The sequence below is a fragment of the Pseudoalteromonas gelatinilytica genome (assembly GCF_001641615.1).
GTDB classification, from domain to species: Bacteria; Pseudomonadota; Gammaproteobacteria; order Enterobacterales; family Alteromonadaceae; genus Pseudoalteromonas; species Pseudoalteromonas gelatinilytica.
In genome coordinates, this window is sequence record NZ_LRRU01000023.1 from 1 (window position 1) to 115,343 (window position 115,343).

116 protein-coding genes (1 of these 116 running past the window's edge) are annotated in these 115,343 nt (G+C 40.5%); 31 read left to right on the forward strand and 85 right to left on the reverse strand.

Going from position 1 to position 115,343, the window contains the following annotated elements:
* Positions 1-571 precede the first annotated feature (571 nt).
* Both ltrA and NH153_RS20035 read left to right on the forward strand, forming a co-directional pair.
* The gene (ltrA, locus tag NH153_RS20030; RefSeq protein ID WP_063700015.1) at positions 572-2,044 is read left to right on the forward strand and encodes a group II intron reverse transcriptase/maturase; all 1,473 of its coding nucleotides are present in this window, start codon (positions 572-574) and stop codon (positions 2,042-2,044) included.
* Positions 2,045-2,397: 353 nt separating this feature from the next.
* Positions 2,398-6,267, forward strand: a complete 3,870-nt coding sequence (locus NH153_RS20035; protein WP_063707237.1) for a DUF4365 domain-containing protein — start codon at positions 2,398-2,400, stop codon at positions 6,265-6,267.
* Positions 6,268-6,530: 263 nt separating this feature from the next.
* On the opposite strand, the gene NH153_RS20040 is transcribed toward NH153_RS20035, so the two are convergent.
* The 6 genes from NH153_RS20040 to NH153_RS20065 form a co-directional block, all read right to left on the reverse strand.
* On the reverse strand, positions 6,531-7,637 hold the full coding sequence (locus tag NH153_RS20040) for a DUF4238 domain-containing protein (protein ID WP_063707239.1): 1,107 nt from the start codon (positions 7,635-7,637) through the stop codon (positions 6,531-6,533).
* A 130-nt stretch (positions 7,638-7,767) separates the two neighbouring features.
* Positions 7,768-8,226, reverse strand: coding sequence for a hypothetical protein (locus NH153_RS20045; protein ID WP_063707242.1), 459 nt, complete (start codon positions 8,224-8,226; stop codon positions 7,768-7,770).
* 113 nt (positions 8,227-8,339) lie between these two features.
* On the reverse strand, positions 8,340-8,672 hold the full coding sequence (locus tag NH153_RS20050) for a hypothetical protein (protein ID WP_063707244.1): 333 nt from the start codon (positions 8,670-8,672) through the stop codon (positions 8,340-8,342).
* A gap of 508 nt (positions 8,673-9,180) precedes the next feature.
* A complete protein-coding gene (locus NH153_RS20055) occupies positions 9,181-9,936 on the reverse strand; it encodes a hypothetical protein (protein ID WP_063707246.1) in 756 nt (251 codons plus the stop codon).
* Positions 9,937-10,491: 555 nt separating this feature from the next.
* Positions 10,492-11,451, reverse strand: coding sequence for a bacteriophage abortive infection AbiH family protein (locus NH153_RS20060; protein WP_063707249.1), 960 nt, complete (start codon positions 11,449-11,451; stop codon positions 10,492-10,494).
* Position 11,452: 1 nt separating this feature from the next.
* Positions 11,453-12,553, reverse strand: coding sequence for a PIN domain-containing protein (locus NH153_RS20065; RefSeq protein ID WP_063707251.1), 1,101 nt, complete (start codon positions 12,551-12,553; stop codon positions 11,453-11,455).
* Positions 12,554-13,478: 925 nt separating this feature from the next.
* On the opposite strand from NH153_RS20065, the gene NH153_RS20075 reads away from it, so the two are divergent.
* The 3 genes from NH153_RS20075 (at position 13,479) to NH153_RS20085 (ending at position 17,118) form a co-directional block, all read left to right on the forward strand.
* Positions 13,479-14,102, forward strand: a complete 624-nt coding sequence (locus NH153_RS20075) for a TnsA endonuclease N-terminal domain-containing protein (protein WP_063707256.1) — start codon at positions 13,479-13,481, stop codon at positions 14,100-14,102.
* A 116-nt stretch (positions 14,103-14,218) separates the two neighbouring features.
* Entirely contained in the window at positions 14,219-16,162 is a 1,944-nt protein-coding gene (locus NH153_RS20080; protein ID WP_167350250.1) for a TnsB C-terminal domain-containing protein, read from the forward strand.
* On the forward strand, positions 16,156-17,118 hold the full coding sequence (locus NH153_RS20085; RefSeq protein WP_063707260.1) for an AAA family ATPase: 963 nt from the start codon (positions 16,156-16,158) through the stop codon (positions 17,116-17,118). Before NH153_RS20080 ends, NH153_RS20085 begins: the two co-directional genes overlap by 7 nt.
* A 217-nt stretch (positions 17,119-17,335) precedes the next feature.
* Here the strand turns inward: NH153_RS20085 and NH153_RS21795 are convergent, their stop codons facing one another.
* Positions 17,336-17,479, reverse strand: a complete 144-nt coding sequence (locus NH153_RS21795) for a hypothetical protein (protein WP_156503657.1) — start codon at positions 17,477-17,479, stop codon at positions 17,336-17,338.
* A 264-nt stretch (positions 17,480-17,743) separates the two neighbouring features.
* Between NH153_RS21795 and NH153_RS21800 the strand changes: the two genes are divergently transcribed.
* The 5 genes from NH153_RS21800 to NH153_RS20115 all read left to right on the forward strand — a co-directional run bounded on the left by NH153_RS21800 (position 17,744) and on the right by NH153_RS20115 (position 25,683).
* Positions 17,744-18,496, forward strand: coding sequence for a hypothetical protein (locus NH153_RS21800; RefSeq protein WP_156503658.1), 753 nt, complete (start codon positions 17,744-17,746; stop codon positions 18,494-18,496).
* A gap of 344 nt (positions 18,497-18,840) precedes the next feature.
* Positions 18,841-20,169 (forward strand): hypothetical protein, encoded by a 1,329-nt coding sequence (locus NH153_RS20095; protein ID WP_156503659.1) that lies wholly within the window; start codon positions 18,841-18,843, stop codon positions 20,167-20,169.
* Positions 20,170-20,182: 13 nt separating this feature from the next.
* Positions 20,183-24,208, forward strand: coding sequence for an RHS repeat-associated core domain-containing protein (locus tag NH153_RS20100; RefSeq protein WP_063707266.1), 4,026 nt, complete (start codon positions 20,183-20,185; stop codon positions 24,206-24,208).
* 2 nt (positions 24,209-24,210) lie between these two features.
* Entirely contained in the window at positions 24,211-24,513 is a 303-nt protein-coding gene (locus NH153_RS20105) for a hypothetical protein (protein WP_063707268.1), read from the forward strand.
* 759 nt (positions 24,514-25,272) lie between these two features.
* On the forward strand, positions 25,273-25,683 hold the full coding sequence (locus NH153_RS20115; RefSeq protein WP_063707270.1) for a type II toxin-antitoxin system RelB family anti-toxin: 411 nt from the start codon (positions 25,273-25,275) through the stop codon (positions 25,681-25,683).
* A gap of 941 nt (positions 25,684-26,624) precedes the next feature.
* On the opposite strand, the gene NH153_RS20120 is transcribed toward NH153_RS20115, so the two are convergent.
* The 5 genes from NH153_RS20120 to NH153_RS20140 form a co-directional block, all read right to left on the reverse strand.
* Positions 26,625-26,840 carry a hypothetical protein gene (locus NH153_RS20120; protein ID WP_063707272.1) on the reverse strand — a complete coding sequence of 72 codons (216 nt, stop codon included), beginning with the start codon at positions 26,838-26,840 and terminating at the stop codon, positions 26,625-26,627.
* Between the two features lie 199 nt (positions 26,841-27,039).
* On the reverse strand, positions 27,040-27,438 hold the full coding sequence (locus NH153_RS20125) for a hypothetical protein (protein ID WP_062565547.1): 399 nt from the start codon (positions 27,436-27,438) through the stop codon (positions 27,040-27,042).
* Between the two features lie 41 nt (positions 27,439-27,479).
* The gene (locus NH153_RS20130; protein ID WP_063707274.1) at positions 27,480-27,851 is read right to left on the reverse strand and encodes a hypothetical protein; all 372 of its coding nucleotides are present in this window, start codon (positions 27,849-27,851) and stop codon (positions 27,480-27,482) included.
* Between the two features lie 119 nt (positions 27,852-27,970).
* Positions 27,971-28,447, reverse strand: a complete 477-nt coding sequence (locus NH153_RS20135) for a hypothetical protein (protein ID WP_063707276.1) — start codon at positions 28,445-28,447, stop codon at positions 27,971-27,973.
* A 119-nt stretch (positions 28,448-28,566) separates the two neighbouring features.
* Positions 28,567-28,968 carry a hypothetical protein gene (locus tag NH153_RS20140; RefSeq protein WP_063707278.1) on the reverse strand — a complete coding sequence of 134 codons (402 nt, stop codon included), beginning with the start codon at positions 28,966-28,968 and terminating at the stop codon, positions 28,567-28,569.
* A 133-nt stretch (positions 28,969-29,101) separates the two neighbouring features.
* Between NH153_RS20140 and NH153_RS20145 the strand changes: the two genes are divergently transcribed.
* Positions 29,102-30,256, forward strand: coding sequence for an IS110 family RNA-guided transposase (locus NH153_RS20145; protein WP_063707280.1), 1,155 nt, complete (start codon positions 29,102-29,104; stop codon positions 30,254-30,256).
* Positions 30,257-30,672: 416 nt separating this feature from the next.
* Here NH153_RS20145 and NH153_RS20150 read toward each other — a convergent pair whose 3' ends face one another.
* From NH153_RS20150 to NH153_RS20235, 18 genes are all read right to left on the reverse strand, one after another.
* Positions 30,673-31,095 (reverse strand): hypothetical protein, encoded by a 423-nt coding sequence (locus tag NH153_RS20150; protein ID WP_063707282.1) that lies wholly within the window; start codon positions 31,093-31,095, stop codon positions 30,673-30,675.
* Between the two features lie 126 nt (positions 31,096-31,221).
* Positions 31,222-31,500 carry a hypothetical protein gene (locus NH153_RS20155; RefSeq protein WP_055022527.1) on the reverse strand — a complete coding sequence of 93 codons (279 nt, stop codon included), beginning with the start codon at positions 31,498-31,500 and terminating at the stop codon, positions 31,222-31,224.
* Positions 31,501-32,041: 541 nt separating this feature from the next.
* Complete coding sequence (locus NH153_RS20160; RefSeq protein WP_063707284.1) at positions 32,042-32,446, reverse strand: hypothetical protein; 405 nt, start codon at positions 32,444-32,446, stop codon at positions 32,042-32,044.
* Positions 32,447-32,567: 121 nt separating this feature from the next.
* A complete protein-coding gene (locus tag NH153_RS20165) occupies positions 32,568-33,041 on the reverse strand; it encodes a L,D-transpeptidase family protein (protein WP_063707286.1) in 474 nt (157 codons plus the stop codon).
* A gap of 109 nt (positions 33,042-33,150) precedes the next feature.
* Positions 33,151-33,738, reverse strand: a complete 588-nt coding sequence (locus tag NH153_RS20170) for a hypothetical protein (RefSeq protein WP_063707288.1) — start codon at positions 33,736-33,738, stop codon at positions 33,151-33,153.
* Between the two features lie 121 nt (positions 33,739-33,859).
* Positions 33,860-34,402, reverse strand: a complete 543-nt coding sequence (locus NH153_RS20175) for a hypothetical protein (protein ID WP_063707290.1) — start codon at positions 34,400-34,402, stop codon at positions 33,860-33,862.
* A gap of 118 nt (positions 34,403-34,520) precedes the next feature.
* The gene (locus NH153_RS20180) at positions 34,521-34,922 is read right to left on the reverse strand and encodes a hypothetical protein (protein ID WP_063707292.1); all 402 of its coding nucleotides are present in this window, start codon (positions 34,920-34,922) and stop codon (positions 34,521-34,523) included.
* 422 nt (positions 34,923-35,344) lie between these two features.
* Positions 35,345-35,626, reverse strand: a complete 282-nt coding sequence (locus tag NH153_RS20185; protein WP_063707294.1) for a hypothetical protein — start codon at positions 35,624-35,626, stop codon at positions 35,345-35,347.
* Positions 35,627-35,728: 102 nt separating this feature from the next.
* Positions 35,729-36,205 carry a DUF4265 domain-containing protein gene (locus NH153_RS20190; RefSeq protein WP_063707296.1) on the reverse strand — a complete coding sequence of 159 codons (477 nt, stop codon included), beginning with the start codon at positions 36,203-36,205 and terminating at the stop codon, positions 35,729-35,731.
* Positions 36,206-36,761: 556 nt separating this feature from the next.
* Positions 36,762-37,316: a DUF7638 domain-containing protein gene (locus NH153_RS20200; protein WP_063707298.1), complete on the reverse strand. Its 555-nt coding sequence runs from the start codon at positions 37,314-37,316 to the stop codon at positions 36,762-36,764.
* A 106-nt stretch (positions 37,317-37,422) separates the two neighbouring features.
* Positions 37,423-37,893, reverse strand: coding sequence for a hypothetical protein (locus NH153_RS20205; RefSeq protein ID WP_063707300.1), 471 nt, complete (start codon positions 37,891-37,893; stop codon positions 37,423-37,425).
* A gap of 128 nt (positions 37,894-38,021) precedes the next feature.
* Positions 38,022-38,378, reverse strand: coding sequence for a hypothetical protein (locus NH153_RS20210; RefSeq protein WP_063707302.1), 357 nt, complete (start codon positions 38,376-38,378; stop codon positions 38,022-38,024).
* 116 nt (positions 38,379-38,494) lie between these two features.
* Positions 38,495-39,145, reverse strand: coding sequence for a hypothetical protein (locus NH153_RS20215; protein ID WP_240494392.1), 651 nt, complete (start codon positions 39,143-39,145; stop codon positions 38,495-38,497).
* Positions 39,118-39,438 (reverse strand): hypothetical protein, encoded by a 321-nt coding sequence (locus tag NH153_RS20220; protein ID WP_063707304.1) that lies wholly within the window; start codon positions 39,436-39,438, stop codon positions 39,118-39,120. Before NH153_RS20220 ends, NH153_RS20215 begins: the two co-directional genes overlap by 28 nt.
* A 118-nt stretch (positions 39,439-39,556) precedes the next feature.
* Positions 39,557-39,931 (reverse strand): hypothetical protein, encoded by a 375-nt coding sequence (locus NH153_RS20225; RefSeq protein ID WP_063707306.1) that lies wholly within the window; start codon positions 39,929-39,931, stop codon positions 39,557-39,559.
* Positions 39,932-39,959: 28 nt separating this feature from the next.
* A complete protein-coding gene (locus NH153_RS21880) occupies positions 39,960-40,127 on the reverse strand; it encodes a hypothetical protein (RefSeq protein ID WP_167350251.1) in 168 nt (55 codons plus the stop codon).
* Between the two features lie 215 nt (positions 40,128-40,342).
* Entirely contained in the window at positions 40,343-40,780 is a 438-nt protein-coding gene (locus tag NH153_RS20230) for a hypothetical protein (RefSeq protein ID WP_058584251.1), read from the reverse strand.
* Between the two features lie 176 nt (positions 40,781-40,956).
* Positions 40,957-41,415 carry a hypothetical protein gene (locus NH153_RS20235; protein ID WP_063707308.1) on the reverse strand — a complete coding sequence of 153 codons (459 nt, stop codon included), beginning with the start codon at positions 41,413-41,415 and terminating at the stop codon, positions 40,957-40,959.
* 326 nt (positions 41,416-41,741) lie between these two features.
* Here NH153_RS20235 and rlmF point away from each other — a divergent pair, with 326 nt between their 5' ends.
* Positions 41,742-42,647, forward strand: a complete 906-nt coding sequence (gene rlmF, locus NH153_RS20240; RefSeq protein ID WP_063707310.1) for a 23S rRNA (adenine(1618)-N(6))-methyltransferase RlmF — start codon at positions 41,742-41,744, stop codon at positions 42,645-42,647.
* A 10-nt stretch (positions 42,648-42,657) separates the two neighbouring features.
* Positions 42,658-43,665: a low-specificity L-threonine aldolase gene (gene ltaE / locus NH153_RS20245; RefSeq protein WP_063707312.1), complete on the forward strand. Its 1,008-nt coding sequence runs from the start codon at positions 42,658-42,660 to the stop codon at positions 43,663-43,665.
* On the opposite strand, the gene NH153_RS20250 is transcribed toward ltaE, so the two are convergent.
* From NH153_RS20250 to NH153_RS20290, 9 genes are all read right to left on the reverse strand, one after another.
* Positions 43,648-44,232 (reverse strand): thymidine kinase, encoded by a 585-nt coding sequence (locus NH153_RS20250; RefSeq protein WP_062565567.1) that lies wholly within the window; start codon positions 44,230-44,232, stop codon positions 43,648-43,650. The two genes, ltaE and NH153_RS20250, sit on opposite strands and share 18 nt — an antisense overlap.
* Before the next feature lie 108 nt (positions 44,233-44,340).
* Positions 44,341-44,808, reverse strand: coding sequence for a methylated-DNA--[protein]-cysteine S-methyltransferase (locus tag NH153_RS20255; RefSeq protein WP_063707760.1), 468 nt, complete (start codon positions 44,806-44,808; stop codon positions 44,341-44,343).
* 2 nt (positions 44,809-44,810) lie between these two features.
* Positions 44,811-46,160, reverse strand: a complete 1,350-nt coding sequence (locus NH153_RS20260) for a DNA-3-methyladenine glycosylase 2 family protein (protein ID WP_063707314.1) — start codon at positions 46,158-46,160, stop codon at positions 44,811-44,813.
* Between the two features lie 87 nt (positions 46,161-46,247).
* Complete coding sequence (locus NH153_RS20265) at positions 46,248-46,859, reverse strand: superoxide dismutase (RefSeq protein WP_063707316.1); 612 nt, start codon at positions 46,857-46,859, stop codon at positions 46,248-46,250.
* Positions 46,860-46,874: 15 nt separating this feature from the next.
* Positions 46,875-47,381 (reverse strand): DUF2753 family protein, encoded by a 507-nt coding sequence (locus NH153_RS20270; RefSeq protein WP_063707318.1) that lies wholly within the window; start codon positions 47,379-47,381, stop codon positions 46,875-46,877.
* A gap of 122 nt (positions 47,382-47,503) precedes the next feature.
* On the reverse strand, positions 47,504-47,989 hold the full coding sequence (locus NH153_RS20275) for a GNAT family N-acetyltransferase (RefSeq protein ID WP_054552102.1): 486 nt from the start codon (positions 47,987-47,989) through the stop codon (positions 47,504-47,506).
* Between the two features lie 127 nt (positions 47,990-48,116).
* Complete coding sequence (locus NH153_RS20280) at positions 48,117-51,227, reverse strand: efflux RND transporter permease subunit (protein ID WP_063707320.1); 3,111 nt, start codon at positions 51,225-51,227, stop codon at positions 48,117-48,119.
* Between the two features lie 9 nt (positions 51,228-51,236).
* Positions 51,237-52,316: an efflux RND transporter periplasmic adaptor subunit gene (locus NH153_RS20285; RefSeq protein ID WP_240494393.1), complete on the reverse strand. Its 1,080-nt coding sequence runs from the start codon at positions 52,314-52,316 to the stop codon at positions 51,237-51,239.
* A gap of 104 nt (positions 52,317-52,420) precedes the next feature.
* Positions 52,421-52,798 carry a hypothetical protein gene (locus NH153_RS20290; protein ID WP_063707322.1) on the reverse strand — a complete coding sequence of 126 codons (378 nt, stop codon included), beginning with the start codon at positions 52,796-52,798 and terminating at the stop codon, positions 52,421-52,423.
* Between the two features lie 169 nt (positions 52,799-52,967).
* Here NH153_RS20290 and NH153_RS20295 point away from each other — a divergent pair, with 169 nt between their 5' ends.
* From NH153_RS20295 to bfr (NH153_RS20320), 6 genes are all read left to right on the forward strand, one after another.
* Positions 52,968-53,828, forward strand: a complete 861-nt coding sequence (locus NH153_RS20295) for a cation diffusion facilitator family transporter (RefSeq protein ID WP_063707324.1) — start codon at positions 52,968-52,970, stop codon at positions 53,826-53,828.
* A gap of 64 nt (positions 53,829-53,892) precedes the next feature.
* Positions 53,893-54,963 (forward strand): PepSY-associated TM helix domain-containing protein, encoded by a 1,071-nt coding sequence (locus NH153_RS20300; RefSeq protein WP_063707765.1) that lies wholly within the window; start codon positions 53,893-53,895, stop codon positions 54,961-54,963.
* A 28-nt stretch (positions 54,964-54,991) separates the two neighbouring features.
* Positions 54,992-55,327, forward strand: coding sequence for a DUF3703 domain-containing protein (locus NH153_RS20305; RefSeq protein ID WP_063707767.1), 336 nt, complete (start codon positions 54,992-54,994; stop codon positions 55,325-55,327).
* Between the two features lie 221 nt (positions 55,328-55,548).
* A complete protein-coding gene (locus NH153_RS20310) occupies positions 55,549-57,684 on the forward strand; it encodes a TonB-dependent receptor (protein WP_063707326.1) in 2,136 nt (711 codons plus the stop codon).
* Positions 57,685-57,894: 210 nt separating this feature from the next.
* Positions 57,895-58,368, forward strand: a complete 474-nt coding sequence (bfr, locus tag NH153_RS20315) for a bacterioferritin (RefSeq protein ID WP_063530309.1) — start codon at positions 57,895-57,897, stop codon at positions 58,366-58,368.
* Positions 58,369-58,379: 11 nt separating this feature from the next.
* Entirely contained in the window at positions 58,380-58,844 is a 465-nt protein-coding gene (gene bfr, locus NH153_RS20320) for a bacterioferritin (protein ID WP_054552095.1), read from the forward strand.
* 58 nt (positions 58,845-58,902) lie between these two features.
* Here bfr (NH153_RS20320) and NH153_RS20325 read toward each other — a convergent pair whose 3' ends face one another.
* Together NH153_RS20325 and NH153_RS20330 are read right to left on the reverse strand one after the other, a co-directional pair.
* Positions 58,903-59,376, reverse strand: coding sequence for a mechanosensitive ion channel family protein (locus NH153_RS20325; RefSeq protein WP_063707328.1), 474 nt, complete (start codon positions 59,374-59,376; stop codon positions 58,903-58,905).
* A gap of 58 nt (positions 59,377-59,434) precedes the next feature.
* On the reverse strand, positions 59,435-59,890 hold the full coding sequence (locus NH153_RS20330; RefSeq protein WP_062565578.1) for a hypothetical protein: 456 nt from the start codon (positions 59,888-59,890) through the stop codon (positions 59,435-59,437).
* Positions 59,891-60,074: 184 nt separating this feature from the next.
* On the opposite strand from NH153_RS20330, the gene NH153_RS20335 reads away from it, so the two are divergent.
* The gene (locus tag NH153_RS20335; RefSeq protein WP_063707330.1) at positions 60,075-60,506 is read left to right on the forward strand and encodes a DUF2541 family protein; all 432 of its coding nucleotides are present in this window, start codon (positions 60,075-60,077) and stop codon (positions 60,504-60,506) included.
* Positions 60,507-60,795: 289 nt separating this feature from the next.
* Here NH153_RS20335 and NH153_RS20340 read toward each other — a convergent pair whose 3' ends face one another.
* The 7 genes from NH153_RS20340 to hutH form a co-directional block, all read right to left on the reverse strand.
* A complete protein-coding gene (locus NH153_RS20340; protein WP_063707332.1) occupies positions 60,796-61,353 on the reverse strand; it encodes a YbhB/YbcL family Raf kinase inhibitor-like protein in 558 nt (185 codons plus the stop codon).
* 75 nt (positions 61,354-61,428) lie between these two features.
* Positions 61,429-62,241: a helix-turn-helix transcriptional regulator gene (locus NH153_RS20345; protein WP_063707334.1), complete on the reverse strand. Its 813-nt coding sequence runs from the start codon at positions 62,239-62,241 to the stop codon at positions 61,429-61,431.
* Positions 62,242-62,553: 312 nt separating this feature from the next.
* Positions 62,554-62,916, reverse strand: a complete 363-nt coding sequence (locus NH153_RS20350; RefSeq protein ID WP_062568001.1) for a hypothetical protein — start codon at positions 62,914-62,916, stop codon at positions 62,554-62,556.
* A 26-nt stretch (positions 62,917-62,942) separates the two neighbouring features.
* Positions 62,943-63,335 carry a hypothetical protein gene (locus NH153_RS20355; protein ID WP_063707336.1) on the reverse strand — a complete coding sequence of 131 codons (393 nt, stop codon included), beginning with the start codon at positions 63,333-63,335 and terminating at the stop codon, positions 62,943-62,945.
* Positions 63,336-63,627: 292 nt separating this feature from the next.
* Positions 63,628-64,038, reverse strand: coding sequence for a GFA family protein (locus tag NH153_RS20360; RefSeq protein ID WP_062568003.1), 411 nt, complete (start codon positions 64,036-64,038; stop codon positions 63,628-63,630).
* 121 nt (positions 64,039-64,159) lie between these two features.
* Entirely contained in the window at positions 64,160-66,160 is a 2,001-nt protein-coding gene (locus NH153_RS20365) for a urocanate hydratase (protein ID WP_063707338.1), read from the reverse strand.
* 11 nt (positions 66,161-66,171) lie between these two features.
* Positions 66,172-67,665: a histidine ammonia-lyase gene (gene hutH, locus NH153_RS20370; protein ID WP_063707340.1), complete on the reverse strand. Its 1,494-nt coding sequence runs from the start codon at positions 67,663-67,665 to the stop codon at positions 66,172-66,174.
* 120 nt (positions 67,666-67,785) lie between these two features.
* Here hutH and NH153_RS20375 point away from each other — a divergent pair, with 120 nt between their 5' ends.
* Positions 67,786-68,682, forward strand: a complete 897-nt coding sequence (locus NH153_RS20375) for a LysR family transcriptional regulator (protein ID WP_063707342.1) — start codon at positions 67,786-67,788, stop codon at positions 68,680-68,682.
* On the opposite strand, the gene NH153_RS20380 is transcribed toward NH153_RS20375, so the two are convergent.
* The 8 genes from NH153_RS20380 to NH153_RS20415 form a co-directional block, all read right to left on the reverse strand.
* Complete coding sequence (locus NH153_RS20380; protein ID WP_063707345.1) at positions 68,660-69,160, reverse strand: hypothetical protein; 501 nt, start codon at positions 69,158-69,160, stop codon at positions 68,660-68,662. The genes NH153_RS20375 and NH153_RS20380 overlap by 23 nt on opposite strands.
* Positions 69,153-69,542: a DoxX-like family protein gene (locus tag NH153_RS20385; protein ID WP_063707347.1), complete on the reverse strand. Its 390-nt coding sequence runs from the start codon at positions 69,540-69,542 to the stop codon at positions 69,153-69,155. Before NH153_RS20385 ends, NH153_RS20380 begins: the two co-directional genes overlap by 8 nt.
* A gap of 49 nt (positions 69,543-69,591) precedes the next feature.
* A complete protein-coding gene (locus tag NH153_RS20390; RefSeq protein WP_199775193.1) occupies positions 69,592-70,008 on the reverse strand; it encodes a DUF805 domain-containing protein in 417 nt (138 codons plus the stop codon).
* A gap of 189 nt (positions 70,009-70,197) precedes the next feature.
* Complete coding sequence (locus tag NH153_RS20395) at positions 70,198-70,725, reverse strand: DUF4240 domain-containing protein (RefSeq protein WP_063707349.1); 528 nt, start codon at positions 70,723-70,725, stop codon at positions 70,198-70,200.
* Complete coding sequence (locus tag NH153_RS20400) at positions 70,722-70,916, reverse strand: YwbE family protein (RefSeq protein ID WP_036971837.1); 195 nt, start codon at positions 70,914-70,916, stop codon at positions 70,722-70,724. Before NH153_RS20400 ends, NH153_RS20395 begins: the two co-directional genes overlap by 4 nt.
* Positions 70,917-70,975: 59 nt before the next feature.
* Positions 70,976-71,425 carry a hypothetical protein gene (locus tag NH153_RS20405; RefSeq protein WP_063707351.1) on the reverse strand — a complete coding sequence of 150 codons (450 nt, stop codon included), beginning with the start codon at positions 71,423-71,425 and terminating at the stop codon, positions 70,976-70,978.
* Positions 71,426-71,427: 2 nt separating this feature from the next.
* On the reverse strand, positions 71,428-71,700 hold the full coding sequence (locus tag NH153_RS20410) for a hypothetical protein (RefSeq protein ID WP_063707353.1): 273 nt from the start codon (positions 71,698-71,700) through the stop codon (positions 71,428-71,430).
* Complete coding sequence (locus tag NH153_RS20415; protein ID WP_063707355.1) at positions 71,693-71,899, reverse strand: hypothetical protein; 207 nt, start codon at positions 71,897-71,899, stop codon at positions 71,693-71,695. The genes NH153_RS20410 and NH153_RS20415 overlap by 8 nt, the downstream gene beginning before the upstream one ends.
* A gap of 88 nt (positions 71,900-71,987) precedes the next feature.
* Between NH153_RS20415 and NH153_RS20420 the strand changes: the two genes are divergently transcribed.
* Entirely contained in the window at positions 71,988-72,794 is an 807-nt protein-coding gene (locus NH153_RS20420) for an ion transporter (RefSeq protein WP_171038308.1), read from the forward strand.
* Positions 72,795-72,910: 116 nt separating this feature from the next.
* On the opposite strand, the gene NH153_RS20425 is transcribed toward NH153_RS20420, so the two are convergent.
* The 19 genes from NH153_RS20425 to NH153_RS20515 all read right to left on the reverse strand — a co-directional run bounded on the left by NH153_RS20425 (position 72,911) and on the right by NH153_RS20515 (position 94,576).
* Complete coding sequence (locus tag NH153_RS20425) at positions 72,911-73,357, reverse strand: hypothetical protein (protein ID WP_063707360.1); 447 nt, start codon at positions 73,355-73,357, stop codon at positions 72,911-72,913.
* A gap of 44 nt (positions 73,358-73,401) precedes the next feature.
* Positions 73,402-73,695 carry a hypothetical protein gene (locus NH153_RS20430; RefSeq protein ID WP_063707363.1) on the reverse strand — a complete coding sequence of 98 codons (294 nt, stop codon included), beginning with the start codon at positions 73,693-73,695 and terminating at the stop codon, positions 73,402-73,404.
* Complete coding sequence (locus NH153_RS20435; protein ID WP_063707365.1) at positions 73,695-74,081, reverse strand: VOC family protein; 387 nt, start codon at positions 74,079-74,081, stop codon at positions 73,695-73,697. Before NH153_RS20435 ends, NH153_RS20430 begins: the two co-directional genes overlap by 1 nt.
* A gap of 377 nt (positions 74,082-74,458) precedes the next feature.
* Complete coding sequence (locus NH153_RS20440) at positions 74,459-74,893, reverse strand: GNAT family N-acetyltransferase (RefSeq protein WP_063707367.1); 435 nt, start codon at positions 74,891-74,893, stop codon at positions 74,459-74,461.
* Positions 74,894-75,142: 249 nt separating this feature from the next.
* Positions 75,143-75,754, reverse strand: a complete 612-nt coding sequence (locus tag NH153_RS20445) for an FMN-binding negative transcriptional regulator (RefSeq protein WP_063707369.1) — start codon at positions 75,752-75,754, stop codon at positions 75,143-75,145.
* Between the two features lie 61 nt (positions 75,755-75,815).
* Complete coding sequence (asd, locus tag NH153_RS20450) at positions 75,816-76,958, reverse strand: aspartate-semialdehyde dehydrogenase (protein WP_063707371.1); 1,143 nt, start codon at positions 76,956-76,958, stop codon at positions 75,816-75,818.
* A gap of 119 nt (positions 76,959-77,077) precedes the next feature.
* Positions 77,078-77,974, reverse strand: a complete 897-nt coding sequence (gene yegS, locus NH153_RS20455; protein ID WP_063707373.1) for a lipid kinase YegS — start codon at positions 77,972-77,974, stop codon at positions 77,078-77,080.
* A gap of 392 nt (positions 77,975-78,366) precedes the next feature.
* A complete protein-coding gene (locus NH153_RS20460; protein ID WP_063707375.1) occupies positions 78,367-81,000 on the reverse strand; it encodes a TonB-dependent receptor domain-containing protein in 2,634 nt (877 codons plus the stop codon).
* 78 nt (positions 81,001-81,078) lie between these two features.
* A complete protein-coding gene (locus NH153_RS20465) occupies positions 81,079-83,832 on the reverse strand; it encodes a beta-helix domain-containing protein (RefSeq protein ID WP_063529237.1) in 2,754 nt (917 codons plus the stop codon).
* A gap of 291 nt (positions 83,833-84,123) precedes the next feature.
* Positions 84,124-85,431: a tetratricopeptide repeat protein gene (locus NH153_RS20470; RefSeq protein WP_063707378.1), complete on the reverse strand. Its 1,308-nt coding sequence runs from the start codon at positions 85,429-85,431 to the stop codon at positions 84,124-84,126.
* 17 nt (positions 85,432-85,448) lie between these two features.
* The gene (locus NH153_RS20475) at positions 85,449-86,054 is read right to left on the reverse strand and encodes an energy transducer TonB (protein ID WP_062568031.1); all 606 of its coding nucleotides are present in this window, start codon (positions 86,052-86,054) and stop codon (positions 85,449-85,451) included.
* A gap of 12 nt (positions 86,055-86,066) precedes the next feature.
* On the reverse strand, positions 86,067-86,480 hold the full coding sequence (locus NH153_RS20480; protein ID WP_063707380.1) for an ExbD/TolR family protein: 414 nt from the start codon (positions 86,478-86,480) through the stop codon (positions 86,067-86,069).
* Positions 86,481-86,525: 45 nt separating this feature from the next.
* On the reverse strand, positions 86,526-87,053 hold the full coding sequence (locus NH153_RS20485) for a MotA/TolQ/ExbB proton channel family protein (RefSeq protein WP_054552070.1): 528 nt from the start codon (positions 87,051-87,053) through the stop codon (positions 86,526-86,528).
* A gap of 3 nt (positions 87,054-87,056) precedes the next feature.
* Positions 87,057-88,424, reverse strand: a complete 1,368-nt coding sequence (locus tag NH153_RS20490; RefSeq protein ID WP_063707382.1) for a MotA/TolQ/ExbB proton channel family protein — start codon at positions 88,422-88,424, stop codon at positions 87,057-87,059.
* A 10-nt stretch (positions 88,425-88,434) separates the two neighbouring features.
* Entirely contained in the window at positions 88,435-89,187 is a 753-nt protein-coding gene (locus tag NH153_RS20495) for a DUF3450 domain-containing protein (RefSeq protein ID WP_063707385.1), read from the reverse strand.
* Positions 89,188-89,363: 176 nt separating this feature from the next.
* Positions 89,364-89,969, reverse strand: a complete 606-nt coding sequence (locus NH153_RS21900) for a DsbA family protein (protein WP_063707387.1) — start codon at positions 89,967-89,969, stop codon at positions 89,364-89,366.
* On the reverse strand, positions 89,970-91,049 hold the full coding sequence (locus NH153_RS21905) for a diguanylate cyclase (protein ID WP_240494394.1): 1,080 nt from the start codon (positions 91,047-91,049) through the stop codon (positions 89,970-89,972).
* Between the two features lie 19 nt (positions 91,050-91,068).
* Entirely contained in the window at positions 91,069-92,958 is a 1,890-nt protein-coding gene (locus NH153_RS20510) for a methyl-accepting chemotaxis protein (protein ID WP_063707392.1), read from the reverse strand.
* Positions 92,959-93,304: 346 nt separating this feature from the next.
* Positions 93,305-94,576 carry a sugar MFS transporter gene (locus tag NH153_RS20515; protein WP_063707394.1) on the reverse strand — a complete coding sequence of 424 codons (1,272 nt, stop codon included), beginning with the start codon at positions 94,574-94,576 and terminating at the stop codon, positions 93,305-93,307.
* A gap of 137 nt (positions 94,577-94,713) precedes the next feature.
* On the opposite strand from NH153_RS20515, the gene NH153_RS20520 reads away from it, so the two are divergent.
* On the forward strand, positions 94,714-95,931 hold the full coding sequence (locus tag NH153_RS20520) for an AGE family epimerase/isomerase (RefSeq protein WP_063707397.1): 1,218 nt from the start codon (positions 94,714-94,716) through the stop codon (positions 95,929-95,931).
* A complete protein-coding gene (locus NH153_RS20525; protein WP_063707399.1) occupies positions 95,931-96,884 on the forward strand; it encodes a carbohydrate kinase family protein in 954 nt (317 codons plus the stop codon). Before NH153_RS20520 ends, NH153_RS20525 begins: the two co-directional genes overlap by 1 nt.
* Before the next feature lie 58 nt (positions 96,885-96,942).
* Here the strand turns inward: NH153_RS20525 and NH153_RS20530 are convergent, their stop codons facing one another.
* A complete protein-coding gene (locus tag NH153_RS20530; protein ID WP_063707774.1) occupies positions 96,943-98,586 on the reverse strand; it encodes a M1 family metallopeptidase in 1,644 nt (547 codons plus the stop codon).
* Positions 98,587-98,797: 211 nt separating this feature from the next.
* On the opposite strand from NH153_RS20530, the gene NH153_RS20535 reads away from it, so the two are divergent.
* Positions 98,798-99,565 (forward strand): hypothetical protein, encoded by a 768-nt coding sequence (locus NH153_RS20535; protein WP_063707401.1) that lies wholly within the window; start codon positions 98,798-98,800, stop codon positions 99,563-99,565.
* Between the two features lie 75 nt (positions 99,566-99,640).
* On the forward strand, positions 99,641-101,377 hold the full coding sequence (locus tag NH153_RS20540; RefSeq protein ID WP_063707403.1) for a hypothetical protein: 1,737 nt from the start codon (positions 99,641-99,643) through the stop codon (positions 101,375-101,377).
* A gap of 26 nt (positions 101,378-101,403) precedes the next feature.
* Here the strand turns inward: NH153_RS20540 and NH153_RS20545 are convergent, their stop codons facing one another.
* The 3 genes from NH153_RS20545 to NH153_RS20555 all read right to left on the reverse strand — a co-directional run bounded on the left by NH153_RS20545 (position 101,404) and on the right by NH153_RS20555 (position 104,592).
* Positions 101,404-101,928: an RNA methyltransferase gene (locus NH153_RS20545; protein WP_063707405.1), complete on the reverse strand. Its 525-nt coding sequence runs from the start codon at positions 101,926-101,928 to the stop codon at positions 101,404-101,406.
* Entirely contained in the window at positions 101,928-102,425 is a 498-nt protein-coding gene (locus tag NH153_RS20550) for a YcgN family cysteine cluster protein (protein WP_054552059.1), read from the reverse strand. Before NH153_RS20550 ends, NH153_RS20545 begins: the two co-directional genes overlap by 1 nt.
* 343 nt (positions 102,426-102,768) lie before the next feature.
* Complete coding sequence (locus tag NH153_RS20555) at positions 102,769-104,592, reverse strand: DUF885 domain-containing protein (RefSeq protein WP_063707407.1); 1,824 nt, start codon at positions 104,590-104,592, stop codon at positions 102,769-102,771.
* A 147-nt stretch (positions 104,593-104,739) separates the two neighbouring features.
* On the opposite strand from NH153_RS20555, the gene NH153_RS20560 reads away from it, so the two are divergent.
* From NH153_RS20560 to NH153_RS20575, 4 genes are all read left to right on the forward strand, one after another.
* On the forward strand, positions 104,740-106,008 hold the full coding sequence (locus NH153_RS20560) for a Xaa-Pro dipeptidase (protein ID WP_063707409.1): 1,269 nt from the start codon (positions 104,740-104,742) through the stop codon (positions 106,006-106,008).
* A 195-nt stretch (positions 106,009-106,203) separates the two neighbouring features.
* Positions 106,204-108,615, forward strand: coding sequence for a TonB-dependent receptor (locus NH153_RS20565; RefSeq protein WP_063707411.1), 2,412 nt, complete (start codon positions 106,204-106,206; stop codon positions 108,613-108,615).
* 172 nt (positions 108,616-108,787) lie between these two features.
* Positions 108,788-109,648 (forward strand): tetratricopeptide repeat protein, encoded by an 861-nt coding sequence (locus tag NH153_RS20570; protein WP_082874126.1) that lies wholly within the window; start codon positions 108,788-108,790, stop codon positions 109,646-109,648.
* Positions 109,649-109,746: 98 nt separating this feature from the next.
* Positions 109,747-110,043: a hypothetical protein gene (locus NH153_RS20575; RefSeq protein ID WP_063529932.1), complete on the forward strand. Its 297-nt coding sequence runs from the start codon at positions 109,747-109,749 to the stop codon at positions 110,041-110,043.
* Positions 110,044-110,258: 215 nt separating this feature from the next.
* Here NH153_RS20575 and NH153_RS20580 read toward each other — a convergent pair whose 3' ends face one another.
* The 5 genes from NH153_RS20580 to adhP all read right to left on the reverse strand — a co-directional run bounded on the left by NH153_RS20580 (position 110,259) and on the right by adhP (position 113,587).
* The gene (locus NH153_RS20580; RefSeq protein ID WP_233999067.1) at positions 110,259-110,555 is read right to left on the reverse strand and encodes an energy transducer TonB; all 297 of its coding nucleotides are present in this window, start codon (positions 110,553-110,555) and stop codon (positions 110,259-110,261) included.
* Positions 110,556-110,653: 98 nt separating this feature from the next.
* Positions 110,654-111,073 carry a YfbO family protein gene (locus NH153_RS20585; RefSeq protein WP_063707416.1) on the reverse strand — a complete coding sequence of 140 codons (420 nt, stop codon included), beginning with the start codon at positions 111,071-111,073 and terminating at the stop codon, positions 110,654-110,656.
* A gap of 106 nt (positions 111,074-111,179) precedes the next feature.
* Entirely contained in the window at positions 111,180-111,578 is a 399-nt protein-coding gene (locus tag NH153_RS20590) for a hypothetical protein (RefSeq protein ID WP_063707418.1), read from the reverse strand.
* A 115-nt stretch (positions 111,579-111,693) separates the two neighbouring features.
* Positions 111,694-112,119: a hypothetical protein gene (locus NH153_RS20595; protein WP_063707420.1), complete on the reverse strand. Its 426-nt coding sequence runs from the start codon at positions 112,117-112,119 to the stop codon at positions 111,694-111,696.
* 457 nt (positions 112,120-112,576) lie between these two features.
* The gene (gene adhP / locus NH153_RS20600; protein WP_063707422.1) at positions 112,577-113,587 is read right to left on the reverse strand and encodes an alcohol dehydrogenase AdhP; all 1,011 of its coding nucleotides are present in this window, start codon (positions 113,585-113,587) and stop codon (positions 112,577-112,579) included.
* Between the two features lie 250 nt (positions 113,588-113,837).
* Here adhP and NH153_RS20605 point away from each other — a divergent pair, with 250 nt between their 5' ends.
* Entirely contained in the window at positions 113,838-114,395 is a 558-nt protein-coding gene (locus NH153_RS20605; protein ID WP_055021667.1) for a GbsR/MarR family transcriptional regulator, read from the forward strand.
* 633 nt (positions 114,396-115,028) lie between these two features.
* On the opposite strand, the gene NH153_RS20610 is transcribed toward NH153_RS20605, so the two are convergent.
* Positions 115,029-115,343: the end of a lytic murein transglycosylase gene (locus tag NH153_RS20610; protein WP_063707424.1), read on the reverse strand. 711 nt of this gene lie beyond the right edge of the window; 315 of the gene's 1,026 nt are visible here — the last part of the coding sequence; the start codon falls outside the window, past its right edge — the gene reads right to left on this strand; its stop codon occupies positions 115,029-115,031.

Here is a 115,343-nt window from a genome sequence, read left to right on the forward strand (position 1 = left end):
GTGCGACGTGAAGTCGTATGAAGCGCTGTTCACCGCTTAATGAGTGAACCATCTGTATCACCAGATGATCCTAGGAGCCTGAATAAAGTAGCGGCTCTGACAATGTAACGAAGGTTGGTATGCGCCAATCGGGATCTTAATCGTGAGAGGACGATCCTCCTGATAACCACAAATCGGGTGAGTGCTAGGCAGTCAGTATGATGAACATAAGTGAATCCGCGTAAGGTGCGTTATATGATGAAACAGCGGAAGTGGTTAATACGCTGTAGCCAAAAGGCGCGAGAGTCGGAAAGAGATTGCCCCATGCTCTTTCGTGGTCACTGTACTCTCCGCACTATAGCGGGCATCTAACCTGACATTGCGCAACATACGGAACACGGTAAGCCTGTATCACTCCCTTTGGGAAAGCTTATATAGCCGATAGTGGTGCAGGTAGAGGATGTTGGAGAAAGCAAAGGCTGGATTGTAATGATGCAGATACAGACGTCTGTCTGGCACGAAAGTGAGCTGACTTCCGACTGGTCTTCCTTTGCAAGAGAATTTGAAGAACTTTATTCAAGGAGAAACGCAAATGATGATTTCAAAAGAGATTAGTGCCTCTCCTGACAGTGCTCAATGGCAATCCATAAATTGGAAAACTGTTGAGTCACACGTTTTAAAGCTTCAGATGCGTATTGCAAAAGCAACAAGAGAAAGTAAACACGGCAAAGCGAAAGCGTTGCAGTGGATACTGACTCACTCGCATTCGGCAAAACTTCTTGCTGTTAAGCGAGTATCACAAAACAAAGGCAGTAAAACGCCCGGAATAGACGGCGTCATCTGGAATACGGATACGCGCCGCATGAAAGCAGTCAATCAATTGAGCAGAAAAGCTTATCAAGCCAAACCGCTCAAGCGTATCTACATCCCTAAGAAAAACGGCAAGCTCAGACCTTTAGGTATCCCGTGCATGGTCGATAGAGCGCTACAAGCGCTTCACCTTCTCGCACTAGAGCCTGTGTCAGAAACACTTGCTGACCCAAATAGTTACGGCTTTCGGCGCAACAGAAGTACTGCTGATGCTATTGCTCAGTGTTTTCTCTGTTTGAGTAAAAAGCAATCCGCACAATGGGTTCTTGAGGGAGATATTAAAGCCTGTTTCGACAAGATTGGGCATCAATGGCTTATGAATAATATAGCTGTAGATAAACGAATATTGGAACAATGGTTAAAGTCTGGTTTTATGGACAAAGGGCTGTTCTATCGCACTGACGAGGGAACACCACAAGGCGGGATCATATCTCCAACCTTGATGCTGATGACTCTTGCAGGTCTTGAGCAACGCATAAAGTCCACCGCACTTAAAAATGGGGCGAGAGCCAACTTTATAGGATACGCTGATGATTTCGTCGTCACTTGCACTTCAAAGGACGTGCTGGAGAACGATATCAAACCGTTGATTGCTGACTTCTTAGCACACAGAGGCTTAACGCTCTCCGAAGAGAAAACGCACATTACTCACATTAGCCGTGGTTTTGACTTCCTAGGCTTTAACCATAGGAAGTACAAAGGAAAACTGCTCATTAAACCGAGCAAATCTAACACGTTAATATTTCTGAGTAACTTGCGCGAACTCATCAAAAAGCACGCAACCACCCCCGTTAATGATCTAATCAAGTTGATAAATCCGAAACTCAGGGGATGGTCGAACTACTATCGTCACTGCGTTGCTAAACAAATATTCGGATATGTGAGTCACAAACTATTTCTAGCGTTATGGCATTGGGCTAAAAGGCGTCATCCAACAAAATCAAAAACTTGGATCGCCATGAAGTACTTTATCAACCGTCGAGGCCAATGGCAATTTCACGGTTGGCTGAAGAGCATGAACATGGATTGTCAGTTTAATCTATTTCAAATAGCTAAGGTGCCAATAGAGAGACATGTGAAAATCAGGAGTGAAGCTACGCCTTTTGATCCTTTATACCAAGAATACTTGGCAAAGAGAAAAGCAAAGAGGCAATGCCGCAACTCTTGGAATGAACCTAATCTCGCTGCTTTATAAGTTGCTGGGTACCAATTAGGTGCCTTCGTGAAGGCTTGAGCCGTATGCAGTGAAAGTTGCACGTACGGTTCTTAGGAGGGCGACACTTGGTAACAGGTGTCGTCTATCCGACAGTTATTTTTATAACCCATCTATGGACAGAAGTGAGTTATCGTAAAAGAAATAAAATTCTTAGCATCTTGCCTGCCAATAAGAGTTATGTTCCAAATTTACGTCAGATCCATATCTCAAAATGGGTGATGATATCTGGTTTGGTAAGTTTATCTTTCACTAGAAAATTAAGTTTCACTTTTAAGGCTTTGTGTTAAATTAGAGACATAGTATTTAACGCTGTATGATATCAAAAATTTGTTATGAGTGATTTACCCAGAGAAAGTACCAGCCAGGAAATTGGTAGGCTTGCAGCGGACGTTTTTGGAGTCAAAAAACCAAGGGCGTGGATTCCTACAGATCAATCTGGTGACACTGATTTTGGCGTTGATTATGTCATTCAATTGAAGTCTCATGCTGGCTTTGTAGGGGCTAGCTTTTATGTTCAGTTGAAGGGAACAACTGTTCCTAGCTACAGTAAAGATAACAAATATATTTCATATGACTTTAAAGTTAAGACTCTTAATTATTATAACAGGCAAGAACCTGCTGTAATGGTCGCGGTGGTTGACCTTAAAGATAGTAATGATGAGATATGGAACTGCCCTGTATATTATTTTTGGCTTGATGATGATTGGTTCTTTGATAATAAAGCAAAGCTTGAAGAGCAAGAAACTATATCTGTTAAAATTCCAACAAGTAACTTATTGATTCCTAATCTTGATATATATGATTATTACGATGAAAGATTAAACGAAAAGCTCAAGGTTGCTGAGTTAAAAAGAGAAATAAAACCACTCAGTCAAAATGTGGCTAAGTCTATAGAAAGTATTACTAATGCAATATCTGAAAAGCCTCTTATTTTAAAGGCAGCAGAAAACCAAGGTGACGAACCTTGGCTAGTTAACCCTAACGGTGAGACACCAACAAAACTAAAGTTATGCAGCGACTATTTAAATTGCAATCAGTTGGATAGCGCCAACAATTTATTGGCTGATTTGGAAGGAGAGTTTTCTGAACTTACCTCGCATGAGAAAGCTGAATTTCTTTATCAAAAAGCTGCATTTCTTTCATTACAAACTAAGTTTCAAGAAGCGAATAGGTATTTTGAAGACGCATTGCAATACTCAGATAAAGATCGATATAAATTAGGTTTTTTGGAGTCAAAATTTAAGTTATCTGAAGTTCCAGATCCAATAGAACTCCAAGAGATAGCTGACTCATTGGATGATGACGAATTTGGCAACGCTATGACTAAGTGCAAGTGTTTAGCTTTGATTGGTAAAGCTGATGAAGCACTAGGTATTTTAAAAGCTAAGTACCCAAACAGGATAGTTGGACAGTTAGTGATTCTTACTTTAACGAAAAATGATGAAGAACTTGATCAACTACTAGATAGCAATAGCGAAGACTTGTTAGACAACGATCGTAATAGATATTCTTATCATGCATTCGCCGCAAGGAGGGCATACGTCAAAGCTACGTCAGAAAGCTCTGTGTATGGTGAGGTGTTACCTATTCAAGGGAAAGTTACTTTTGATGTTCAGTTATTAAAAAAGGCACTCTTTCATGCAGAAAAGGCTTGGGATTTTGCTAAAAAAACAGGGTATCCAAGTGATATATCTATTCTGTTAGATATTAGTTCATTGATCTTTGGTTATTTTAATAAGGCAGATGAACTATTTTATTACTTCGAAGAAATTTTAAAACAAAGACCACATAACGTAGATTTAGCAAAACACTATGCAACATTAGCTTTCAATAAAGGGCTACATGAGAAAACTATTTCTTTACTTAATTCCCAAAACATTGAATATAATGGCAATGATTATGGCTTATTAATTTTATCGTATTATCACTTGGGTAAATCAAGAGTTGCACTTGACTACTTACGCAAAGGAGAGTCTCGAATATTAGAAGATCGGCCACAAAATACAGCGTTACTATTTTGCGTGGGCGCTGAATTAGCTGAAAAACAAATGGAAGAGGAGCTAGCTTGCAAATATATAGATTTGGTAAAAGAGTTTGAGAATGGAGAAGCTGTTTTAGCTATCAATTCTTTTATTCAAAATTCCAATCAAAACCCTGACAGTAGAGGGCAATATTGTGATCAACTCTATAAGGAGTACCAACGTTTAAATAAGCCTGTTGAAATTGCAGAGCAGCTATTTCGCTATTTGAACCCTACCGTGATTGGTCATGCGCACCGTATTTGCGAGCTTTCTGAATGCATATTGAATACTCATGAACTCTTCGAAAAAGACTATCTTAGATTGGCTCAAGCCTATATTACTTCTGGTCAGCATGAATTGGCACTATCTGTTGCTGAAAAACACATCGACAGAGAAGTGTACGATCCATACTGGACTATTATTCAAACGGTCTGTTATCACAACCTTGGTAGATTAGGTCTAGCTCATGGTGTTATAAAAAGGGCTATAGAGGAAAATCCATTTTCTCTAGAACATCGTCATTACTACGCCAATATATGCCTACAAATGGGGTTAATGGATGAAGTAGAAAGTGCCCTATTTGACATATTGGAGGCATCTGCAGAGCGCGAACATAAGATTTCAGTTTTAGTTAACCTCATATCAATATTATCTTCTAAGTCAAATAGCTCAGTAAAAACGGCTACAGCAATTAGGCAGTTTGGTAAGTTAGTTAACCAAAATGATATGGAAGAAGAGGGGCGATTTTTAATATTTTTTCTTACTTCAGCAAATACAAAAGATAAAGATGAAATTGCTGATTTTCAAGCCAGATTGGCAAACTACTCTAAAAATTTTCCTAATTCATCTATTTTGAAACAAGGATATGTAGACGTAGGAGGTGATGCAGATTCATTAGTTGCTTCTCTTCATAAAATGGCAGGTATAACGGATGAGCAGTTAGCTAAATGGGAACAAAATAAGCTAAAGATAAGAAATGGTAGTTTGCCTGTGCCATTTGTTTTGCTTGATAGGTTTCTTAGTGATACTCATGATATTTTTACTAGCTGGATGAACTCCTTGAATAGTGCCGAAGAGCACTTAGAATTCAAGATTAAACATGCCCCACAATTAGATGGGCAAACTTTTAATCTAGAGTTCACAACGGAACGTACTGTAATTATTGAAGACACAACGTTGTTGATATTGCATGAGTTGCAATTGTTAGAGCCATTTTTAGAAATTGTTTCCGAGTTTTGTGTGCTAAACTCGACATTTGAACGGTTTGCCAAAAATAGCCACCCAGTAGCAGGTACAATATATGCTGGATTGGCAAAAGATATCTTAGACACCATGAACAAGTTTAAATCGAAAATGGTTCTATTTTATGATGAGGAAAGTAGTCCAGTAAATTCTTATCTTGAGGCTATTAAGAGGCATGATGCACTTTTCATAGTTGATGATTTAAATTTACTCCAATTAGTAAATGTCAGTAATAAAGAACAAATTACAAGCGCTAATATCTTCAACGTCATTGAGATGTTGCACAATAAAACTCATCTATCGCAAGAAGATAAATTTACGCTGATTTCAAAATCGTCTTCACTAGGCTTTCAAATCCCAAATATGACATTAAGTCTGCTTGCTGAAACCCTAGCGTTTCACTCTAAGACTCTGAATGAAATTGATTACTTAGATACTGAGTTTAATGTAATCTTTGATAAAGTATTTACAACTAATAGAGATACCGTAGAAGCTGTGGAACTTTTTCTTAAAATGCTTGGTTTTTCTATTAACCAATTTGATATGGCTTTACAGCCAGCACCAACTCTAGAGCTTTTGAGAAGTTTTCTATTTAGGCATTGCTATAAAGACCTAGAGTCATTCGTGGCATTTGTCTTTGTTTACTTGGCACTAGCTACTCCCGTCAAAATAGAATCACAACTAATTTCAACTAGTCAGAAGCATGTGGAGTTGTGGCAGTTATATCAAGGTATGCAGGTCAATAATAGTGACGACAATATTTCCATAGAGGAGCTTGTTGTTAGAGTAGTGGTGCAATTATTTATGCTTCAAGATAAGCCAAGACAACTCGCATATAACAACATTAAGCACTGTTTTGTGCCATTAACTTCCGAATATGAAGCCTTTGAAAAAGCATATCTAGAGGCTTCACTTCAGCATCGGCTGTTTAATTCGTGATAATATGCCTGTAAGAAACACCGCTGACATATCACTCATTTTTTCTTTGAGACGCTTAGATGACATTGTCTATGTTATAAACTTAGCTATTGTCTCACTCATTTTGGGGCAAAGACGAGTTATATACATAACCCGCCTCTGGACAAAAGCGCGTTATAGTATTCGGTGACGCCGCCTAACGCGCAATGTGTTGGCATGGCTTTTTGCGTTGTTTGCCAAAACCATGACAACAGAACATTGTCGGAGTTTAGGCGCTTGTTATCTTACATTTCGACCAACTCTGGTTCATCCGGCGAATAGTGGTGTTCGTAATTATCATTTTGATGCTGTAGGTAACGCTCAATATCTTTCAATTCATATGGCGTATACATTGTTTTTGTTTGTCCCACACCAATCCAATTTATCCATCCAGTAATACCATCCATGTAATCATGAGATACACGATAAATCTTGATCTTTTTGCTACTTCTGCATTTTAATTTGTTTGGATAAACACTAAAGATGTTCAAGTGCGAGTTATAGTATTCAGCGACTCCAAGAGAAAAACCTATTGCTAAATTGTGCGATATTGGCAATAAATTGAAGTTATTCTGATTGAACATCACCACGTTAGGGCTCGTCGTGAAGACAGGCCTTATTTCTGTGCTATCGAATTCATAGCCAGTATGATAAATACCGGTGATATGAATTTTTGAGAATATTCCATTTCTAAGCCTAGCTAAATAGCCTATTGGCGCAGGTAGGTTTTTAGCTTCGGCTACCATTGAAAGAAAGAGTAGAGCTTTACACTTTTCGTACACTTCCGAATTAGACTTAATCACTCTTAGCATTTTTTTAAAAATATTTTGAGAAAAGAATGGTTGAATCTCGGTCGGTGGATTAGTTATAAGTTCTTTAATTCTTTCATAGTTTTCTACCATATCTGTTAAAATATTCTCTAGAACCTCCTCTTTATCATCCATCTTATTTTGAGGATTTAAAAAGCCAAGCAACATTTGGATAACCATAAAGTTAACCATTTTCTCCAGAGCATTGCCCTTTCTACTAACATCAAGCAGTTTGTGAAATTTGTGCTTATGCACTAATTCATTAAATAAAACAGATGTATCTCTCTCATATTCAGATAATTCATCCTCTATATCAAACTTCTTTAGAGAGTCACAATCAACTAACATAAAACAATCTTTGTTAATTGCTATCGATGATATTGGCAACGGAATTTCTTTAATATCATTCTCACCTTCATCTGATATGTTGACACTATGACACCATACCCTTTGCTTGTCTTTTGGTGCATTTGCAGTGTCATCACTGCGAAAATTTCTTAAAAACCACTGAGACAACATATGCTGATTTTTCGTATATTTCATAGTCCTAACTTCTTGTAAACATAACGCCGTGCGCGGCAGCGGCTTACTTTGTGTGGTTTTTGAGCAAATATAGGAGCGTAGGTGCTGCGCAAAAAGTGCGCAAAGCAAGGCGTCGATCTACAGCACCTTGTTATACAATTTCTTGGCACTTGAGTTCCGCGAGACTAACCAAGCCAGCTCTAGACTTAACTTGAAGTGCATCAAGTTGAGACCCTAAGTTCGCCACATTGAAACCGTTTGAGTATTGGTTACCTGGTAACCTCCTGTGTAGTACATTGAACTTGTTCAGTAGCGGTGTCATTTCAGGTTCTCCCGGTATTTTTGCTACGACTTTACCGGTAATAACATACAAGACACCACCCTTTTCTCCTTTTATCTCTCCATATTCTATTGGAGAGCTGACCTTGTAGATCGTGCTCATTTTCCTGCTTGCACTAATAACACAAGCCAAGTCACCTTCAGAAATTTCAAGCCAATCTGAATTCACCTTATTACTGATTTGTTTTTCGGAAAGGTCAAAAACTACCCCCTCTACACCAGTGAAAATTCCTTTGTAATCTCTATTATCTTTGTTATTTAGTATGAACATTGCTTACCTTGTATAATGCCCGATAAACGGATAAAAAATTGAGGGCTAAAATTGAGCGAAACGAATAGCCCGCAAGTTTTTTTATCCCTGTTTAATTGCTTGTTATAAGCAAATTAGCACCCTGTAGGATTGCCTCGTGAACAACCACTATAACCTGAGCCACCTGCAAAAATAGCTTCAAATACTAAACCTATGATAAATGCGCCAATGGTTATGTAAAATGAAAACTTAAGTGACTCTATAACCAAAACTGTGCTTAGATTTTTGCGTTCAAACCAAATCATAACAAGAAATGAAGAAACAAAAGCTATTGGGATGCCAACTTTAGGCTCCAACACTGTAAGCATTATTACGAAAAATATTAATACAACTTTCCAATACGCTGCAAAAAATAGAAATGCCACTATGGCCGACAATGTGAAAAGAGCACCAAAGACTATATCCATATGTAAAGTTTCCATTTTACTTATAACATTTCAGTATTTATGCGACACGCAGTTTGTGCTGCATAATCGCTTGTTGGACTGAGGCGCTACCTGCTCGATATATCAGAGTTGGTGCTGTTTATGGTATGGGAATTTGTTTTTATGGCCTAAGTGATACCAAACCAACTTTACTGGCGTGTCTATCGTATCTAAGCTATCCCTGCGTTACTCAGCGTTTAACATGTATACATTACACCTAGATTCGGCTGGATTATCAATTATATTTTATACGTATAGATGCCGCTTGCCTGAGCTATTAATAATTGATTTTAATCACCTACCTAGCTGCTAACTCGTTTGCAGTTCGCTCAAAGCTTTTCTTAGAGCATTTACGTTAGCTAGGTTTGGGGCAAAGGCGGGTTATATTTATAACACGCCTTTGGACATAAATTAGTCTGAGATAAAGGAAAGCTGTGTGCCATAAGCAGACCAATGCCGCCATCACGCGCTTGTCGCGTGCATGGCTTTGTTAAGGCTTATCGTCCTCAGCGCCGTCGCGAAGCCCTACTACACCAAGATACAAGCATATTGGCACGGTTTTTCTGTAGGCGGCCCCCTGCAAATCAAGGGTTAACCAGACTCCCGATATAATCCAAAGAATAGGCCCTAGCGCATTCAGCCATGGGTTTCGTTTAATTAGCTCTTTGATTAACTGCTTCGCAGCTTCCCGGCCTATTATTTGCGCAATTAGACTTACAATAATTGTCTCAATAATACCCAGCGTTATTTTGGGGCCAAGAATCTGGGCCACGATTGGCAATACTGCAACTTTTCCGTTCTTCTTTATGTGCTCTATTATCTGTTCCGAATCGGCGTCCCCAACACCAATGTCCTTGAATGCTTCTGCAAGCTCAGAGGGGCTTTTACTTGTAAGCTCCTTCTCCACAACAGAATTTACAAGTCTTTCAAGGCGTGACTCCAAAGAGCCGCCTTTCTTTATTTTCACTTTCAATTTCTCACAAACATCTTCAACAATTTCGTTTGATGACACACCACCATCTTCACCTAAAAGTGCCCGCTTGATGTACGCGATATCGGACGAGCCATAATAGCGAATTTGTTTATCCATCAACTCTATTAGCTCAGATTTCGATTCAGCGCAGGCCTCACTGAGAGCTAAGAGCTCTTTTCGCCGCTTATCATTGGTAAAGGACAGATAGCTATCTAAAACCGTCGATATGTAAACGAAATCGTCCTTCTCACATTTCTCTAATATTAACCTCATGCTCTAACCTCTTTTGCCTTAACATTTTAGTATTTATGCGACACGCTATCTGTGTAGCATAATCGCTTGTTGGACTGATCCGCTACCTGCTCGGGGTGCCAGGGTTGGTGTTGTTTATGCTATTGCTTTATTTATTAAAATAGGCTTTTTGGAGGTTCTCACTTTCCTAGCAAATTTAATCAGCTTAGCTAGTGTTATGTAAGCTTTCCCTGCATTACTCAGCGCTTAATATTTATTCATTACACCTAAATTTACCTCAATAAGCAATTATATTTTTACGAACACAGAAACCACTAGCCGAAGAAATTAATTTTATTAAATATTTGATTTAAAATGCTATCTTACCGACTAGCTTTGCACTTCGTTCAAAGTCAGTCACCCCAAAAGCATTTGTGTAAACTCGTTTTGACGCAAAGGCGAGAAATATTTATAACACGCCTTTAGACAAATATGCGTTAGAGCTGATGTTTAAAATTGAAATCTTCACATAAGCAATACTTGGGAAGAACAATGTTAGAGTCCATCGCAATCGCTAATGATATTTCAGTTTTTCGTTTAGATCTGTTCCATTTTGACAACTGCAACGTTGGTTATTCCGAGTCCTGCTAGAGTGTCATAGTGTACCTTCTCATCATCAGGGTCATAAAAAGTCGCAACCCATTGAGCATCTGGTTGGACGGATCGAGCCAACTTCTGAAAATAGGGTAAATCAACGTCAGCTAATGAGTGGCCGAGAACATATACTTCATCAATATTGCCGAGCTTTGCAAAGAAGTCTTCATTGTTTTTTATGATCTGGTCTGTTCCCTTGAAAGTTGCTGAGAAATACTGATTAATAACATCCTTACCAAGCTCGAATGAGTAGTCATATTGATCAGATTGATATTCCATCCAACGTTCTAAATCTTCATCACTCAATCCTGATGGTGGTTCGACAGGTTTCTCTTTGAAATTTTCAGGATCAATCCCATGACCGAGAATTAACTCATCAACATGTTCATCAGATTTCCCGTGTATGAATAGCACATTTTCATCGGGAATTGAGTAGTATTGAGAAAGCGTATCGGTGTAGTTGAATGTGAGGTAAACAGCATCTCTATCAATGTTTACTGAGCGACTATCTTCAAACTGAGGAAACTGTACAGACAATATGAACTCTTTGAATGCTTTATACAGATCAGTGGTTAAAAGGCTAAGTATTCGCTCCATCTCAAATTGAAGCGTGTATCGGTCTCTGTCTCGAAAGTCATCGGAAGAATAGTTTGGCATTAAATCCATGTTCGCTTCCAAAACGGAATCTTTATCAAGCAGTGACATACTCGTTTCAAATTCAGACCATAAAGGGTCTGATAATGTTGCTGGAAAATCAGGGTCTAAGTCAGTAAACCCGTAATAGTCGAGCAATAGCTCATAAGTTTCCCTGTAGTTATTTTTTAGATAAAGCCCAAAAGATGTATACCAAGTGTCAAGGCCATGATGAACATCAAAGCCATTACCTATTACATATAGCTTCATGTCATTCACCGTTGATATCAAGTTCTTTGAAGCTAATGACTTCGGAATCATTATCAGTCAGCTCAAAATATGTATCTTGGAAGTAAAACTCTTCAATGCATGCGTTAGCTTTTAACCCATCGGTATAGGCAAGTGTTAAATGGGCAGTGTATGTTTCTTTGTGTTTAACTGTTGACTGATTACTGAAGACGAATACATATTGCTTGTCTTCAGGATCCCAAGGTGAACGGTCATAATCTGAGAATCGGTAATCTGCCGTAACAACCACCTCAAATTCTACTTCATATTCAGCCCACTCGGCATCGACACTCTGTAAGTTTTTTTTCTCAACATTCACCGAGTTGATTTCTATAGAATTGATAATTTCATCGAAAGGATCTGCGTTTTCATAGTTGAACTCGCCATCTTCGAGAGTTTGAAGTGCATCCGCTTTGATTTGCTCTAGGAGTTGTTCGAATATTTCATCAGCAAATTTGGCTGGTTCTTCGTACGCTTTGTCGCTTCGAACAATTAGGTCTATTAGGTCATCTACGTTTTCAAGATGAATGAAGTTATCTTCTTTGTCACAGAATGATTTCATATCGCCATCGTCACTAACGATATAGGCTGAATATCCTCTAGCTAAGCTCACCTGTTTAATTGCTTCTAGCGCAAATGCATCAGGAAATTCGTGCTTTTTTGATTCTTTGCCAAATGGAGGAAGGTTGTTGAAATAAGCATCAAATACAACTTGAGGTTTAACAGTATTTACATCAATTGTTTCGACGTAACCGTTTTCGACGAAATCATTAAATTTTTCACTGATAACAGCATAAATATCATCACCTTTAACCCTGGTGAAGATGCCATGACAATCAAGCTCGGGGGTGTTTCTTAGGAACATCGCATCTTTTTGCATCTTCTTTATCATAGATGCTGCTTCTTCAGATTTACGTCTGAGATGGGAGTCGATCTCTTTCCTTGTCACATCAGTAATGAGCAAGTGAATTTTATCATCCTCAATTAGTTCTTGAAGACGACCAAGTGCGTGTTGCCCAAATTGATAATTTTTCTTTTCAAAAGCGTTTGTATCGATAAATACTAGTCTGGTCTGCAGTTCCATAATCAATCCCTTAAACACATGCTGCAAATTAATATCAAATAAATTGACAAAATAATTAAGTAGCTAAAAAACTAATTGTATATTGATTCATTACAAAAATTCGTGCAAGTAGCGAGGTGTGATGAGGTATAGCTTTAAATGATTTTGGGGCATAACAAGTCAGCTTTTGCATCTGTCTGCTTTTTAGATTCTTACAAATAGTACCTTATGCTCTAGACCGTATCGTCCTCACTCACTTTGGATTTTTGCAAAATAGAATTCAGTCTCGAACTTCCCACAAACACCGATAGCTGATTTTCGAAGTACCCCGAATGATTTTCTCTCATAATTGATGTACCACGATAATTATGCTTTGCGCTGGTTCATCTCATCGAGTTCTGAATAAGAGGCATCTCTGTTCTTTGATGAAGAAATATGAAACGTATTTGGCCATCCCCTCCTTTTGGCACACAAAAACGGCACTTATAATTGCTGTAAAACGCATTTTTGGTGTAGGCGCCCCAAAATCAGCGTATTTACGAGCATAAAATTCCGGTAAAACGTCAGTTAAAAACTCAAAAAAAACAACAATTACCATTCAAAATCATTGATTTGTTATTTTTTAATCAATTGTTCGTGACATTTGGAAACGACAAGAGTAAGGTAAGATCCAGATTGTTTCGTCTGTAATCGAAAGGTGGTCAGACCATGCAATCGTCCCAATTTTATGAGCTATTTCGCTCATCATTTCTTCCTCTTCGCGCTCATTTTGCGTCAATTTACCCTGCTGCCAGACAAAAAAAGAGCTTCCGACAGCCCAAATCTCAATCAAATTGCCGGACGAATAATTTAGGGAAAAGGCAAAAATTGTTAACTTCCCGCTGTTCTATTTTGAAAAAAGAGACAGCAAGAATGAAATGGATTGATGTGCTTTTAGGGGGTTGCTATGACTCATTATAAAGCGAACAAACATCGTGGGCGTCACATAATTCGTATGTACTCTCCCAAAAATCAATGTGCGGTTAAGCTAGAGAGCGCTTTAGAAGCAGCCTTTGCGCGAGGTTTGGAATTAGACCCGAATGTTAAAAGCTATGCGAGCCAGCCTGAAACCATGTCATGTGATGGGCAATCGTACACGCCCGACTTTTTGGTTGTGTATCACAGTGGCCGGGGTAAATACATTGAAGTACACCAGTCTTCTCGCGTCGACGCCGAGTATGCACAGAAGCTTAAAAAGTTCTCTGCTTACTCTGTCAAAACCACAGGCCGTCCAATTGAGTTGGTCACAGAGCGTTACATAAACCTTGGTTGCACACAGGCTTATGAGCAAATGCTCTTTATTGCTGCGGATGTTATTCCGAATGATTTGCTACTGTGTGATTTGCCGCACAGTCTAACGCTCGGTGAGCTCGTTTCCTGGCTTGCAGAGAGAGATGACGCGCCCCTATCGCTCGCTTACAAGCTGATTATTGACGCCTGGTATGACACAGACCTACGCAACTGCTTGTCGAGCGAAACTATCTTAACAGCTAATCAAAAAGTTCGCGGAGGTGGCTCATGTTCGGCATAGGGATTGGGGGTAAACTGAACTTTGACGACGGGCGCTCTGTCTCTTTACTATATGAAGACCCCTATAAAGTCATTCTCCAAGAAGATGATAACCCCTCCTCGGCTCTACCTCTATCGGTGGAGGAGTTCAAAAATAAACTGCAATCCAGTGAGTTGCAGCCAGCGCTTGATTTCACGCCCAGACCAACGCTGACAGAGCCTCAAATTCGTGTGCGTGACTTACGTGTTAAATACATTCACACACTGCATCAGCTCGTAACCGAGCGTGGGCTGAATCACACGACGCTATCGACCTATAATATCTTGATAAAGGAAGTTGAAAAACGCCATCCAGATACTCAAAGTGCCAATCCACAGCTCGGTGGCAAGGGCCACCCAGCACGCTCAACCATCTCGCGCTGGTACAAAACATGGGTCCAATCACTCAAAGATGATGATGCACTGGCCTCGAAAGCGCGCGATTGCAAAGTGCGTCTCGACAGTTATTCAGAATCTGTTCTTTTGAGCTTTTTATCAAATACATTCAATGGGTCTAAATCAGAGCAAAAGCGCGGGCACTATACAGCCTATTGCGAACATATCGAACGCATGCCGCTTGAGCGACGACCTTCGCACATTGCAAGCGAGCGGACATTTCGTCGAAGAATCGATGAACTCAAAGCATTTGACCATGAGTACGAGTCGGCAAATGAAGCACAACGAAATCAGCTTTTACTGACTCTCACACGAAAATATCGACAAAATTATGCGTTGCAACGTGTTGAAATGGACCGCATCACATTGAATCTATGCCTCATCGATGATGATACGGGGAAAGCCACTGAAAAAGTGAGTTTACTGGTCGCTATTGACTGTTATTCACGACTGCCAGTCTCTGTTGTCGTTGAGATTGGCGAAGCTGAAAACAAAGAAAATGTGGTAAATCTCTTTCAAAATATGCTGTTAAAAGACAGTCAATTGATAGGCCAAGGTAATGCAGTGAATTACGTGGTGGATAACGGCCCTGGCTTTAACAATAATATTGTCCGAGAAATTGTAAAACGACTCAAAAGCTCGCTCATCTACACACCCGCATTGAAACCGCAAGCCAAACCTTTTATCGAGTCTTTCTTCAGCGTGATGCGTAAACAGTTTTTCAAGGGATGGACAATTTTTGACAGCGATGGGCAAGCACATATTGGTATCCCTGGTTACTATGCAAAACGCACCGCCGCCGATGTGGGTGTTAATCTTCAAAAAGAAGCACGACTCACTGTCAGTCAGTTTAAAGACCAGTTACACCGGTACCTGGTCGAGTACAGCAATAGGAGTCATGGTCAAACTAATCGCTCGCCAACTGAGATGTGGAACGACTCAATGCACGCGCATCACCATGTGTCTCTTCAAGCATTGCCTGATTATGAAGCCATGGCACCGGCTTTCAACGTATTTGTAAAGCAAGGCTCAAACAGACTCGATAAGCGCGGCTCAGTAAGATTACATGGTCACGATTTCGCCAGCCCTGATTTGAAGTCGCTGTTCCAGCAAATAAGTTTATATAAAGACAAAAGTAACGGCAAAGCCCCGAAGGTCGCAGTGCATTACAACCCATTTGACGCAAGAACCGTGTCTGTTACCGCGCTTATACCTGGTGAAAATTCACACAAAGAAGTACTGGCTTACAACCGCGACTTAGACCCCGATGCTGAACGTATATCATACGAAGAGCTCGCTGGATTAAAACCAAAGTCAATTGGGATTTACAGCGATTATGCTGAGCCACCGCGTGGCAAGTTGGTTGGAGATGTAGATAAGCTGCGAAAACCGAAGTACAGCAACAAGTCTAAGCGTTCAGGTACAAAAGCAGCCAGTTTTGAAGAAAACAATACGCGGTCACTCAGCGCCGAAGCGCGTGTTGAGCAGTCACATTTAAGTGAAAGTCATTCTGCATCACTCCCTGATGCCCACACTGCGCTTACTCAACGCGAGGCTCAGCAAGCAAACGAAGGGCCACCAAGCGATTGGACTCAAAGCAAAAAAACCAAGAAAAACAGAAAGAGACGAGATAATTCGCAATGGTAGTAAAAACAACACAAGATATGCCGACCTCACTTATTCCTCACGACAGTTTGCGCAAGGCGTGGGAGTTTCTTCACGCTGTGCATAAACTACATCAGCGCGTTTCAGGTAAGCGAGCGTTGCTGCTATATGGCGGCAGCGGTGAAGGAAAGACATTCACTGTAAAACAGTATCTATCACTGTTTCCAACAATCAAAACCGCGGAGGTGGTTAAAGCGCCAGTCTTCTATTGTCGACTCGATGAGTCAAAGAAAACCCCCGATGACCTGCTTTGCATACTCATTCTTGCTCTTGGCCAAACGCCGCCCAAAGGCAAGCCGCGTGCGGGTGTGTTGCTGCATCAATTCAAAACACTCGTTCGAGAAAAGTGCATTGAGTTATTCATCATTGATGAAATCCAACAAGTGCTTCCTAAAACAGACGGACAACGCGCGTTAGAGATGTTGAAATTTCTGTGTGCATTAATTGACGCGGAAGATTTGCAGACTAGCTTTGTATTTGTTGGCAGCACGCGTGCAATGCATTTGCTTGCATTTGGCGCCTGCGAAAATACTGTCGACGATAATGAGCAACTATCTCGTCGCATGCTGCGACCAGTCAAACTCGAACGCATTGAGCCTCGCTCCCCCCAGTGGATACGTGTCACGAACTACTTCGTTCAAAAAATTGGCTTCAGAGAATTGCTGGTACCAGACGACAAAGAACTGTTTGACCGGATTTACTTAGCTTACACAGAGCGCGCATTTTCAACCCTTGAAGATTTGTTTCTTGATGAAGAGCGTCCCAACTACATTGAGGACACACCTCAGTTGTTAGCTTATCTCAGCGAACGCTTTTTGCTCACCTCTAAACGCGCAATTAACCCTTTCGATACCGAACAAATGGACGCAGACGAGGTCGATGAGGCCATGCAATGCGTGAAACAAGACTACTTTAAACAACTTGAAGCTGAGGATTAGTATGCAGTTTGCCGTCACACCTTGTTGCAAACCCCAAGAGAGCATCATCGGTTATTGCTTACGCCTCGCCAAACGCAATGGTTTCACCACCATCCGAGACATGTTAAGCGATCCAGTAATACTGAGACTCGCCAAAGGACTAAAGTCGGGCGTATTCGAACTCGACGCGCTTCTCCCAGACACAGCACCAATGGGTCAAGCAAGTGTTCGCTGTGTGTTATTTAAAAAACCACACAGCATATTGCCGCGCATTTGCCTTACATGCATTGCGCAAGATAATGTAATTCCAGTCAGCCACCAATCCCCTTTCATTTACCGATGCGACAAACACAATGATGTGCTCATCGATACGTGCAGTCATTGCTCCCATCCGCTTCACTGGGATGTAGATTTACTTAATGCGCGATGCACTAATGCGTCGTGCCAGCGCCCCCTGGGCGCATGCCAGTCAGTATTGCCCGATTCACTGCCACCACAAGACTTAAGTGACTGTCTATTCGCAGGTATCTTTGCTCGCAACCCACATAAACTGTCCATCAAAACGCACACGTTTGCTAAGTGCTATCACATCCGGTCAATCATCGAAGACGGGTTCAAATTATTGACACAGGAAAGGCGCGCAAAAATGTGGTTAGCGGAGTCGATGAGTAACTTTTCTCACCAATTGCCAATTACCTTTCGCACTATCCCCATAGCCTTATTGCAACGTCATCTAAAGTCTCAAAATTGGCCTGCAAATGAAGTATTCAAGCAACTCGCGCAATGTGAGTATAACAATGCCGCTGGCTCAAATTGTTCAGTTCCGCCATTATTGACTCATGCTGATGTCGCTATGCAGTTATTCGGAGTTGAATTGTTTGAGCTTAAACAGCTTCAGCAATTCGAACTAATCATTACTACCTCAGTCGCAAACCTCAATAAGGGCGTAGTAGTTGACATAAGCCCTGTATTTAACGCACTGCCATTTAACACCACTCTCCAACAGATGCCAACGCTTAAAGAGCTTATGCCGCTCCTACATGCGTCAAATATAACTGTGGGTAAAATACTAGAAGCAATACTAACACAACGCCTAGCATCGAGTTATCGACCCTCTTATGACATCCTAACGTCTCTTAGGGTGGACCCTGATTGTCTATTAGAACTTATAAAAGCACTAAAATCCCAGTCCACGCTCCAAAAATTAACCCTATCAGAAGCCAGTAAACTAACCGGTTTAACTGAAAAAAAACTATTGTCACTTCGTGAGAATGGAATAATTAAAAAGCTCCCATGGGACCATGATTTTTCTCTAAAGTTTTGTTCGTATAATGAAATTGTGAAGTTACAAAAAGCGCAACTAACTAAGCAAATGCTTCTCCAACTGCCACATGATTAGTTACACCGCTGAGTTTTTGAGTTTATTAAATCGACATCAAGAACGATTGAGAAGTCTCTAGATTATTGATGTCGATTCACTCGGCCATTCGATGGCGTATGTTTATCTGCCATAACAACACCTTCATTTGAATATTAACCTCCATAAAACATAAATAAGTAATAATGACGGAGTTTGGGTATTTAAAGAATAATGCTTCATTTAAGACAGATATACATAATTCAGAAATGGTACACATTGGTACACATTGGTACACATTGGTACACTCTAGCCGTTAAATTCGTGCTTTCATTAAAGTCTCATTAACATATAAACTCGGCACGGAAGAAAAAATGCAAAGAGCCATGAATAAAGGAATCTTAACAGTTTTGTTACTGATTTTTTCACATCAATTCATACCTGAAGCAAAAGCTAATTTACAAGCCAACGAAACTCAACAGCGTAATAAATATAAAGCAAAAAATTTTGACCCTAACCGACAAGATAACGTGTTTAAGCGTAAGCATCTTAGATTCGACGTCAGTAAGCTTAAAAAACTTAATAAAGAAGATGTCCCAAGCTCTGTCCCTCTCGAAAATAATATACCAGTTTATGAACTCCCAACCTCATCTACAGCTTCACTCATCGATTTATACATGGAGAGTCTTGGTATAACAAAAAGGGAATATTTATCTGCCAGCATATCAGACCCTATTCCAGGCACTGAAGTTATACCTAGCAGCTTATACGTTCAGTATGATCCAATGGCTAATTTAGGTGTAAGAGTAACTTGGGAGCAAGGTTCAGGGTTTTACTATGGGATTAGATTACAGATTGATGGAACACCCGTAGAAGAAGTGCCATCAATTGCATATGGTGATCCAGAAATTATTTATTTTGGAAAAGGCGCGGGGTTTTCTATATCTCCTGCTATATCGGGAAACTATTCATTTGATTTACTGGTTTTTGATGAACAAGATAACTTTGTCACCGAATTGAATGCAGCTTCTATATCGGTCTCAGCAGAAAATTACTTTTTTGAAATCGAACCGTATGAGCCTGAGTCTATTTATACAAGTGACGCCATCACTCTAGATCCAGATAATATAGGGAATAGTGGTGATGAATATTTAATGACAGCTCAATTAGTATTAAATTGGGATACCTATCAAGGCTTTAATTACCAAACCGACTACTTATACCCAGATGTCACCTATTTTGAACTGCGGTCCAGTTATGAAGCCAGCTCATTTTCAAATTGGGAAAACATTGGTTATGTCAGTGCTATCCCATTTGATAACTTAGCTTATGGTGATTATACGTTTGAACTAAGAGCATGTAACCCCTATGGCTGTTCACAAGCGACATCAATAGATGTCACTGTTTATGAACCGCCAGGTTCACCAAACGTCTCTATTAGTTATCAACCAGGTCAAGCCGGTTTCATAGTGAACTGGTTACACACAACTGGTCATACACCTACAAAGTACTACATACAAGAAAATCCAAATGGAACCGGTTGGGGTAACTCTGTCGATGTTGGCACGGCTTTAAGTCAGACATTCACCTCAAAACTACCACAAACATATTATTACAGAGTCAAAGCCTGCAACCAAGCTGGGTGCAGTGTATGGAGTTCATCGTACGCTGTGAGCGTGAAAATTCCGGCTTCACAATGTCCATTAGCACTTTAAGGAAGTACAGCTTATGAAAAAAATATTTAAATTAGGAATAATCAGTACAGGGCTTGTCGGTGCTATTTTTTCCACAGAAAGTGAAGCTAGAATTTCGACACAATGTCGAGATACGACCGTGATAGTCACCCAGAATGGAATTTCTTACAGCAGTACTAGTCTGACGTGCTGGAATAATTATATTCCTGACTTTGATGGAGCAGGCAGAGGCTCTAGAGGGAATACAAGTGGTGCAGGAGGGGGCAGTCACTCAGGCTCTGCATCAAATGACTCCAGTGATAGTGAACGTCAAGAAGGTGAAGGAGACAAAGGGCTATGTGCAGGTAATCCTATCGTAATTGCATCTGGAAATAAAATTCAGCCAGAAATAGACTTTATTGGTGCCGGTGGTTTCCCTCTGACGATTGAAAAGAATTATAATCATTTTGCTGAACGTACGGGAGTGTTTGGTAAAATGTGGTTGAGTAGTTTCGACTATAAATTGCTTTATACTGATACAACTGTTTGCACTATTGATCCTGAAGGTATCCCTACACCTGGATGCTGGGAAGGGTTTCCATCACAACCAGACACAAATGCTATAATCACAGTACTGAAACCAGATGGAGGAAAACGCGTTTTTCAACCTAGTGGCACTCAATATGAATGGCATGATAATGATTTTAAAGATGGAGCGAAAATTACTTTCAGTAATAATCACTTTACTCTGCAAGAAATAAATGGACTAGTTGAGGTTTATAATGACCAAGGGCAAGTTTTAACCCGCACTACCCCCGCAGGTCAAGTTCATACTTACGAATACACTAATGACCTACCAACTAAAGTTAGCTCATCAAACGGTAGTTACTTAAACTTAGAGTATAGTCTAGGGCGTGTCACTAAAGTGACAGACAGTAAAAATAATAGTTACGTGTATGAATATTCTAGCGGGAAGCTGTCAAAACAAACCATGCCTGATGGCTCGTATAAACAGTTTTATTACACCGATAGCAATAACCCTAATGCGTTAACTCAAATAAGAGTAAATGGTGAGGTGTACGCAACATTCACTTATGACCCAATTACGGGCAAGGCTCTCTCTAGTGCTCACGGAGCTGACGCAAATATAGAAAGGTTCTCATTTGCTTACTCTTCGAATAAAACAACGGTAACCAATCCGCTGGGATTAGTTACCGATTACGACTATATAAAAATTAACAATAAAAAAAGGTTATCATCGGTCAGTCGCCAAGATGCAACGTATTGTGCTTCAGCGAACCAGCAGTACACTTATGATACTAATGGATTTGAAGATAAGGTAACCGATTGGCAAGGGCGTGTAACAGATTATGACTTCAATGATGAAGGGCAGCTTAATTCTGTTACGGAAGCTTTTGATACGCCCGATGCAATTCAAACGAATTATACTTGGCACTCAACATTCAAACACTTAAAAACCAAGATTGAAACACCCTCCTTACGTACAGAGTTCGACTATGATGATAAGCAGCGTATTAAAAATATTACTCAGACTGATTTGATTTATGACGGTGTCCGAACGACTACTATGACGTACACCGAATATGTAAATGGTGCCGTAAAGAGCATGACAATCAACGGCCCTAGAACAGATGTGAATGACATCACTACTATTTATTTCAACGAGCAAGGTTTTATCACCAAGGAAGTCGATGCGATAGGCAATGAATCTACTTACGATAGCTTTGATGAGAATGGTAATATTCTTTCTGAAACGGCCCCTAATGGATTAGTTACAACGTATACATATAACATCAACAATCAATTAGAAGCTATCAGACTAGGAAGCCGTGCATCGTCGACCTTCACTTATAATGCACTCGGTCAACTAGATAAAGTTACTTCACCAGGAGGTGCATATATAGACCGCAGCTTCGATGATGGGTATAGAGCAATAGGCATCACTGACAACAGCGGTGCAACCCAATCGTATACGTATGACACCATGAGTAACCCCGAGGAAGTACGGTACAAATCCGGCGGTACGACCTATTATATTGGCAGTACCTCATACGATGAACTGGGTCGAGTACGCTTAATGGAAGGTCAAAACGGTCAAAGCCAAACCATTGTTTACTATTCCGATGGCAATGTTAAAGATATTACAGACGCAAAAGGTAATAAGACTAGCTATACTTACGACAGTCTTGGCCGATTGAAAACGACCACGGATGCGTTAATGAATGTCACAAGCTATGGTTATAACCAGCAAGGGTTACTGACGTCGGTGACGGATGCTAATGGTAACACAACGTCATACCTCTATGACGGCTTTGGTCAGTTAGTTTCACAAACAAGTCCTGATACAGGGACTACCACATTCGAATATGATAAAGCTGGGAACTTAATAGAAAAAGTTGATGCTAAAGGCACTGTTACAAGATATCAGTACGATACCCTAAACCGTCAAACTCTCGTGATTTCAGGTTTTGAAATGCAACAAAGTGTATATGATTCGAATGGAGACATCGGTTACTTGGCTGGTGTTGCTACGAGTGATAGCTGCTCCGCATATACCTATAATACTTATGGCGAGATAACGACTCAAAGCGAGCATATCGAAAATCAACTGAGTACTGTTCAATATAAGCCGGATAGTTTCGGTAGATTAAGTGAGATGACTTATCCAAGTGGTAATAAGGTTACGTACCATTACAATAGTATAAATAAAGTGAGTGCTATTACGGCAGTAATCGGTGGCGTAAGTAAAACTATCTTATCGAATATAACGTACAAACCATTTGGGCCAGCTACAGCTTGGTCATATGGAAACAGCTTAGCGCATACAATGAATTTTGATTTAGATTATAGACTTACGGAAATTACAACGGCTGGTAAGCAGAGCTTAGAATTCGGCTATGATTCGGCAGATAATATTGACTCAATTTTTAATACATACAACCCGAATTACTCACATACTTTTTCTCATACCGATTTATATCAATTAGAAACTATCTCGAGTGATGCTTACAGTAACGACTATAACTATGATGAAGTTGGTAATCGGCTTTCTAATGGCATAAATAGCTACACCTACTTTAGCGGCTCGAATCGAGTCAAAAAAGTCGGTGTGAATTATTATAATTATGATTTAAATGGTAATGTCGTCAGTAACAGTAATAAAACATACCGCTATGATGGTCTTAATCGCATGGAAAGTGTCACCAAAGGAAGTGTGACTACGGAGTATGGTTATAACTTAGCCAACCTAAGGGTTTATAAAAAGTCACCTGAAGCAACAGAACGTTATATTTATGATGTAAATGGGAGACTACTAGCAGAGCCTGACTCCGAAAAAGAATATATTTATCTCAATGCTCAAGTTGTAGCGTATATACTTAATAACCAACTTTATTACGTCCATAGCGACCAATTGGGCCGACCAGAGTTAATTACAGATACTAATCAATCAGTTGTATGGCGCGCTAATCTTAAAGCGTTTGACAGAACGGTTAAAAGCAGTTCAATAGGTGAGTTTAATATAGGCTTTCCAGGGCAGTACTATGACAGTGAATCAGGGCTTTGGTACAACATCAATCGTTATTACGACCCAGAAACGGGACGCTATACTCAATCTGACCCAATTGGATTGCTTGGTGGTATGAATACTTATGCTTATGTAGGTGGTAATCCTATCTCAAGAATAGACCCGTTAGGTCTTGCTCAAATATGCAAAAGGCCCCTTTCATTTGCTGGGGATTTTCAAACTAGTGGAGCAACAGGTCTAGACTTAGGTGTTTTCCACGAACATATCTTTTCCGAAGATGGTACTGGAGATAACTGGGGTTATACTAAAGGTGGTTTATTTGATGACAGCAAAAATAAAAGCAAATATCAATGTGATGCCAAGAGTTATGATGATGATCTAATTCGAGATGCAGTGAATGATGTGAAGAAAAATTACCCAAATGATGGCTATAATTTTCTTACCAATAACTGCCAAGACTTTGTAACGGATGTAATAAAAAGATATGGACAGCTTGAAATGCTGCAAAACATTATGGGTAAAGGTGGCAAATAGTGATGAGCAACAAACTGGTAAAGCATATGGGTATGCTTGCATTAATTGCTTTAATTTATCTGATGTTCTTATGCTCACTTGATCTTGTATTTGTATTATTACTAGAACAGAAACAAGGTTGGTACAATAGTTTAGTGCTACTAATTTTTACATTACCATTTGTTATGAGTTTCTACGTTTACAAAAAAGTAAGTACTTCAATTGCCTTTTTATTAGCAACCTTTATATGCGGCCTGTTAATAAGTTACGTAGAGCTTATGTGGGTTTCAATTGAGTTCCATACTTTAATTGGGGGAGATATATAGCTACTCCTTTTTAGCCTAGAAGTCATAGAAAGCCAGCACTGCTGGCTTTTCTTTTGCCTAAACCTACCAACAAAAAGTTCTGCTACTAATGCCCTTTGGTTTGGTGCCAAAATTTCTAATGGGCAACAAGTGATGATGGATTGTTTAAAATTTTAATTTGCTCAGGTGAAAATCCGTGGCGTAACAGTTCAAAATCGTCTAAATCGATGATTGCTTTTTTCCTTTACCAATGAGTTGATAATGTGAATGGCTGGATGTTAACACCTGATGAGCTTTAAGATCTCTCCACACGATCCGTGATGTAGTCACGTAGTCCCCTCCATAAAAGCGAAAAGTTTGGTCCTCTTGCACGGTCCCGTATAACACTTCACCGACCAATTGTTCCCCATCCATAACCGCAACAATATACCAATTTTTTACGGTGGTATTCATAAGCCACAACTCAATTTATTTGATGGCCTATGATAGAAAAATCTGGGTTAATAACATAACCGAAGCGTGGGTCTAATCCTGACTATTACCATAGTAAAGTGCTAACGAATAAGCAGAATACTGGTAACGTTTATTCAGAATATTGGAAACAGGAGAACAGATTTTGCAGCCTCTAGCTATTCAAACTATTAAAGTCACACCTTTAATATGCATCAAAAAGCCCTACATTACTATATAGTAACAACATAGTTAAATGATACTATATAGTAACTTAATCTATGCCTTATTATGATATAGTAACAAGAAAGAAGCGTTATAGGTGCACCTATGAAACTGTATGACGGTGAAAAATTAAAAAATGCACGTAAATCGAAAGGACTTACTCAAGAAAAAGTGTCAGAAGTTCTTAATATTGGTCGTAGGCAAATATCACAAATGGAAAATGGCATCTTTGATGGTGGAATTAAGTACCTTCTTAAATATTTATCACTATTAAATTTAGAATTAAGCATCACGCAGGGTAAAAGCGGATGGGATAACATTGACAGTACTTGGCCTACTACTTTTGAAGAAAATGACTCGCTACAAGATCCATTTGCTTCAAATAACCAAGCAAGTGGAAAACCTGCAACATCAACTATCGCCAGGTCAAATTTACCTCGAATCACCACAGACTTTACGATGCTAAACAAAGAAATAGACTCAATGTTCAATGATGAAGGTAATAAAAATGAATAATGATGTGTCACGATACTCAAATAAAATATTCTGTATACGTGTTTATCTCCTCTCATGGAAGTTTAAGTATAAACCAACCTTCGAGTGTAATAATTTCTATAACTCTCCAGAGCGCACATGCGACTAGCACCTGACAAGTGAAAGTGTTAATTGCTCAGATCCCCCAAACAATAAAGGTATACAGCCTTTATGTATCTGTTGAATTTGAGGTACATCATTAACTATGATTCGGTAGCCAGTCAAAATCACCGTCACCAAAGCCCTATTTTTGGGCCACTTCACCTGTTTATGTGCGCTACAAACCACTTGACCAGTAACTGGCTTCATATGTAGCATACAAGTTCGATAATCGAGTACAACGCCGATACTCTGCTCAGTAACGCCAGTTGGTTAGTGTTTTATGAATCTCATTTTGAACGCCAATTTTATAAGGGATCTCAAATTGAGTGGCAATTTCTTATTTTCTCGAATCTTCAACTCTTTGAATCCAAATAATAGTAGCTGCCTGAGATTCTCAAATTATGTGGCAATCGCCATGCCTGGCGATTGCCACTCAAAATGAGAATCTCAGGCACGATGAGATTTTGATAAAATAGTAACACCAATGCAGAGCCATTATTTATCGATGTTAGAAGTTCGAGTTACAGAAGCCTTTGGCTAAATGATCTCTAACGAAAAGCTATGAAATGGTGCTGAAAAAGTTTGTTTGATGATTTTAATGCTACGTAATTAACATATTCTGGAGAGACGGCCTTTTGCCATTTGCGGTCATTAGGCCATCATTGAGTGCGAGCAGACGTTGACTTTATCTGGACAAAAATGTTTAGAGTATTTATTTGGTAGCTCAACACTAAGAGGCTGGTAATGCAGGGCATAAACTTGTGTAGCGAAGCGAAACTGAGCCAAGCGTTAGCAGTCACACCTTAATTGGATTGTTATGTTTAATCACTAGGGCTAATGACACCCAAATTAAATTTATCCATTTCTTCTGGGTAATTAATTACAGTTGAATAAACCAAAGTTCCATTACAGCTTACTGTTACTTTATAAATATCGCTTCTAGATAATACCGTAAATCCTTCATTGAATTTTCCACTTACATCTCGGGTATAAAAGTTATGAATGATTTCGGCATCATTGGGGATTAATGAAAGCAAACAGTCTCCTTCTACTTCACCCGAAATAGAAACAACATTTTCACCTATTAATAATAATGAGCATCCGGAAACGAACCCAACACAAACGAGAATACAATATCGAATCATAAATTAAACATAATGCCATAATAAACAGCGCAAAATATCAGGCTAAACTAAGCGAAGAATGAGCGCAACCCCGCTGTTCTATGTCCATTGTTTAATTAATTTGTTCTGTTCTCTTTTTAAACTGTACGTATTTAACATGTACTTTATTACCGTCTGTACCAAATGCATTAGGTAATACTATTGCTTTTCTCAGCCCTCTTAATATTACCCTTGAATGTATTCGTGGTGGATTAATACTCAATATTTTTAAATTTATTACTTTACCTTCATTTGATACATCAAATTCCACGGTGGCTTCTGTATTTGTTACTGCACAAGCAGAAGGTAAAGAAGAGTTGAACCGTATTGTACTGGGTTCAAAAATACTGTCTTTACCTTCTATTGGTGCTGCTATGCTTATGGGCTCATCTAGCAAATCAACATCAGGGTCATTGCATGCTTTAGTTACGCCAAATTGGACACCAACCACAAGTAATAATGTGCTAATCATGATACCTCCTTAGAACATAACGCCAAGCTAAGCAGCGCCGGTTACGGCGTCTTGCTTGAGCGCCTTGTTAAGTGTGTTTTGGCTGCTAAGCCAGACCAAATGATAAATAAAATAGGCCATCCCAAAAACACAACCATTAAAGTCCCAATTCTGAGATATTCCCAAGGCTTTGTATTATCTTCCCAGCTACCCCACGCTAGTTTGATGTATTGCTCATTTACAAGCCAATCCGGAAATTCTCCGTTCGCAATCCTGCGAGCATAGTGGCCTTCTTCTCCGCCTCCTAAAAATAAATCTAATGTAGGGTAAGGTTTTAACAGTAAATAATAATCAAAGCTTCCACCCGGCTTGTGTTCTACGGTCCAAAATAACAAGAGAGTCATTACAATTAGTATGATGATTACTTTTTTCATACAAGCACTTAACGCCTCAGTTAAAAGGCAAAATTTGGTTGGCTATAATGTGAAGCGGAGCGAAACCAGCCAACTGAATTTTGTCCGCTTTTAAACTGTTTGTTATACGTATTTTACACCTATTTATCGCTGCTTAGTTGTTCAAGGTAACTTTTTAATCTTACAAAATCTTCAAGCCCACGTTTATCTGTTTGATATTCTGGCTCCCAATATGCTACGGCAGTGTATTGATACAAAGAGCTTTCTAGCATCCAAGTATCTCCATCCATTCCCCGAGTTTTATCTTTCGGAAACACCAGTGTTTTCTCTAACTTACTAACCAAATTTGAGTACTGTTCTTCTGTTAATTCAATACTTTTCTTTGATTTAATACCTTTCCAGTCATAACCCCCAGCGCCCTCATAAGTTGTAGTTATTAACTGATAGGGTTTGTGCCTAGTAACCTCATAGATAACAGGGTTTGAAAAAGTAGGTACTACTTTCATTTTTAAGACTGGTTGAAGATAAAAACCAGGGTCAGTGTATTCGATTGTATTTCGAGTAGATTTACAGCCAACAATTGAAAGTAGAATCAAAAAAATTGAAAAGTATTTCATATTACTAAACCGATCCTTCGATACGTATAACACTTGCCTAACCGGCGCAAAATAGCAGGCTAAAATTAGCGACGAGGAGCGCAAGCCTGCTGTTTTGCGTCCTTTAGTTTAGGCACTTGTTATGCGTCTTTTTGCCATGGCAGTTGAAGATACAACAACGCAGTAGACACAAAAATAATTGCAGTAAAAAATTTGGCTAACCTTATATTTATTTCGGAGTAGCCAATACTTACAGCTATAAAATAAAGTACCAGAATTGAAAGTGAAATAGCGAAAGCAAAAATAAGTGAACCAATAAATTTGTTTATACTTGATAACTTTAATTTTGTATAAGTGAAAACACCAATCAATAATGTAGGTACAAAAGCTAATAGAACTAAAGGTGCTGTCGGGTCTTCAATTTCGCCTTCTTGAAGTTCATCTATTGTTATTTTTACGATTAAACCAACTAACACAATTCCAACGAATTTGAGTGTTATTTTTAGATTTGACCAAAACTTAGGTTTGAATTCAGAGGTCAATTAGAAACTCCATTTTCTCGAGACGCATAGACATAATGACTCCCCATGAGGTGCTAGCCTCCGCATTTTCGTGGGTTAGCTAAAAGCCAGAGCCATAATTAGTTTGTCAAATAACTAAACAGCGGAGGCTAGCATGAACAAACATAGCATACTTTTTATTGGCTTAGACACACATAAAGAATTTAATGAAATCGCTTACCTTGAGGACCATCGAGGCGCACAACCCGTGCATTATGGCCGCATCCCTTCGGCTAAAGCTGCCGTTAAAAAGCTTATCAGACAATTTGAATCCAAGTATCCGCACGTAACTTTGCACTTCGTCTATGAGGCAGGTCCTTGTGGTTATTGGATATATCGGCTCATTACCAGCCTTGGCCATTGCTGTTATGTCGTTGCCCCGTCACTTATTCCCAAAAAGCCCGGTGAGCGTGTAAAGACCGATAAACGTGATGCCATTAAGTTGGTCAAACTACTGAAATCGGAAGACCTCACTCCCATTTATGTTCCTGAGCCTGAAGATGAAGCCGTTCGAGATTTATCCCGCGCCCGAGAAACGGCTATGAAAGATTTGAAAGACGCCAAGTACCAACTTAAAGCACTGCTCCTACGCAATAATATTAACTACAGCGGCACGGCAAACTGGTCGCTTAAACACCTGCGCTGGCTCACTGAATTGGTGCTGCCTCATCCAGCCCAACAAATTGTATTACAGGAATACATTCAAACCATCAATGAGCGGATTAATAGGCTGAGACGACTCGACAATGAACTTGAGTATCAGGTCAGAAACTGGCGGTATTATCCCGTAGTGAAAGCCATACAAGCCATGCGTGGTGTCAGACTGTTGGTAGCGGCAGGTGTGATTGCAGAGCTTGGCGACTTAACACGCTTCGACCACCCAAGGAAATTAATGAGTTATGTAGGCTTAGTCCCTTCAGAGCATTCCAGTGGTGGCAAGCGCCATTTAGGGGCAATCACCAAATGTGGCAATGGCCGAGCAAGACGGCTGTTAGTGGAAGGAGCGCACAGTTATCGCTATCAAGCCGCGGTGACCACCGAGTTACAAAAGCGCCAAGAAGGGTTGCCCAAACACATTGTTGATATGGCCTGGCAGGCACAACTCAGGCTGTGTCGTCGATATCAGCGTCTGATGCATAAGGGTAAGCATTATAATGTGGTGGTAACGGCTATTGCGCGGGAAATGATTGCCTATATCTGGGCGATTGCCAGAGAAACAGTATTAAGTCCGGTTAACCCAAAACTACGTATCGCACGGGTTCCGGCATAAAGTGAAAATCGGCTTTGAGTTAATACATTGGATCAAGCATCGGGTGTGGCACAACCACCGAGGGCGTTAGGATGGCAGTAATTAGCAATAATTATTGAACCACGAACATAGACTGAAGACAGGTGCTACGACGGGTTAAGTAAGGTAGGCTCTGCTCATAAAAGTGAGTAATCCACGGATACCAGCATGATAACCGACGACATTACTTGCTTCATTCGATGTGTTAACTCACTTTATTGAGTGAAAGACAGATTATAAAAGGCTTAAAAGTTTAGGCAGGGATCGGTGTACCCTGCTTGACATGGGGAGTCATACCAACGCCCGCATAAGTGGCGCAATAAAGCTTGGCTATAATAGCGAAGAATGAGCGCAGCCAAGCTTTTTGCGTCCACCCTTAATGCGATTGTTATACGTTTTTAATTGTGTGTTTGCAATGGGTAAAACTCAGGTTGCTCAACGTGTTGTTGAGCAGGAAAATCTGATTCTGGCGCAACAACATAAACGGTTCCGCTTAGATCAATTTGTAATTTAAACAAGTTGTAACTTGGTATCATTGAACGCTTTGCAAAACTGTGACTTACATATTCTGGCAAAAATTCCCAACTAAAATTATTGGATTTAACAGTTGCTTTTGCACCATTAGGTAAATCCCAATAATCTATAGTGATAGAGCTTGCTGGCTTTATATTATATGACGCTGAATAATCACCTTTATTTAATGTGAGTGTTATTTCCACGCCAGTGTTGTTATAAATCTCGAATTTTGAGGCAACAGAACAGGCTACAAGAAATAAAGTGATAAAGAAGAGTAAAGTAATTTGAAAAGACTTTAAATTCATAACCATCCCTGAGAAACGTATAACGCCCTGTTAATGGGCGGATTACGCTTGGCTAAAATTAGCGAAGAATGAGCGCCAGCCAAGCAGTAAGGCGTCCATTTTAAACAGCTTGTTAGGTTACGAACCTCAATCTACATTGTGATACTGTGCTGCTTGTTCGTAACAGTTAACACATACGACTGACATTTGATTAAACTCTCTGAATCTTTCTGTCATGCCGTCCTCTTCCTCAAAAACAGCCTCACATTGATAACACCAAGCTTGAAGATCATTTGGAACGCTTGAATTTTCAATGAAACCGAGAGGCTCTCCCTCAGGTTTGACAAGATGACCACATAGTACGGCAGCCACTCGCTTTCCATGCTTACCGCAATCAATATACATCGGTTCTATATCTGTACTCATTAGTAACCTAACGCCGCAAATAAACGGCAAAAATTAGTTGGCTAAAAATTTGTAAGGTACGAACAAAGCCAACTATTTTTTGTCCGCACTTTTTAATTTGCTTTGTTAGGTGTCTATTTTAACCAATGCTCAGGATACCAGCGACACCAAGCTAACTCCCAGAATTGCTTATTTGAAACTGGGTGAAGCTTTTTAAATACAGCTCTGTAACTAAACTAAACTGTAACAGTGTTCAAAAGGAATATAGAAGTTACTCCAAATAGGAAAAACAAAGCAACTACGCCACTAGGGTAGTTTTCTTCTAGGTATTCAAATACTGGTAACAACTTGAACATGACAACTATCGAAGGCAAAAAGCACAATAAGGAAATGGTATGCGTAAGTAGCTTATATTTGAATTTCAGTTGTTGAGTTAACACTCGTCCTCCCTAGACACCTAACGCCGCAATATGGGGCGTATTAAGCTTGGCTAAAATTAGCGAAGAATGAGCGCCAGCCAAGCTTTAGACGTCCCATCCATGATTGCCTTGTTAGGTGTACATTAACTCGGCATCCAAGCATTATCCATTTGACGACGCCTTAGCCCTTTTTCTATTTTTTCTCGCTCGGCTTTAGTTTTGCCAGAAGATTTATAGGTGTTGTTTTGGGTCAATTTAGGTAATTCTCTTATTCTTTCCCAATATTCGATTCGAACATCTTCATCAATATTTACGGTACTAGAAAATAAGGAGTCATTACCATCTTTACGCGGTGAAGAGATCCAAAAATCCTCAAGTGTACTTTCATCAAAGTAATTTGCTTTCAGAGGCATTCCTTTAGCCTTTTGAAATACTCTATCTTTATAGTACAGAGTGTTTCCTGATTTGGACAATTTGACCAAACCAATACGACCTTCACCTTGTAATCCATCGGACTTTAATTCGATGTACATAATCTTTGATTGCACGATATTCTCCTGTACACCTAACGCTTGCCTAACCGGCGCAAAATAGCAGGCTAAAATTAGCGACGAAGGAGCGCAAGCCTGCTGTTTTGCGTCCCATCATAATTGCCTTGTTATATGCCAATTACCACTCTATTTGGATTTTTGTGCCTACTTTAACCAAATCCATGAATTCATCCATTTCTGAATTTGTTAAAGCAATACAACCATTTGTCCAATTGAAATTTTGAGTAATTCCAGACAACCAACCCAACCAATTCCTTTGCCCATGCACCATGATAAAACCTCCAGCAGAAACACCTTTTCTTTTAGCATTATCTAAATCAGCTTCATTGGGATAATTGATGTGCATTGCTCGGTAAAAAGAAGAATCTTCTTTTTTATAGTCTAATGTATAAACACCTTCGGGAGTTTTCTGATCACCTTCTTGTTCCTTGTGACCTTTGGGTGCACCACCAAAAGCAACACGATATTCTTTTATTACTTTACCATCATCCAGTAAATACATTTTATTTTCTGACTTATCAATTTTTACTAAGTTAACCTCAGCAAAAGTTGAAAATGATAGAATACTCAAAATTAACGCAAATAGTTTCATGGCATATAACGCCCCAAGCAGGGGCAACTTTTAAGCTGGCTAAAATTAGGAGCGAAGCGACGGGAGCCAGCTTAAAATTGTCCCGTTGACTTGGCTTGTTATATTTTCATTACGCGGGACATTTTGCCTGCTGCATTTTGTTATCAATGTATTCTTGATACGAGTTATATCCGCCTAAATTCAACTTGGCGTCAGGATTCTTTGTTATGAAAACTTTGCTCATTTCTAAACTTTTCAAGAACATCTCACAACCTTTAGCAACATTGTTATCTGTAAGGTATGTAAATCCCATATGTAAAAAGGCGTTTGTTAAATTATCAAACTCCTTTTTCTCCTGGTATATGGAAACAGATTTCTCTAAATACTCTATAGAAGCATTATATCGATCATTGAAAGCTATTTCCCCACTATTAAAGCCAGTCTCTTTGTAATGTTCAGCATACCTATCGACAGCGTATGATCTCAGAAAAATAGCATAAGTGACGTACGCTTTTGCGAGTCCTGATTGATTACCTTCTTCTTTAAATATTTCAATTGATTCCAAAATGAGCTTTTGTGCAGGCAACGCTCTTTGTTTGGTGTCAAAGAGCCAATAAGCATCGGACAACTTTTGATTTGGATCGCTGGTGTATGGAACTAATGCAGCTGCACAACCAGTTAAAAAAATTATCGTAATGGCGAATAGAATATGACGCAAAACTAGATCTCCCTGAAAACATAACGCCCCAAGAAGGGGCAATAACACGTGGGCTATAATACGGAACGAAGTGACGGGAGCCCACGTGTTATTGTCCCGCTTACTTGGCTTGTTAGCCGTACTATTTAACCAAATTGAAGGAAGTTTTTAGAGGAATATTTATACCTCTTATTGAATCCTTCATATCGAAATAAACTGTCCAAACCCCATAGGGGTCTCCCTGTTCGCCAATATATTTAATCACGGTTTGTGTTAAAAATACGGAAAGAGGGCTTATATCGAGCTTACCTTTAGCACACGGGATATTTTTCTCATTTATTGAGTAAGTACCATCAGGCTTTTCTACTTTAATATCACATAAAATTTCGAAGTAATTAGATTCATTTAATTTTGGATTAGCGAAAAATGGAAGGATAGTTAACTCTTCACCTAGCTTTACATCTTTAGCTTCAGAAAAATAGGGAATATTTTCACTGGGAGTATTCCATTTTTCTTCCCAGTCTTTATCTGGCGTTACGACCAACCAGCCACCAAAACCAGATTTACTTTTCTGATTTTCTGTTTCAGGAGCTTTATTCCCATCTGGCGTTAACCAACTAAAATCATCATTGCTAATGGCATTACCTGAGAGAAGTATAAATAAAATAGGTAAGATTTTTCTCATAACTTTCCTTGTACGGCTAACGCCCTAATAATGGGCTTTTAACAGTTGGCTATCATGTGAAGCGAAGCGGAACTTAGCCAACTGTAAAAAGTCCCTGCCTGCATTGGCTTGTTATGTTTCATTTAGTAATGATAGGTTGCTTATCAATCTTTGTAATATTAGAAACTTCTGCAACACCGTAACCACCAAACATTAATGGTTGTGCGCATACTTTCGCACTCAAAGTGTAACCCAGTTTCTGCATATCTCGTGGGTTTACTTTCCATAGTTTTTGCTTATCTACACTTTCTATAAAGAAGCGTTTATTTTCAAAAGCTAAGGTTACAACGCTTTTACTTAAAACACCTGTTTCAAATATTTCTCTAGGAGTGAGTTGTATATCGACAAAATCATATACGACTTCACTTGTAATGCATTCAACTTTATCAAAGTTTGACAATCGATAAATAGTAACGCTTAAAACAAGATATAAAACGATAATGGAAACAATGAAAAGAGCTAAATACTTAAAGAATTTCACCAACCGTCCTTGAAACATAACATGTTTATAGCGAGCTAATCGCGCGTTTTCCTACCACAGCGTAGCTCGTTTTTCTTATTAGATTATTTCTAACAAACTTGTTAACTAATTACCAGTGTTATTAAAATTTAGGAGTTCTCGCTTTTACCTCAGGATAAAAACGAGCGATTGGGTCGTTTTCCTGACTATGCAAACAATATGCTTTGACGAAATAGAACAGTAATTTCGAACGGCCGAAGTTCGCTCTTTTGAGTCATGCGCCTAAACACGTTTAGGGCAAATACGCGTAGGCGAAAATTGGATAGAAATGAGTTTTAGTCGACGGGCGGTTCTGTGCCAGAAGCGGACGGTGGTAACGGCCGCCACAAACGCGATCAGCGTGTTGCGAAATGAGCCGCGCAGCGGCGTTTAAATGGCGCTTATTATGTGTTTTGGGCACTTAATTTTTTCCCTTTGAAATAGCACCATATAAAAGTTAAAACACAGGTGGCTTTAAGAGCCAATAGTTCCAATGGTTTCCACCATGCTCCTGTCTCAGCTTCGATTATGTCTGATACGCCAAATAGAGTGAATGCAACCGTAGCTACCAGAAAAAGCGTTAGCCAACGATTATCTCTGCGCCTAATGACAGCAGTAATTAGCATCCCTAAGCCAATACTGAACCATAAGCTAGCTTCAATATGGTTGAATGTTTCTATGGTCATAATTTACACATAACGCCCTGTTAATGGGCAAAATTATGTTGGCTAAATTGTGACGCGGAGCGAAACCAAGCCAACGTAATTTTGTCCACTTTAAACAGTTTGTTAGGCATCGTCATCCGGCTCAGCATCGAAGGATCCTGGAATTTGCTCGTCACATGTTTCATAAGCAAAAATTTCTTCCTCATCCCAGATATCAAACTTTTTGATTACATCTAAATAGCAAGCAGATTTACGAACATTGACAGTTAAGTATGTTTCATCCCATCTTTCCAATGAACAATCCAAATCGCGAATTTTTTCAATATAAAAATCTTGTTTATCTCTATCAATTGATTTGTCAAAAATTATTCTGAGAGTGCGGTTACCGCTTCTTGCTATGACATTTTCAATTTCCAATATGCCGTTATCGTCCTCAAAAGCTTTTACTTCATCCTTGAAGTTTAACGAGTACGAAAAGAATGGAACGTTTTCAAGCCGATAAATATTATTCCCTAGCGGCTCTGCCCACATAGACTCGCCACCAATCATCCAGTGATTGGGTAAAGATACGTGAACTTTAACTAATCCTTCGTTTCTCATTTAGATGCCTAACGCCGCAAATAAACGGCAAAAATTAGTTGGCTAAAAATTTGTAAGGTACGAACAAAGCCAACTAGTTTTTTGTCCGCACTTTTTAATTTGCTTTGTTATATGCCGATTACCAATTCGCCTGCTTAGTTTTTTTATAACCTAGCCACATAGTAATTACTAGTGTTAAACATCCCAACAAAATGAAAATAGCTGCTACATTTGGGGACTCTTGCACTATGCCAAGTTTTCCATTTAACCATGCAGGGAAGAATATACTAAACGGAATGTAGGTAACGATAAACAACAGAAACCAAATATATTGGCTAAACACGTTTAACAAACTACGACGATTAACCAGTTTAAGTTTATCTGCTAAATGTTTATGGAACTTTACGATACCCAAGCAGAGCCAAACATAGACCACAAATGAAACTACAAAAATAGCAATATTCACATAACTCTCTTAGGCATATAACGCCGTTGTAAATTGCAGTTTTGGAGGAGCCCGTTTGTGCTATTAAGCACAAAAAAGAGCGACGGAAAAACTGTCAATTTGACAACTTTGTTAGCTGCTGTGATTGTACCGTTCACGCCAATACTTAAGCCGCTCTTCCTCCACTTCTTTCCCCTCCAATACGTATCTTATTGGACCATCTTTAGAATCCATATCACCCAAAACATATCTTCTTAAGTGCTCAGGTGTAGATTCATATTCATCTTTTAGCTTCTTGGCAATATCCGAGTTCGGATTTCGAAGGAATTCACTAAATGCTTCTCGACATCTTTCAGAGCTTGATTTCCTACCCTGAAGCTCATCAAGAGTATCTCTAACTTCTTTGATAAACTCTCGTTCATCTATGTAGGTGTTTAAATCATCAGATTTACCAATAAACGAGTGAAACCTAGAAACATCTTCCCCTTTAGGAACTTGGGTAACAACCCACCCGGAATTAACTTTATTAACGAAGCCCTCGAAATCAACTTTTTCCCAGCAATCAATTACCCCATCTTCATAAACTTTGATGGTTACAAGATGATATTGCATATTGTGAATAAAGGCAGGTAAACCAATGCCTTTTACAATCTTTCCGTCTTTGCTCTCTCGATATATTTTTTCCATTCTTTATACCTGTAAAGCTAACGTTCAATTAACGGGTTAAAAATTGTGGGGTAAAATTGAGCGAAGCGAATAGCCCGCAAGTTATTTACCCCTGTTTAATTGCTTGTTAGCTCTCGTTTACTAACTTTGCCTCAACTAAAAATTCATAAAGCCCAGTAGTTATAAAGCGACCATAACTATTCTGAGTGTAACTTTCACCATCATAAACCCGATCTACAACAACAAAATACATTTCACCTCTTTTGGTAAGTGGAACCATCAGATTCAAACCTATGGTGTCGTTCTTTGTTTTAATTCTAATATATAGTTTGGTGTTTTTGGGTGGTCTCTTAGCGATTGATGCTTGCTCCGCACTAGTAATAGCATTAATTAATAGTTCTTTTGAATGGGTGGAATTTAATGCTGAATTTGTCACATTAATATACTCAGAATTTATCGCTTCAATTGAGACAATATCTTCAATAGTAAGACTACTAAATTTAGCTAGTTTATTTGATCCTTCTGAATTATCCCAAAAATAACCAATCCACCCATAAAAAATATAAGTGACAATTATAACAGCTAAAACTTTCCTCAATAGTCAATCCTTACTTTAAAAGCTAACGCCCGCATAATGGGCGGATTAAGCTTGGCTAAAATAGCGAGGAACGAGCGCCAGCCAAGCGTTAGGCGTTCATTATTAATGCGTTTGTTATGTGCTCTCAGCTAACCAGTTACAATTCTATGTTTTTGTTTGGCTGGTTCGGTTAGTGACCAACCCATCTCTTTAGCAACCAGCTTGGCAAGTGACCTAATTTTATCCCAATTAGAATCTTCATATAGAGCATTATTTTCAAGGTACATGGCTGAGAATTGCGCACCTGAATGCTGATTAATGAAAACATCTAACGCTTCAATAGATGCTGCTTGTTCAGGTGTTAAATCACTAATTTTCAAGTCGTCTAAGCATTCATTAAACTCAAGCACCAACTCATCACCAACAGCCGCGAAACTTGGATAAAGTGCCTCTTGAACTTTTGCTGATGCGGCAAGTGCCATAATCGAATTTTTCAGGTTGTCCATATTTCTACCGGAATACATAACGCCCGGCTCAACAAGCAAATTTTTGATGGCTACTTTTTTGCCACGCCAAAAAGGTGACAGCGGAAATTTGTCTGGTGCAGCCGCTTGTTAAGCCTTTATTGCAACAATGAACGTAATAATGGCGTACGATAATCATTGTCCTTTTCATTGAACTCCAGCTTATTCTCAGAAAGATCAATGTTTATGAAAACCTCAGAATACAGCGCTTCCTCTCCGTCAGGATTGAAGAAGAACTTCATTTTGCAGGGTGAGACCTCAAGCTGTTCAGGATTGCATGCAAGCCCAACCACTTGGGCGTATACCTCATTTGAAACCGATGCACCACTTACGGTAGCTCCGTAGAGACTAGCTAGTGATCTTATAAAGGCAACTGACTCCTCTCCGGTGTTCTTGAAGAATGCCTCTCCCCAATAAAAGGGATCATCAATACCTTCTACTGATTGCGGGTTCCACGATGGCAACAGCTCGATTGCAAACCCAACTATATCGCCTTTCAGGTTGCCTTTAACGACAACTTCATATGAACCAGATTCGAGCTTCTTGGAGTTCGAAATTGTAAAGGTCAGATCGACAAAACCATCTTCCTCACCAACAACTACTTCTGGATAGTCTTTGGCGGAAGAAAAAATACTCCAAATCATTATTAGTATTCCTAAAACGTATTTCATATATGCGCCCCAGCCCGCTTTCTGGCGACATAATTTTTTGTTATGCGTAATCATTTTATTGAACCACCATGCGCCCATATGCCTACTTTATTACCCGATGGATCAATTAGCTCCAAAAAATCTCCAGCAATGTTGATTTCGAAAGAATAAACAACTCCAGTCTTTTCGAGAGTTTTTAGAATAGTTATTTGTTTATCGCCTATATGAATTCCAAACTCTGCGCATGGGCAAGAACCATCTAAATCTAAAATTAACTCTCCTGCTAAGCATATTAGCCTTGTGTCAGATTGAGCTTTAAATAAAGACAACGTCGTGCAATAAAACTCTTTGGTTTCCTTAAAGTTATTTGAGTTAAGTGTTAGATAAATCATTCGTTTATGATGCTTCCTTGGGCATATTTCCTTACTAATTGGCGCGTAAATGCTTTGCTAAAATCAGCAACAAATGGCCACCAGCCAAGCTTTAGACGTCCCACTTAGAATTGCCTTGTTAGGTGAACTTTTCGACTATTTCAATAGCTCGTTGTTTTGTAAAAACACCATTAATTTCTGGATCTGTTAATTCAGCTACGTAGTCAAAAATTCCTTCCTCTTCAAAATCAACTAAATCACATAGTTGAAGAGCATCAGCAATAAAGCATAAGTGATTTTTATTTAGTTTATCTTGAATGAACAATTCACAAAGTTTTTTTATATCAGCAAAAGATATAGCAATCTCTTCATCTTCAATGACATCGAGAGTAATAGAAGAACCTTTGATATCCAATTTATTTTCATAATCTGAAAATTCAGTTATAAACTCTCCTAGAAACACTTCTGGAGATATGTACTCATTTAATAATTTGGATAGCGATGACAGCTTCACCTTTGCTCACCTAACAGTGTATTTTCTATTAGTCTTTACACTCAAAACCTTTAGAGTCGACTTTGGCGACGTTGTCTTTATTGCCACACTCTTTAATTGCCATCTCTGTGTGATTGTTCTCATTGTATTGTTTAGCAATTGCGCCAAGGCTTAGCACAATTACTACAGCTATCACTATTTTTTTAATTTTAGACATAAACATTCCTTTGAGAATAAACTATTTAAATACAAACAGTTGCGCTTGCTATTTTTGATAAAACTAAATCATATTGAAACCGATTTAACCATTCAAAAATGCAGCAAAATATTTTACAGTTCTGTTTAACTACCGACAACGAACCATAACCTTACCTTTTAACCCTTACAACAATGTTTTTTATGAGTAATTTAATTTATATCATGCAAAATCTGCTATGGTTTCCTCGGCGGTGGGATAACTTCAGGAGGGCTTTCAACGAATAATAAATCATTGATATTTAGCTTTACTCTATTACCGCCACACATCACAAGGCCACCATCTTTGGTTGTTGAGTAATTTAAATAAATCTCGAAAGTGTTTACCAAGTTAGGGTTAATAACGATGTATGTTTCTTTAAAATCTGGGTAAATGTGAGCATCTTCAAATTTTAAGCTAACACTTTGCTCGTTCTCTTTGTACAAATTAATCTCTGTTAAAAAAAGATCACCATTTTTCTTAGGAACAAAAATTTCGTAAAGTCTTAGGTTATTTTGCTCATTCCTTTCATCTGATTTTGCAAATGGTACTTTTTCAGCTTGCTCAGTATTTCCCATTGCTTGAGATGTAAAAGATATAAAAATGAATAAACACACCGCGAATAGTTGTTTCATTGGCTTCCTTGTTGTTATGGCTTTCCAAACACAATATGAACCCATAAAGGGCCTAGTAGAGGGTTCATGCGATTGAATATTTAGTCCTTTGAGAATTGATACGTGACATTTTGGCTCAGCAACTATTAACGAAAAGGCTAAAACAATGAAACCAGCCGTTACTCTTACCCCTAAACTTAATCAATAAGCGCCATCGAATTTAAATTAAAGTTATAAATAGAGAATGACTCACCTTCTTCTTTTAACGTGACAGTTATTTTTGCGTCTCCATTAGTGTATGAAGCTGGAATTAAATAAGTAACATAAGTACCTGAACCACCTCCAGTGACAGCTTTAGAGCTAACATTTATAAATTCAAATTCACCTAGTTCTTTTAATTCGCCCAACTTTGAGAATGCACGCATGATTTTAGAAATATCTTCATCTGTGGCATTTTCAATTGATGATGGGGTCATATAGCTTTTGAGAGTCTGAGGGTCCCATTGAGAGATATCTGTAATTGCTGAATTTAGGTAAGGAATAGCAGTTTCTTTGTAAGCAGAGGATTTATTCGCAGTCCAAATTGCTAAAAGTACAAATAAGCTAATTAACACTAAAAATGTTATACCAATTCCTTTAAGTATCTTTTTAACCATGATTTTTATTATTTTTCCTTGATTGAATCACTTACGAATTTATCAGCTTTAAATGTCTTATGGTAGTACCCAATGTGACCCAATTTGTGTCAAAATTTTTTAAACACAAATTTTAGTTGCTTGTATCATCCCCAAAATCTCCGTTCTTTCGCTATTAACCTCAACTAGCCCATACTTTGAGTAAATCCACTCAATCAGTTTTCAACTTATTTTACTCACCATGTATTAATGCTACTAAGCAAAAATATCCACCGCAAACTAACTCAGAGCAAAGATTTATTTGGTACAATCAGCCTTTGATATGGCTAACAGATAGGTTTTCCTCAATGCATCCGCGAAATCGCCACTTAAATGGCTACGACTTTACTTTGCTATGCAAAGATACTCCTGCCCTAACACCTTATATAACGCAAACGCCAGCGGGCAATGATACCATTGATTTCACCAATGCATTAGCGGTTAAAACCCTCAACCAAGCGTTATTAAAAAGCCATTATAAAATCGATTTTTGGGATTTACCCGACAACTACCTTTGCCCGCCAGTTCCAGGCAGAGTGGATTACATTCATCACTTAGCCGATTTATTAGCAAGCAATAACCAAGGTCATATTCCGACGGGAAAGCAAGTAAAAGCGCTTGATGTAGGCACGGGTGCAAATGTGATTTACCCGCTTACTGGTAATCACGAATATGGCTGGCACTTCACAGGCTCCGATATTGATGCCTTGTCTGTTAAAATTGCTAAACAAATTGTGCAATTTAACCGCCTGAAAATTAATGTTAAGCAGCAAAACAACGCCGATAAAATGTTTACGGGCGTGATATCGAATAAAGATGTTTTTCACCTAACTTTATGCAATCCACCATTTCATGCCAATGAGCAACAGGCCAAAGCAGGTACTGAGCGTAAATGGAAAAACCTAAACAAAGCGCCACAAAAAGCACTTAATTTTGGTGGCCGCCAAAACGAGCTTTGGTGTGAAGGCGGTGAGCGCGAATTTATCAGTAAAATGTGTATTGAGAGCCAAGAGTTTGCAGAGCAATGTATTTGGTTTACATCGCTTGTTTCAAAGTCTGACACTTTGCCGCATATAAAAAAGTTGCTTAGCACACTTGATGTGAAAGAAGTAAAAGTTATAAAAATGGCACAAGGCCAAAAAATGAGTCGCTTTATTGCTTGGAGCTATTTTGACCAAGCCGACCGCGAAGCCATTCTTAACGAACTAGTATAAGGATAATAAGATGATCGACTTTCGTTCAGACACAGTTACAAAACCAACAGCAGCCATGCGCGCGGTAATGAATGATGCCCCTGTAGGCGACGATGTTTATGGTGACGACCCAAGCGTTAATCAGCTTGAACAATATGCTGTTGAGCGCCATGGCTTCGAAAGTGCTCTTTATTGTAGCTCTGGCACGCAAGCCAATTTACTTGCATTGATGGCACATTGTGAACGTGGCGACGAATACATTTGTGGTCAACAAGCACATAACTACAAATTTGAGGGTGGCGGTGCTGCTGTATTGGGTTCTATTCAACCACAACCAATTGAAAATAATGCCGATGGCAGCATAGATTTAAACAAAGTTGTGGCTGCAATTAAAGCTGATGACTTTCACTTTGCTAAAACCAAACTACTTAGCTTAGAAAACACCATTGGCGGCAAAGTTCTCCCACTAAGTTATCTAAAAGAAGCCAGAGAGTGTGTTGATAAACATAACCTTGCTCTGCACTTAGACGGTGCCCGCGTGTATAACGCGGCGGTTAAGTTAGGTGTTGATATCACTGAGATCACCCAGTATTTTGATTCAGTGTCTATTTGCTTATCAAAAGGACTCGGTGCGCCTGTTGGCTCACTATTATTAGGTAGCAAAGCACTGATTGATAAAGCGCGCCGCTGGCGTAAAGTACTTGGTGGTGGTATGCGCCAAGCGGGTATGCTGGCAGCTGCTGGCCAGTATGCACTTGAGCATCATGTAGCAAGGCTTGCTGAAGATCACGATAACGCGGCGTATTTAGCTGAGCAGTTAAACACGTTAACTGGTTTTGATACGTCAACTTTTCAAATCGATACCAACATTGTTTACGCAAATGTTGCCGAACATATCGATTTAAAAGCAGTGGCACATGCGTTAAAAGAGCAAAACATGGTGTTTTCACCGGGTAAACCACTGCGATTAGTAACCCATTTAGGCGTCACTAAGCAAGATATTGATAGCTTTATCTCGGCATTAGCGGCCGAGATTTAACGCTTCTTTATAATGTTTGCGGCACACCGATACATATCGGTCGTTGCCGCCAATTTCTACCTGATTACCGTCTGCAATCGCATTGCCATGCTCATCAGTACGCAGTACATGGTTAGCTTTACGACCGCAATGACACACTGTTTTTAACTCAATTAGTTTGTCAGCCCAGGCAAGTAGGTATTGTGAACCACTAAATAGCTCACCTCTAAAATCGTTACGTAAGCCATAACACAGCACCGGAATACCAAGCTCATCAACCACATCTGTTAATTGCATTACTTGGTCTTTTGATAAAAACTGACACTCATCAACTAAAATACAATGGCGCTTTTGCTCTGCATTTAATGATTTGATTAGCTCAAATACATCTTTATCTGCATCAAAAATATGCGCATCAGCCTGTAAACCAATACGTGAAGACACCTTGCCAACACCTGCTCTATCATCAATAGCCGCTGTTAAAATAACAGGTTCCATACCACGTTCGCGGTAGTTAAATGCAGATTGTAAAAGTGTGGTAGATTTGCCTGCATTCATTGCAGAATAATAAAAGTACAGCTGTGCCATGATGTTGCCCAAATTTTAAAGTCGCAATATGCTACCCTAATCGCGCGACAACATCATCTATTACCTTACTCTTATTACCTCAATCGTTGTCCCAGTAAAATTGCTGTTTTATAACAAGCCTTCGTGTTTCAGTAACCACTCTTTTCTTTCAAGGCCACCTGCATAGCCTGTGAGTTTACCGTTTGCACCAATAATTCGATGACACGGCACAATAATGCTAATCGGGTTTTTACCATTTGCAGCGCCTACTGCACGCACCGCTTTTGGGTTATTAATGGCAAGTGCAATATCTTGGTAGCTTTTGCTTTGACCAAACTTAACATCCATCAGCGCACGCCAAACTTGCTTTTGAAAGTGAGTACCTTGGGTATCAAGGGGTACTGTAAAACGTGTACGCTCACCGTTAAAATATTCATTAAGCTCACTTATACAAATTAAAATGGGTGTAAGAGTGTGCTCATCAACAACCTCTGTTTGCATTGCAACCACCGGGTAAAAGCCGACGTAACTGACGCCTTTTGATGTACTTTGAATGGTAATATCGCCAATCGGGCTTGGCATAATAACTTGTTGCATACTCATAATTGTTGCCATAGTTGAAAAGTTAAATAAGAGCGAAATGGCGCGCAGTGCTCGCTATTAAATTCGCTGATTCCAGCGAGGGCTTTTTTAACCCCTAAGTCGCCTGCCAGTAAAATATCGGGGTGGCTTTGACCGCGTAGCTTGGCGTAATTAACTGTCCACGGGCCAATACCTTTGAGCTCAAGCCAATTATTAAGCTCTTGATTATCTGGGTTTTGCTGACAATAAGCACTTAAACGCCTTAGCGCATCTTTGCGTGATTGTGGCATTTTAAAAAAATCGAGTTCAGAATTGGCAACCCATTCAGGGCTTGGAAAATAGTGGTTATTACTTTGCTGATTAAACTCACTTACAAGCTGTGTTACTAGGTTATGAGCCGCTGTAACACTCACTTGCTGACCAAGTACCGCACGTATCCCCGCTTCATAGTCTGACCAAATTCCCGGCAAACGCAGCCCAACACAAAGCGGCATCGCGCCTTTAAGCTCTGCATCTAAATGCTGTTCAATAGTGTGCGTGTCGGCGTCTAAATCAAGCACACGGCGAATGTTATGGATCACTTGCTGTAAATAGCGGGTGTTATCAATATCAATTGCTACTTTAAAATGGTTTTTATGCTCAACAAAATGCGCTGTGAATTGCCCTTGGCAATATTTATCTTTAAAAGTGCGACCATAGCTTGTTGCGCTCAACCATTCTAGGCCGCTAATTAAACGGCGCTGCAAAAAATCATGGAGTGCTTGCCAGTTATAAGGCGGCCTAAATGCCAGTGTTAAAGTTAATGTTGAGGCTGTTTTTTTATCTGACTTGCGTAACTTTGAAGGGGCAATATTTAACTGCTTTAAAAAAGCATCATTAAAACGACGAATACTATTAAAACCAGAAGCAAATGCGATATCTGCCACCGACAAATCTGTTTGTTGTAATAGCTGCTTGGCAAAATTGCATTGGTTAAATAATCGATATTGGGTGATCGACAGTCCAAAATGTTGGTTAAACAAACGGCGTAAATAGCGGCTCGACACGCCGAGTCTATCGGCTAAAACCTCACAGTCGTAAGCCTCGCCTTTATCAATCAGTTGTTTGGCACGTAATGCGGTGGTTTTAGTACCTAGCCAAGCGGGGCTATTCGGTGCACTATCTGGGCGGCAGCGAATGCAGGGGCGAAAACCATCTTGCGCAGCTAAGTGCGCGTATTGGTAGTATTCAACGTTCTTTTCTTGTGCTGTTGGTGCGGGGCAAATGGGTCTGCAATAAATGCCAGTACTTTTTACCGCCACAAAAAACACCCCATCAAAGCGTGGGTCGCGGCTTTGCCTTGCAGTTTGCCATTGTTGGCTAGTCATAATTCTTCTCGTAACACGCTAATACCGTTAGCTTAACTGAATATTATTTTTTGACTAGCCAGTTTCGGACCTTAACTATTTAAACAGCTATTTAACTGCTGCTAGATATCGGCGTTCAACTTCCGGCCAATTGATCACTTCGTAAAATGCTGCAATATATTCAGGGCGACGATTTTGATACTTCAAGTAATACGCATGCTCCCACACATCAAGCCCTAAAATAGGCGTATGATTATGCATTAATGGGCTATCTTGATTAAGGCTACTTTCAACGACCAACTGGTTATTTTCATCAACACATAACCAAGCCCAGCCACTGCCAAAGCGGCTTACCGCGGCATTAGTAAATTGCTCTTTAAATGCGTCAAAGCTACCAAATGTATCAACTATTGCAGTGTTTAACTCTGCACTTGGCGTACCACCGCCATTAGGAGACATAACTTGCCAAAATAATGAGTGATTATGATGACCACCCACATGCTCTTGTACTGCTTTTTGTAAAGACTCAGGCATTGATGAAATAGTGCGGAGTAATGTTTCAGCATCTTGCTCTAAATAATGGCTGCCCTCTAGTGCAGCATTCGCTTTATTGATATAGGTTTGATGATGCAAGGTGTGATGTATTTCCATGGTTTTCGCATCAATGTGCGGTTCAAGTGCTTCATAGTCATAAGCTAAATCGGGTAATGTAAAAGGCATACTGATTCCTTATCGTTAATGTAATAACTGCGTTTTATGGGGATGGTCAGCTAATAGCTGGTTGATTCGGTTAATAAGTACCGGAAATGCCGATGCCATGCTCGCAAACTTAACCAGCTCATAATAGGTTTTATGATGATGGTGCAGCACCAAGGTGCGAACTTGCTGCTCTGGGTGATTTAATAGCACGCTTAATCGTTGATGAGCATGACAAAGCCAGGTGCATGCTTTATCGGGTTTTTGCATGACTTTAAAGGTGTCGGCAAGATTCAAAGTGGCAACAACAAATGCTGCAATACAATGCTCTAACGAGCGAGTTACCGAATGGTTGATTGGAATATTAGAAAATTGCGCCAGTAGTGTTTCGGCGCAGCTGCTTGCAACCGTGTAATGATCACGCGCAGTAATAAGCTCGCCAGATTCAAATGCTAAGTTGCCTTGATAAATAGCACTTTGCCAAGGAGCAAGCGCATCATCAATGGCGTGCGAAGTTAACGGTGTGTGGCGTGTTGTTTGAGTCATAAAAATCACCTGCACTTATACCAATCATTCTATGTGTATTTAAACTACACACAGAAAAGATCAAATGCAAATGATTTTTATTTATATAGTTATTTGATAATTTTTATTTATAGCAACATTACTTATTGATGCGCAAAGTCGATAAGCTCTTGGCCTGTTAGGCGGTAAATAATCCATTCGTTTTGCGGTTTAGCACCAATGCTGTCGTAAAAATCAATGGCTGGTTTATTCCAATCAAGTACCACCCACTCAAAACGACCACAGTCTTTTTCGAGTGCTTGCTTAGCAAGATATTGCATAATTTGCTTACCAGCGCCTTTACCACGGCTGTCTGCGCTGACGTAAAGATCTTCTAAATACAAACCATTTTTACCAAGCCAGGTTGAGTAATTATAAAAATACACAGCAAAGCCAATTGGTGTGTCGCCCTCTAAACAAATGACACTATGCGCCGTTGCGCCTTCACTGAATAACGTTTTTAAAATAGCTTGCTCGTCTGTTTTAACTGCGTCGGGTTCTTTTTCGTAAATAGCAAGTTCGGTAATAAAATGTAGGATTGTTGCAGCATCACTTGCGACTGCCGGACGAATTGTAATTGCGTTACTCACTCTGTATTCCTTTTTTACATCATTATTGTAACGCCCAGTTTATAAGGGCTTTAGCATGGTGTAAACGCCCTTTACAGAAATACACGGCATTTAAAAAGGGGCTACTAAAAGTTAGCCCCATTATGCTTTATTTACTCATCGACTTATAAAGTACCGGAAGTACAAATAAAGTTAAAAAGGTTGCACTGACCAAGCCGCCAACAATAACCGTAGCAAGTGGCTTTTGTATTTCGGCCCCTATTCCTGTGCTAAGGAGCATTGGAATTAGCCCAAGCATTGAAGTAAGCGCGGTCATCAGTACGGGTCTTAGCCGTGAAACAGCGCCTTCAAATACTGCTTTATCTTTGCTATCTCCTGCACTAATCCTTTGATTAATGCTTTCAACCATCACCACACCATTCAAGACCGCCACGCCAAATAGCGTGATAAACCCTACTGAACTGGGTACAGATAAGTATTGCCCAGAGACATATAATGCAATCACCCCACCAATTACAGCCAAGGGAACATTGACAAGAATAAGCACCACTTGCGATAGGTTACTAAAAGCAAAATAAAGCAATAACGCAATCAGTAATAAGGCCAATGGCACTACTATCATTAGCCGCTTTTGTGCCCGTTGTTGGTTTTCGAACTGACCGCCAATCGCCACACTGTAACCACTTGGTAGCTGCATTTTATCGGCAATGGTAGCGCGTATATCGGCAACTACAGATCCCATATCTCGCCCCTGCACATTCGCTTGAATAACCACCCGCCTTTGAACATCATCGCGACGAACTTGCGGAGCGCCAGACTCAATTTGTACATCGGCTACATCCCCCACCCTTACAATGGCACCCGTGGGGGTTTGCAATCTAAGATCAGCAATCACATTTGGGTTTTGCCGAAAGCTTTTTGCTATACGCACATAAATATCATAGCGCTCATTGGCATTAATGATTTGCCCTGCAGATTGCCCGCCAATACCGTGCTGAACTACATCCATCAAATCAGCCACCGATAAACCAAAGCGCGACAATGCCAAACGGTTAGGTTTAACTATCAGCTGTGCTTCGCCGCCTATTTGCTCCATAGCGACATCTTTAGCGCCAGGTATTTGCTGAACTAGCTGCTCAATTTGTTGGCCTTTTTCAGTTAAAACGCCTAGGTCACTACCAAATAATTTTATGGCCAATTGCGCTTTAACACCTGATAAAAGCTCATCTACTCGGGTTGCTATAGGCTGTGAAAAGTTAAACAAAAGCCCTGGGAACTGCTCAAGCTTGGCTTCCATTAGTTGCTGTAATTCGACACGCGTTTTCGCGTTTAGCCATTGCTCATGAGGTTTTAAGCCTAAATAGATTTCAATGTTGTTAACTGGTTCTGGATCTCCCCCTACTTCAGCCCGACCGATTCGGCTCAGCGCATATTCCACCTCACTAAATTCAAGCAACATGGCTTCAAGCTTTGGTGCTACTGAGATTGCCGTATCGAGACTTGCAGATGGAGCTAGTGTCACACGTAGGTTAATAGTGCCTTCTTCAAGCTCTGGCACAAATTCAGTACCCAACCTTGGAAGGATAACAGCCGCTACAATCAACAATAACCCTGCTATAGCTAAAACGCTACGTTTAGCCTGCAATGCTTTTTGTAAAGCCCGTTGATAAAGGATATCGATCGGTTTTAACAGAATACTTTGCTTTACTGTCACGCCCTTGGCAAATAAGTACACGCACAGAGCTGGCACCACAACCAAGGCAACGATCACAGCGCTAATAATCGCAAGCATAATACTTACAGCCATTGGCTGAAATAACTTGGCCTCAACGCCTTCAAAGCTAAACAGCGGTAAAAATACCGTTAGTATGATCAAAGAGGCAAAAAAGATGGGCCGTGCGACTTCTTTTGCAGCAATAGCAACCAGCTGCGAAGAAGGCTTATGTTGGTTATGCTTAAGCCCTAAGTGCCTAAATACATTCTCAACCATCACAACAGAGCCATCTACCAGCATACCGATTGCAACAGCAATCCCACCTAACGACATTAAGTTTGCCGATAATCCAAGCCATGCCATTACACTCAGTGCTAAGCCAATCGAAATAGGGATCGACAACAACACTAAAAATGTTGCTCTTAAATCCAACAAAAATAGCGCCAATACAATGATAATAAACACAAAAGCTAAAAGCAGTGCATCAATAACCGTTTGTACCGCTTGGCTAATAAGCTCTGCTTGGTCGTAAATGGCTTTAAATTCAACCCCCTTTGGCAGTGCTTGATTTATCATCTCGACACGCGCGTTAATGCCATCAATCGTTTGCTTGGTATTAGCGCCCATTCTTTTCAGCACGATACCAGTCACCACTTCACCACGATTGACTATTTCGCCTTGTTCATTGCGTTTAGATAAGGTGACAGCGCCTTGGCGAATTTCACTACCAAGCTCAACATTCGCAACATCAGCCACTTTAACGACTGTACCATCAATGGTTTTGATAGGTGTTTGTGCTATCTCAGCAAGCCCTTTTTCGCCTGGGGTAAACCAACCTGTACCACGAATAACAAGCTGCTCTTGACCACGGTTCATATACCAGCCACCCACATTACTGTTGTTAGCATCTAGAGCTTCACTAACATCTTGCTGTGTTAGGTCATAAGCAAGTAACTTATTGGGGTTTATGTTCACTTGATACTGCTTAACCTCACCGCCAAATGACAGAATATCGGTCACACCATCAATAGGTAATATAAGTAATTTAACCACCCAATCATTTAAGCTACGCAGTGCCATGCTATCTATGTTGGCATCAGGTTTTGCTTCAAGTAAATACTGATAGACTTGTCCAAGCCCTGATGTATTAGGGCCCATGGTTGGCATACCCACACCAGCTGGGATCAGCTCTTTAGCAGACTGCAAACGTTCAAAAACCAGTTGCCTAGCAAAGTAAATATCAACACCTTCTTTAAACACCACAGTGACGCCCGATAACCCCGTTTTAGAAATAGAACGCACCTGCTCTACATCGGGCAGCGCATACATAACTGCTTCTATCGGGTATGTGATCAGTTGCTCTACTTCTTCAGCCGCAAGCCCTGGTGCTTCGGTATTCACCGCAACTTGCACATTCGTCACATCAGGAAAAGCATCTAAATTAAGTTTTGGGATCATAAATGCACTCACTGCAATCGCTGCAAGTAAGGCCAATACCACGAGTAGACGGTTCTTTATCACCGCCTCAATTAATAAATTAAACATGCGTCACCTCTAGTGGTTATGCGGATCAAATCCGCCTTTAGCTAGCTGTGATGCAATAAAAAAAGCACCTTGGGTGACAACTTCAAGCCCGGCTTTAATACCTAATACTTCACGATAATCACCAAAACTTCTGCCAAGGGTTACTTCTTGGGCAGCAAAGCCACCATCGTCATCAACGACAAATAACTGCCAGTCACCATCTGCACTACGTGTTAACGCGTTTTCAGGTACGGCAAGTACCTCTTGGTCTGTTTCAAAATGAAAATACACATCCGCAAACATGCCTGGGTGCAAACTATGCTGGGTGTTTTTTACCTCGAGCCTAACGGTTCGTGAGCGTGTTTGTTTATCAATGGTATGTGCTTCTTGAATAACCCTTGCTTGATAGCGATTGCCGTTAACTTCTAACAGCGCCGTAGAGCCATTACTGATAGTACGGTCTTGATTAGCTGAAAGCTGAGCAGCAACCCAAAGCGCAGATTCATCGGCTATTAGCATCAGCTCAATCCCCGAATCAACTCGCTGACCTTGGGCAAAGTTATCGGTTAAAACAGCCCCCGATGTTTGTGCAAACAAGGTGTATTCACCGAGTTTTTCTGGGCTTATGGTGAGTGTTTGTGCAATAGCTTGTTTTGATAAACCAAAGGCAACTAATCGGCTATAGGCGACTTCATACTCGGCTTTGGCAGTTAAGATTTGTTTTTCGCTGACTGTGCCCGGGGTCATTTTAGTAACACGTTGCCACTCGGCTTCTGCTAATCTAAATTCAGTTTGCTGGCTGGCTACTTCGCCACTAAATAAAGTGACTAAAGAGTCTCCTTTATTTACATGCTGCCCTAATAAGGCATGGCGTTTTACAACGATAGAATCAACGCGCGGTGACACCACATAACTGGCGTAGCCATTGGCTTTAATTTCGCCCGGTGCATACAAGGTTTGATTGTGTTTTTTCAGTACAAGGCGCTCAACCTTGATATTAGCTAGTTGCTGTTGCTGCTCAGTTAAACTGACTTCATTAGCATGCTCAGCTTGCTCATTTTCTTGATGATTATGCGCTTGTTCTGTCGCATAAATATTTGTCACAGTCATATAGCATACGCACAGCAATGCGTAACGCATAAAATTTCTTAAATACATAGAGTGTCTCTTACTTAAAATGGGCTAAGCCCAAAAAATCTAAAAAGGGTTTTTGATTAAATAAGAGCTAAAATAGGTGGGCGATGAAGCGGTGCTAAGTCAGCCGATTTGAAGTTGAAATCAAGTGATTCAATTTTAGTAAAGTAGATATCTGTAGGTTCAGACAATTGCAGCGAATCGACAAACGCTGGGCTGTGACAAACATGACAATGGCCTTTTTCGGCTGAGTCAGACAACTGTTTGCTAAGCTCGGCATGCTCTGATTGATGTAACAGGTGATCGCCATTGGCTGCGCAATGGGCTTCAAGGTCAATTTCTTCTGATAGCAGTACCGAGGTGTGATTAAACGCAGCATTATGATCGGCCACATCAAAGCTATCCAGCAATGGCTGGAGCAATAATACGCTAATCAAAATAATAAATGCAGCTTTCACATTGAGCCTAAAAATTAGAACTAAAAATGGTACAACGGCGCTAAATTAACAAATCCACCCGCATTTGAACAGTAAATTATAATCTGTACACGAACAAATCATTAGAAACATTTCAATACCGCGGCACGCATGGTATAAAAATAAAGCAAATCAATAACTCGGTATTTTTATGGGACACGGACACCACCATCATCACGATACAAATAACCAAAGCACCCGCCAACTCATGCTGGCAGTTGCAATCAATGTGTTATTAACTGTCGCTCAGGTGATTGGCGGCCTTGTTTCTGGCAGTTTGTCGTTAATTGCTGATGCACTGCATAATTTAAGTGATGCCTCGTCGTTATTCATTGCCCTAATTGCCCGAAAAATTGGTGCCAAACCTGCTAATGATCGTTATCAATACGGCTATAAACGCGCTGAAATTTTAGCAACCCTATTTAACAGCTTAAGTTTAATTGTGATTGGTGGTTACTTAATTGTTGAAGCTATCTCCAACTATTTAAACCCTGAGCCCATTGATGGTTGGATCATCATTTGGGTCGCTGGACTTGCGCTCATTATTGACCTTGTCACCGCCCTTTTAACTTACAAAGCAGGTGCTAAAGACAGCATGAATATTCGTGCTGCGTTTATACATAATGTGTCTGATGCATTAGCTTCAGTGGTGGTGATCATAGCTGGTACCTTAATTATTCTTTATCAATGGTATATTGTTGATTTAATTGCCACTATGCTGATTTCTGTGTATGTCATTTACCATGGTATTTTGCTGCTAATAGCGAGCAGTAAAATTTTGATGCAGGCAGCCCCAGATAATTTTGCTTTAACAGATGCTATTACTGAGCTTAAAACCCAATTTGCAATCACTGATGTTGATTACCTCAAAACATGGCAAATAGATGATCATCACGTTCATTGCGAGCTCAAGTTTAGTGCCAAGCACAACATCAATAACGATGAAATACGTCACTTTTTACATGATAACTTTGCAATTGAAAGCTGCACTATTGAACAAGTTTTAGTGTAAATGTTACGCGTTATCATTTACTATTCAGTTTTGTTTTAAAAGCAAACTGAAGGAACAAACCTTGTTGAAGTTGTGGTTACGTCGTACGCATTTATTGCTTGCCTTAGTAAGCGGTTTATTTTTGATTTGTTTAAGTTTGACCGGTGCATTGCTTATTTACGCAAAAGACATTCAATACCTTACTCAAAGCAATAAATGGACTGTAACGCCAGCGGCTTCAGCACTTGATTTTGATAGCCTCATAAAACATGTTTCAGCTTCAACCAAACAACCGGTTACCCTGTTAATGCCTGAGCAGCGAAGTGATCTTGCGTGGCAATTACAGTTAGCAAACAACCGTTATGTGAGTGTTAATCCATTCAACGGACAAGTGTTACATGAGTACGATTACTACACTACGATTTATGGCTTTACCATGGCTTTGCACCGCTGGCTGCTTTATGAAGATGGCGATAAAAACCGCCCGTTAAGAAACTGGGTATCGGTATGTGCGCTAATTCTTATTATTGAAATTCTGCTCGGCTTTTATATTTGGGTTAAGCCAAAAAATCGTATCAAACGCTTGGCTATTAAACGTAAAGCAAAAATTAGAGTGCTGATGTATCAGCTGCATACCGTTCTCGGTGTGTACTTTTTAATTCCACTCATTTTAATTGCTTACACAGGTATGGCGTTTAACTGGAAGCCACAAACCAAAGCCGTATTAGAATTTGTGATGCAAGGCACAGTTGAAGATAGACCAAAACCGCCACCCGTTATTCCCCCTTTAGCGGATACGCCTTTTCAAGTTCAAAAAGCGTTTGATAACGCACAAACTGTATTTCCTGAAGGTAAGTTATTTAGAATTTATTTACCGAAAAAGCCAACTGATAATATTGGTTTTAGAATAGAGAACCCGGGTGAAAGCCATGCCTATAGTTGGGTATGGGCAAACCCATATTCAGCAGATATTGTTGCAAGCTATGATGCCAGCCAAAGTTCTTGGACCACGCAAACTTGGAACTTTAAATATAAGTTTCATATTGGTGATTTTGCAGGCCCTATTGTGCAATTAATGTGGTTACTATTTGCTTTGTCACCGTTATTTTTCACGATTTCAGGTGTTTACTTTTGGTACAAACGGCATTACAAATAAACAACCATTACTGAAAATGACATTCGCCATGAATAGTGAGCTCAAACATGCCTTTAACACCGAAATGATATTGGCTAAAACGAGTTATGAGAAAGCAGATTACACAACCGCTTTTTATCACTTAGAGCGAGCTCATATTCTGGGTCAAAGCTATATCATTGCGCATACTTACTCGCATTGGTGGATGTGTAAAATTGGTTTTAAAACCCATAATGCCAAGGAAATAATTGGTCAGTTTGCTCGCATGGCTGCTTCAATTGTGTTTTCGCGCATATGGGTTCCACTCGGTAACACCGGCGGCACTAATGTTAGCCCCTTCAAATCAATGCCTATACCTGATGACTTGAAACGTTTTTTAAGCTAAAGCCGCTTTAATCTGCAGTTACTTGTTTACTATTAAACACGACAATCCTCTATTTATCATGACTCTCCATTTAAGCCCTTTGGCTTAAGCATGCAAACACAAATGACTAAAACCTGCCAATTTATTATTGCAAATAATTATCATTAGCCTTGCCTTTACACTTCTTTACATTTAGACTGCCGCACAATCAAATAATAAATACTGATTTAACAAGGACAAGCATGTTAAAAACTTCACTGACTCTGGTCGCTCTTGCACTAAGCAGCCAATCATTTGCTGATGATGCCATCAATAAAAAACTTACCGCAGAAGAAATGGAACACGTTGTTGTATCAGGCAGCCGTGTATTTGAAAGCATTGATGAAGTACCCGCCTCCGTCACGATTATTAGCCAACAGCAAATTGAAGAGCATTTAAAAGTTAATCCAGAACTACAAAGCTTACTTGCGCAAATGGTACCAGGCCTTGCACCAGATACAGGTAGTTCGAGTAATACAGGTCAGAGTTTACGCGGCCGTGCACCACTTGTGATGATTGATGGGGTGCCACAATCTACACCTCTCAGAAACGGCTCGTTAGGAGTTAAAACACTCGATCCAAGTGCCATTGCGCGTATCGAAGTAATTAAAGGTGCTACCTCTGTTTATGGTAATGGTGCATCGGGCGGTATTATCAACTACATCACAAAACAAGCAACAAGTGATGGTCAGCCAGAAGGTGAGATCAGCCTATCGTCACGCTTTAGTGCAGTTAAATTAGAAGAAAGCGCTGGTGCGCGAGTCTCTGCGGCAATTAATGGTCGTGCTGATAAAATTAGCTATTTATTCACCGCAAGTTACGAAGAAAATGGCGTTCAACGTGACGCCGAAGGCGATATTCTGGGCTTACAGTACGGTTTATCTGATGCAGTAACAGAAAACTACTTCACTAAACTTGGTTATGATTTTGACGATGAGAAGCAACTGCAATTTAGCTATAACAACTTTAGCTCTCAACAAAAAACCGATTTAGGGGATGTTGTAGGGGATCTTAATGATGGCGAAAAAACCTATGCCATCCATGTACCTAAAGAGCTGCAAAAGCAAGGTAAACCACAAGGCCCAGACGGTAACGAAAACATTACCTTAAAATACACAGACTACGCCCTGTTTACTAATACCCAAATGACGCTCGACCTTTACATGCAAGACATCGAGAATGTGTTTTTCTTCTCTACAAACTTAGCTAACCCAGACGAAGGCTACGAAGGCGGCCAATCAATCATTCGCTCTGAAAAGAAAGGGGCACGCGCTACCTTCAATACCCTTGTTGATTTTGACAATGTTGAAGCTACCTTCATTTATGGCCTGGATGCACTGAATGATGTGACGTCTCAGCCACTTGTTGATGGCCGTGTTTGGGTACCAGAAATGGATATGGAAAGTCTTGCTGGCTTTTTACAAACAAAATGGGTTATCAATAATGATTTAGTTATTAAAGCGGGTGTGCGCCAAGAGAGCATTGATTTAACCGTTGATGACTACGAAACCTTAAAGCTTTGCCGCTCTGAAACACAGTGCTCAGTGCCGCTTAGTGTAAAAGGTGACACCATAGATTACGATGCAACCACTTATAACGTGGGTGTGAAATACAATTTACTTGAGGTCTTCAGCCCGTTTGCCAATTATTCACAAGGATCTGATATCTCAGATATTGGCCGCCTATTACGTGCTGCAACGGTAAACGATATTGGTTTAATTCAAACAGAAGCATCAATCATCGATAACTATGAAATTGGTTTTACCTCACAGTTTGATAACTTACGTTTTGAATTTGCAGCTTACCGCAGTACATCAGAGTTTGGCACCACGAATAGCTTTAATGAAGTAACCGGTGTTTATGAGCCGGTACGTGCACCGCAAGAGATTTGGGGTTACGAAACATTAGTTGATTATAAAATTAACCCAACTCTAAAACTGGTTGCAACTTACAGCTATGTTGAAGGTAAAAACACCGAAGACGACATTTACTTAGGTTCGCGCCAAATAAGCCCACCAAAAGGCACTGCTAACTTAAATTGGCAGCCTAATGATGAGTTATCACTTACGGTGAGTTATTTATATGTGGGTTCACGCAAACGCTTTGAACCAAATGCAGACGGCGACTATGTTGGCGACCAAGGGCCAATTAGCAGTTACAACCTATTTAACCTAAGCGGTCGTTATAACTTTAGCAATAACTGGCAAGCGTTTATGGGGGTAGAAAACCTATTTAACAATGATTACTACCCTGCCCGCGCTCAGTCATACACCTACGGTGGCTATAACATTAAAGGTTTAGGTACTACAGTGACACTTGGTGCAACCTATAGTTTCTAAATTAAATTTTGTTTAGAACAACAAGCCCTTCTTAGTAAGGGCTTTTTTTATTTAAGAATAGAAACGATAAATTGTTCATTTATCAACCATTAACGCAAACTTAAACGAGAATCACACTCAATAGTAAACAACTGATTTACAAAGGAAAAAGTTTGCAATCTTGTTTTTATATACTACAATTACCGCAACTTGGAATTCGAGGACAGCATTATGAAAGGTAACCAAAAAGTCATCGATAGTTTTAACAAACTACTCGCAAACGAATTAGCCGCTATAGATCAATACTTTATTCATTCTCGTATGTACGATGATTGGGGCCTAAATAAGCTGTATGAGCGTCTTAACCACGAGATGGAAGAAGAAAAAGATCACGCTGATTGGTTGATCAAACGTATTCTATTTTTAGAAGGCGTACCAAACATGACTAAACGTCGTGATCTATTAATTGGCTCAGACGTGAAAAGCATGATGCAAAACGATTTAACACTTGAACTAGAAGTGGTTGACTGTGTTAAAGAAGCAATTGCAATCTGTGAAGAAGAAAAAGACTATCAATCACGCGAAGTGCTTGAAAAGCTATTATTTGATACAGAAGAAGATCATGTTTACTGGTTAGAACAACAGCTTGGTCTAATCGACAAAATTGGTAGCCAAAACTACCATCAATCTCAAATGGGCGAATAGAGGCTAATTGTATGAAAGGCGATAAAAGCGTCATTGCTGCACTTAATAAAGTATTAGCGAATGAATTAGTAGGTATTAACCAATACTTTTTACACGCTCGTATGTTTAAAGATTTTGGCTTTTCTAAATTAGACAAAGCTGATTACAAAGTATCTATTCAAAAAATGAAAAACGCTGACCGTTTAATTGAGCGTATTTTGTTTTTAGAAGGTTTACCAAACCTACAAGATTTAGGTCGCCTACGTATTGGTGAAAACTCTGAAGAAATGATCGAAGCGAATATGAGCTTTGAACTGGATTCATTACCTGATCTTAAAGCGGCAATTAAACTTGCTGAAGAGAAAAAAGATTACATCAGCCGTGAAGCGCTAGATAACATCTTAAATGAGCAAGAAGAACAGATTGATTGGCTTGAAACACAGCAGCAGTTAATCAAAACCGCAGGGCTTGAGAATTACCTGCAATCTCAAATGTAATTTGCTAAAACTTAAAAAAGCAGCCTAGGCTGCTTTTTTTTATGGCTAAGATTTGTGATTAATCGTCTTCGCGATCAATGATTGACACTTTATTACTTAAAATTAAAGAGTTAGGAATTAAATGCACCGCTCCCTCGCCTTTAATTGTGATATAGCGCAGATTAAGGTCGATAACAATGCCCTTTGAATTACTCACTTCAATGTAATTACCAAGCTTAATGGGCCTATAAAGCACAATCATCACACCTGCTACTAGGTTTGAAATAGCATCCTTCAACGCAAAACCCAATGCAAAGCCTGTTAGGCCTAAGCCGGCAACTAACGCGGCTACGTCAAAACCCAGTTTCGATAACGCCAGCACAATACCTATGAATAATAAAATAGCGCGCTGCGAGTTAGAAATAAGCCGAAAAGTTTCAAGAGCGGTTGAATCAAAGCGACGTTGAAACTGTTTAATAGCGCGGTCAATAATAAGGCTTGCTATGTAAAAAGCAGCAAGCACTAAAAATGCTTGAATAAGTTGGCTAGTCATAAGATTTTCAATTAAAAATAAAGCCCATCATAGGCTTAAAATTGTATGAGGAAAACTATTATTGCTTTTCAAACACACAAGAAACATCAGGTTTACTCAGTGTATAAGTAATATTGCCATTATCTTTAAAACGCAGATCTTCAGTTGTTGAACCGTTATCGTCTTCGTTTTCACAGCGAAAATATCGCTTGGTTCTAACAATGCCATTTACAAAGTATTTTAACTTCGAACTGACAACGCAAAAGTGTGGTATCTTTTTTACCTGCGTGCCGTTATGTAAGTCACTAAAATCGATTAACGTCCCTAAGCTAAAGCCTTGCGTTGATTCTTTTATCAATGAAAAAGATGCGTTTTGGCAAACCGCATCACTGCCCTCTTTTGTTTTGTAATCACCTTGTTTGTCTTTTATCAGTGCCAAAAACTGCGTTTTATTGCTCGGCTTTACATCCAGCAGAGCGCTGGCAATTGACGAAGTCGAAAGTAAAAAAGCCACTAAACAAAAGTAATATCTCATTGAAAATCCATAAATTTATAGACACTTTACTAGCATAGCATGCTGATTAAGGTTGGTGAATTTATAACGTATTAGTTAATACGATTAAAAAATGCTTTTGGTTCTATTTTATGAACTTTGCATAGGCAACCAATCTGTTTATATGCTATAAATTTAAATGATGATAACTTTTGGAGGGAATCAAATGAAAATAGTCAAACTCATCGCTTTAACCACATTTTTGGCCTTAACCAGCGTACAAAGCCTAGCAAGTGATGACGACTGGAAAACGATTGCTGAGAAAAAAGTCAGCTACAAAAGCGAAACCGATACCGTTAACCCAATCACCAGCAGCAACTACAGCCATATTAAAATCAAATGCACTCATGGCACGGTGAATCTTAAAAAAATTAAAGTCGTTATGAACAACGGTGAAGAAAAAGTATTTGATAACCTTGGTGTTTTAACCAAAGGAATGTCATCACGTAGCTTAAGTTTGCCAGACAAGAACGACGCCAAACTCGATAAAATCAAACTGGAATATGAATCGGTAGGCAGCACAGCCCTTAGTATGGCAGGTGTAACTGAAAAAGCCGAAGTTGAAATTCTCGCGAAAAAAGCAAAGAAAGAAGATTAAAGTTGCGAGATGCGAGATGCGAGATGCGAGATGCGAGATGCGAGATGCGAGATGCGAGATGCGAGTCAATGATGTTTGAGTCTATACAGTTTCACAAGTAGCGGCGTCTTTTCGCCGCGACTATTTAAAAACAAACGCGCGAAACAAGTTTCACGCCTACGTTATAAAACATTAGGCACTAGGATTTAGGCTCTAGGACGCGATATAAAATCGCTGCTACTTGTTCGGCGTTAAAACGCTCCTACAAACTTGTAACTCGCAAACTTTACTCTCGTATCTCGCTACTCTCTCAACGCTTATAAAGCGCTTCAATAGTTGCTGAATCAAGTGAATAGGCATTAATCATATAGCCTGCCAACGCACCTGATGCGTTTTCCGGTAATTCAAGTTTTTGTGATAACGCATGTAGTGTAAATTGATATCGGTGAGCGCCATGGCCTACTGGAGGGCAAGCGCCGCCAAAGCCTTTGAAACCATAATCATTTGTGATCTGCACACTGCCTTTTGGCATTGCGTTCTTCTCTGCACTGCCTGCACCGCTTGCTAAACTTGATACCGACTTAGGGATATTCACAACTTGCCAATGCCACCAGCCACTCCCTGTAGGCGCATCTGGATCATAAACGGTCAATGCGAATGCTTCAGTTCCTTTAGGTGCATTTTGCCAAGCAAGTTGTGGAGAAAGGTTATCGCCATTACAACCAAACCCTTTAAACTCTTGCGCACTCCCCATAAAGTCACCATGGGCAATGTCTTTGCTTGTTAGAGTAAATGTCTCAGCGAATGTGGTGCCAGATAAACATAGCAGAAATAACGGTGTAGCAATTTTCAATGTTGATGATTTCATAATATTCTCCGATTAATAAGAATAATCATAATACCTAGCAAAGACAGATCAAATTAGTACCAAAACTGTCAATTATTAGCCTGCTTCGCTCATTATTGTTTTACGAAGGGCTGTTGGAGTCGTATTAAACAAAAGTTTAAACTTATCGGTGAATCTAGATTGCGACGAAAAACCACATTGCTGGGCAATAGTGCCAATAGATTGTGAGCTACTTTGAATCAAATGTAGTCCATGGCTTAAACGTGCGTTATCTTTAATTAACTGAAAACTACTGTCTTCTGCGGTTAACTTTCTTCTGAGTGTCGATTCGCTCATCGCTAACGTCGTTGCAATACTGCTTGCATCCCAATCACGCGTTAAATCACCAGCGATAATAGTATGTACTTTGTGGGTCAGTGTTGGTGGCTCAATAATAGAACCTAAGTCTTTGAATCCCTGAGAAAATAGCACTTGCAGCAGCTCTTGTCTTCTAATTGGCCATAATTGTGGTGGTGTTACTGCAGCCCATTCAATAAATTGTTTTAAAGTCATTTTAAACAGTGGATCGACTTGCCCTGTAATAAACTTTTTCTTTGCCCCGGCTTGATATTTCAAACACTCAAAGTCGGTGTAATCAAATTCAATCAATAGCGCAATATAGCCAAAGTTTTGTGGAATATTGCGCATTGCAACCTGAGGTGTATTTGCCATTAAGACAAAATTACCTGCATCACAATTAACTTCTTCTGTATCTATTAGCGTTTTGCTGCCAGATAACACAACGACAAGTAATGGGTTTGCGATAGGCACATTTACAATATGTTGTTCATCATTAGCGCAGTAAATCGAAAACGGTAAAGACGGATGTTGCTTTACTGTGCTTAAACCTATCTCTATTAATTCATTCATAATTTACAGTGTTTTTTATTGCTCTGGACGGAACGGCATCATCCGTGAATTTTAGTTATTCGGCGTTAAAACGCTACCGGCTAACTTTACACTTTAATCGCGCTAAAGCACGACCTACAAACGCGTTAAAAAACATTAGGCACTAGGATCTAGGCCCTGGGACGTGATGTAAAATCGCTGCTACTTATTCGGCGTTAAAACGCCTCCTACAAACTTGTATCTCGCTAACTTTACTCTCGTATCTCGCTAACTTTACTCTCGTATCTCGCTAACTTTACTCTTGTAACTCGTATCTCGCTAACTTTAACCCAATCAAACAAGCATATTGTTTAACATCATTCCTGGCATTAAAAATACCATTGCAAAAGAGAATGAGCCGGTGAGTGCAACTGCAATACAGCAGAATACCGTTTGCATTAAAAAGACGTTGGGTTTACCAGAGGCACTTTTTTGAAATGACACATAGGCAAGTAACAGTTTTTCTCTAATTTTTTGAAGGTAAGAACGCACTACTCTGATAATAGGCAAGCTGTACATTGCTAAAAAAGCAAATACAACTTCTATTCCACCAAAATGAAATAACAGTGCAATCTCAGGTGAGAACCAACCGACAATAGCTATCAAGCACCAAAATGCAGCTTTTTGATATTTATTTAGTTCGTGCCATTTGATCATCGTCTTCCTTGTATTTCCAATTATATTTAAATTAAGTGAGCAGCTGATTTATCTAGTTTAGTTATATACGCTTTGAGCTCTGCAAGCTTGAGTTTTTCGCCTTGGTGAGCATTCATCGCTTTTGCAAAGTAGCTATTGGCTTGCAGCTGATCACCTGCATGCTCATGAATGAGTCCAATGCGAAGATAAGTAAAAGCAAGATTATTCGGGCCTATTTCTGTTTGCAGCGTTTTAGCGCTATCAAGCTCAAGAATTCTTGCAAGTGCATTTAACGCATAAAGCGCACTATCGCTCGAACCTTTGATGTACTGAGAATGAGCAAGTTCTAGCTCTTTTTTAAGAAATTCGCTTGTAATTTCATTTGCGTTTGTAGGTACTGCGAACGAGACTAAAACAGCTAAGGTTAAAACTTTAAACATATAAAACCTCCTTTTAAAATGTGCTTTACAGATTAATCAAACTCGACCAACTGGTCAAACTTTACTCTCATATCTCACTAACTTCTCTTTTGACGCGCGAAACAAGTTTCACGCCTACGATTGAAAGCATAAGGTGCTAGGATTTAGGCTCTGGGACGCGATGTAAAATCGCTGCTACTTGTTCGGCGTTGAAACGCCTCCTAGAAACTTTACCCTTGTAACTAGCTAACTTTCCACTTGAGTCTCGCAAACTTTACCCTTGAGTCTCGCTAACTTTACTCTTTAATCGGGCTTAATCACGACCAAAACCTATCAGCTTTTTGCCATTTAATCCTTTTTTATGCCATTCGGTTTGTTCTTCGCAAAATATTTGCGCGTCTAATTCTTTACTTGGCTCTTCATTTAAACTGCCTGCAGGTACAAGTAGGTATTTACTGTCTTGTGATTCAAATGGCAACGCAGAGCCACAGGTTTTACAAAACGCCCTAGATAATGCACGACCAGGGTAATTAAACCGCGTAATGTGATTTTGGCCTTTAACCCATTCGATAGCATCAGGTGAGGTAAACAAGTTTGCAGCGTGAGCAGTGCCAGTTAGTTTGCGGCATTGTTCGCAATGACAGAAGAAAAAACGCCTAAAGTTATCAGCGACTTTATAACTCACTTCGCCGCAGCAGCATCCACCAGTAAGTGTTTTAGTCATATCTATCTCCTTATTCGCTAAGCTAAAAATTGATACCCTAAACGATGCGCTATTTAATAATTTTTGGCAATAAAAAAGGCCATGTTGCACTTACAACATGGCCTTTTTGCATTGACACAACTTAGAAATCTAAGTTTGATAAAACTTCATCATCAACGTTATTAGACAAAGTCACTTTAAGTTTAGGGGTACGAGCCATTTCACGTTTAATAGCAAAATTAGCTTCTTCGTTACGCGCCCAACTACGACGAGCAATACCGTTGTTTACATCAAATAATAGCATAGATTTCAAACGACGCTCGGCAGCTTCACTACCGTCTAGTAGCATACCAAAACCACCGTTGATCACTTCACCCCAGCCAACACCGCCACCATTGTGAATAGATACCCAAGTAGCACCACGGAAACCATCACCAATTACATTGTGAATCGCCATGTCTGCTGTGAAGCGGCTACCATCATAAATGTTTGATGTTTCACGGAAAGGTGAATCCGTACCACTCACATCATGGTGGTCACGCCCAAGTACAACCGGACCAATTTCGCCACGATTAATGGCATCATTAAAGGCTTTAGCAATTTCAGCGCGGCCTTGTGCATCTGCATAAAGAATACGAGCTTGCGAACCAACAACCAGTTTGTTCTGCTTCGCATCTTTGATCCACGTGATGTTGTCTTGCATTTGCTGTTGGATCTCTTCTGGCGAGTCCGCCATGATTTTATTTAAAACGTCTGCAGCAATCGCATCTGTTTTATCAAGATCTTCTGGTTTACCTGATGTACATACCCAGCGGAACGGGCCAAAACCGTAGTCAAAACACATTGGGCCAAGAATATCTTGTACGTATGATGGGTACTTAAAATCAATACCATTTTCAGCCATTACATCGCCACCAGCGCGTGATGCCTCTAGCAAGAACGCATTACCGTAATCAAAGAAGTAAGTTCCTTTTGCCGTGTGCTTGTTAACAGCATCAGCGTGGCGCTTAAGCGTCGCTTGTACTTTTTCTTTAAATACTTCTGGCTCTTCACGAATTAAACGATTTGACTCTTCATAGCTGATATCAACCGGGTAGTAACCGCCTGACCAAGGGTTATGAAGTGAAGTTTGGTCTGAACCTAAGTGAATGAAAATATCTTCAGCTAAGAAGCTTTCCCATACATCAACCACGTTACCGATAAAGGCAATTGAAACCACTTCTTCATTTTGCTGAGCCGTACGTACACGCTCAACAAGCTCTGGCATGTTATCAATTAGCTCATCAACCCAACCTTGTTGATGACGCTTAATAGCTGCCTTAGGGTTAACCTCGGCACATACGGTGATACAGTTAGCAATGTTACCCGCTTTAGGTTGCGCACCACTCATACCGCCTAAACCAGCAGTTAAGAAGATCTTACCTTTTGGTGATTCGCCTTTTTCAAGTACTTTACGGAATGCATTCATTACCGTAATGGTTGTACCGTGCACGATGCCTTGTGGGCCAATGTACATAAATGAACCCGCAGTCATTTGACCGTATTGAGTTACACCTAGTGCATTGAATTTTTCCCAGTCATCCGGCTTTGAATAGTTCGGGATCATCATACCGTTTGTCACAACCACGCGCGGTGCTTCTACTGATGATGGAAATAACCCCATAGGGTGACCCGAATACATGTGCAGCGTTTGGTCTTCTTCCATTTCGCTTAAGTACTTCATGGTTAATAAGTACTGTGCCCAGTTTTGGAATACCGCACCGTTACCACCGTACGTGATTAGCTCTTCAGGGTGCTGTGCTACTGCTGGATCAAGGTTATTGTCGATCATTAACATGATAGCGGCAGCTTGTTCGCATTTAGCTGGGTAATCGCTGATTGAGCGCGCTTTAAGTTCATAGTTAGGCTTAAAGCGATACATGTAAATACGGCCAAATTGCTTAAGCTCAGCGGCAAATTCGACGGCTAATTCTTGATGCCATTCTTTAGGGAAATAACGCAATGCGTTACGAATTGCTAATTGCTTTTCGTCAGCTGATAAAATGTCTTTACGTTTTGGAGCTCGGTTTGCATCATTTGGATACGGTTTTGGCTCTGGCAATACGCTTGGGATACCTTGCTTAATTTGTTCTTGAAAAGTCATTATTTGCTCCCTTAGTTAACTTTAAACGCTTGCGATTTAACAAGTGCAACCATGGCATCAATGTCTGGCTTAAGTAAGCGGTCTTCTTCTAGTTTGGCAACTTTGCTGCGAATGAGCGCAAAGTTTTCTTCAATAATGTCTGAACACTTGTTAGGACGTCTAAATTCGATTGCTTGCGCTGCATACATCAGCTCAATCGCAAAGATTTTATCAAGGTTACCTAAAATCTGGTTTAACTTACGACCAGAAATACTACCCATAGATACGTGATCTTCTTGGCCCATTGATGTTGGTACGCTGTCTGCTGATGGCGGGAAACACAATGATTTATTTTCTGTTACCAGTGCAGCTGTCACGTATTGCGGGATCATCATGCCAGAGTTTAAGCCACCCGATGTCGTTAATAAACGTGGTAAGCCGTGTAAGCCCTCAAGCAGTAAATAACAACGACGATCAGCAATGTTACCAAGCTCTGCCGCTGCGATTGATGCGTAATCTAATACCATAGCAAGTGGTTGACCGTGGAAACCACCACCCGAAATGGCTTCTTCTTCGCTGATCACAATTGGGTTATCTGTTACAGAGTTCATTTCTGTTTCAGCAAGCTCTTTTAAATGGTAGTACGCGTTACGTGATGCACCATGAACTTGTGGAATACAACGTAATGAGTAAGGGTCTTGAACACGGTCACAATCAGTGTGTGAAGCCATGTTTTCAGATCCTGCAAAAAAGCTACGCATACGCGCTGCAACTTCAACGTTACCTTTAAAAGCACGAATTGCGTGTAACTCTTCACGGAACGGCGATTGGCTACCCTGCATACCTTCAATACTCATAGCACCTGCGATATCTGCAAGGTCTAATAAGTAACGCATTTTAGTAAGCGCAGTAATGGCATGCGATAAAATAAACTGAGTACCGTTAATTAACGCTAGGCCTTCTTTAGCATGTAATTCTAAAGGCGCTAAACCGTGCTCTTTTAATACCTCTGCTGCTGGTTTGATTGTGTCGTTTACCCAAAACTCACCTTCACCTAAAAGAGGTAAGAATAAGTGCGATAACGGTGCTAAGTCACCCGATGCGCCTACTGAGCCTTGCTCTGGTACTACAGGGATAATATCAAGTTCAATAAACTTAAGCATACGCTCAACAACGGTTAAACGAATACCTGAAAAACCTTGGCTTAATGCATGTACTTTGGTGATTAGCATCAGCTTTGAAATAGGTTTAGCGATTGGCTCACCCACACCAACAGCGTGTGTGATCAATAAGTTCTTTTGTAATAGGTTGGTTTCTTCTGGAGAAATTTGTGTATCACACAATGGGCCAAAGCCCGTATTGATACCATAAATGGCTTTATCTGAGGCAGCCATTTTGTCTACGTTTTGGCGGCTTTTATTTATTTTATCAATTGCTTCTTGGCAAAGCTCTGCCTCTAACGTACCGGCTGCAATAGCATTAACGCTGTCTAACGTTAATTGGTCAACACCATACTTAAATGTCATTTATAACTCCTAAAGAACAGGATTAAGTTTTATTTAGATGAAGTCTAGCTTGCTCTAGTTGTTTTACAAATGCATAATTATCGTTATTCATTCCAGATTTATCGAACTAAAAGAAGAGCTATGCAAGTTCATGACGTAGACCTGCGCTTATTGCGCGTTTTTGTAGCAATTGTTGAGTGTGGCGGGCTTTCAGCCGCAGAGTCACGTTTAAATATTGGCCGCTCAACGATCAGTGCGCATTTATCTGATTTAGAAGTAAGGCTTGGCATTAAATTATGTAAACGTGGCCGCAGTGGTTTTGAAATTACAGACGCTGGTGCCATCACTTATCAGGCATCGATTGAACTGCTTCAGCAATGCGAAGCCTTTGCTAATACCGTAGCAAGCTCTAAAAACGAGTTATCGGGGCGTTTAAGTATTGCCATGATAGATACCATGGTCAGCGACCCACGTTGTGCCATTCCACGCGTAATCGCAAAGTTAAAAGGCAAAGGTAAAAACATTCAGTTCGATATTAATGTGTGCGAGGCACGAGAGGTAGAAACCGCAGTAGCCAATGGCCGTTCATTAGTGGGAATTGGTGTTAGCCGCCATCATATTCGTGGGTTAGATTACACTGCCCTACACAATGAAACTAACTTTTTGTATTGCGCAGTCGGTCACCCATTATTTAAGTGTGAAGAAAAACAAATAAATGAGCTCATTAAAGAAGCCGAAGTCATTACCAGTAACTACATGCGCGATAAAGAAAGCCGAAACGACGGTTTAAACTATCAAAATAGTGCTGTGGCTTATCACGATGAAGGTATTGCACATTTAATTTTATCGGGTGAGTTTATTGGTTATTTACCCGACCACTACGCACAGTTCTGGGTTGATAAAGGTATTTTCAAAGCTATTCAACCGAGTAAATATCACTACGATATTCCTGTGGTATTGATCACCTCAAAAACAAATGCCAGCTCGCCTTTAGCAAACGCCATGATTGACGAAATTAAGCGTTGTTACGAGGTTTAGTTTTAAACTTGTTGATTAAACTAAAAACAATCAAAATCAGACCAAAAATACCAAGCAATATACGCGTAATATTGCTTTTAAATATTGCCTGTTCATAACTTTGGATCATCTTACCATTTAGTTGTAACTGATGAACTTTATACGCTTCGGCACTTTTATAATATGAAGCTAAAACATGAACGTGGTCATTTAATTCAATTGGTAAATTCGTTGGTCTTAGGTATGTAGTCGTCTTTTCCGTTCCTACAACTGTCATAAGTTTACATTTATTGTGTTGCCCACAATTTCTATGTGATTCATAAAAGCGCTGTACTACACCCTGCTCATCTAGTAGCTGTTCTTTTATAGGCAAATCCAAAAAATAGAATGCGGCAATTATTTGCAATAGGCCTATTAAAAATAAATAAGAAGATAAAAACTTTTTTTCTTCTTTTTTCGTGTATTGAGTGATTGGCGACTGATGCGGTGTATTAAGCATTGAGCTGCGGCTCTTTAGTTTCTTTAATTAGCACGAGACTAAACGCGATTATGGCAAAGTTTGTAGTCACAGGATTAAACGCTTCGATTAAAAGTGCGGGCTGTAAAACAGCAACAAACAGCATTAGCCCAACTAAAGCGACTATATTGAGAATATTGATTAAGATTGAACGGTAGAAGATAAAAAACAGCACGGCAAATATAATTTCACCTATGCCAGCTGCCCGAGTAATGAGCATTGAAATTTCAGCATTAAAACCAAAACTTGCCGTCATTTGTTGTTCTAAGGGGGCAATATGAATTAGTTTTGGCATCAGCCCATGATAAAGCCAACTAAAGCTGATAATAAATCGAGCGATGTGAATCGTACTTAAATGCTTCATTGGGTAAGTTTACTTTGTGTGCTCTGATATTCAGAGCACACAGTATAGCTTATAAGCTAGTAGGTTTACCGAAACGATTCTCAGCTTCATCACCTGCTAAAAAGCCATTTTCAATTAACGCCCAGATACCACCAATAACGGGAACTAAGCCAATCAGTACCCACCAACCTGATTTATTACGGTCATGCCAGCGCTTTACTTGAACCGCAAGCGAAACCCACATAAGTGGGATATAAAAGATGAGTGTGATCACAGAAATTGCTGTTTCATTACCCGCTGTTAATAATGCGACTAAGAACATAAAAACAAATGAAGCTACGATAATACCTAAGAAAGAATACCAATAGGTTTTTCTAGGTATACGACCATTAAAAGAAAACAAAATTTCTTTCATCGTTAAAGTGGTAGTTTCTGTTGATGCCGAAGCGAGGTTTGCTTCTGGGGCTTGATATACGTTTTCTGACACTGTCATTTCCTTTGATATGTGTTGTAGCAGACCGAATTAATCTAGTCTGCTGATTTATGTTGTTAATAGTGCTGAATTAAGCATGAATAATATAACACAAAATGATTGGATTTGGGTACTAAGAAATTGTTGATAAGCTTTAGACAGGTATGTACTAGGCCATAAAAAAGCACCCTTAGGTGCTTTTAATTAATTCGGTTGTTGCCAATATTTGGCGTATAAATTTGGATAGGTTTGTTTTAAATACTTGGCTTTATCTTTAAAGCGTTTACCTTTTGGTTGCTCAAGGCCTGATGGTACAAAAGGTAATTCGTCATCATTACGTTCTTCGTAAAGCATACCGGCAATTAAATCGTATTCATCTAAATACGGGTAAGGCTGTTCGTTTAAATGATAAACTGGCGTACACTCAGCAATTGAGTCTGGGTTTTCAAGCGCCTTTAAAAAAGCCTGTTCACCACGTGAAATAAGCCAACATAAAAACTCAGAAAAGCCATAATCATCGTTACAACCGGCCATTACATAAGCGGCACCAAATAAGTCCCAGGTATAGGCTTTGCGCATACGTAGGTTAAACTGCTTATCAAATTCCATCAGCTGCTGGTCAGATAAATCAGTCAGCTTTGCTTTTAATGCATTACAAACAGATTCAGGCTCAGCAGTTTTATCTTCGGCGGTTACGAGTTGCCAAAATTCACTTTCACTTAAAACACTCATGATAAAATCTCTTTCACGCGCCCTACTTGACCATCATCAAGTTGAACTTTAATACCATGCGGGTGGTTTGGGGATTTAGTTAAAATACGTGACACCACACCTTGAGTTAACTGACCTGTTCGTTGATCTTGTTTTAATACAATGTTGACTTCGCAGCCAATTGAAATTTGTGAACGCGTAGGCACTGCCATTGCTATATCTCTTTCAATAATTTTTGCCGATTATAGCCATTTGCCGCTAGCTTACCAAATTAAACCTGTTTGATTGGGCTGTTTTTAAGCAGCGCCTTTGGCAATACCTCATTTAAACGTTCGATGATGGCTTCAGCTTTACCCTTTATTTGAAAGTCATAACCTTGCCCGTTGCCATCTAATATGACGGCTAAATAGTTATCAGCAACTTTCAATTGCGAAATACGACTTAATTCAAGTATCTCTTCTTTTTCGCATTGGTAGTACACCTGCTTAACCGTTAGGCTTGTGTCTGTTGCAGTGATTGTATTACTAAGCGCTGCTTTGGCTACGAATTTTTCTGTTGAGTAATAAGCCTGCACCACACATGCAATTGCCAAGGTAAAGCAGGTATAAGGTGAAATAGGTAATGAATCAGATTGCAAGCCGTACACGCCTACACCACTAAACAACACAGCAAGAGCGCGATTTAACCTAACCATCTGTTTAGGGGTTAAATTAAAGTACATTATTATTCCTTTAAAAACGTAATTGCTTTTACATTGATAGCTAAATCTACAGCGCTCAATTCTTTGATAATTAAACTGGTAATTAACTGGGTTTGCTCAGCGGTTATCGGCAGCTCTTTGCAATAACAACTTACTTTTAGTGATTGTGGTAGCTTTTTTAGGTCAGCAGTATGCGTTAACCATGAAAATTCGTGTACGTGCTCTTTTGCTTGTTCGCAGGCTTGCGTTAAAGCCTCTCGAATAGCCTTATCTAGGCGCTTTTCAGTTTTAGTCATGTTCTGCTTGTTGTTTTTTAAATTCTTCGTAGCTATCTTGCTGGCGCTTTACACACTCATGGTACTCTTTATCTGCCATATGATTGCATTCACTTAAGCGCGCTGATTGAATTTCATGATAACGGGCATCTGAGCTACACGCTGATAAAACCACAGCAAGCGTTGCAATCACGGCCAATTTTAAAGCATTAAAAAACATTAAATTTCCTTTATGTAGTTATACATTGGTGCTGCGTTTTCCTGTATATTGCGGGGGTTTAAATATTATAACCAAAGGGTTCTATATGATGTTGTCGCAGTTACAAGAGCTGTTTCAGCGTATCGATAAAAGTAAAATTTTTCAATCATTTGTTATTGCTGTCATTGTTATTTCAGCGCTAACAGTGGGGGCACACACCTACTCATTACATCCAACTGCCGAGCTTGCCTTACACTGGATGGACTTAGGGATTACAGTATTCTTTTTAGTTGAACTGGTGATCCGTTTTATTGCCAGTCGTGGCTTTAAAGATTTCTTCAGCAAAGGCTGGAATATTTTCGATTTTATAATCGTGGTTGGTAGCCTTTACCCTGCTGCTGGCTCAACCCTTTTCATCGCCCGATTATTGCGTATTTTCCGCGTATTGCGACTAGTGTCGATGATCCCAGAACTTAGATTGCTGGTTAACTCGCTTCTAAAAGCTATTCCGCAAATGGGCTATATCGCCCTGCTTATGTTCGTGATCTTCTACATTTATGCCGCCATGGGTAGCATGCTGTTTGCTGACATTAACCCAGTATTGTGGGGCGATGTATCAATTTCTATGCTAACCCTATTTAGGATTGCAACGTTTGAGGATTGGACCGATGTTATGTATGAAACGATGGCTGTGTATGAACTCAGCTGGATTTTCTATCTAACGTTCATCTTCTTAACGGCCTTTGTATTTTTAAACATGATGGTTGGTGCGATTTTAGAAGTTATGTCTGAAGAGCATCGTAACGCCCGTGAAGAGCAAACATCTGATGCCGACATGCCTGCAACCAAAGGGCAAATTGCTCAGCTGCAAGCTGAAATGGCCGAACTCAAACAACTATTGAAAGAAAAGCAGTGACGTTTTTGGAGCTAAGCTTTTTAGATAATAGTTTTTAGCTATTAGGCGCTAGGACCTAGACCCTAGCGCTTCTACTTTAAAACTTATAAATATGAAGCAGCTTTTTGCAATCGAACTCAACCTGAAAATTTACGATCCAACTCGATAATTTCTTCTTTTATAGCTTTCACTTGCTCTTGTGCAGCTGGATGCTCTAGCAAACCCAATTCAATAATGCCTGTGCATTTATTTATAAATGTTTCAGTTGATTTATTTTTCGGAATAAAAATTACATATGTAAACCCAGGCATCAAACTTGGTGTACAACCACCTGGTTTAAGCAATATATTTTTAGGTATAGATTTATTCGCTGATAGAGTCTCAGTTAAATCAAAATCAACTTTAACGTTATTAGTCTCTGAGGCTTTTATTAGTTTTAAATTTGTGACCTTGATTAAGTGAACTGACTTAGATTTTTCGTAAAAATGTTCTAATGAATACCCACAATTACAAGCAAAAGCTGAAAATGATTCGAAGCTGAGTAATAAAAAAAGCACCCACCAAATAATTCTTTTTAATGTCATTAAGCCCTTCATTTAACCTCAAAGCATTTATTTAAATTCATTAATTACTCTAAAAATAAGCTTGATATCTGGCCTTCTGCTATTTTTGTATGACATACAAACAATTCAAAAGGCATACCAATATACATACCTTGATGAGCAGATGAATCCAACACTTCTATAGATATATCAGCAGTTTCTCCATCAAAGTACTCTTTACCCTCTTCAAAAATAAGTCTACAGCTGGTATCAACACGTTTCAAATACGAAATTCGAGGGTAACAACTACTTCCAGTATATCTAAATGCATGAGGGGGGCGTTCTATGACTAAGAATGTAACTTTTGCTGTAATATTCATTACATATCATCCTTTTTTTCTACCTTCCATGGTGGGTTTAAGCGGTTTTCTCCGGCCCAATATAATTTAATTTTATTCCCTGATGGGTCTTTTAGAATTGCTTCCGTCCATAAATAGCGCTGAGCGGTAGGTGGCTGTTCAAAGCGAATGCCTTTTTCAACAAGGCTTGCATAGAGCTCATCGAGCTGCTCATGTTCAAAATATATTACCGCACTGTTACTAAACTCTTCAGTTTCTAATGACAGCGAAAATGTGGCATCACCATCAGGGCATTGAAAGCGCGCGTAATGCGGGGTATCCACTATCTGAATCATTCCTAGTGTTAAGTAAAAAGCCACCGCTTCATTCATATCCTTTACAGGTAACGTCACCTGATTGAGATTCATTTGCTACTCCCTTGTAATGCTTTATTCGTTGCTTCAGCATATCGCGTTCATTAAATTAAGCAAAATATAAGTGACGAGTTAGCGAGTTACAAGTTGCGAGAGTAAAGTTAGCGAGTTAGCAAGCTACAAGGGGAAAGTGTGTAGGAGGCGTTTTAACGCCGAACAAGTAGCAGCGATTTTACATCGCGTCCTAGAGCCTGACTCCTAGCGCCTAATGTTTTCTTTCGTAGGCGTGAAACTTGTTTCGCGCGTTGTAGGTCGTGCTTTAGCGCGTTATAAGAGAAGTTAGCGAGTTTCAAGTTGCGAGAGTAAAGTTAGTAAGAGTTTGTAGGAGGCGTTTCAACGGCGAACATCTAAATTCACGGCTGAAGCCGCTCCTACACGAGCTCCATGTGCAATATTGGAAATGGTTTACCCATATCATCTAAGGGCGAGCGTGAGGCAACTTTAAAGCCCATATGCTGATAAAAGCCAACTGCAAGTGGGTTTTGCTCATTAACATCCACTTTGTGAGCAGCTAATTGCTCAACCGCATAGTTAAGTAGGGCTTTACCTATACCCTTACCTCTTGCGGCATCTAAAATAAACAACATTTCTATTTTGCACTCATGTACGCCAACAAAGCCTAAAATTGCCTGATGCTCATCCTTAATACACTTTAAAGTAACATTAGGAAACGCCTGCTCTATGATGATTGGCTTAAAAAAAGCGATGTCGTCTTCTGTTATAAAATCATGGGTTGCTCGTACTGAGTTTTCCCATACAGCAAGTAGCTCTAGGTAATCTTCAGCGTTCACATTGTCTATTTTCATTAATTAATTACTCATAATTGCTGCTAGCAAAGTAACATCAGGTTTTAAAATTCACACAAGTATTATTCAAGCAATAAACCAAAGTAAAGCATTGTCACGATTTCAAACATAACTCCCGCGAGCGATAAATATGACATTTAGTTGACAGGGGCATGGAATGTACTAACTTTAGTTTTAGTAATTAACATGCTTTTAACAAAGCAGTGCTAGATACTTTCCAACCAATTGGCAGCATTTGCGGGATGCAAATTAGCTGCCTATTCCTACTTCATGTTTAAGCATATAGCGAAGTAAAGCTTGGGCATCAGGGTGTTTATCTGCCCTTAACCCTGTTACAACACCTTGTTGATCCGCCGCCGATTTATGCTGGCCTAACTTCTCTTTTGCCTGAATTGAATCAAGTTCGATTTTAATACCCACTATGCCACGGAGTAACTTGGCTTGATAATCAGCTGGCAACAAACTGGTGTCGTTTAAAATACTTGGCTCGTATTGGCTAATTAGCTCATCTAGGCAGGCTAAGGTGTTGTTATCATCGAGGTATTCTACTTTGCCCTGGGCATGAACCGCAGCGTAGTTCCAAGTCGATACAGCTGGCTTCTCACTATACCAAGTCGGTGAAATATAACTATGTGGGCCATTAAAAACCACCAATACACGGGTATCTTGCAAGCTTTTGCCATGACGATTTGCCCGTGACACATGACCATATAAGGTACCAAACTCGCCCTCATCGGGTTTATAAACTAATGGTAGATGGGTTGCCTCAAACTCACTATCAACCATCAATGCAAAGCTGTAGGTTTTGATGAACTGCGATACTCGCTCTGGTGTCATTTTCCATTTATTAGGGGTGTGCATTACTTTCCTTTAGTGCTAAAAAAGGCCAGCAAACTGCTAGCCTAAATATTGAGTTGTATGATTAATGTTGACCATCAACAATAATGCGTAACATACGACGAAGTGGCTCAGCAGCCCCCCATAGCAGTTGGTCACCCACTGTAAACGCACTGATGTACTCTGGGCCCATTGCTAATTTGCGAATACGACCTACCGGAATAGACAGTGTGCCGGTTACTTTTACAGGCGTTAAATCAGTTGATGTAATGCCACGATCATTCGGGATCACTTTGACCCACTCATTGTGAGAAGCAAGAATTTCTTCAATTTGCTCAACGCTAATGTCTTTACGCAGCTTAATTGTCATTGCTTGTGAGTGACAGCGCATTGCACCAATGCGAACACATAAGCCATCAACAGGGATAGGTTGTTCGCTGCTGCCTAAAATTTTGTTCGCTTCAACTTGCGCTTTCCACTCTTCTTTACTTTGACCGCTTGGCATTGGCACATCAATCCAAGGAATAAGGCTACCTGCTAGAGGCACACCAAACTGGTCTTGTGGTAAATCGCTTGAGGCAATTTTTTCGGTGACTAACTTATCAATCTCAAGAATCGCAGCATTTGGATCTGCAAGTTTGTCAGCAACAGTTTCGTGAATTGCACCCATTTGCGCAATTAACTCTTTCATGTTGCGAGCGCCTGCACCAGACGCCGCTTGATATGTCATTGGGCTTACCCATTCAATCAAGTCTTGCTCAAATAAACCGCCTAGTGCTAATAGCATCAGTGATACGGTACAGTTACCGCCCACATAGGTTTTAACACCTTGCTCTAAACCCGCACTGATAACGTCTTTATTTACCGGATCTAGCACAATAATACTGTCGTCACTCATACGCAGTGCCGATGCCGCATCAATCCAGTAACCTTGCCAACCTGATTCACGTAATTGCGGGTAAACGGCTTTGGTATAGTCACCGCCTTGGCAAGTAACAACAATATCCATCTTCGCAAGCTCAGCGATATCATTGGCATCTAAAAGCGGTTTAGCAGGACCCGCAAGATCAGGACCTAATTGACCGGTTTGTGAGGTGGTGAAAAAAGTCGTGTCGATATTAGAAAAATCATTTTCTTGCTGCATACGTTCTAATAACACAGAGCCAACCATGCCCCGCCAACCGACTAATCCTACTTTTTTCATTGTTTGTTCCACTGTTTGATTCATTCAAATTACCTAAACTGTTAAAAATTAAAGTCCATTGCGTGAGAATTTAATTTTTACAGGAGTAATCTAGCATTGCGGCCCAAGCAAAACCAGCGCAAACCGAGTAACATCAAAATTTTTCATCTTAGCATCGGGCAAGCCTCTGGCAGCACTAAGTTAAGCGCACCAGCATGCACTTCAAAACGTTGTTGTTTTGAGCTGATTGGCTCGCCATCTAAGTTTATTGGCATTTCTGTTTGTGTTTGCCATTCAAGCCAAGGCACTTGAAAGCGTTTTACCCACTGTTGTGATGAGTTAGGGTAATTGCTGAGCTCTTCGATAACCGCTGGTACATCTGAAATTGCAAATGAGGTAAACGCCACTAAATCAACCAAGCCATCATTTATGTACGCATGGGGCGCAAGGGGCTGACCGCCACCCGCTTGGCGTCCATTACACACGGCAGCGGCAATAATATCGCCCGAAGTTCGTTCACCATCAGGCAGCGTTAACTCGCCACTGTAAGGCACAAAACTTAGCGCTTGTACAAGCCCTGCCAAGGTATACGCGCCGCCACCGAGTAAGTTTTTCAGTGCAGGCGGTGTGGTTGCGGTAATTTTTGCCCCAAAGCCAGCACTGGCTACATTTACGAAATAACGCTTATCAACCTCTACCGTATCAATTGCATACGGCTGACCCTGTGCGGCAAGTTTAAGCGCAGGCAAGTACCCGTGAGGAATATTAGCGGCTGTAGCAAAATCATTTGCTGTGCCCATAGGTAAAATTGCAAGCTCTAAACGTTGTGACTTTTCCAGTTTCATTAATGCATTAACGGCTTCATTAACGGTGCCATCACCACCAGCTACGACAATACGTTTTACACCTTCTGCGACGGCTTCATTAATAAAGCGCTCAATGTCACCGCCTTCATAAGTAACACGCACTGCAAGTGGCTGACGAGTTCGAAATTTACCGATGGCATCACGAAGCTGCTCATCAGCCGCTTTTTTACCATTTATAATTAACCGTAAGTCCATTTTTAATCCCTGTTTTAACACTTAGAACTACCATAACACGCAATGGTTTAATATACCCAAACTACCTCAAGATGCGAGTTTCAGTTGGAATTAAAAGCGATTTAGGCAAGGCATTGATTGCAAGTAATAGTGGTTCTATTGTTAAAATCAATAACGCAGTATAAATCGCTTTTAAACCAACCCTTTGGGCGCTTCACAGGCACTTACTCTCATCGTTGTTACTTCTTAAAAGGGACTGCCATTCTTGCAAAGTAACGCCTTGATATTAAGCACCTGTGAAACGCTGAATTCTGCATCTTGAGGTGGTTTGGGTATAGAAACAAAAAAGCCCTGCTAGTGCAGGGCTAAATCAACGTTAGGATTTATTATTGTATCCTTCCTTGGTCAGAGATTTAAAACTGATATTTGTACTCAATTGAGAACTCAGTGCCTTTCTCTTTAGAGCGAGTTAAGGTACCCGCTGACTCTATTTCAGATTTTGCGCCCAAGATATTCGTCACTTTGAACTTCAAGCTTGAGTTGAAATCAGGGAAATAGGTGTAGTTAAAGTCTAGAGAGTGGAAAGGTTGCTCCATCCAATCTTCTTGACCTTCAATGCCAGGAATTATAATTCGCTCACCAAATACGTTATAGATTAGCGTTGAAGCATGTTGCCCACTAGGTGCGTCATAGCCTAACTGCATGTTCACAACATATTTTGAGTGACCCGTCATGCGACGTGTTGTATTTGTAACCGCTGCAGAAACACCTGTTTGCTCAACAATCGCCTGACGGTCCATGTTGATTTCTGAGTCACTTAAAGTCACGTTACCAGTCATGAATACGTCTTGCCAGAATCCACCTAAGAAAGCGAAATCTTTCAAGTATTCAAATTCAACACCCGCAACATAGCCATCTTCTGCATTAGCAATACGTACCAGAGGTGGACCATCTTGTGCAGGTGATTGAACAGACTCAATTGGGTCAACCATGTCTTTATAGAACACACCAACAGAGAAGTTCTCGCCCGTATCAAAATAGTTTTCCCAGCGGAAATCATAGTTTTTGATTTGGGTTGTACGTAGACCTGGCGTACCACCTACAGGGTATTCAGTAAGCGGATCGATGTAAGTTGCATCAGAAATCTCACGTAAATCTGGGCGAACAACAGTTTCACCATAGCTTAAGCGCCATTGCGTTTCGTCACTTTGTACATAAGTTAATGCAAGTGCGCTATAAACGTCATCTTCACGGAATGCGAGCTGATCTAACTCATCATAATCGATTGAAGATGCAAGGCCACCAGTGAATGGGTCAAGCGGAACAGATACTTGACGGAAATCTTCCCAACGTAAACCACCGGTAATACGCCATGTGTTATTGAAGAAGAAATCAGCTTCGAAGTAGTATGCATCCACTTTTTGCGCTGACTTATAGTCATCGCCTGATACCGTTGTGTCGTTTAAGATTGGCTGCGTTAGTGACGCGTTTGTAAGTACATCATCAGATAAAATGGTGTTTAACTCATTTCCGTTTAAGTCAACATCTGAGAATGCACGTGTATTGATATCAAAACGACGGTTAGTTGCTGAGCGCTCTTTAGAGATAAAGTCAGCACCTGATTTAAGCTCAACATCCACGCCATCTAGCATGATAGGCAACGTAAAGTTAAAACCGTAGTTCTCTACTTCATCATCCAAATCTTGGAAAGTGTAACGTGCAGCTGTTGTTGCATTCGTTAGTGCGCTTTCGTTAACTGTATCGTAAAACCCATCTTCGTTAGCATCAGTAACAATAAAACGCGTTTCCATATTACCTGGTGCGTAACGATTTGAGCGACCAATTGAATACTTCCAATCGAGGCCAGCATAATTTAACCATTCAAAGGTATGCATACCTTTTAATTGATTAACAATCAGTTCACGTTCTTCATAACGAACATCGTACGAGCGTACACGCTTGTTATCAGAGGTATTGTTGTTTTGGTCAATACCTAAACGGTCTGAAATTTTATCTTCAGTATCGCGTAAGATTAAAGCCGTGTAGTCAATTTTATGCGCTTTGTCATACTCAACACCAACCGTAACCATTCCTGATGTCTTAACCGTGTGTTCTGTACTTAGTACTTGGTCATAACCACGGATCATGGTTGTTGAGTTTTCACCAATCAAGAAACCTTGACCTTGATACTCATCTGAAACAACGTGCTTATTATCGTAGCTAAGCGACGATAAGAAACCGTAGCGCCATTTATCAGATTCAAAGCTGTTACCTAACGTGGCAGTGAACTTTGTATTTGGATCAACCTTTGCTGATTTTGGATCATAATCGCGATTTAACGACAGTGCTAAAGCACGGCTTTGCTCAGGTGTTAAATCATCAAGCGATTGACCACTTTGGTATACATCAAGGATAGGACGCGGAATTTCGCGTGTGCCATCGTCAACACCGTACCAGTCATCCGAACCACCGTTGTATTCAAGACCATCATCAAAGTTATTGGTGTTATAACCAAGCTGACCCGTCACATCAAATACAAACTGATCAGGAATTGATTTCAAGCGAATATCAACGTTACCACCACCAAAAGATGCTGGCATTGACGGTGAATATGACTTTTGTACTGATAAGCTTTCGATAATACCTGATGGAAATAAATCCAGTGGTAATACAGAACGCGTTGGATCTGGGCTTGGTACAGCAGAATTATTTAACTGTGTACTTGAATATCGTTCACCTAGACCACGTACATAAATAAACTTACCATCAACAAGTGTTAAACCTGTTACACGGCGTAGCGCTGCAGCAGCGTCACTATCACCACTACGTGAAATTTGCTCTGCGCCCATAATATCAGCAACGAATGCTTGCTGTTTACGCTCTTCTAGAACAGCTGTTGCAGTGCCTTTTAAACGACTTGCACTTACAACAACTTCTTCAAGAACAGCTTCTTCGTCTGCTTCAGCTGCGTGTGCTGAGACACTCAATCCGCATAAGATAGCTGCGCTTAGTGCTGTTAAGCTGAACTGTTTTGAATATTGTTTCATGTTTACCTCTATCTGAAATAAGTTACAGAAAGTTGTTTAAAGGTGCTAAACACGTTGTTTAGCACCTCGCTTACTGTGTTATTCCAGACCTACTGTCCAACCTTCAGTCCAGTTGTTATCAGCAGATACTGCACCAATGTGCGTTGTTGTATCGAAGAAACCGTCGATTGCTTTAACGTCTGTCGCTGTTGTTGTATCGATAGTGAAAATACCATTTACAACTTGCGTTTGGCCTGTAGCAACTAAGTTACCTAATGTGTTTGTCCACCAGTTTTCAACACTGAAATCTACACCACTTGGGTCTTTGAAGTTTTCAGAACATGCAATCACTGATGATTTAATCATTAAGGTACCATCTTGAGCATTCTTAACTGTTTCACTTTCACCTGAAGCAGCACCTTCAATCTCTAGACATTCGCCCATACCTTCAGGGCCCGTTACGATTGCGTTATAGATTTGCGCACCCGTACCTTCACGGAAGTACATACCTTCTGAGTCATCTTCACCATCAAAGGTATTACCGATGATTGTTAAGTTAGCAATTGTTGGGTTTGACTTAGGTGTTTTAGACGGTGTAGAACCATCGTTGTCTGCTTCAATACCACGGTTCGCGTCTGAGTTATCAGCTGCTTGCTTAACAAGAATGTGCTGCATTTTACCTTGGAAACCATTGTCCCAGTCGATGCTGTCATCTTGAATGCTTGTTAGTACTAAGTACTTCGCTTGTACGTTACCACCGAAGAACTCAACACCGTCATCCGCATTTTGGTGAACTTGCACATACTCAACAGTAGTACCAGAACCAACACCACCAAACGTGATACCGTTTAATTCGTTATCTGGTGCGATTTCGTAACCACCATTCATCACACGAACATAACGCAATGTACCTGAGTTATCCGTTGTATCAGTACCACCGAACACCGCACCTGACTCAACACCTTCAACTTGAAGTGCACAATCACCTTCTGCTGGACACTTGTTTGATGGTGCGTTACCAAGAAGTACTAAACCACCCCATTGACCAGCGGCTGTAGTACCACCCATTACATCTTGGCTTGAAGTGAACGAGATTGGCTCATCTTTAGTACCGTTAGCATTAATTTTTGAACCACGGCTAATTACTAAGTAATCATCACCTGTACGGCCATATACTGTTACGCCTGGCTCGATTGTTAAAGTAGCTGAATCTGCATTATCTTCACCTACAAATACTGCGCCGCTTAATGCGTAGTAGTTACCCGCAGTAAGAGTTAAATCAGCGGTGATACGACCAGACACTTCACATGTTGTTGTGCTGCCATCAACTGGAGAAATTGACGTTGTACCTGATGGACAACCTGCTACTGCTGGTGGTGCAGTTACTTCACCGCCACCGTAACCAAATGCCCAACCTTCACGCCAGTCATCTGAATCATTCAGTGCACCAACAAAGTCAACTGTATCGAAGAACGCATCAACAGTATTTGCTACATCTTGGCCCGCGCCTAGTAATGGAGAACCTGCAATTGGTTGACCGTTTGCACCAAGCATTGGCTTATCATTGATTACGTTACCAGATTGTGCTGTAAACCACGTTTCAAGCTCTAGTAATGAATTGCCGCTACCATCAACTGGGTTTTTGAAGTTTTCGCCATTAGTACACGACATGAAAGTGTTTTGAATTAAGATAGTACCATCGTTAGCGTTATTAACTGTTTCGCTTACACCGTCTTCAGCACCTTCAATTTCTAAACACTCACCCATTTCGTCAGAACCAGTGATCACAGAGTTGTAAAGGTGTAAACCTGTACCTTCACGAAGGTAGATACCCTCAGCATCGTCTTCACCGTCGAAGTTGTTGCCGATGATTGTTAAGTTAGAGATGATTGGTAATGATTTTGGTTCTTTAGAAGGTGTGCTACCGTCGTTATCTGCTTCGATACCACGGTTTGCATCTGTTGAATCTGGATCTTGTTCAACGTAAACGAATTGCATTTTACCTTGGTAACCATTGTCCCAGTCGATGCTATCGTCGTCGATGCTTGTTAATACAACGTGCTTCAGATTTACCGCACCACCGAAGAATTCAACACCATCATCTGAGTTGTTGTGAACTTGTAAGTACTCAACCGTTGTACCAGAACCAACAGCACCAAATGTAATACCATTTAATTCATTATCTGGGGCAATTTCATAACCAGCATTTTTAACAACAACGTACTTTAAAGTACCCGAACTATCTGTATTGTCTGTACCGCCGAATACAGCACCAGATTCAACACCTTCAACTTGAAGAGCACAATCGCCTTCAGAAGGACACTTATTAGAGATACCGTTACCAAGAAGCACCATACCGCCCCATTGGCCTGCAGATGTTTCTTCACCAACTACGTCTTGCTTAGAAGTAAAGATGATCGGGTCGTTTTTAGTACCTGTAGCTTCAATTTTAGAGTCACGGCTAACAACTAGGTAATCAGAACCGCTGTTACCGAATACTACCGCACCCGCTTCAATTGTTAACGTTGCACTGTCTGCTTTATCGTTACCAACGAATACAGCACCATCAAGCGCCCAAAATGCGTCTGTTGATAATGTTGTATCTTCAGTGATTACGCCTGAAAGAACTTGTACTGTCACATCACGACCTAATGCAGCAGACACTTCGTTCGAAAGACTTTGGCTGTATACACCCGGTAACTCTTCAGTTGTTGGTGGTGTAGTTGGGTTAGTAGGTGTAGTTGGTTGCTCAACTGTTTCTTCTACGTTGATGTTGATATCACCACCGCCACAACCTGCTAGTGAGATTGCTGTAGCTACAAGACTAACCTTGAATAAGCCAGATAATTTCATTGTTCACTCCGTTAAGATAGATATTTAATTATTGTGTTAGCGCATAAACTCAAGTCACCGAAAAAGCACTGCAAAATAATGCTTTTGGGTCACTTGAGTTTTAAACTGCGACTACCTTACGGGAGCTGTATGACAAACTAGTTACACTTTAATAAACATAAAATGACAATATTAATTATTTAAAAAAGAGTAAGTTAGTTAATTTTAGGAACGGAAAAAAGCCGCCCGAAGGCAGCTTTGGTGTTGCGATTATAAATTAGTTCTTTTGTACGCTTACCTGTTGAATACGATTTAGAGTAAAGCGGTACGTAATGTTTCGGCGTGCACTTTTTCACGCTTCACATACTTGATCCATTGCTCAGCTAAACGCTGTGACTTTTTGTGTTTTTCCGCTTGCTCAAACGCTAAAATCGAGGCATCAAAGTTTTGTAAATTGTACTGCGCCATACCTAAAGCAACATACACATTTGATTCAAACTCTAAGCCGCCTTTATCTAGGGCTTTACGTGCTGCATCCGCTGCTTCTTCGTATTTTTCAAGATTAATGCTTACCTCTGCAATACGTTGTTCGTACTGACCATGCGTAACTAAATCAGCGGCTTTTGCAAAGTACGGAAGTGACTTTTCACCCTCTTTTGCTTGTACCATCGCTTCTGCAACAAAGGCATAGTTTTTCGCTGATTTTTCAGCGACACCGTCTTGCATTGCTTTACTCATCACGTTCGCCGCTTTAAAAGCCAGGCCGTTGTATAAATACACTTGTGATAATTGACGTAAATCTGATTTAGATTTCAGGAAACCTTGTTGATATGCCGCTTCTAAAATCGCTAATTGCTTTTTCTCTGCGCCCGTTTCACCGTACATGCCACCTAACTGAACCCAGTACTCAGGCTTGTTGTAAAGCTTAACTAAACGCTCAAGTACCTCGACCACTTTGTCAGACTGGTTAAGTGAGTAATACATAGCACGCTGTAAGATTAACCAGTTTTCTTTTGGCATTTCACCTTTGCTGTCGGCTTCTGCGATAGCAAGGTTAATGTTTTCAATGCCTTTTTGGTAATCTTTAAGCTGATAATATGCTTGTGACTTTAATACGTAATAAGCATCTGTTTTAGGCTTGTCGTTAATCACATCCCACTGCGCTAAATATTTGATTACCTTTTCGTAATCGCTATTAGCCATTGCAAGTTGCGCTAAGCTAAAGGTGGTGCTTACACGTAATGTTTCTGGAATCGCATCTTCGTTTACTACTTTTTCAAACGACGCAATTGCTTTATCTAAGTCGTTTTCGTTGTAGTAAATAAAACCGTAGAAATTATGCATCATGGCAATTTCATACGAGTTCATGCTTGAAGAGCGCTCTTGAATACTATCAAGGGCTGCTAATCCTGCTTTTGCATCACCATCATCAGCTAGCTTTTGTGCTCGTGCTAATTGGCTATACACTTTTTCTCGCAGTGCAGGTACACGTTTGGTTTTTTGTTCTTCAGCGTAAGCTGTTGCCAGTGTGACACCTGGTAACATGCTAACAACGCTTGGAATTACCAGGCTGCTTGTGAAAGCAGCCGCGCAAATCACGGCAACTTTTAAAGGTTTCATAATCGCATTCCTCTTTTCTAACCGTTAATTTGGAAAGAAATTTTGTTCTGTACGCCCGCTACTTCAACAGCTTCACCGTTAACAACGCGCGGTTTATATTTAAATTTAAGTGCTGCATCCATCGCAGCGCGGTCAAACAGTGATTCTGGTTCAGCTTTCACTACTTTCGGGTCACGTACTGTGCCTTGTTTAGTTACTGTAAACTCAACTATCACATAGCCTTCAATACCACGCGATAAAGCTCGGCGCGGATAAACAGGCGCTACCTTTACAATCGGTAGGTATTCACCGTCACTTGATTCAAGGGCTAAACCACCGGCTAAGTTAACGTCGGCTTCAACACTGGCACCAAAGTCAAAGTTCGCATTGCTCGCGTTAGGATCACTGTTTTGCATTTGCGGTGATTCCATTGGCGGAGGTGGCTCTTTTGGCGTTGGTGGCTTTTGCGGTTTACGTTCTTTCTTTTGCACTGTCTCTTCTTTTTTCAGACGAACAAAATCAAGTACGTTTCCTTTTACGGGCTCAGACATGGCCCCTTCACCACCGGTGATCAGTGCCTGCATGCCTAAAAACAGCATGACAGTCACGATACCCGCGATGATTAATGCAACTATATAACGCATCGCTCACATTCCTTATGATGCTTCTTGCGCAGCAATCGACACATCAAATGCGCCTGCAGCACGCGATGCATCCATTACTTTGATAAGTACATCGGTTGTGGCTTTCTTATCAGCTTGAATAACCACGCTACCTTGTGGGTTTTCTGCTTTTAAGCGTTCGATATTTGCTTGTACTGCACGAATATCTACTTGGCGTTTGTTGATCCAAATTTCACCTTTGTCAGAAATAGCAACTAAGATGTTGGCACGTTCTTTTTTCACTGCCGTTGCCGCTTCAGGACGGTTTACATCAATACCGGCTTCTTTTACGAATGATGCTGTTACGATAAAGAAGATAAGCATGATGAAAACAACGTCTAGCATTGGCGTCATGTTGATTTCTTCTGCGTCGTCTTCTTGAAATAAGTTACCTAGTGGCGCTCTCATTGTTAGTCTCCTAGTGGGTGATGCTCACATCACCCTAAAATTCGTTTAGTGGTCTAAGACCATGTTGTCTTCAAGTAATTGCACTTCGCGTTTTGCACGACGTTGTAAGAACGTTGAGGCGAAAACCCCTGAAAGTGCACCCACCATACCGGCCATTGTTGGGATAGTGGCTTTAGACACCCCTGATGCCATCGAACGTGCACTGCCTGTGCCTGTGATTGCCATTACATCAAATACTTCGATCATGCCGGTTACGGTACCTAACAGACCTAAAAGTGGACATAACGCAACCATTACGTTGATTAGCGCAAGGTTATTATTTAGTTGCATGCCAGCGCGTGAAATCATCGCTTGGCGAATTTGCTCTGCGTTCCAGCTGTTACGCTCTGCTCTATTGCTCCAAGTGCTTTTTACGTCTTTCTTGTAGCGTTTAAAGCCACCAAAGAAATACATAAAACGCTCAAGTATCAATAACCACATCGCGAAGATGAGGACCCCGATGACCAAGAGAACTTGGCCACCTGTGTCGAGGAAATCACGTAGAGCATTGATTGCATCAATCAATAGCACCATGATTTATGCTCCTTTCTCGCTTCGCTCTGCGATGATACCTGCGCTTTGCTCTTGTAAAATCAACAGCATGTTTTTAGAGCGCGTGTTAAGAAGTGTGTATAAGAATACTGTTGGGATAGCCACAACCAGACCAAGTACCGTTGTTACAAGTGCCTGAGAAATACCACCCGCCATTAGTTTAGGGTCACCTGTACCGAACAAGGTAATTGCTTGGAAGGTGTTAATCATACCGGTTACCGTACCTAGTAGACCAAGTAGCGGTGCTACCACAGAGATAATCTTGATTAGCGTCAGGTTACGAGTAATTTTTGGCATTTCACGAATGATTGCTTCGCTTAATTTAAGCTCAAGCGTGTCGTACGCTACATCTGGGTACTGATCTTTCACTTTCATTACGCGACCAAGTGGGTTGTCATCACGTGCCACGGTGTCTTTAAGCTGACGACGGATTTTGCTACCCATAATCATCAGAGATACAAAACGCTCAAGTGCGATTAGTAAAGCGATTAAGCCAACACCTAAGATGATGTAACCTACTGTACCGCCTTGGTGAACTTGCTCTTCAGTATCTGGTGCTTGTACTAAAAGACCTAAAATTGAACCACCTGTAGGGTCAAGCGCGAACTGCACAACACCTGATTTTGTTTGTTGTAAGTCAGTCGCAGTTGCAGTGTAACGGCTGCTTGGCTGACGCGTAAGCTGGCTGATTGTGTTCGTAGCCGGTGTGTACTCTAGGTATTTACCATCTGCGATTAAGTTAAATGCACCAACACGCACCACTTCTTTTTGTGCTTTGCTGCCACCTTCAACGATAACATCTGTTGTAAAGCGAGATACTTTACCTTGCTCAGTCATTTCGCGTTGTAATTCAAACCATACTTTTTCGATATCATCGATTGAAGCAAGCTTTGACGTTGAACCCATTTTTTGTGCCAGCTCATCCATGAAGTTACTACGACCTGGAAGCTCAGCAGAAACAACTGACGTCATGAATTTGTTGCTTGAATCGCCCGCTACTTGTTGTAACACACCGAATAGCTCTTTAAGTGAACCCATACGGTTTGAAAGCGTGTCTGTTAAGTTAGCTAGCTTTACTTCGTTCTCTTCAAACTGAGTTTCTAAACGCTCAGACTCGTTAAGCATTGCAGCACGCTTTGCTTGCGTATCTTTAAGCATTTGTACTTGTTCGTTTTGACGCGCCACGAACTCTTGCTCACGTTGCTTATTCTCAACGCTTTGCTGTGCTTTACCTTGCTCTAATGTTTTTAGTAATGAGTCTAAATCCATTGGCTCAGCCGCTAGGCTGCTACCAGCAAAACCAAGGCCTGCTGCAAACACGGCCATCTTTGTCATTTTCGTTAATAATTTCATCTCAAACCTCTTATTCAGCAGCGTGGACTGGCAGTGTTAACATATCTGGGGCAAGTTGCTTACGTGCAATGCGTAAACCTTTGTTGATTTGGCTGATTGCAGAATCTGGTAATTCAACAAATGATTTTGTTTCTTTATCCCAGCTACCTGCTTTTTTGCCGTCGCGTGTTAAATAAATAAGTTCTAAACGACCGATGCGTAAGAAATCCACTTCGCGCTCTTGGCCATCTACATTCAGTAATGATGTGTACGCTTCGATAGTGCGACCGTAATCCACTTCTACTTGGTAAGCTTCAAGTAAGCGGCGGAATTTTTCACTAGAAGTGATGTCTGCGCGATCCATCATTTCTTTTAATGATGCAATACGCTTGCTACGTTCTTCAGTTAAGAAAGGCACGTCTAGTGCAACGAATTGCTCAAGACCTGTGATCATTCGCATCATTAACGGCGTAATTTGACGCTCGATAACCGATACCTGATCCATTGACTCGTTTAACGCGTCCATTTCAGCAATTTGGTTGTTTAATTGCTTAGTAAGTTGCGCGTTATAAACAGTTAAGCCGTCAATTTCTTTATTAAGGGCTTTGAATTGTTGTAAACGACCTTGCATTGAATCTACAATCTTGTCGATTTTAGTTTGTGATTGCGCTGCAGATTTGTTTATCTCGCTGCTTTTATCAATTACTTTATCTAGATCGTTTGCATGTACTGCTGCAGATGCCGCTACAATACCTGCTAAAATCAGTGGTTTAACGCCTTTCATCGCATACACCTTTACTCGTTAAGTTAGCTTAATTTGCTAGTTGGGTTGTTTTATTGTGCGAAAGGATAACGATGAAAAATGACAAGCATGTTGCGCAAAAAATACAAAAATATGACAGCTGTAACAATTAGTTTATATTGCACAAAGATAAGGCAAAAGTTGCAGGGTTTCGGGAACTAAATATGGGATAGGATTTGCTGGTAAGTGCTTTGCCAGTCTTGATAATTAATCGGGATAGCAACGTAGAGCCCTTTATTTTCAAGGACTAAAGACGGAAAGCCTTGAATAGGTAAGCTTCTCGCTTGGTTTATTTCGGCCATGAGTAACGAATTTATTTTTTCACTTTCAATTTCGTGAATAAATGCGTTTTTTTCTAAGCCAATTTGCTCAGCAAGGCTTGCAAGGGTGCTGATGTCCGATGGATTTTGTGCATTTAAGTAGTAGGCTTTTTGAATGGCATAGAGCATCTCGTGCTCTTTATTGTACTGTCTTGCAACAAGCACTGCACGGCATGCTGGGTAAGTAGAGCGGCGTGGTTGCGCTAAATGCCAAAACTCATGATTAAATGGCGTGCCAAGTTGCTGTTCAATACGCTGCCATGTTTGCTGTAAAAACTGCTGCATCTCTTTTGGCATAGGCTCATCTGAATCAGGCGCGAGGCCACCCACTTTATATTCAATAGCCAGTTTATCGCCAAGGGCCGCTTTTAGTTTTAACCAGGTTTCTCTGTAGCCCCAACACCAACTACACATTGGGTCGTATACATAAATTAGCTTTGCCATTTAGCTTATCTCAGTTAGATCAGAGACCACTACATTACGCCCTTTTGCTTTGGCTTTATAGAGGTTGTCGTCTGCTTGTTTAATCGCTTTACTAAATTGGCTGCCTCGTTCGAGGCTAGCAATGCCAATACTACACGTAATAGTCACAGACTGCCCCACATCATAAGGGATCTGTTTTTCGGCGACATAACTACGCAGTTTTTCAGCCACTGCATGGGCAATGTTAAGCCCTGCTTTTGGCAGCAAAATAATAAACTCTTCACCGCCATAACGGGCTTTTATATCTGTGCCACGTAATTTATCGTGCAGCATAGAGGTAAAGGCTATTAAAGCCTGATCGCCAAAATCATGACCATAACTGTCATTAAGTGATTTAAAGTTGTCTAAATCAATTAATAATACCGACATAGGTAAGTAGTTTGCCGCTTCAGCTTCAAGACGCGGTTGAATATGCTCATAAATATAACGACGATTGGCAAGGCCTGTTAGTGGGTCAGTCAATGCATCGCGTTTTTCTATTAAAGTGATGTCAGCAATTTTTTGATGGCTTTTTTGTCTAAAGTATTCACTAATTGCAGAGAATAAAATCACTAAACTAAATGATGCTAAAAAGCGCGAGGTTTCAACTTGCCCGTAATGTGCTTGGCCAAAGTTAGGGCTAAAAAGCAGTGCAATTGCACTAGCATACATAATCCCAACCAACACACTGCCTACTTTTAACCCTAAGGTGACATAAGCCACAATGGGGTAAAACATAAGCCAATATAAAGCGGTGTTTTCTTTGCCGCCGGTGTACACCAAGGCCACACAGAGCAGCAAGATAATCGATAAAATAATGCAACTAATAGACACCAACGCGCCGGTGCGAAAGTAATACATCATGCAAAGTACAATAGTGACATCGCTCACCACTAACATAATAGTGAGCGGCAAGGCGTAAATTTGATAGTTAGATAACACTAACGAAGTGATTAGTACGATGGCAAAAAAAGCCATGGTAAATAAGGTGAAGGCACGGCGCTGTTTATCCGCCGTGTCGACACTGTTTAACGTTATGGCATTAAGCCAATTTTGATCCAAAATTGCAGTCTCTTAACAACTAAACTTTAAATTTAAGTACCAATTTTTCAAGCTCATAGAACTGGGCTTTTAATTTAGTGCACTCGCTCAAGGTGTTATTAAGATTACTTTGACCTTGAGTAGACAGCTCACTAATTGAGTGTATGTCACTGTCTAAGCTTTGAATTACTTGGTTTTGCTCAGTTGTGGCATTTGCAACACTGTGGTTCACCTCATCGATTGACTCAATAGCACGGGTAACCTCAGCCATTTTTTCGCCCGCAACATGAGCTTGTTCAACACTCTTTTCACTATCGCGAATACTGGTTGTCATTACCTCAACCGCAGACGCAGAGCCTTGTTGTAACTGAGAAATAGTGTCTTCGATTTCTTGTGTTGATTGCTGGGTACGGTGCGCAAGTTGACGTACTTCATCTGCTACAACCGCAAAGCCACGACCTGCTTCACCCGCACGGGCCGCCTCAATAGCTGCATTTAGGGCTAGTAAGTTAGTTTGCTCACTAACACCTTTGATCACTTCAAGTATTTGGCCGATGCTTACAGTGTGCGCATCTAAACTATTAATGGTTTTTTGTGCCTGCTCCATATTACGAGACAAGGCATTAATTGCTGTTAAGTTATCAGCTAATGCAGATTGGCTTTGTAATGATTGGCTATTCGCACTCGTTGCTAACGTTGACGCATGACTTGCACTGTTTGAGATTTCTACTGCGCTCGATGTCAGCTCGTTAATAGCTGTGGCAACGTTATCTGTACGCTTTGTTTGATCAGCATACATGGCTAATGTGCCTTGAGTTTGGTTAACTAAACTCTCAACTAAACGCTCAAGCTCAACGGTGGTATTTTTAACTTGTTCAATTGATGTATGAATTTTCTCGATGAACGCATTAAAGTAATGGCTTAGCTCGCCAAACTCATCATTATTTTCAACCTCAAGACGACGGGTTAAATCACCCTCTCCCTCTGCAATATCTTTAATTGCATCGTTTAAGCGCTGCATTGGGCGCATTAAATAACGAAGCAAAAATTGCATCATTAATACAATCGCGACAATACCCAATAGCATGTAAATAGCCGCCATATTTCTAAATGAGGCAACCGATGAATAAGCAATTTCTTCGTTGATCACCACACCTAAATACCAATCAACGTTTTGAATTCCTTTGATTTTGGTGAATGACACTAATTTGTCTAAACCACCCACTTGTACTTCTACAAACTCAGATTGTAATGACAGGCTCTTGCCGAATAAATCACGCATGTTTTTGTCGTTAAATTTAGTTTCTGGGTGGCTTAAAATACGGCCTTCACTATCTAGTAAAAAGCCATAACCAAACCCTAGAAAGTCAATTTCGTTGACGATTTTTGTTATGGTTTTCATGTCGATGTCAGCACCTGCAACACCGCTAAACACACCGTTAGCTTGCATTGGCGCTACAGCCGAAATAGTTAGTTCATTGGTGGTTACATCAATATAAGGCGCCGTAAATGCTGTGTTCGTTTTGTTTTCTACAAGTTTGTACCACGGGCGTGTTGTAGCATCGTAATCCGGTGGTAAAACAACCGATTGGTCATTCAATACAAAGGTGCCGTCAGTGATACCGATGTAGGTGTTTTTAAAACCACCGGCTTTGTCAGCAGTATTGAGCTGTGTGAGCGTAAGCTCTTTGCTATCACCAAGTTGATAGGTATCAGCAACAGACGAAACAATCGCTAATTTAGCATTTAACCAGTTAGCTATGTTTTGCGACACTGACTGAGAAATCTCTTGAAGAACAAGCGAAAGCTGCTCCTGCGTTTGGCTGCGCATAGAGATGAAGTTATTAATCGTGAATAAACCGAGCACTATCACTAAAACCAGTGATGCAGCCACAGTTACCTTGGTGGTAAATTTTAGAGTGCTTTGCATGACAAACCTGTTTGTTATTTTTTTCGTTGTTAGCCTCTTTATATTTAACAAATTTAAAGCTCTTTGTCTTATAAAATTAAGCTAAAACTAGAAAAACGTTCCTTTTATTAAAGTACGCTTTCTTTGAAAATCAATTACTTTGTTAACGGCAGCACATTCAACTTCTTAAGTCGCCTTTAATAAATAACAGCAAAAACAACCTTGGAACGTTCCTACAAATTACTACTTTAACCACCCCTGAATACGTATTCATTAAATCATTTTGTCATCAAGTTTTGTTGGCTCTAGCAAAAAATGGCACAAAAAAACCCCGCAACTCAGTGCGGGGTTTTATTAATCGTAATTGTTAGCCGATGCGTTTTTTCCAGCTATCAGCTAAGCGAACAACGTTTAAGCCGTACCAAGCGATAAATGCATAACAAATCACTGGTACAAAGAAGCTTTGTTGAATACTAACAGTATCTGCAACCACACCTTGCACTAACGGTACTAATGCACCACCCACGATTGCTAAACATAACCAACCCGACCCTTTACTGGTCAGTGATCCTAAGCTTTCGATTGCAACTGAGAAAATCGTTGGGAACATGATTGAGTTAAATAAACCAATCGCAAGTACTGAGTAAAGCGCAACATTACCTTCAGTGAAAATAGTCACTAACAGTAATACAATTACCATCATGGCATTAAAGAATAACGCTTTTGAAGGCGCAATCTTTTGCAGTGCTGCAGAGCCAATGAAACGACCTACCATTGCACCGCCCCAATAATAAGCAATTAGGCTTGCAGCCGCATGCTCTTCAAGGCCAGCAATGTGTGCTTCACCAAAGTAGTTTACTAAGAAGCTACCAATTGAAACCTCTGCACCTACATAACAGAAGATACCTACAACACCCATCATTAAATGAGGCGCTTCAGCTAGGCTGTGGCCTTTTGCTTTGCAGTCTTGCTCTTCTGAGTGCTCAGAAATAACCGGTAATTTAAAGAAGGCAAATACCACAGCAATGGTCAGTAGTGCTGCTGCAAGCATAAGGTATGGCACTTTTACAGATTCAGCAGTGGCCGCGTTTGCAGCTAGTGTGCCCGCTGTACCAAAGAATAAAATACCACCCACATATGGTCCAACTGTAGTACCAAGTGAGTTAAGTGCTTGAGCTAAATTTAAACGTGACGACGCCGTTTTTTCAGGACCTAACGCCACAACATACGGGTTAGCAGATACCTGTAATACGGTAATACCTGATGCTAAAACAAATAACGCACCTAAGAATAACCAATATTCATGCACAACAACTGCTGGGTAAAATAACATACAGCCAATTGATGCCACGACTAAGCCTGTTAGCACGCCATTTTTATAGCCCAGTTTTTTAACCAACATGCCCGCTGGTAGCGAAACAATAAAGTAAGCACCAAAGAAACAAAACTGAACCAGCATTGCCTCTGTATAGGTTAAATCGAATACCCCTTTTAAGCGCGGGATCAACACGTCATTTAAAACTGTAATGAAACCCCATAAAAAGAACAGGGTTGTCATTGCCGTCAGTGGTAGCAGGTAGTTTTTATTTTGCTGCGAACCATCGGCGACAAACGATTGGTTTGTATTTATTTCACTCACGTGGTTTTCACTCCGTTAACAAGTTACCTTTGATTCTACACATTGAAGTAAAAATAGCACAAAGATTTACTAGGAACGTTCCAATATTTTTATTTCCTGCTATAGTTGCTAAATGTACACAGATTTATTGATAGACCATGGCAACAGTTGACTTTAAAAGCCCTGATTTTCTTAAGCAGCATATCCAAGATACCCTTGCTTTTTATCACCCCCATTGTGTTGACCATTCAGCTCATGGCTTAGCGGGCTTTTATCAGTTCTTTAAAAATAATGGCGCGATTTACGATAAACACACTCGCCATTTAGTTTCGAGTACCCGCTTTGTATTTAACTATGCGATGGCATACATCGAATTCAAAGAGCCAGAATATTTAAGCCTAACTAAACATGGTTTAGCCCACCTTGAACATGCGCATAAGCAAGCATCTGGTGGTTATGCTTGGCTTATTAAGCAAGAAGATAACGGCGCAGTCACTGTGTTAGACGATACTAACCATTGTTACGGGCTTGCCTTTGTTATGCTTGCAAACGCAGTAGCCTTAAAAGCAGGGGTAAACGACTGCAAAAATACAATTTCTCAGGTTTGGGATTTATTAGAGCAGCACTACTTTGAACCCCAGCATAATGCCTATTTAGATGAGCAAAATGCCGATTTTAGCTGTGCAGATGACTATCGCGGCCAAAATGCCAATATGCATTTATGCGAAGCCTTACTCATGTGTTTTGAAGCAACCAACGAGACCCGTTATTTAAAACGTGCTAAACAACTTGCCGAAACTTTTACCGTAAAACTGGCAGCACAGAGCCAACAGTTTGTCTGGGAGCATTACGCTAAAAATTGGCAAATCGATTTAGATTACAACAAAGATGACCCGCAGCATTTATTTAGACCTTGGGGATTTCAACCAGGGCATCAAACTGAGTGGGCAAAACTGTTACTTATTTTAAACCGCCATATTGATGAACCTTGGCTGGTAACGCGTGCTAAAAGCCTGTTTGATGAAACCTTAAGCATCGCGTGGGATCAGCAACATGGGGGCATTTTCTATGGCTTTGCACCAGATAAACAAATTTGTGATAGCGATAAATACTTTTGGGTGCAAGCCGAATCATTAGCCGCAGCGGCCCTACTCGCTGATGCCACACATGACGAAAGCTATTGGCAATGGTACGAAAAAATTTGGCAATACAGTTGGCAACATATGGTAGATCACCAATATGGTGCGTGGTATCGCATTTTATCAGCACAAAACCAACCATACAGTGACGAAAAATCGCCAGCAGGCAAAACCGACTACCATACTATGGGTGCCTGCTACGAAGTATTAAGAACCTTAACCTTGAGGAATGCATAATGAGTTTAGTGTGTTTTGGCGAAGCATTAATCGACTTTTTATCAGATGGTAAACAACCAGAGTCATTTACTAAATACGCAGGGGGCGCACCTGCTAATGTGGCTGTTGCAGCAGCAAAACTAGGCCTAAACACCAGCTTTTGCGGCATGTTAGGCGATGACATGTTCGGTCACTTTATTAAACAAGAACTTGACCAGCATGCGGTAAACACCCAGTACTGTACATTCACCGATGCCGCGAAAACAGCGCTGGCGTTTGTATCACTTGATGACAGTGGCGAACGCTCGTTTAGTTTTTATCGCCCACCAGCCGCCGATTTACTGTATCGCATAGACGATTATGACCATGCAATGTTTGCAAATCACGCCATCATGCATGTATGCAGCAACAGTTTAACTGAGCACAACATCTATCAAACCACAATTTATGGTTTAACGCAGGCGAAAAAAGCCGGTGCAATTTGTAGCTTTGATATGAATCTGCGCGAAAACCTATGGCCAAGTATGCGCCATACTATAGATAGAATGTGGCATGTTATTTCACTGGCAGATATCGTTAAACTCTCATTTGAAGAGCTTGAGTTTTTAAATCAAAAAAGCCATCAAGAAATGTCACTTGAGCATACTATCGATGCCATTTTAAAGGCCGGTGTAACCTGTTTGCTGGTTACCAATGGCGGCGAAGCAATCAGCTTTTATCACGCAGACTTTAAAGGCCAAGTTAGCCCACCAGCGACAAAAGTGGTTGATACCACAGCTGCAGGTGATGCGTTTATTGGCGGCATGCTGTCAAAGATTGGTCAGCACTGTGAAAACAAACAAAGCTTTAAAGCGTTTTGCCAAACGCCAGAGAATATCGAACAAACCATTGCTTATGCAGCTAAAGCTGGCGCTTTTGCAGTAAGCCGCTATGGTGCATTTGCGTCTTTACCAAGCGCAGCCGATTTAGCCTAGAGCTTTGTTTAGGTTGAGTAATAAGCCCAGCATTAGTAATTAATGCCGGGCTTATTCGCTATTGCTCAGCTTTACATTTATCGATAATTGGTAAATACCTAAACACCTTCATGTTTGGATCGATCACCACATGATCCCCCGCTTTTAAAGCAATGCTAATCTCGCCATTTTCAACAGAATAAGTTTGCAACGAGCCGTTTATTTGCACCGGAACTGGCATAGGGAATGGCTTACCTTGCAAAGAGTTTTTGTTCCATTTCAGCGTCAAGCTGTTAGCTGATTGAATAACATCAAGTTCCGGTAATTGAGCCTGTTTTAAATACACATCAAACAGCCAGCTATAATCTTTCGCCGTTAAGCGGTTAACAATAGCAATAAACTCATCGGTATTTCGATATCGCGGTGAAATTGGATAAGCCAATTGCTTGGTGTCGTTCACCCCATAAAGCAGCTCACGGGTGGCTTGCCAAAATAACTCATCACCAATCAACCAGCGTAAGGTATGTAAAGTCCAACTGCCTTTGCCATAAATATCAGGGTTGAATGCTTGATCTGAGGTTATATCGCCATCAAGAACAATGGCTTTACAGTTTTTCAGCCCTAAATACGACTTATACATGCTGTGGTTATAGGCCGCTTCACCGAATTTATACAAGCTATAACTTGGCTGCATGTAACTGCCAAAGCCTTCGTGTAGCCATGCATCGTTGAGTTTTTCATGGGTCATTAAATTACCAAACCACTCATGAGCTAACTCATGCTGTAATAACCAATCATATCCGCCTGCATCACGCTTATATTTTTTACCATAGGCATTGATAGTTTGATGTTCCATACCTAAATGCGGTGTTTCAACAAAGCCCAGTTTGTCATTCCCCCATGGGTAAGGCCCTAAAAAGCGCTCAAAAAACGCGACTTGAGAACGTAAATCCTGCTCTATTAGCATCGACGCTTGCTGTGTGTGTTTAGTAAGTGCCCAAAATTCAATCGGAACCTCAGTGCCATTAATACTGGTATAACTGCGCTCAATACGTTGATACGGGCCTATGTTCAGAGCAATGTTATAGTCGCTTGCAGGCACAGATAGCAGCCAATCAAATTGTTGTTTGTGTGCACCGACTGGTTTTACGCTTTGCAATACCCCGTTGGTTACCGCACTTAAACCATTTGGTACTGTGAGCCTTATGCGCATGCTATCGGCTTTGTCAGCAAAATGATCTTTACATGGCCAGAATAAATCACAGCCTTCGCCCTGCACTGCGGTAGCTATCCACGGCTCGCCGCTTTCGGTTTCAGCAAATACAAACCCGCCATCCCAAGGGGCGTTTTTAGCAATATGGGGGTTGCCCTCATAGGCCACCGCAACACTCACTGTGCTGCCCGCAGCGTATTGCTTACCTAAATCGATATTTAGCACACCTGCATTGCGGGTATAGTTAAGTGTTTTATCGTCAGAGGTTATGGCAGTGATTAAAAATCGGCTATCAAGTTTTAGTTCAACAAATTGGCTTGCAGATAGCATTTTAAACTGCGTTTTCGACACGCCTTTAATGCGTTTATCATCAGGAAACACTTCAAGTGATAAGTCGTAAAATTGCACATCGCTTTTTAGTGCAACTGCCGATAATGGCTGACCTGTATCACCAACGCTTGGATCAAGTGGCAAAGGTTTAACACTACAGCCAGCTAAAATGGCGGTCATAGCAATCGCTGTAGCGCTTTTAAAAAAATGAGTTACCTGCAAAACATCTACTCCATGTCGTTATTATTGTTATTAAAATATGACATAGCTGAAAGATTAAAACTGTGCTTTGCGTTGAATAACAAAACGAAAATATTTCATCATCAAATCAATGCAAAAAAGCCCAGCGTTTCTATAATTAATACTGTGATTTACTTAAAAGGATTTAATAATGCTCACTTTAAAACAACCTCGTATGTTAACGATTTTATCTTTCGGTTTAGTATTCGCCTCACCAACTGTTTATGCCGACCAATGGCAATTTTCTGTAGAGCCTTATTTAATGGCCACTGCGATTGATGGCAGCTCGGCAATTGGCACTATAGAAGCCCCCCTTGAAGTCGAATTTGATACCATTTTAAACAACCTCGACAGCGCATTTATGCTCCATCTTGAGGGATATCATCAATCAAACTGGGGTTTTATTGCTGACTGGGGTTATATGGATTTAAGTAAATCTCATAACGCCCCAAAACTTGGCGTGCTCAGTGCCCGGGTGCGCCAAGCCGTGCTCGAATTAAGTGTTGCGTACCGTTTTTCTAGCCCTTCGATGGGTGATTGGGTTAACTATGTGGGTATTCGTCGTTGGGATAACAGCTACGAATTCGACCTTGACCCTAACTTTATGTCGCAAGTGTCCGTGGTCGACAGAGATGAAGATTGGATTGACCTCATTTTTGGCTTTCACTTGAACAAACAATTAAGCGAACATTGGCAGTTAACAACCGCAGGGGATCTCGGTGGTTTTAACTTAAACGCTAAATTGACTGGCAGCTTTAAATTAGGTGCGGTGTATCAAATAAACCCACATTGGGATCTAGGTATGAGCTATAAAACCACGTATGTAGATTACCAAACAGGCCAACGCGGAAATAAAAACTTCTTTAGTTATGATACATTTACCCACGGCCCGCAAATAAGCGTGAGCTATCAGTTTTAGTCGTTAGCCCGCTAGTAATTTGTTTCTATTTCATGGTATGTTTTTTAACTAATTAAAGTAAAAGGAATTCATCCTATGAATAATAAGCTTCTTGCTGGGGGCGCAATTGCGATTGTTGCAGGTGCGTTGTTGTACTCACAAAATAAAGCCAGTGTTGAGGTAGATTTACCTGAGCTTGCCTACGTACCTGCCGATACGGCGGTTTTTTATGGTCAACTTAAACCGTTTCCGTACAGCAAATACTTTGCGCTTATGCCAGATGCAATGAAAGGCACGAGCGATTTAACGCCCATTATTGCTGAGCTTAAAACAGTTGATGATAAGAATGCCCTATTCCTTGCATCACTGATGGAAAAATACCAACAATCACTGAGCTCTTACGACGCCTTCAAATCGATTTGGGGCTTTGGTGATGACTACAAAGGCATGATGTATGCGCAAGGTTTAATGCCGATTGTACGTTTTCAGGTCGCGGATCAAAGCAGCATTATCAATAGCATTAAGCAATCTGCTGATGAAGCAGGTATTGCGTATACAACTGAAAGCCTTGAAGGCGTAAGTTACACGCGCTTTACCATTGAACTTGAAGGCTTAGATAACTTCAACCTAATTGCATCAACGCACAACAATTGGGCTACCTTAACGCTGACCACTGCGCTTTCTAATGATCAAGATTTACGTATTGCCCTTGGCGTAGAAAAACCGGCTCAATCACTGGCTGAGACTAAAAAGCTACCTGAGCTAATTAAAACTTTCTCGCTTGATGGCAACTCGGTTGGCTTTGTTGATCATCAACGTATCGCCAATGCTATAACAGGCAAAGAAGACTCTCGCTTACACCAGATGCTCAAAGAGCTACTTGATAAAGCCCAGCAAGCGAATGCATTAGCAGCGATTTCAACACCTGAGTGTCAAGATGACATTGCAGCCATTGCCGCTAAATGGCCTGCAACAGTATCAGGCACAACAAAAACCCGTATTACCACCGACTACGCCGACTTTGACGTAAAAGCAGTACTGCAAAGCACAGATCAAGACTTACTTAATACGCTACAAGCCGTGCGTGGTTTTGTACCAAAACATACCACTGAGCTTGACGGTCAAATGATGAGTGTTGCTTATGGTATTGATGTAGCAAAAGTACTGCCGCTTGCCAACACACTAACCGGTGCAATTAAGTCAGCTGAGTTTAACTGTGGCCCAATTGTCGCACTACAAAATGAAATGCAAGAAGTAAGCACCGCTGGCCTTGCTATGATGTCGGGTTTTGCAAACGGCGTGCAAGGTATGAGTGTCAGCGTTCAAGACGCTGCATTGACCATTGATGACTACAACGGCCCACAAATAGACAAACTTGATGCCATCGTTACCTTATCGGCTACTGATGCCCATGGCTTGTATTCAATTGCGCAAGGTTTTGTGCCGCCGCTTGCTAACATAAAACTACCAGCCAATGGTGATGCCGTACTGATCAATGAATACATTCCATCGCCTGTGCCACTTAACTTTGATATAAAAATGGCCCTTAAAGGCAATCATATTGTGATTTTCACGGGTGATAAGTCAGCGCAGATTGCCGAGACTTTAGAGTCGCAAAGTGTTACTAAAAATGGCTTTGTGAACATGGCATTCGACGTACAAAAAATCTTATTACCTTTGCTTGATACGATTGCTGCAACGGGTCAATTAAGTGATGAAGAAATGGCTGAGCTTGATTCCCTACGCGACCAACCTGTAGGTGTGTATTTTGCCACAGACATTACCGACAACGGCATTGGCCTTGAAAGTAACGTACAAATTACTAAAAAGTAGTTTTGAGTTTGAATCTAAAAAGAGCGCTATTTAGCGCTCTTTTTTTGTTGCCATTTAAGTGAGTTGTTAGTGTCTCGACTATTGCAAATGGTGTCGTTTGAACTCTCAATACCACCGAGTTTGGCAAGTCGGTCGTAAAGCACAACATTGCAGGTTGCGGCTAGGTTCATACAGCCAATGGTTGGTACATACACTACTTCATCACACCATTTCAGCACGTCTTTACTGACTGAGCCATCTTCAGGGCCAAATACATAAAATGCGTTTTCAGGGTGCTTAAATTCAGGCAGCGGCGTTGCACCTTCAACAAGCTCAATCACCACCGTTGTGGCACCTTCAGGCTTTGCTTGCTCAAGGCTTTCAACTTGCGTTAGCGGAATGTGCTCAAGCACATTTTTGGTATCGGTATGGTACTTATTTGCACGTAAATAGCGGCTACCAGTAAAAAACACCTGGTTAGCGTTGTAACAACCCGCGGCACGTAATACGCCACCCACATTGGTTGGGCTTTTTGGGTTTAACAAGCCAATGCTTGCTTTAAGTGTGCTCATTAATCAATGTCTCTGGTTGGCCATTCGGCCACGTAAAGGTCAAAGTCATCTAGATCTACATCACAGTCTTTCACTGTTTTGTCACGCACAGAAATACCCAGCTCATGCATCATATCTTTACTACCACCGTTCAATAACGGGTGCCAAGACGCAAGGCCACGGCCTTCGTAAAGGCGGCGGTAGCTACAGCTTTGCGGCATAAAAAAGATATCTTTGAGGTTTTCTTTAGTGAGCTTAACACATGAAGGCACCAAGGTTTGGCGGTTCGCATATTCGCTACACCCACAGGTGTCGTTGTCTAGGTATTGGCAAACGATATTAGTGAAGATCAGTTCTTCACCCTCGCGAAGTTGATCCGTTGCGGTAAATTCATCTTCGTCTTCACTGTCGATAAATGTGTTTAAACAACATTTACCACAGCCGTCACAAATGGCTTCCCATTCGGGTTGTGACATTTGCTCAAGCGAGCGCTTAAGCCAAAATTGATCTTCTAACATGGTATTACTCAAAGCCCCTAAACAGCGCGCATTCTAGCGTAAAGCCAGCATGCGCGCAAAGTTTAGCGTGTTTGGGCGATACCCAAGCCATCTCAAGATGCAGAATTCAGCGTTTCACAGGTGCCTTAATATCAAGGCGTTACTTTGCAAGAATGGCAGTCCCTTTTAAGAAGTAACAACGATGAGAGTAAGTGCCTGTGAAGCGCCCAAAGGGTTGGTTTAAAAGCGATTTATACTGCGTTATTGATTTTAACAATAGAACCACTATTACTTGCAATCAATGCCTTGCCTAAATCGCTTTTAATTCCAACTGAAACTCGCACCTTGAGGTGGTTTGGGTATTTTACTTTTGCTCGTTAACCCAACGCTTAATTTTCTCTTCAAGAATTGGCATAGGTAATGCGCCATCAATCAGAACTTGCGTATGGAAAGCTTTAATGTCGAACTTATCGCCTAGCTCTTTGCTCGCGTAGTCACGTAGTTCTTGAATTTTGAACTGACCTAACTTGTACGACAGCGCTTGGCCCGGCCATGCAATGTAACGCTCAACTTCGGCAATAATGTCACTTTCGGCCATTGATGAGTTAGCCAACATGTAATCAATACCTTGTTGACGTGTCCAGCCTTTTGCATGGAAACCAGTATCAAGCACTAAGCGCATTGCACGTAATTGCTCATCTGATAAACGACCGTACCACATGTAAGGGTCGGTAAATAAGCCAAGCTCTTTTCCTAAGCTTTCTGCATACAATGCCCAACCTTCTGCAAATACCGTGTAGCCACCGAATTTACGGAATAGTGGTAATCCTTCAATTTCTTGTTGCAAGGCAATTTGAAAGTGGTGACCCGGTGCCGCTTCGTGAATAGACAAGGTTTCAAGTAAAAACTTAGGCTGTGCTTTTAGATTAAAGGTATTGATATAGAAAATACCTGGGCGTGAGCCATCTGGTGCTGGCGACTGATAAGATGCACCCGCAGCTGATTCTGCGCGGAAATCTTCAACTGCTTTTACAACGTATGGCGCTTTTGGCGCAATATCGAACATTTGCGGCAGCTTAGCATCAATCTTTTCTTTTACAGCTTCGTACGCGGCAATTAACTCTTCTGGCGTATCGTAGTAAAACTCATCTGAGGTTCTTAGGTGTTCAAAAAACGCTTTTAAATCGCCTTCAAAACCGACAGTCTCTTTGACTTTTTTCATCTCAGATAAAATGCGCGATACTTCGCTTAAACCAATGTCATGAATTTCATCAGCGTTTAGGCTCAGCGTTGTATGCTGTTTAATTTGATACTCATACCATGCTTTACCATTTGGCAGGTCGCTGTAACCAATGCTTTCACGGGCATTTGGAATATATTCATTCGCTAAAAAGTCAGCCATTTTTTGATACGCAGGCACTAAACGCTCGCTGATCATTGCCGTGTATGCGCTTGTTAGCTGTGCTTTTTGCTCGTCGCTGAAAGATTCAGGTAGCTGAGCAATTGGCCCCCAGAATAATGACTCTTCTGGTTTTTCTACGATATGAGTTTGAAATTGCGGTAACAGTTTTTCAGCAAGCGGTTTAGGAAGAACCACTTTGTCTTTCATTCCTTGGCGCATTGACTGCTCAACACTGTCTAACCAAGCGATGAAACCGTCAGCACGTTTTTCAAATGCTTGATAATCTTCAACCGTGTTAAAAGGTTGTGCACTTTGCCCAGAACCTAACGCAGCAAAGGTATTATGTGCCCCGCCCATTTGGTTAATAGGCATTAAGTAACTTGGAAACTGAGCGCCTTCAATCGCAAGGTCTAAATCGCGGGCTAGAATTTCGTAGCTCAATAATGACTGACCCTTTAATTGCGCTTTGTCGATATTTGCTAATTTGTTCTTGTATTCTTTAACAAAGTTAAGCTGCTCGTCGCGGTTTGCTTTACTAATAGGTGCAATAAATTGGTCGTTATATTCGCTACGGCCAATGTAAGTACCACCAATTGGATTAAACTTTAAGCCTGCTTCAAAGTAGTCTGCTAGTAATGTATCAAGTTGTTCTGTGGCTGACGTTGCGCTTGGCGCTTGTTTGCTCACTTCTTGAGTTGGTTTTTCGTTGCTTGGCGTTGATTCATTACAACCAAGTAATGCAAACATCACTGCCGAACTAAGTAGTGCTAGTTTTACGTTTTTCATTCTTTCCCTGCCCTTATATTAAGTACGCGTAAATTATGAGGGTTTAGTTCCCTATTTAGCAAGTATCGCTGCAACTTATCGCAGTTTATTTACACTTTGCAAGCTGATTGCTAGAGTGGCGGCTCGACTTACCAATTTTGAATAAAAATGAAAAAGACAGCTCTTGCTATTAGCCTAGGCCTAGCTTGCCTAACCTCTCTAAATACCTACGCAACAACCTACTTATCGGCAAAAGCCATGGTAGATGTAAATTCAGGTAAACTGATTAAATCACCACTTATCAGTATAGATAATGGTCAAATTACAGCTGTACAAAGCAATAAACAGCCAAACTTAAAAGACGGCGATAAGCACATTCAATTACCAGAGCTGACTTTGGTGCCGGGTTTAATGGATATGCATGTGCATTTAACAAGCGATCCTACCGTGCCGCGCAGTGAGCGAATTGGTCAATCGATTCCGCGCAAAGCAATTAAAGCGGCGCACTTTGCCGAAAAAACACTGTATGCAGGTTTTACAACGCTGCGTAACTTAGGCGCAGAAGGCTACAGCGTGATTGCAGTACGCGATGGCATTAACGCAGGCGATATTGTTGGCCCACGTATTTGGGCGGCTGGCCCATCTTTAGGTGTTACTGGCGGTCACTGCGATAACAACCGTTTACCACCAGAAATGAAATACACCGCCGAAGGCGTTGCCGATGGCCCATGGGCTGTGCGCGCTAAAGTACGTGAAAACATTAAGTACGGTGCTAATGCCATTAAGTTTTGCGCTACAGGCGGGGTATTTTCAAAAGGCACAAAAGTCGGTATTCAACAATATAGCCAAGACGAAATGAACGCCATTGTTGACGAAGCTCATTTACGTGGCCTAACCGTTGCAGCCCATGCGCACGGTACCAGTGGTATTAAAGCGGCCATTGTTGCCGGTGTAGACAGTGTTGAGCACGTTAGTTTTGTTGATGACGAAGCCATTAAACTTGCCAAAAAACACGGCACTTGGTTCTCAATGGATATTTACAACACTGAGTACACGCTTGCCTTTGGCGAACAAAACGGGGTTGCAGAAGAAAACCTCAACAAAGAACGCCAAGTATCTAAAAAGCAACGTGATAGCTTTAGCCGTGCAGTAAAAGCAGGTGTAAACATGGTATTTGGTACCGATGCAGCGATTTACCCTCATGGCGATAACGCGAAGCAGTTCTCGCGTATGGTTGAATTTGGTATGACACCACTGCAAGCCTTACAGTCTGCCACCATCAATAGCGCTAAACTGCTAAAAATGGATGATCAACTTGGGCAAATCAAAAGCGGTTTCTTAGCCGATATTATCGCCGTTAAAGGCAACCCACTTGAAAACATTGCAGTACTTGAAGATGTACAATTTGTTATGAAAAACGGCAAGGTTTTTAAATAAGCTATTATGCTGGCTTTGTATGAGTGAAGCCAGCAACCTTTCTTGTATCTATATCGTAAACAAAATTAACAACCATAAAACCAGTTGTTAGCAACCTGTATGAGAATTAAGAAATTACCTAAAACAGATAAATAAAACTTGAAATGAAAATAGCTCGCATTATCATTGCCGGAAAATTTCGACAATTTACCTATAATGACGACACATAAATACTCAATTTTAGCCCTCGCCTGCTTAAGCGCATTCAATGCAACCGCCAACGATTTAGACTCAGTTGAACGTATCACCGTTTACGACAAACAAAACCGTGTAGTACTTGATTCGGGCCTTGCCACTAAATCAAATATGACTCTAATGGAAACACCAGCTCCTGTAGTGGTTGTTGATCAAGAGCTTATCAACTCGCAAGGCGCAACAAACTTACAAGACTTAGTGCGCAACATCAGTGGTGTAACCCAAGCTGGTAACAACTACGGTATTGGCGATAACTTAGTGATCCGCGGTTTAGGCGCTAACTATACTTATGATGGCATGTACGGTGGTGCAGGCCTAGGTAACACCTTTAACCCAACACGTTCAATGACTAATGTTGAATCTGTAGAAGTACTTAAAGGCCCAGCAACGGGCTTATATGGTATGGGTAGCGCAGGCGGTGTTATCAACCTTATTGAAAAGAAACCACAATTCACTGAAAAACACACCGTTAATGCCGAGCTTGGTCAATGGGATAGTTACTCATTAGGCTTTGATAGCACAGCAGCATTAACAGAGAACCTTGCTTATCGCGTTAACGCAAAAACCGCTCGCAGCGATGGCTACCGCGACTTAAAAGACGACCGCGATGAAATTTATGGCGCGTTAAAATACGTTTTAAGCGACAAACAAGACATCATGATTTCTGCCGCTTATATCAAAGATGCCATTGCCGTTGATTCAATTGGCCACCCTATTCGTATTTTTAACAGCGACTCAGTGAATGGTAAAACCGCAGGTGAAGTAACCGCTGCCGATTTAATTAACGATGCAACGGCAAAAGGCCTACAACTAACCGAACAGCAACGCCAACAATTAGCAGACTCACTGGCAGCAAATGATGGCTTAACGCCTTACACCTTTGGTCATAACGGTATTATCTCGCCAATGGCAAATGATAACGAAGGCGAAGAGCTGCGCTTTAAGTTAACCCATAACTACTTCATCACTGATAATTTATTTTTAAATCAGCAACTACAATACCGTAATTACAAATCGAGCTTTGCCCGCCAAACGGGTGCTTATAACTATGTTTATTGGAACCGTAATGGCGTGATCAATGCTGATCCGCGTGCTCCTTTAGTGGTTGATGACGTACTTTACCCATTTGCCGCGCGTCGCCAAGAATACCGCCAAGTTGAAGCTGACGAAAAATCATGGCAATACTTTGCTGACTTGCGTTATGACTTTAGCTTTGCAGGTATTGATAACGAACTACTTGTAAACGCTAACTACGAAGACCGCGATATTCGTTTCAAACAATACTCAATTTACGATGCTGATCAGGTCATTAAAAACAAAGATGGAGAGGTTATTTACCAAGGTCAATTACCTTACATTTTTGATATTCGTAACCCGAACTGGGGCGAAGGCAGCTTTTTTGATTACGATCCGCTAAAAACCAGCGATTACAACAAAAAGGTTCAGGCTTGGGGTGTGGGTATTCAACATGTTGCCTATATTCACGATACCTTTACAACCCGAGTAGGCGTTGCCTTTAACCGTATCAAACAAAGCTACGAACACTTTGGTGTTGATGCACGCTACCGCGCCAGTGCCGCCGAGCCAACACCAGAAGCAGATACATCAGACAGCGGAATGACCTACAACCTAGGTGCAACCTACAAACTGAGCGATGATATCTCGTTCTTTGTAAACCACTCTAAAGGTCGTACAGCCTACAGCGTGCTTGGCAGTGTATCGGGTAACGAAGCAGACCGCGATGACGCCGAGTCAGTCAGTAACGACATTGGTATGCGTGTAAAAGCCTTTGACGATCAACTACTAGCCTCACTTGTGATATTTGATAGTGCCCGTACAAACCTTGAGTATGCCAACCCAGATTACGAAACCGGTGTATCTGATGCCTCAGTACCAAAAAGCTTTTACGATGGTGAAGAGCAAACCAAAGGTGTTGAACTTGATTTAAATGCCGATTTAAACGAGCAGTGGAAACTTAACGTAAACGCGGTGTATCAAGACGCGCGCGATAAGCAAAATCCAAATTCATCAAGCTTTGATTCTCGCCAAAAAGGTGTGCCTTATGTAACAGCAAGCAGCTGGTTAAGCTATGACGCTAAATGGTTTGATTTAGCCGAGCCACTTACAATTAGCGCAGGCGTAAAGTATGTTGATGACCGCAGCACTCATTCAACCTCGTTTGGTATTCCTGATGGCTACGTACCGAGCTACACGGTTTACGACGCCGCAATTCAATACCAAACAGATGATTGGAAACTACAGTTAAACCTAAATAACTTGTTTAACAAAACCTATTACTCAAAAGCAATGTTCTTAGGCGGCATGCCAGGAGAAGAGCGTAATGCTAAATTAACTTTTAGCTACACACTTTAATTGTGAATTGATAGCAAAAAGCGCGGCTTAGTTAGGTCGCGCTTTTTTGTTTGGATTTTTGGTAATAAACATAAGATGATAGATTATAAATGACAGATAATTTTGCAGAGATTTTGTGAATTTTAAGACAATTTTTCTAGTTACAACGCTAGTTTCATTTAAAGGAATCACAATGGAAAACACATACTTCACATGGGCGGCGTTCTCTAAAAATTATAACGATGAAATTAATAGTGCAGATTCTGTTTATTTCAGCATGGGGTCGAATGGCTTAACACCGTATTCAATGCTCGCTTTCGATTTTCATTTTCTTTCTGACAGTAAAGCCAAATTAAATAATTTGGCTTTACTTCTGAAAAATAGTTACGGATATAAAGTTTTAGAGCCAGTTAAGACCGAAAATGGTGTATGGGATTTATCAGGAAAAACGAGTCCCTTCCCTGTAACCGCAGATAACTTGGTGTATTGGACATTAGATATGTACAAAAGAGGATACGAGTTTGATGCAAAATTTGAAGGGTTTGGAGCGCCATTCGATAAAAACAATCAATTTTTTCCGCCATTTGAGGCAACAACAGCAGACGAATTTTTTAACAAAGGTTTTGATTACTATAATCAAGGCAATCTTTCTGCTGCCATTGCGCAATGGACAAATACACTTAAAGTGAATAGCAAAGACGTAGACGCTCTTTATTCGAGAGCGATAGCAAAAAATGAATTATATGCTTCTAATGCTGCAATGATTGATTATGATAAAGCGATAGAGATTGCACCAAACTTTTCTAGCGCATTATTAAATAGAGGAGCGTTAAAAGATGACAACGGCGATCATCTGGGGGCAATTGCTGATTATGGTACTGTAATTGAAATTATCCCGAAGGATGAAATTACATTGCAGCGCGCTTACGCTAATATGGCAAACTCCTTCAAAGCCTTAGGCGATTTAGAAGCCGCTTGTCAGAATTGGAAAAAAGCAAAAGAGCTTGGTGCAGATTACGTTAATGCACTACTAGCGGAATACTGCAAGAGTTAGATAGGCTATTACAGTCTGTACTGTAACTTCGATGAGAGTTGATAGGATAACAGCCAAACTTTAGCTATACATGTTATGAAATACCAAAAGGTCTGCCATTGAAATACTACAATTCGACAATTATAAAGACTGCAGCAAAAGCATCGTTCTTTTATATCTCTTGGCTAGTTGCATTAATCGGTATTCCAATAGTGTTTTTTAGGGATGGACTTGATCTCATTGAAAAAGCCTTATTATTCACAGGGTTTCTGTTATTTTTCTGGTTGATGTATTTGCTTTTATGTATTTCATTTCATCGATTTAGTATGCGAAATGAACAAAGTCGTATCAGCTATTTAGCTAAAGAGGATATTGAAAAGGGTAAAGAACTAGGTACATATTTGGATGGTTGGTAAGCATTCAAGTTTTATAAATTTGAGTATGTATAGTCTCATTTATAAATTAACCCGACAGGTTAGCGTGTTTCTAACTGGTGTAGCATTTATATGCTTGAAACGAGTATCGTCGAATTTAAAAAGAAATTCCTTTTCAATTTCAAGATTAGCACCCGCTTTAGCCTATTGTGATTGTTTAAAACAAAGAATGAGTAATATGAGCTTTTATTGGATTATTAATTTTCGTCATTCAACTCAAAATCCAATCTCACTTGCATTTCCTTTTGAGCAACTGGAACACCATTTACAACTTTAGGTTTGAATTTCCATTTCTCCAAGGCAATAATAGCTTCTTTATCAAAAACGATAGACGGATTTGACTCAAGAACTTTGATATTAATAGGATTTCCATTGCTATCAATATCGAACGAAAGCAAAACCCAGCCTTTTGGAACAGGTTCCACATCAGAAGAAGCACACCCCGATAAAGCATAGATAAGACAAATCAATATTAGCTTTTTAATTTTGAACATCCTTTTGACAGTTACCGACCCATTTAGGTTGTAAGTAATACAACGGGATCTTACGCTCTAATAATTAAGCACATAATCAATGTTTGATAAATTGCTTATTAATCCCACCAAACTGCTACTGGGCGGGTTTCAGCGGGTATTTCATAAGCCTCGTAATCTTGATTAACAAAGCCCTCCCAAATTTCGTCGGGTTTTAAGTGTTCAGGGAACCATGAACCTACCTCAGATTCAGAAGCAGAGGTCATTATGTACACTGTATCCGAAAATGGCCAATCTGGATCATCAAAAGCAGACACTTGGATTCTAATATCCTTCACATCAGGTCGGTGGATAATAGCCTTAAATACTCTTAAAAAATCATTGGGATGCGGAATATCAATTAAATTGCATCCTATGCTTCCTACTACATCGTTTCCCTCGAAAAACTCATCAATTGAAAGTAATGGTCTTGGTGTCTCCGGGTCATCTGGATGACCGTTGCGACATACTCTTTCAGTGATTCGTTCTAGTGCTTCCATGGATAACTCTCTCCTAATTAATAAATTTATAGTTCGCTGACACTGTTGAACACAATGAAAACAGCCAACTGTTAATTTACCCACTTACTGTCTTGTTATAACCCCTTTACTTACCTGTTCTTATTTGAGGGAGTTGTATTTGCAATATAACAAATGCAGGAATCAATGGTAAAAAAGCCAACCAAGATAATGGATTAACAACCCAAAACCAGATAAACCAAGCTTCTGCGATAATTAAAAGAAGTAATTTATTAACGCGCTTGAAAAGAATGCATTCACCGATAGCTAATAAAGGTAAACCAAAACATAACGAGCCAAATAAGACTATAAATGGGTGCGGAGCCTCAATTTGAATGTTTTTTATCACAGAAAAGTAAAATTCGTTGCCATAGCTAAATAACAATGGGCTCATTAGTAAAAACACCCAAACTGCGCTCCAGCTAGCATTACGCTGATGCTTAGAGTGGATTTTATTTTTTTCTTGAAGCTTACTCAATGCATCCATTTAACTCAGGCTCTCTAAGTAGATAACGAAAAACTATGTGCTATTGTTTAGGCACGAAAGCGCACGCCAAGGTTTTGAGTCCCAACGAGCGGTAGCGAGTGCAATAATTTGTTTGTTATACTTTTGACTGAGCAAAAAACTGCCTCATCTCAGTGCTATAAAACACATAGTACGCCCAAAAAGCAATTAATGCCCCACCTATTACTACCCCAGTTAAAGAATAGAAAGACATGAAGGCAATAATAGATGCCCAGTATAAAAAAGTACCTACACGGCCAGCCCAGTGTTTATTCACTGAAGCGAAGCAAATTGAAATGATTAGTATGCAAAATAATAGGAAACCAGGTGCCATGCCTGTTAACCAAAATTCTTGGTAAGTAAGGCTGCGCCCATTCAACGAATACTCTCCGTTTGGCCAAGGCCAGAAAGCAAAAAGTACCATTAGTGAATATGTAATTGAGTTAAGCATATGCTGAAACTGGAATAACTTTGGCATCCCTTTCGTTTCTTTGAATACTCTAATGAATTTATTAAAAATCATCTGTGATGCCTGTTCGACGTATAACAATTTTATATTGCGCGCTTCGCGCATCTTTCTGCAGATGTCACGCTCATGTATTAATAAATCTATTCTTAACAAATAACGTATGTATTACCAACTATAATTTTTTATTAATACTAGAGAGATTCAGAAAGATAAATTGCGCTCATCGCTTATTTTTTGAATATGGAAGCACAACAAGAAAACTAATATATTTACACAGTCCCTCGTATTGGTAATAACATAAAAGTTATGTGGTATGTCAGATTTATGGAGTTTAGCCAATAGCATTAAATGCATAGCACTGTATCGGATCACTCAAAGCAGACCTATTGAGTAATTACGTTAGCTCATCTAGAGGCAATAACGAGTTACAACCCCCCTATTTTCTAGCATATGAAAAACTGTCAGATTCAATTGATTACTCAACAAACCTGACAGCGTTAACTGACTCAGCTTAAAGCGTCATCACGATTCGGCCTGTGATATCGCCTTTTAGCATGTCGTCAAAAATATCGTTGATATCTTCTAGGCGTTTTTCTTCAATAATGGCTTTAACTTTACCTTTGGCTGCAAAGTCGAGGCATTCTTGTAAGTCTTTACGCGTACCAACGATAGAGCCTACAACAGACACACCATTTAACACGGTATCGAAAATTGGCAATGGCATATCTTCGGGTGGTAAACCTACAAGCACGCATTTACCGCCACGGCGCACGCTTTTATAGGCTTGCTCAAAACCGGGTTTTGAAACAGCAGTACACACAACACCATGTGCGCCGCCTACTTGTTCAAAAATGGTTTCTGAAGGCACTTGCTTCATAAAATCTATGGTAATGTCTGCCCCAAGCTCTTTGGCTAGTGCCAACTTGCTCTCGCCGGTATCAACGGCAATTACATTAAAGCCCATCGCTTTTGCGTATTGCACTGCTAAATGGCCTAGGCCGCCAACACCGACAATTGCAACCCAATCACCCGCTTTGGCATCAGTCACTTTAAGCGCTTTATAGGTTGTAACCCCCGCACAAAATAGTGGTGCGGCTTCTGCAAACCCTAATCCTTCAGGAATTTTAACCACGTAATCGCCATGGGCTACACAGTACTCAGCGTAACCACCATCAACTGAATACCCAGTGTTGTGCTGCTCAAGGCATAAGGTTTCTTTGCCTTCTAAACAAAACTCACAATGACCACAGGCGCTATACAACCAAGGAACACCAACACGGTCTCCTACTGATAAGTGTTTAATGTTTGCGCCTACTTTTTCGATTGTACCTACCCCTTCATGACCCGGTACTAATGGCATTTTTGGTTTGACTGGCCAATCTCCATGACAAGCATGTAAATCTGTGTGACACACGCCACATGCGGCAATTTTAACTAGCACATCGTTAATTCCCACCTCTGGGCATGGGATATCTTCGATAGTTAATTTACCTTTGTACTCTTTATTTATTGCAGCTTTCATAACCTTCCTCCATGGTATTATTGGATTTCAGCCTATACGATAAACTTATTAACTGTCACTATTATTGATCCACATCAAAGAGCCTTTCACTGCGGCATTTAATTAAAATATTATTTAAATTCAATAACTTAAATTCAAATAATGGCGTATCTACACTTTAGTAGTAGCAGATTGCATAGTGGCTATTTCTTTTAGTTATACCCCGAGCGTGCTAGCATTTAATTTCTGAAATTTTTGAATACTAAAAATTATGAGCCTATCTGAAAAAAACTTAGCTTTTGTTATGCACTGCGGTGAAATGGGTAGCCGTTGGGGCTTTAACCGCACCATTGGTCAAATGTGTGGATTATTAACCATTACTAAAGAGCCAATGACCGCCAATGAAATTGCCGATACCTTAAGTATCTCGCGCGGAAACGTCAGCATGGGCATTAAAGAGCTACAGTCTTGGCGCTTAATTAAAGTGCATCATATTCCGGGTGACCGTAAAGAATACTACGGCCCTGCTGGCAGCATTTGGGATATGGCCAACCGCGTATTCGAAGAGCGTAAAAAACGCGAGATAGACCCAACCCTTAGCCTGCTTCGCGATAATATTTTAGAAGAAGCCCATACTGATGATGAGCGTTTTGCTCAGCAGCAAATGCAAGAAATTCACGACCTACTCGAAACCGTAACCAAATGGTCAGCAGAGCTACAACGCTTAAGCCCTGAACAACTTCAAAGCCTAATGAAACTAGGTTCTGGCATTGGTAAGGTTCTTGATTTTAAAGACAAGATTTTGAAAAAGCCGGGGAAAGGGGAATAAGTTAGCGAGTTGCTAGGGTGAGAGTAAAGTTAGCGAGTTACAAGGGGAAAGTTTGTAGGAGACGTTTCAACGCCGATTATTTGAGGTTCACGGCTGAAGCCGTTCCTACGAAATAATGTTCAAAATATTGTCGCCATAAATGACGACCTACATCAATATCACCTCTTGGTGTAGGAGGCGTTTTAACGCCGAACATGTAGTAGCGATTTCATATCGCGTCCCAGAGCCTAAATCCTAGCGCCTAATGTTTTCTATCGTAGGCGTGAAACTTGTTTCGCGCGCTCTCTTGTAGGTCGAGCTTTAGCGCGATTGAGGGGAAAGTTTCGAGTTACAAGAGTAAAGTTTGTAGGAGGCGTTTTAACGCCGAACATGTAGCAGCGATTTAATATCGCGTCCCAGAGCCTAAATCCTAGCGCCTAATGTTTTCTATCGTAGGCGTGAAACTTGTTTCGCGCGCTCTCTTGTAGGTCGAGCTTTAGCGCGATTGAGGGGAAAGTTTCGAGTTACAAGAGTAAAGTTTGTAGGAGGCGTTTTTACGCCGAATAAGTTACAAGTTACAAGAGTAAAGTTAGCAAGTTGCTCGGGTAAAACTTATCGCTTTACCCTTGATACTTGCTAACTTTTATTACTCGATTACTTAATCGCTGGGTAACCGATGCGATCTGATAAGTAACCAACACTGGTTGCAAAGTAATACGAACGATTCCAGTGCATAAGTGCTTTGTAGTTATCGTAGGCTAGGTACATACGACCATTGGTATCATCTGGCATTACCATTGCGGCGGTTATGTCCACATTTGGTAAGTCGCTGCCATCCATTTTACGCACACCAAGAGCTTGCCAGTCTGCAAGGCTGCGCTCTGAGTTTTTCCAATACTCTAGCCATTGACTGCGGGTTTTAGTGCCACGCTTAAGAATGTTTGCGTTATCAAAGCCTTCAGGTAATTT

Coding starts and splice junctions, on each gene's coding strand:
- ltrA (WP_063700015.1), top strand. CDS start 572: ATGATGATTTCAAAAGAGATTAGTGCCTCTCCTGACAGTGCTCAATGG.
- NH153_RS20035 (WP_063707237.1), top strand. CDS start 2,398: ATGAGTGATTTACCCAGAGAAAGTACCAGCCAGGAAATTGGTAGGCTT.
- NH153_RS20040 (WP_063707239.1), bottom strand. CDS start 7,637: ATGAAATATACGAAAAATCAGCATATGTTGTCTCAGTGGTTTTTAAGA.
- NH153_RS20045 (WP_063707242.1), bottom strand. CDS start 8,226: ATGTTCATACTAAATAACAAAGATAATAGAGATTACAAAGGAATTTTC.
- NH153_RS20050 (WP_063707244.1), bottom strand. CDS start 8,672: ATGGATATAGTCTTTGGTGCTCTTTTCACATTGTCGGCCATAGTGGCA.
- NH153_RS20055 (WP_063707246.1), bottom strand. CDS start 9,936: ATGAGGTTAATATTAGAGAAATGTGAGAAGGACGATTTCGTTTACATA.
- NH153_RS20060 (WP_063707249.1), bottom strand. CDS start 11,451: ATGAAGCTATATGTAATAGGTAATGGCTTTGATGTTCATCATGGCCTT.
- NH153_RS20065 (WP_063707251.1), bottom strand. CDS start 12,553: ATGGAACTGCAGACCAGACTAGTATTTATCGATACAAACGCTTTTGAA.
- NH153_RS20075 (WP_063707256.1), top strand. CDS start 13,479: ATGACTCATTATAAAGCGAACAAACATCGTGGGCGTCACATAATTCGT.
- NH153_RS20085 (WP_063707260.1), top strand. CDS start 16,156: ATGGTAGTAAAAACAACACAAGATATGCCGACCTCACTTATTCCTCAC.
- NH153_RS21795 (WP_156503657.1), bottom strand. CDS start 17,479: ATGACTGCACGTATCGATGAGCACATCATTGTGTTTGTCGCATCGGTA.
- NH153_RS21800 (WP_156503658.1), top strand. CDS start 17,744: ATGTGGTTAGCGGAGTCGATGAGTAACTTTTCTCACCAATTGCCAATT.
- NH153_RS20095 (WP_156503659.1), top strand. CDS start 18,841: ATGAATAAAGGAATCTTAACAGTTTTGTTACTGATTTTTTCACATCAA.
- NH153_RS20100 (WP_063707266.1), top strand. CDS start 20,183: ATGAAAAAAATATTTAAATTAGGAATAATCAGTACAGGGCTTGTCGGT.
- NH153_RS20105 (WP_063707268.1), top strand. CDS start 24,211: ATGAGCAACAAACTGGTAAAGCATATGGGTATGCTTGCATTAATTGCT.
- NH153_RS20115 (WP_063707270.1), top strand. CDS start 25,273: ATGAAACTGTATGACGGTGAAAAATTAAAAAATGCACGTAAATCGAAA.
- NH153_RS20125 (WP_062565547.1), bottom strand. CDS start 27,438: ATGATTAGCACATTATTACTTGTGGTTGGTGTCCAATTTGGCGTAACT.
- NH153_RS20130 (WP_063707274.1), bottom strand. CDS start 27,851: ATGAAAAAAGTAATCATCATACTAATTGTAATGACTCTCTTGTTATTT.
- NH153_RS20135 (WP_063707276.1), bottom strand. CDS start 28,447: ATGAAATACTTTTCAATTTTTTTGATTCTACTTTCAATTGTTGGCTGT.
- NH153_RS20145 (WP_063707280.1), top strand. CDS start 29,102: ATGAACAAACATAGCATACTTTTTATTGGCTTAGACACACATAAAGAA.
- NH153_RS20150 (WP_063707282.1), bottom strand. CDS start 31,095: ATGAATTTAAAGTCTTTTCAAATTACTTTACTCTTCTTTATCACTTTA.
- NH153_RS20155 (WP_055022527.1), bottom strand. CDS start 31,500: ATGAGTACAGATATAGAACCGATGTATATTGATTGCGGTAAGCATGGA.
- NH153_RS20165 (WP_063707286.1), bottom strand. CDS start 33,041: ATGAAACTATTTGCGTTAATTTTGAGTATTCTATCATTTTCAACTTTT.
- NH153_RS20175 (WP_063707290.1), bottom strand. CDS start 34,402: ATGAGAAAAATCTTACCTATTTTATTTATACTTCTCTCAGGTAATGCC.
- NH153_RS20185 (WP_063707294.1), bottom strand. CDS start 35,626: ATGACCATAGAAACATTCAACCATATTGAAGCTAGCTTATGGTTCAGT.
- NH153_RS20190 (WP_063707296.1), bottom strand. CDS start 36,205: ATGAGAAACGAAGGATTAGTTAAAGTTCACGTATCTTTACCCAATCAC.
- NH153_RS20200 (WP_063707298.1), bottom strand. CDS start 37,316: ATGGAAAAAATATATCGAGAGAGCAAAGACGGAAAGATTGTAAAAGGC.
- NH153_RS20210 (WP_063707302.1), bottom strand. CDS start 38,378: ATGGACAACCTGAAAAATTCGATTATGGCACTTGCCGCATCAGCAAAA.
- NH153_RS20215 (WP_240494392.1), bottom strand. CDS start 39,145: ATGGGCGCATGGTGGTTCAATAAAATGATTACGCATAACAAAAAATTA.
- NH153_RS20220 (WP_063707304.1), bottom strand. CDS start 39,438: ATGATTTATCTAACACTTAACTCAAATAACTTTAAGGAAACCAAAGAG.
- NH153_RS21880 (WP_167350251.1), bottom strand. CDS start 40,127: ATGTCTAAAATTAAAAAAATAGTGATAGCTGTAGTAATTGTGCTAAGC.
- NH153_RS20230 (WP_058584251.1), bottom strand. CDS start 40,780: ATGAAACAACTATTCGCGGTGTGTTTATTCATTTTTATATCTTTTACA.
- NH153_RS20235 (WP_063707308.1), bottom strand. CDS start 41,415: ATGGTTAAAAAGATACTTAAAGGAATTGGTATAACATTTTTAGTGTTA.
- rlmF (WP_063707310.1), top strand. CDS start 41,742: ATGCATCCGCGAAATCGCCACTTAAATGGCTACGACTTTACTTTGCTA.
- ltaE (WP_063707312.1), top strand. CDS start 42,658: ATGATCGACTTTCGTTCAGACACAGTTACAAAACCAACAGCAGCCATG.
- NH153_RS20250 (WP_062565567.1), bottom strand. CDS start 44,232: ATGGCACAGCTGTACTTTTATTATTCTGCAATGAATGCAGGCAAATCT.
- NH153_RS20255 (WP_063707760.1), bottom strand. CDS start 44,808: ATGCAACAAGTTATTATGCCAAGCCCGATTGGCGATATTACCATTCAA.
- NH153_RS20260 (WP_063707314.1), bottom strand. CDS start 46,160: ATGACTAGCCAACAATGGCAAACTGCAAGGCAAAGCCGCGACCCACGC.
- NH153_RS20265 (WP_063707316.1), bottom strand. CDS start 46,859: ATGCCTTTTACATTACCCGATTTAGCTTATGACTATGAAGCACTTGAA.
- NH153_RS20270 (WP_063707318.1), bottom strand. CDS start 47,381: ATGACTCAAACAACACGCCACACACCGTTAACTTCGCACGCCATTGAT.
- NH153_RS20280 (WP_063707320.1), bottom strand. CDS start 51,227: ATGTTTAATTTATTAATTGAGGCGGTGATAAAGAACCGTCTACTCGTG.
- NH153_RS20285 (WP_240494393.1), bottom strand. CDS start 52,316: ATGACTGTGACAAATATTTATGCGACAGAACAAGCGCATAATCATCAA.
- NH153_RS20295 (WP_063707324.1), top strand. CDS start 52,968: ATGGGACACGGACACCACCATCATCACGATACAAATAACCAAAGCACC.
- NH153_RS20305 (WP_063707767.1), top strand. CDS start 54,992: ATGAATAGTGAGCTCAAACATGCCTTTAACACCGAAATGATATTGGCT.
- NH153_RS20310 (WP_063707326.1), top strand. CDS start 55,549: ATGTTAAAAACTTCACTGACTCTGGTCGCTCTTGCACTAAGCAGCCAA.
- bfr (WP_063530309.1), top strand. CDS start 57,895: ATGAAAGGTAACCAAAAAGTCATCGATAGTTTTAACAAACTACTCGCA.
- bfr (WP_054552095.1), top strand. CDS start 58,380: ATGAAAGGCGATAAAAGCGTCATTGCTGCACTTAATAAAGTATTAGCG.
- NH153_RS20325 (WP_063707328.1), bottom strand. CDS start 59,376: ATGACTAGCCAACTTATTCAAGCATTTTTAGTGCTTGCTGCTTTTTAC.
- NH153_RS20330 (WP_062565578.1), bottom strand. CDS start 59,890: ATGAGATATTACTTTTGTTTAGTGGCTTTTTTACTTTCGACTTCGTCA.
- NH153_RS20335 (WP_063707330.1), top strand. CDS start 60,075: ATGAAAATAGTCAAACTCATCGCTTTAACCACATTTTTGGCCTTAACC.
- NH153_RS20340 (WP_063707332.1), bottom strand. CDS start 61,353: ATGAAATCATCAACATTGAAAATTGCTACACCGTTATTTCTGCTATGT.
- NH153_RS20345 (WP_063707334.1), bottom strand. CDS start 62,241: ATGAATGAATTAATAGAGATAGGTTTAAGCACAGTAAAGCAACATCCG.
- NH153_RS20350 (WP_062568001.1), bottom strand. CDS start 62,916: ATGATCAAATGGCACGAACTAAATAAATATCAAAAAGCTGCATTTTGG.
- NH153_RS20355 (WP_063707336.1), bottom strand. CDS start 63,335: ATGTTTAAAGTTTTAACCTTAGCTGTTTTAGTCTCGTTCGCAGTACCT.
- NH153_RS20360 (WP_062568003.1), bottom strand. CDS start 64,038: ATGACTAAAACACTTACTGGTGGATGCTGCTGCGGCGAAGTGAGTTAT.
- NH153_RS20365 (WP_063707338.1), bottom strand. CDS start 66,160: ATGACTTTTCAAGAACAAATTAAGCAAGGTATCCCAAGCGTATTGCCA.
- hutH (WP_063707340.1), bottom strand. CDS start 67,665: ATGACATTTAAGTATGGTGTTGACCAATTAACGTTAGACAGCGTTAAT.
- NH153_RS20375 (WP_063707342.1), top strand. CDS start 67,786: ATGCAAGTTCATGACGTAGACCTGCGCTTATTGCGCGTTTTTGTAGCA.
- NH153_RS20380 (WP_063707345.1), bottom strand. CDS start 69,160: ATGCTTAATACACCGCATCAGTCGCCAATCACTCAATACACGAAAAAA.
- NH153_RS20385 (WP_063707347.1), bottom strand. CDS start 69,542: ATGAAGCATTTAAGTACGATTCACATCGCTCGATTTATTATCAGCTTT.
- NH153_RS20395 (WP_063707349.1), bottom strand. CDS start 70,725: ATGAGTGTTTTAAGTGAAAGTGAATTTTGGCAACTCGTAACCGCCGAA.
- NH153_RS20400 (WP_036971837.1), bottom strand. CDS start 70,916: ATGGCAGTGCCTACGCGTTCACAAATTTCAATTGGCTGCGAAGTCAAC.
- NH153_RS20405 (WP_063707351.1), bottom strand. CDS start 71,425: ATGTACTTTAATTTAACCCCTAAACAGATGGTTAGGTTAAATCGCGCT.
- NH153_RS20410 (WP_063707353.1), bottom strand. CDS start 71,700: ATGACTAAAACTGAAAAGCGCCTAGATAAGGCTATTCGAGAGGCTTTA.
- NH153_RS20415 (WP_063707355.1), bottom strand. CDS start 71,899: ATGTTTTTTAATGCTTTAAAATTGGCCGTGATTGCAACGCTTGCTGTG.
- NH153_RS20420 (WP_171038308.1), top strand. CDS start 71,988: ATGTTGTCGCAGTTACAAGAGCTGTTTCAGCGTATCGATAAAAGTAAA.
- NH153_RS20425 (WP_063707360.1), bottom strand. CDS start 73,357: ATGACATTAAAAAGAATTATTTGGTGGGTGCTTTTTTTATTACTCAGC.
- NH153_RS20430 (WP_063707363.1), bottom strand. CDS start 73,695: ATGAATATTACAGCAAAAGTTACATTCTTAGTCATAGAACGCCCCCCT.
- NH153_RS20435 (WP_063707365.1), bottom strand. CDS start 74,081: ATGAATCTCAATCAGGTGACGTTACCTGTAAAGGATATGAATGAAGCG.
- NH153_RS20440 (WP_063707367.1), bottom strand. CDS start 74,893: ATGAAAATAGACAATGTGAACGCTGAAGATTACCTAGAGCTACTTGCT.
- NH153_RS20445 (WP_063707369.1), bottom strand. CDS start 75,754: ATGCACACCCCTAATAAATGGAAAATGACACCAGAGCGAGTATCGCAG.
- asd (WP_063707371.1), bottom strand. CDS start 76,958: ATGAATCAAACAGTGGAACAAACAATGAAAAAAGTAGGATTAGTCGGT.
- yegS (WP_063707373.1), bottom strand. CDS start 77,974: ATGGACTTACGGTTAATTATAAATGGTAAAAAAGCGGCTGATGAGCAG.
- NH153_RS20460 (WP_063707375.1), bottom strand. CDS start 81,000: ATGAAACAATATTCAAAACAGTTCAGCTTAACAGCACTAAGCGCAGCT.
- NH153_RS20465 (WP_063529237.1), bottom strand. CDS start 83,832: ATGAAATTATCTGGCTTATTCAAGGTTAGTCTTGTAGCTACAGCAATC.
- NH153_RS20470 (WP_063707378.1), bottom strand. CDS start 85,431: ATGAAACCTTTAAAAGTTGCCGTGATTTGCGCGGCTGCTTTCACAAGC.
- NH153_RS20475 (WP_062568031.1), bottom strand. CDS start 86,054: ATGCGTTATATAGTTGCATTAATCATCGCGGGTATCGTGACTGTCATG.
- NH153_RS20480 (WP_063707380.1), bottom strand. CDS start 86,480: ATGAGAGCGCCACTAGGTAACTTATTTCAAGAAGACGACGCAGAAGAA.
- NH153_RS20485 (WP_054552070.1), bottom strand. CDS start 87,053: ATGGTGCTATTGATTGATGCAATCAATGCTCTACGTGATTTCCTCGAC.
- NH153_RS20490 (WP_063707382.1), bottom strand. CDS start 88,424: ATGAAATTATTAACGAAAATGACAAAGATGGCCGTGTTTGCAGCAGGC.
- NH153_RS20495 (WP_063707385.1), bottom strand. CDS start 89,187: ATGAAAGGCGTTAAACCACTGATTTTAGCAGGTATTGTAGCGGCATCT.
- NH153_RS21900 (WP_063707387.1), bottom strand. CDS start 89,969: ATGGCAAAGCTAATTTATGTATACGACCCAATGTGTAGTTGGTGTTGG.
- NH153_RS20510 (WP_063707392.1), bottom strand. CDS start 92,958: ATGCAAAGCACTCTAAAATTTACCACCAAGGTAACTGTGGCTGCATCA.
- NH153_RS20520 (WP_063707397.1), top strand. CDS start 94,714: ATGGCAACAGTTGACTTTAAAAGCCCTGATTTTCTTAAGCAGCATATC.
- NH153_RS20525 (WP_063707399.1), top strand. CDS start 95,931: ATGAGTTTAGTGTGTTTTGGCGAAGCATTAATCGACTTTTTATCAGAT.
- NH153_RS20530 (WP_063707774.1), bottom strand. CDS start 98,586: ATGACCGCCATTTTAGCTGGCTGTAGTGTTAAACCTTTGCCACTTGAT.
- NH153_RS20535 (WP_063707401.1), top strand. CDS start 98,798: ATGCTCACTTTAAAACAACCTCGTATGTTAACGATTTTATCTTTCGGT.
- NH153_RS20540 (WP_063707403.1), top strand. CDS start 99,641: ATGAATAATAAGCTTCTTGCTGGGGGCGCAATTGCGATTGTTGCAGGT.
- NH153_RS20545 (WP_063707405.1), bottom strand. CDS start 101,928: ATGAGCACACTTAAAGCAAGCATTGGCTTGTTAAACCCAAAAAGCCCA.
- NH153_RS20550 (WP_054552059.1), bottom strand. CDS start 102,425: ATGTTAGAAGATCAATTTTGGCTTAAGCGCTCGCTTGAGCAAATGTCA.
- NH153_RS20555 (WP_063707407.1), bottom strand. CDS start 104,592: ATGAAAAACGTAAAACTAGCACTACTTAGTTCGGCAGTGATGTTTGCA.
- NH153_RS20560 (WP_063707409.1), top strand. CDS start 104,740: ATGAAAAAGACAGCTCTTGCTATTAGCCTAGGCCTAGCTTGCCTAACC.
- NH153_RS20565 (WP_063707411.1), top strand. CDS start 106,204: ATGACGACACATAAATACTCAATTTTAGCCCTCGCCTGCTTAAGCGCA.
- NH153_RS20570 (WP_082874126.1), top strand. CDS start 108,788: ATGGAAAACACATACTTCACATGGGCGGCGTTCTCTAAAAATTATAAC.
- NH153_RS20580 (WP_233999067.1), bottom strand. CDS start 110,555: ATGTTCAAAATTAAAAAGCTAATATTGATTTGTCTTATCTATGCTTTA.
- NH153_RS20585 (WP_063707416.1), bottom strand. CDS start 111,073: ATGGAAGCACTAGAACGAATCACTGAAAGAGTATGTCGCAACGGTCAT.
- NH153_RS20590 (WP_063707418.1), bottom strand. CDS start 111,578: ATGGATGCATTGAGTAAGCTTCAAGAAAAAAATAAAATCCACTCTAAG.
- NH153_RS20595 (WP_063707420.1), bottom strand. CDS start 112,119: ATGATTTTTAATAAATTCATTAGAGTATTCAAAGAAACGAAAGGGATG.
- adhP (WP_063707422.1), bottom strand. CDS start 113,587: ATGAAAGCTGCAATAAATAAAGAGTACAAAGGTAAATTAACTATCGAA.
- NH153_RS20605 (WP_055021667.1), top strand. CDS start 113,838: ATGAGCCTATCTGAAAAAAACTTAGCTTTTGTTATGCACTGCGGTGAA.